This window comes from Streptomyces rhizoryzae, assembly GCF_023155275.1.
Lineage (GTDB): Bacteria > Actinomycetota > Actinomycetes > Streptomycetales > Streptomycetaceae > Streptomyces > Streptomyces rhizoryzae.
This window is the reverse complement of sequence record NZ_JALMUV010000015.1, coordinates 1-108361: the sequence shown is the minus strand read 5'-3', so window position 1 is coordinate 108361 and position 108361 is coordinate 1. Positions and strand designations below refer to the sequence as shown.

General features: G+C 74.7%; 111 protein-coding genes and 2 pseudogenes (1 of these 113 cut by a window edge). 52 read left to right on the top strand and 61 right to left on the bottom strand.

Annotation, left to right across the window (positions count from 1 at the left end):
• From MUU72_RS14900 to MUU72_RS14855, 10 genes are all read left to right on the top strand, one after another.
• Nucleotides 1–1279: the 3' portion of a carbamoyltransferase family protein gene (locus MUU72_RS14900; protein ID WP_248013714.1), read on the top strand. 383 nt of this gene lie to the left of the window's left edge; the window shows 1279 of its 1662 coding nt (coding positions 384–1662); its start codon lies off the left edge, out of view; it ends in the stop codon at nt 1277–1279.
• Nucleotides 1276–2352: a glycosyltransferase family 2 protein gene (locus MUU72_RS14895; protein WP_248013713.1), complete on the top strand. Its 1077-nt coding sequence runs from the start codon at nt 1276–1278 to the stop codon at nt 2350–2352. The genes MUU72_RS14900 and MUU72_RS14895 overlap by 4 nt, the downstream gene beginning before the upstream one ends.
• Entirely contained in the window at nt 2349–2978 is a 630-nt protein-coding gene (locus MUU72_RS14890; protein WP_248013712.1) for a D-glycero-alpha-D-manno-heptose-1,7-bisphosphate 7-phosphatase, read from the top strand. Before MUU72_RS14895 ends, MUU72_RS14890 begins: the two co-directional genes overlap by 4 nt.
• The gene (locus tag MUU72_RS14885; protein WP_248013711.1) at nt 2975–4090 is read left to right on the top strand and encodes a glycosyltransferase family 9 protein; all 1116 of its coding nucleotides are present in this window, start codon (nt 2975–2977) and stop codon (nt 4088–4090) included. The genes MUU72_RS14890 and MUU72_RS14885 overlap by 4 nt, the downstream gene beginning before the upstream one ends.
• Complete coding sequence (locus MUU72_RS14880) at nt 4087–5052, top strand: glycosyltransferase (protein WP_248013710.1); 966 nt, start codon at nt 4087–4089, stop codon at nt 5050–5052. Before MUU72_RS14885 ends, MUU72_RS14880 begins: the two co-directional genes overlap by 4 nt.
• Nucleotides 5049–6287, top strand: a complete 1239-nt coding sequence (locus MUU72_RS14875; RefSeq protein WP_248013709.1) for a glycosyltransferase — start codon at nt 5049–5051, stop codon at nt 6285–6287. The genes MUU72_RS14880 and MUU72_RS14875 overlap by 4 nt, the downstream gene beginning before the upstream one ends.
• An 83-nt stretch (nt 6288–6370) precedes the next feature.
• Entirely contained in the window at nt 6371–6997 is a 627-nt protein-coding gene (locus MUU72_RS14870) for a D-sedoheptulose-7-phosphate isomerase (protein WP_248013708.1), read from the top strand.
• A gap of 64 nt (nt 6998–7061) precedes the next feature.
• On the top strand, nt 7062–8474 hold the full coding sequence (locus MUU72_RS14865; RefSeq protein ID WP_248013707.1) for a PfkB family carbohydrate kinase: 1413 nt from the start codon (nt 7062–7064) through the stop codon (nt 8472–8474).
• Entirely contained in the window at nt 8471–9385 is a 915-nt protein-coding gene (locus tag MUU72_RS14860) for a glycosyltransferase family 2 protein (RefSeq protein ID WP_248013706.1), read from the top strand. Before MUU72_RS14865 ends, MUU72_RS14860 begins: the two co-directional genes overlap by 4 nt.
• 39 nt (nt 9386–9424) lie before the next feature.
• A complete protein-coding gene (locus MUU72_RS14855) occupies nt 9425–10351 on the top strand; it encodes a glycosyltransferase family 2 protein (protein WP_248013705.1) in 927 nt (308 codons plus the stop codon).
• A 62-nt stretch (nt 10352–10413) separates the two neighbouring features.
• On the opposite strand, the gene MUU72_RS14850 is transcribed toward MUU72_RS14855, so the two are convergent.
• Together MUU72_RS14850 and MUU72_RS14845 are read right to left on the bottom strand one after the other, a co-directional pair.
• On the bottom strand, nt 10414–11367 hold the full coding sequence (locus MUU72_RS14850; protein ID WP_248013704.1) for a polysaccharide pyruvyl transferase family protein: 954 nt from the start codon (nt 11365–11367) through the stop codon (nt 10414–10416).
• A complete protein-coding gene (locus MUU72_RS14845; protein ID WP_248013703.1) occupies nt 11364–12413 on the bottom strand; it encodes a glycosyltransferase family 9 protein in 1050 nt (349 codons plus the stop codon). Before MUU72_RS14845 ends, MUU72_RS14850 begins: the two co-directional genes overlap by 4 nt.
• A gap of 182 nt (nt 12414–12595) precedes the next feature.
• On the opposite strand from MUU72_RS14845, the gene MUU72_RS14840 reads away from it, so the two are divergent.
• The 3 genes from MUU72_RS14840 to MUU72_RS14830 all read left to right on the top strand — a co-directional run bounded on the left by MUU72_RS14840 (nt 12596) and on the right by MUU72_RS14830 (nt 16036).
• On the top strand, nt 12596–12943 hold the full coding sequence (locus MUU72_RS14840; protein WP_248013702.1) for a hypothetical protein: 348 nt from the start codon (nt 12596–12598) through the stop codon (nt 12941–12943).
• A gap of 544 nt (nt 12944–13487) precedes the next feature.
• A complete protein-coding gene (locus MUU72_RS14835) occupies nt 13488–14726 on the top strand; it encodes an MFS transporter (protein ID WP_248013752.1) in 1239 nt (412 codons plus the stop codon).
• 167 nt (nt 14727–14893) lie between these two features.
• On the top strand, nt 14894–16036 hold the full coding sequence (locus MUU72_RS14830) for a baeRF2 domain-containing protein (RefSeq protein ID WP_248013701.1): 1143 nt from the start codon (nt 14894–14896) through the stop codon (nt 16034–16036).
• A 107-nt stretch (nt 16037–16143) separates the two neighbouring features.
• On the opposite strand, the gene MUU72_RS14825 is transcribed toward MUU72_RS14830, so the two are convergent.
• From MUU72_RS14825 to MUU72_RS14775, 11 genes are all read right to left on the bottom strand, one after another.
• Nucleotides 16144–16332, bottom strand: coding sequence for a CsbD family protein (locus MUU72_RS14825; protein WP_248013700.1), 189 nt, complete (start codon nt 16330–16332; stop codon nt 16144–16146).
• A 163-nt stretch (nt 16333–16495) separates the two neighbouring features.
• Nucleotides 16496–16903, bottom strand: coding sequence for a gas vesicle protein K (locus tag MUU72_RS14820; RefSeq protein WP_248013699.1), 408 nt, complete (start codon nt 16901–16903; stop codon nt 16496–16498).
• Nucleotides 16893–17141, bottom strand: coding sequence for a gas vesicle protein (locus MUU72_RS14815; protein WP_248013698.1), 249 nt, complete (start codon nt 17139–17141; stop codon nt 16893–16895). The genes MUU72_RS14820 and MUU72_RS14815 overlap by 11 nt, the downstream gene beginning before the upstream one ends.
• Complete coding sequence (locus MUU72_RS14810; RefSeq protein ID WP_248013697.1) at nt 17138–17947, bottom strand: GvpL/GvpF family gas vesicle protein; 810 nt, start codon at nt 17945–17947, stop codon at nt 17138–17140. The genes MUU72_RS14815 and MUU72_RS14810 overlap by 4 nt, the downstream gene beginning before the upstream one ends.
• On the bottom strand, nt 17944–18411 hold the full coding sequence (gvpJ, locus tag MUU72_RS14805) for a gas vesicle protein GvpJ (protein ID WP_372503107.1): 468 nt from the start codon (nt 18409–18411) through the stop codon (nt 17944–17946). Before gvpJ (MUU72_RS14805) ends, MUU72_RS14810 begins: the two co-directional genes overlap by 4 nt.
• 15 nt (nt 18412–18426) lie before the next feature.
• Nucleotides 18427–18675, bottom strand: a complete 249-nt coding sequence (locus tag MUU72_RS14800; RefSeq protein ID WP_248013696.1) for a gas vesicle protein GvpG — start codon at nt 18673–18675, stop codon at nt 18427–18429.
• A 13-nt stretch (nt 18676–18688) separates the two neighbouring features.
• Nucleotides 18689–19402, bottom strand: a complete 714-nt coding sequence (locus MUU72_RS14795; RefSeq protein ID WP_248013695.1) for a GvpL/GvpF family gas vesicle protein — start codon at nt 19400–19402, stop codon at nt 18689–18691.
• A gap of 3 nt (nt 19403–19405) precedes the next feature.
• The gene (gene gvpJ / locus MUU72_RS14790; RefSeq protein ID WP_248013694.1) at nt 19406–19882 is read right to left on the bottom strand and encodes a gas vesicle protein GvpJ; all 477 of its coding nucleotides are present in this window, start codon (nt 19880–19882) and stop codon (nt 19406–19408) included.
• A 91-nt stretch (nt 19883–19973) separates the two neighbouring features.
• Nucleotides 19974–20363: a gas vesicle protein GvpO gene (locus MUU72_RS14785; RefSeq protein ID WP_248013693.1), complete on the bottom strand. Its 390-nt coding sequence runs from the start codon at nt 20361–20363 to the stop codon at nt 19974–19976.
• A gap of 116 nt (nt 20364–20479) precedes the next feature.
• Nucleotides 20480–21535: an SRPBCC family protein gene (locus MUU72_RS14780; RefSeq protein WP_248013692.1), complete on the bottom strand. Its 1056-nt coding sequence runs from the start codon at nt 21533–21535 to the stop codon at nt 20480–20482.
• 6 nt (nt 21536–21541) lie between these two features.
• Nucleotides 21542–22186, bottom strand: a complete 645-nt coding sequence (locus MUU72_RS14775) for a histone protein (RefSeq protein ID WP_248013691.1) — start codon at nt 22184–22186, stop codon at nt 21542–21544.
• A gap of 367 nt (nt 22187–22553) precedes the next feature.
• On the opposite strand from MUU72_RS14775, the gene MUU72_RS14770 reads away from it, so the two are divergent.
• Entirely contained in the window at nt 22554–23045 is a 492-nt protein-coding gene (locus MUU72_RS14770; RefSeq protein WP_248013690.1) for an HPP family protein, read from the top strand.
• 22 nt (nt 23046–23067) lie between these two features.
• Here MUU72_RS14770 and MUU72_RS14765 read toward each other — a convergent pair whose 3' ends face one another.
• Nucleotides 23068–24387, bottom strand: a complete 1320-nt coding sequence (locus MUU72_RS14765; protein ID WP_248013689.1) for a hypothetical protein — start codon at nt 24385–24387, stop codon at nt 23068–23070.
• Nucleotides 24384–25187, bottom strand: a complete 804-nt coding sequence (locus tag MUU72_RS14760) for an alpha/beta fold hydrolase (protein WP_248013688.1) — start codon at nt 25185–25187, stop codon at nt 24384–24386. The genes MUU72_RS14765 and MUU72_RS14760 overlap by 4 nt, the downstream gene beginning before the upstream one ends.
• Before the next feature lie 385 nt (nt 25188–25572).
• On the opposite strand from MUU72_RS14760, the gene MUU72_RS14755 reads away from it, so the two are divergent.
• Nucleotides 25573–25785: a hypothetical protein gene (locus tag MUU72_RS14755; protein WP_248013687.1), complete on the top strand. Its 213-nt coding sequence runs from the start codon at nt 25573–25575 to the stop codon at nt 25783–25785.
• A gap of 12 nt (nt 25786–25797) precedes the next feature.
• Here MUU72_RS14755 and MUU72_RS14750 read toward each other — a convergent pair whose 3' ends face one another.
• The 5 genes from MUU72_RS14750 to MUU72_RS14730 all read right to left on the bottom strand — a co-directional run bounded on the left by MUU72_RS14750 (nt 25798) and on the right by MUU72_RS14730 (nt 33484).
• A complete protein-coding gene (locus MUU72_RS14750; protein ID WP_248013686.1) occupies nt 25798–26436 on the bottom strand; it encodes an endonuclease in 639 nt (212 codons plus the stop codon).
• A gap of 55 nt (nt 26437–26491) precedes the next feature.
• A complete protein-coding gene (gene ligD, locus MUU72_RS14745) occupies nt 26492–27400 on the bottom strand; it encodes a non-homologous end-joining DNA ligase (RefSeq protein ID WP_248013685.1) in 909 nt (302 codons plus the stop codon).
• Nucleotides 27401–27461: 61 nt separating this feature from the next.
• Entirely contained in the window at nt 27462–32060 is a 4599-nt protein-coding gene (locus MUU72_RS14740; protein ID WP_248013684.1) for a cation-translocating P-type ATPase, read from the bottom strand.
• A 69-nt stretch (nt 32061–32129) separates the two neighbouring features.
• Nucleotides 32130–32612, bottom strand: a complete 483-nt coding sequence (locus MUU72_RS14735; protein WP_248013683.1) for a hypothetical protein — start codon at nt 32610–32612, stop codon at nt 32130–32132.
• A 305-nt stretch (nt 32613–32917) separates the two neighbouring features.
• Entirely contained in the window at nt 32918–33484 is a 567-nt protein-coding gene (locus MUU72_RS14730) for a ferritin-like domain-containing protein (protein ID WP_248013682.1), read from the bottom strand.
• Nucleotides 33485–33686: 202 nt separating this feature from the next.
• Between MUU72_RS14730 and MUU72_RS14725 the strand changes: the two genes are divergently transcribed.
• A complete protein-coding gene (locus MUU72_RS14725; protein WP_248013681.1) occupies nt 33687–34226 on the top strand; it encodes a DUF488 domain-containing protein in 540 nt (179 codons plus the stop codon).
• A 104-nt stretch (nt 34227–34330) separates the two neighbouring features.
• Here the strand turns inward: MUU72_RS14725 and MUU72_RS14720 are convergent, their stop codons facing one another.
• Nucleotides 34331–36010 carry an MFS transporter gene (locus tag MUU72_RS14720; RefSeq protein ID WP_372503106.1) on the bottom strand — a complete coding sequence of 560 codons (1680 nt, stop codon included), beginning with the start codon at nt 36008–36010 and terminating at the stop codon, nt 34331–34333.
• Between the two features lie 191 nt (nt 36011–36201).
• Here MUU72_RS14720 and MUU72_RS14715 point away from each other — a divergent pair, with 191 nt between their 5' ends.
• Nucleotides 36202–37251, top strand: a complete 1050-nt coding sequence (locus MUU72_RS14715) for a TetR/AcrR family transcriptional regulator (RefSeq protein WP_248013680.1) — start codon at nt 36202–36204, stop codon at nt 37249–37251.
• A 218-nt stretch (nt 37252–37469) separates the two neighbouring features.
• Here MUU72_RS14715 and MUU72_RS14710 read toward each other — a convergent pair whose 3' ends face one another.
• Complete coding sequence (locus MUU72_RS14710) at nt 37470–37919, bottom strand: cyclic nucleotide-binding domain-containing protein (protein ID WP_248013679.1); 450 nt, start codon at nt 37917–37919, stop codon at nt 37470–37472.
• A 206-nt stretch (nt 37920–38125) separates the two neighbouring features.
• Here MUU72_RS14710 and MUU72_RS14705 point away from each other — a divergent pair, with 206 nt between their 5' ends.
• The 3 genes from MUU72_RS14705 (at nt 38126) to MUU72_RS14695 (ending at nt 40381) form a co-directional block, all read left to right on the top strand.
• Nucleotides 38126–38377: a DUF1918 domain-containing protein gene (locus MUU72_RS14705; protein WP_308403818.1), complete on the top strand. Its 252-nt coding sequence runs from the start codon at nt 38126–38128 to the stop codon at nt 38375–38377.
• A gap of 8 nt (nt 38378–38385) precedes the next feature.
• Nucleotides 38386–39261: a universal stress protein gene (locus MUU72_RS14700; RefSeq protein WP_248013678.1), complete on the top strand. Its 876-nt coding sequence runs from the start codon at nt 38386–38388 to the stop codon at nt 39259–39261.
• Nucleotides 39262–39343: 82 nt separating this feature from the next.
• Nucleotides 39344–40381 carry a hypothetical protein gene (locus tag MUU72_RS14695; RefSeq protein WP_248013677.1) on the top strand — a complete coding sequence of 346 codons (1038 nt, stop codon included), beginning with the start codon at nt 39344–39346 and terminating at the stop codon, nt 40379–40381.
• A 9-nt stretch (nt 40382–40390) separates the two neighbouring features.
• Here MUU72_RS14695 and MUU72_RS14690 read toward each other — a convergent pair whose 3' ends face one another.
• The gene (locus MUU72_RS14690; protein WP_248013676.1) at nt 40391–41074 is read right to left on the bottom strand and encodes a response regulator; all 684 of its coding nucleotides are present in this window, start codon (nt 41072–41074) and stop codon (nt 40391–40393) included.
• Nucleotides 41075–41250: 176 nt separating this feature from the next.
• Between MUU72_RS14690 and MUU72_RS14685 the strand changes: the two genes are divergently transcribed.
• The gene (locus MUU72_RS14685; RefSeq protein ID WP_248013675.1) at nt 41251–41823 is read left to right on the top strand and encodes an Rv1733c family protein; all 573 of its coding nucleotides are present in this window, start codon (nt 41251–41253) and stop codon (nt 41821–41823) included.
• 63 nt (nt 41824–41886) lie between these two features.
• Here the strand turns inward: MUU72_RS14685 and MUU72_RS14680 are convergent, their stop codons facing one another.
• The 3 genes from MUU72_RS14680 to MUU72_RS14670 all read right to left on the bottom strand — a co-directional run bounded on the left by MUU72_RS14680 (nt 41887) and on the right by MUU72_RS14670 (nt 44041).
• Entirely contained in the window at nt 41887–42507 is a 621-nt protein-coding gene (locus tag MUU72_RS14680; RefSeq protein WP_248013674.1) for a CBS domain-containing protein, read from the bottom strand.
• A gap of 33 nt (nt 42508–42540) precedes the next feature.
• Nucleotides 42541–43236: a CBS domain-containing protein gene (locus MUU72_RS14675; RefSeq protein ID WP_248013673.1), complete on the bottom strand. Its 696-nt coding sequence runs from the start codon at nt 43234–43236 to the stop codon at nt 42541–42543.
• A 124-nt stretch (nt 43237–43360) separates the two neighbouring features.
• Nucleotides 43361–44041, bottom strand: a complete 681-nt coding sequence (locus MUU72_RS14670) for a CBS domain-containing protein (protein ID WP_248013672.1) — start codon at nt 44039–44041, stop codon at nt 43361–43363.
• 174 nt (nt 44042–44215) lie between these two features.
• On the opposite strand from MUU72_RS14670, the gene ppk2 reads away from it, so the two are divergent.
• Both ppk2 and MUU72_RS14660 read left to right on the top strand, forming a co-directional pair.
• Nucleotides 44216–45043 carry a polyphosphate kinase 2 gene (gene ppk2 / locus MUU72_RS14665; RefSeq protein WP_248013671.1) on the top strand — a complete coding sequence of 276 codons (828 nt, stop codon included), beginning with the start codon at nt 44216–44218 and terminating at the stop codon, nt 45041–45043.
• Between the two features lie 130 nt (nt 45044–45173).
• Nucleotides 45174–45695 (top strand): MarR family winged helix-turn-helix transcriptional regulator, encoded by a 522-nt coding sequence (locus MUU72_RS14660; RefSeq protein WP_248013670.1) that lies wholly within the window; start codon nt 45174–45176, stop codon nt 45693–45695.
• 13 nt (nt 45696–45708) lie between these two features.
• Here MUU72_RS14660 and MUU72_RS14655 read toward each other — a convergent pair whose 3' ends face one another.
• Nucleotides 45709–46344 (bottom strand): TetR/AcrR family transcriptional regulator, encoded by a 636-nt coding sequence (locus MUU72_RS14655; RefSeq protein ID WP_248013669.1) that lies wholly within the window; start codon nt 46342–46344, stop codon nt 45709–45711.
• A gap of 114 nt (nt 46345–46458) precedes the next feature.
• On the opposite strand from MUU72_RS14655, the gene MUU72_RS14650 reads away from it, so the two are divergent.
• Nucleotides 46459–47640: a Gfo/Idh/MocA family protein gene (locus MUU72_RS14650; protein ID WP_248013668.1), complete on the top strand. Its 1182-nt coding sequence runs from the start codon at nt 46459–46461 to the stop codon at nt 47638–47640.
• 97 nt (nt 47641–47737) lie between these two features.
• Here the strand turns inward: MUU72_RS14650 and MUU72_RS14645 are convergent, their stop codons facing one another.
• Nucleotides 47738–48667 carry a zinc-binding dehydrogenase gene (locus MUU72_RS14645; RefSeq protein ID WP_248013667.1) on the bottom strand — a complete coding sequence of 310 codons (930 nt, stop codon included), beginning with the start codon at nt 48665–48667 and terminating at the stop codon, nt 47738–47740.
• A gap of 121 nt (nt 48668–48788) precedes the next feature.
• Between MUU72_RS14645 and MUU72_RS14640 the strand changes: the two genes are divergently transcribed.
• The 3 genes and pseudogenes from MUU72_RS14640 to MUU72_RS14630 all read left to right on the top strand — a co-directional run bounded on the left by MUU72_RS14640 (nt 48789) and on the right by MUU72_RS14630 (nt 50443).
• Nucleotides 48789–49442: a TetR/AcrR family transcriptional regulator gene (locus MUU72_RS14640; protein ID WP_248013666.1), complete on the top strand. Its 654-nt coding sequence runs from the start codon at nt 48789–48791 to the stop codon at nt 49440–49442.
• Nucleotides 49443–49519: 77 nt separating this feature from the next.
• Nucleotides 49520–49891: pseudogene (locus tag MUU72_RS14635) on the top strand (cupin domain-containing protein); the annotation flags it as partial.
• A 72-nt stretch (nt 49892–49963) separates the two neighbouring features.
• Nucleotides 49964–50443, top strand: a complete 480-nt coding sequence (locus MUU72_RS14630) for a GNAT family N-acetyltransferase (RefSeq protein ID WP_248013749.1) — start codon at nt 49964–49966, stop codon at nt 50441–50443.
• 730 nt (nt 50444–51173) lie between these two features.
• On the opposite strand, the gene MUU72_RS14625 is transcribed toward MUU72_RS14630, so the two are convergent.
• The 3 genes from MUU72_RS14625 to MUU72_RS14615 form a co-directional block, all read right to left on the bottom strand.
• Nucleotides 51174–51746, bottom strand: a complete 573-nt coding sequence (locus tag MUU72_RS14625) for a TetR/AcrR family transcriptional regulator (protein WP_372503109.1) — start codon at nt 51744–51746, stop codon at nt 51174–51176.
• Between the two features lie 155 nt (nt 51747–51901).
• Nucleotides 51902–53314, bottom strand: coding sequence for an amidase (locus MUU72_RS14620; protein ID WP_248013664.1), 1413 nt, complete (start codon nt 53312–53314; stop codon nt 51902–51904).
• Nucleotides 53301–53552, bottom strand: a complete 252-nt coding sequence (locus MUU72_RS14615) for a hypothetical protein (RefSeq protein WP_282504098.1) — start codon at nt 53550–53552, stop codon at nt 53301–53303. The genes MUU72_RS14620 and MUU72_RS14615 overlap by 14 nt, the downstream gene beginning before the upstream one ends.
• 392 nt (nt 53553–53944) lie before the next feature.
• Between MUU72_RS14615 and MUU72_RS14610 the strand changes: the two genes are divergently transcribed.
• On the top strand, nt 53945–54865 hold the full coding sequence (locus MUU72_RS14610) for an MBL fold metallo-hydrolase (RefSeq protein WP_248013663.1): 921 nt from the start codon (nt 53945–53947) through the stop codon (nt 54863–54865).
• Nucleotides 54866–55038: 173 nt separating this feature from the next.
• Here the strand turns inward: MUU72_RS14610 and MUU72_RS14605 are convergent, their stop codons facing one another.
• The gene (locus MUU72_RS14605; RefSeq protein ID WP_248013662.1) at nt 55039–55527 is read right to left on the bottom strand and encodes a hypothetical protein; all 489 of its coding nucleotides are present in this window, start codon (nt 55525–55527) and stop codon (nt 55039–55041) included.
• A gap of 122 nt (nt 55528–55649) precedes the next feature.
• Nucleotides 55650–56360, bottom strand: a complete 711-nt coding sequence (locus MUU72_RS14600; protein ID WP_248013661.1) for a DUF4352 domain-containing protein — start codon at nt 56358–56360, stop codon at nt 55650–55652.
• A gap of 574 nt (nt 56361–56934) precedes the next feature.
• Between MUU72_RS14600 and qcrB the strand changes: the two genes are divergently transcribed.
• Nucleotides 56935–58590 (top strand): cytochrome bc1 complex cytochrome b subunit, encoded by a 1656-nt coding sequence (gene qcrB, locus MUU72_RS14595; protein WP_248013660.1) that lies wholly within the window; start codon nt 56935–56937, stop codon nt 58588–58590.
• Nucleotides 58591–58613: 23 nt separating this feature from the next.
• Here qcrB and MUU72_RS14590 read toward each other — a convergent pair whose 3' ends face one another.
• The 4 genes from MUU72_RS14590 to MUU72_RS14575 all read right to left on the bottom strand — a co-directional run bounded on the left by MUU72_RS14590 (nt 58614) and on the right by MUU72_RS14575 (nt 61691).
• Nucleotides 58614–58832, bottom strand: a complete 219-nt coding sequence (locus tag MUU72_RS14590; protein WP_248013659.1) for a hypothetical protein — start codon at nt 58830–58832, stop codon at nt 58614–58616.
• 40 nt (nt 58833–58872) lie between these two features.
• Nucleotides 58873–59262 (bottom strand): aa3-type cytochrome oxidase subunit IV, encoded by a 390-nt coding sequence (gene ctaF, locus MUU72_RS14585; RefSeq protein WP_248013658.1) that lies wholly within the window; start codon nt 59260–59262, stop codon nt 58873–58875.
• A complete protein-coding gene (gene ctaD / locus MUU72_RS14580) occupies nt 59259–60911 on the bottom strand; it encodes an aa3-type cytochrome oxidase subunit I (protein WP_282504105.1) in 1653 nt (550 codons plus the stop codon). The genes ctaF and ctaD overlap by 4 nt, the downstream gene beginning before the upstream one ends.
• Before the next feature lie 312 nt (nt 60912–61223).
• The gene (locus MUU72_RS14575) at nt 61224–61691 is read right to left on the bottom strand and encodes a GNAT family N-acetyltransferase (protein WP_248013656.1); all 468 of its coding nucleotides are present in this window, start codon (nt 61689–61691) and stop codon (nt 61224–61226) included.
• Nucleotides 61692–61849: 158 nt separating this feature from the next.
• On the opposite strand from MUU72_RS14575, the gene MUU72_RS14570 reads away from it, so the two are divergent.
• Together MUU72_RS14570 and MUU72_RS14565 are read left to right on the top strand one after the other, a co-directional pair.
• Nucleotides 61850–62317 carry a winged helix DNA-binding protein gene (locus tag MUU72_RS14570; RefSeq protein WP_248013655.1) on the top strand — a complete coding sequence of 156 codons (468 nt, stop codon included), beginning with the start codon at nt 61850–61852 and terminating at the stop codon, nt 62315–62317.
• A gap of 165 nt (nt 62318–62482) precedes the next feature.
• Nucleotides 62483–63388 carry an NADP-dependent oxidoreductase gene (locus MUU72_RS14565; RefSeq protein WP_248013654.1) on the top strand — a complete coding sequence of 302 codons (906 nt, stop codon included), beginning with the start codon at nt 62483–62485 and terminating at the stop codon, nt 63386–63388.
• A 31-nt stretch (nt 63389–63419) separates the two neighbouring features.
• On the opposite strand, the gene MUU72_RS14560 is transcribed toward MUU72_RS14565, so the two are convergent.
• On the bottom strand, nt 63420–63908 hold the full coding sequence (locus MUU72_RS14560; RefSeq protein WP_248013653.1) for a YybH family protein: 489 nt from the start codon (nt 63906–63908) through the stop codon (nt 63420–63422).
• Nucleotides 63909–64857: 949 nt separating this feature from the next.
• Here MUU72_RS14560 and MUU72_RS14555 point away from each other — a divergent pair.
• Together MUU72_RS14555 and MUU72_RS14550 are read left to right on the top strand one after the other, a co-directional pair.
• Nucleotides 64858–65124 carry a DUF6207 family protein gene (locus MUU72_RS14555; protein ID WP_248013652.1) on the top strand — a complete coding sequence of 89 codons (267 nt, stop codon included), beginning with the start codon at nt 64858–64860 and terminating at the stop codon, nt 65122–65124.
• Between the two features lie 31 nt (nt 65125–65155).
• Nucleotides 65156–66256 (top strand): M20 family metallopeptidase, encoded by a 1101-nt coding sequence (locus MUU72_RS14550; RefSeq protein WP_248013651.1) that lies wholly within the window; start codon nt 65156–65158, stop codon nt 66254–66256.
• A gap of 133 nt (nt 66257–66389) precedes the next feature.
• On the opposite strand, the gene MUU72_RS14545 is transcribed toward MUU72_RS14550, so the two are convergent.
• Both MUU72_RS14545 and MUU72_RS14540 read right to left on the bottom strand, forming a co-directional pair.
• Nucleotides 66390–67322, bottom strand: a complete 933-nt coding sequence (locus MUU72_RS14545; RefSeq protein WP_248013650.1) for an MBL fold metallo-hydrolase — start codon at nt 67320–67322, stop codon at nt 66390–66392.
• 130 nt (nt 67323–67452) lie between these two features.
• On the bottom strand, nt 67453–68376 hold the full coding sequence (locus MUU72_RS14540; protein WP_248013649.1) for a hypothetical protein: 924 nt from the start codon (nt 68374–68376) through the stop codon (nt 67453–67455).
• Nucleotides 68377–68522: 146 nt separating this feature from the next.
• Between MUU72_RS14540 and MUU72_RS14535 the strand changes: the two genes are divergently transcribed.
• Nucleotides 68523–69257 (top strand): hypothetical protein, encoded by a 735-nt coding sequence (locus MUU72_RS14535; protein ID WP_248013648.1) that lies wholly within the window; start codon nt 68523–68525, stop codon nt 69255–69257.
• A 64-nt stretch (nt 69258–69321) separates the two neighbouring features.
• On the opposite strand, the gene MUU72_RS14530 is transcribed toward MUU72_RS14535, so the two are convergent.
• Nucleotides 69322–70251 carry a dienelactone hydrolase family protein gene (locus tag MUU72_RS14530; protein ID WP_248013647.1) on the bottom strand — a complete coding sequence of 310 codons (930 nt, stop codon included), beginning with the start codon at nt 70249–70251 and terminating at the stop codon, nt 69322–69324.
• A gap of 227 nt (nt 70252–70478) precedes the next feature.
• Here MUU72_RS14530 and MUU72_RS14525 point away from each other — a divergent pair, with 227 nt between their 5' ends.
• On the top strand, nt 70479–72650 hold the full coding sequence (locus tag MUU72_RS14525) for a TerD family protein (protein ID WP_248013646.1): 2172 nt from the start codon (nt 70479–70481) through the stop codon (nt 72648–72650).
• Nucleotides 72651–72964: 314 nt separating this feature from the next.
• Here MUU72_RS14525 and MUU72_RS14520 read toward each other — a convergent pair whose 3' ends face one another.
• The 4 genes from MUU72_RS14520 to MUU72_RS14505 all read right to left on the bottom strand — a co-directional run bounded on the left by MUU72_RS14520 (nt 72965) and on the right by MUU72_RS14505 (nt 75042).
• Nucleotides 72965–73345, bottom strand: a complete 381-nt coding sequence (locus tag MUU72_RS14520; protein ID WP_248013645.1) for a peptidase inhibitor family I36 protein — start codon at nt 73343–73345, stop codon at nt 72965–72967.
• Nucleotides 73346–73614: 269 nt separating this feature from the next.
• The gene (locus tag MUU72_RS14515) at nt 73615–73947 is read right to left on the bottom strand and encodes a thioredoxin family protein (protein WP_282504097.1); all 333 of its coding nucleotides are present in this window, start codon (nt 73945–73947) and stop codon (nt 73615–73617) included.
• Nucleotides 73948–73949: 2 nt separating this feature from the next.
• Nucleotides 73950–74342, bottom strand: coding sequence for a MerR family transcriptional regulator (locus MUU72_RS14510; protein ID WP_248013644.1), 393 nt, complete (start codon nt 74340–74342; stop codon nt 73950–73952).
• A gap of 58 nt (nt 74343–74400) precedes the next feature.
• The gene (locus MUU72_RS14505; protein ID WP_248013643.1) at nt 74401–75042 is read right to left on the bottom strand and encodes a TetR/AcrR family transcriptional regulator; all 642 of its coding nucleotides are present in this window, start codon (nt 75040–75042) and stop codon (nt 74401–74403) included.
• Between the two features lie 248 nt (nt 75043–75290).
• Here MUU72_RS14505 and MUU72_RS14500 point away from each other — a divergent pair, with 248 nt between their 5' ends.
• Nucleotides 75291–75977 (top strand): class II aldolase/adducin family protein, encoded by a 687-nt coding sequence (locus MUU72_RS14500; protein ID WP_248013642.1) that lies wholly within the window; start codon nt 75291–75293, stop codon nt 75975–75977.
• 77 nt (nt 75978–76054) lie between these two features.
• On the opposite strand, the gene MUU72_RS14495 is transcribed toward MUU72_RS14500, so the two are convergent.
• Entirely contained in the window at nt 76055–78091 is a 2037-nt protein-coding gene (locus MUU72_RS14495) for a hypothetical protein (protein WP_248013755.1), read from the bottom strand.
• Between the two features lie 396 nt (nt 78092–78487).
• On the opposite strand from MUU72_RS14495, the gene MUU72_RS14490 reads away from it, so the two are divergent.
• Nucleotides 78488–79258: an alpha/beta fold hydrolase gene (locus MUU72_RS14490; protein WP_248013641.1), complete on the top strand. Its 771-nt coding sequence runs from the start codon at nt 78488–78490 to the stop codon at nt 79256–79258.
• A gap of 32 nt (nt 79259–79290) precedes the next feature.
• Nucleotides 79291–79674, top strand: coding sequence for a 5-carboxymethyl-2-hydroxymuconate Delta-isomerase (locus tag MUU72_RS14485; RefSeq protein WP_248013640.1), 384 nt, complete (start codon nt 79291–79293; stop codon nt 79672–79674).
• A 28-nt stretch (nt 79675–79702) separates the two neighbouring features.
• On the opposite strand, the gene MUU72_RS14480 is transcribed toward MUU72_RS14485, so the two are convergent.
• Entirely contained in the window at nt 79703–79906 is a 204-nt protein-coding gene (locus MUU72_RS14480) for a hypothetical protein (protein WP_248013639.1), read from the bottom strand.
• Nucleotides 79903–80709 (bottom strand): CTP synthase C-terminal region-related (seleno)protein, encoded by an 807-nt coding sequence (locus MUU72_RS14475; RefSeq protein ID WP_248013638.1) that lies wholly within the window; start codon nt 80707–80709, stop codon nt 79903–79905. Before MUU72_RS14475 ends, MUU72_RS14480 begins: the two co-directional genes overlap by 4 nt.
• Before the next feature lie 93 nt (nt 80710–80802).
• Here MUU72_RS14475 and MUU72_RS14470 point away from each other — a divergent pair, with 93 nt between their 5' ends.
• The 3 genes from MUU72_RS14470 to MUU72_RS14460 all read left to right on the top strand — a co-directional run bounded on the left by MUU72_RS14470 (nt 80803) and on the right by MUU72_RS14460 (nt 84065).
• Nucleotides 80803–81684: a LysR family transcriptional regulator gene (locus tag MUU72_RS14470; protein ID WP_248013637.1), complete on the top strand. Its 882-nt coding sequence runs from the start codon at nt 80803–80805 to the stop codon at nt 81682–81684.
• Nucleotides 81685–82251: 567 nt separating this feature from the next.
• Entirely contained in the window at nt 82252–83016 is a 765-nt protein-coding gene (locus tag MUU72_RS14465) for a Rok-like winged helix domain-containing protein (protein WP_248013636.1), read from the top strand.
• Between the two features lie 275 nt (nt 83017–83291).
• Nucleotides 83292–84065, top strand: a complete 774-nt coding sequence (locus MUU72_RS14460; RefSeq protein ID WP_248013635.1) for a dienelactone hydrolase family protein — start codon at nt 83292–83294, stop codon at nt 84063–84065.
• A gap of 115 nt (nt 84066–84180) precedes the next feature.
• Here the strand turns inward: MUU72_RS14460 and MUU72_RS14455 are convergent, their stop codons facing one another.
• The 4 genes from MUU72_RS14455 to MUU72_RS14440 form a co-directional block, all read right to left on the bottom strand.
• Nucleotides 84181–84708 carry a hypothetical protein gene (locus tag MUU72_RS14455; protein ID WP_248013634.1) on the bottom strand — a complete coding sequence of 176 codons (528 nt, stop codon included), beginning with the start codon at nt 84706–84708 and terminating at the stop codon, nt 84181–84183.
• Between the two features lie 469 nt (nt 84709–85177).
• On the bottom strand, nt 85178–85639 hold the full coding sequence (locus MUU72_RS14450) for a hypothetical protein (RefSeq protein WP_248013633.1): 462 nt from the start codon (nt 85637–85639) through the stop codon (nt 85178–85180).
• 277 nt (nt 85640–85916) lie between these two features.
• Entirely contained in the window at nt 85917–86477 is a 561-nt protein-coding gene (locus tag MUU72_RS14445; protein ID WP_248013632.1) for a GNAT family N-acetyltransferase, read from the bottom strand.
• A gap of 2 nt (nt 86478–86479) precedes the next feature.
• Nucleotides 86480–87868: an aspartate aminotransferase type Ic gene (locus MUU72_RS14440; protein WP_248013631.1), complete on the bottom strand. Its 1389-nt coding sequence runs from the start codon at nt 87866–87868 to the stop codon at nt 86480–86482.
• A gap of 329 nt (nt 87869–88197) precedes the next feature.
• Here MUU72_RS14440 and MUU72_RS14435 point away from each other — a divergent pair, with 329 nt between their 5' ends.
• Nucleotides 88198–89046, top strand: coding sequence for a DUF6424 family protein (locus MUU72_RS14435; protein WP_308403817.1), 849 nt, complete (start codon nt 88198–88200; stop codon nt 89044–89046).
• Between the two features lie 80 nt (nt 89047–89126).
• Here the strand turns inward: MUU72_RS14435 and MUU72_RS14430 are convergent, their stop codons facing one another.
• From MUU72_RS14430 to MUU72_RS14420, 3 genes are all read right to left on the bottom strand, one after another.
• The gene (locus tag MUU72_RS14430) at nt 89127–90230 is read right to left on the bottom strand and encodes a M14 family metallopeptidase (RefSeq protein ID WP_248013629.1); all 1104 of its coding nucleotides are present in this window, start codon (nt 90228–90230) and stop codon (nt 89127–89129) included.
• A 1-nt stretch (nt 90231) separates the two neighbouring features.
• Nucleotides 90232–90573 (bottom strand): hypothetical protein, encoded by a 342-nt coding sequence (locus MUU72_RS14425; protein WP_248013628.1) that lies wholly within the window; start codon nt 90571–90573, stop codon nt 90232–90234.
• Between the two features lie 253 nt (nt 90574–90826).
• Nucleotides 90827–91765, bottom strand: a complete 939-nt coding sequence (locus MUU72_RS14420) for an AfsR/SARP family transcriptional regulator (protein WP_248013627.1) — start codon at nt 91763–91765, stop codon at nt 90827–90829.
• A 459-nt stretch (nt 91766–92224) separates the two neighbouring features.
• On the opposite strand from MUU72_RS14420, the gene MUU72_RS14415 reads away from it, so the two are divergent.
• Nucleotides 92225–92788: a glycoside hydrolase family 25 protein gene (locus MUU72_RS14415; RefSeq protein ID WP_248013626.1), complete on the top strand. Its 564-nt coding sequence runs from the start codon at nt 92225–92227 to the stop codon at nt 92786–92788.
• Nucleotides 92789–93212: 424 nt separating this feature from the next.
• The gene (locus MUU72_RS14410; protein WP_248013625.1) at nt 93213–93671 is read left to right on the top strand and encodes a PPOX class F420-dependent oxidoreductase; all 459 of its coding nucleotides are present in this window, start codon (nt 93213–93215) and stop codon (nt 93669–93671) included.
• A 93-nt stretch (nt 93672–93764) separates the two neighbouring features.
• Here the strand turns inward: MUU72_RS14410 and MUU72_RS14405 are convergent, their stop codons facing one another.
• From MUU72_RS14405 to MUU72_RS14390, 4 genes are all read right to left on the bottom strand, one after another.
• Nucleotides 93765–94262 (bottom strand): GNAT family N-acetyltransferase, encoded by a 498-nt coding sequence (locus tag MUU72_RS14405; protein WP_248013624.1) that lies wholly within the window; start codon nt 94260–94262, stop codon nt 93765–93767.
• 416 nt (nt 94263–94678) lie between these two features.
• On the bottom strand, nt 94679–95026 hold the full coding sequence (locus MUU72_RS14400) for a hypothetical protein (RefSeq protein ID WP_248013623.1): 348 nt from the start codon (nt 95024–95026) through the stop codon (nt 94679–94681).
• An 85-nt stretch (nt 95027–95111) separates the two neighbouring features.
• Nucleotides 95112–95813: a VC0807 family protein gene (locus tag MUU72_RS14395; RefSeq protein ID WP_248013622.1), complete on the bottom strand. Its 702-nt coding sequence runs from the start codon at nt 95811–95813 to the stop codon at nt 95112–95114.
• Between the two features lie 180 nt (nt 95814–95993).
• Nucleotides 95994–96926 carry an NAD(P)-dependent oxidoreductase gene (locus MUU72_RS14390; protein WP_248013621.1) on the bottom strand — a complete coding sequence of 311 codons (933 nt, stop codon included), beginning with the start codon at nt 96924–96926 and terminating at the stop codon, nt 95994–95996.
• Nucleotides 96927–97080: 154 nt separating this feature from the next.
• Here MUU72_RS14390 and MUU72_RS14385 point away from each other — a divergent pair, with 154 nt between their 5' ends.
• The 6 genes from MUU72_RS14385 (at nt 97081) to MUU72_RS14360 (ending at nt 104543) form a co-directional block, all read left to right on the top strand.
• A complete protein-coding gene (locus MUU72_RS14385) occupies nt 97081–97662 on the top strand; it encodes a TetR/AcrR family transcriptional regulator (RefSeq protein ID WP_248013620.1) in 582 nt (193 codons plus the stop codon).
• 158 nt (nt 97663–97820) lie between these two features.
• Nucleotides 97821–98084 (top strand): GlsB/YeaQ/YmgE family stress response membrane protein, encoded by a 264-nt coding sequence (locus MUU72_RS14380; RefSeq protein WP_248013619.1) that lies wholly within the window; start codon nt 97821–97823, stop codon nt 98082–98084.
• Between the two features lie 176 nt (nt 98085–98260).
• Nucleotides 98261–100237, top strand: a complete 1977-nt coding sequence (locus MUU72_RS14375; RefSeq protein WP_248013618.1) for an elongation factor G — start codon at nt 98261–98263, stop codon at nt 100235–100237.
• Nucleotides 100238–100507: 270 nt separating this feature from the next.
• Nucleotides 100508–102757, top strand: coding sequence for a HelD family protein (locus MUU72_RS14370; RefSeq protein WP_248013746.1), 2250 nt, complete (start codon nt 100508–100510; stop codon nt 102755–102757).
• 274 nt (nt 102758–103031) lie between these two features.
• Nucleotides 103032–103439, top strand: a complete 408-nt coding sequence (locus MUU72_RS14365; RefSeq protein WP_248013617.1) for a hypothetical protein — start codon at nt 103032–103034, stop codon at nt 103437–103439.
• Nucleotides 103440–103685: 246 nt separating this feature from the next.
• Entirely contained in the window at nt 103686–104543 is an 858-nt protein-coding gene (locus tag MUU72_RS14360) for a DUF2127 domain-containing protein (RefSeq protein WP_248013616.1), read from the top strand.
• A 61-nt stretch (nt 104544–104604) separates the two neighbouring features.
• Here MUU72_RS14360 and MUU72_RS14355 read toward each other — a convergent pair whose 3' ends face one another.
• The gene (locus MUU72_RS14355; RefSeq protein ID WP_248013615.1) at nt 104605–105963 is read right to left on the bottom strand and encodes an alkaline phosphatase; all 1359 of its coding nucleotides are present in this window, start codon (nt 105961–105963) and stop codon (nt 104605–104607) included.
• 215 nt (nt 105964–106178) lie between these two features.
• Nucleotides 106179–106802, bottom strand: coding sequence for a TetR/AcrR family transcriptional regulator (locus MUU72_RS14350; RefSeq protein WP_248013614.1), 624 nt, complete (start codon nt 106800–106802; stop codon nt 106179–106181).
• Nucleotides 106803–106943: 141 nt separating this feature from the next.
• Between MUU72_RS14350 and MUU72_RS14345 the strand changes: the two genes are divergently transcribed.
• Both MUU72_RS14345 and MUU72_RS14340 read left to right on the top strand, forming a co-directional pair.
• On the top strand, nt 106944–107849 hold the full coding sequence (locus tag MUU72_RS14345; protein ID WP_248013613.1) for an alpha/beta fold hydrolase: 906 nt from the start codon (nt 106944–106946) through the stop codon (nt 107847–107849).
• Between the two features lie 127 nt (nt 107850–107976).
• Nucleotides 107977–108361, top strand: a pseudogene (locus tag MUU72_RS14340) (two-component sensor histidine kinase); the annotation flags it as partial.

The following is a 108361-nucleotide window of genomic DNA, read 5'->3' as shown; positions in this document are numbered from 1 at the left end:
CGCCGCCTCCGCCGCGTTCGCCGCACCGGCGGCCGACACCTCCTCGGTGCTGGTCCTCGACGGCCGCGGCGAGGCGACCTCGCACCTGGCCGCGCGGCGGGTGCAGGGCAAGCTGGAACCGCTGTGCGGCCAGGAACTGCCGCACTCGCTGGGCCTGGTGTACGAGGAGCTGACCGAGCACCTGGGCTTCCTGCGCTCCTCCGACGAGTTCAAGGTGATGGCGCTGGCCTCCTACGGGCGGCCGCGGATGCTGGCCGAGCTGCGCCGCCACGTCCACCCGACGACGGACGGCGGCTTCCACGCCACCGGCGTCCCCTGGCACGAGCTGTGCGCCCCGCGCCGGCCGGACGAGGAGTGGACGCAGGACCACGCGGACCTCGCGGCCAGCGCCCAGGCATGTCTGGAGGAGACGCTGCTGGAGCTGGTGCGCTGGCTGCACGGCCGCACGCACGACAGCACCCTGACCCTGGCCGGCGGGGTGGCCCTGAACTGCGTGGCCAACGCCCGGATCGCCCGCGAGGGGCCGTTCAGCCGGGTCTGGGTGCAGCCGGCCGCCGGGGACGCCGGTACCGCCCTGGGGTCCGCGCTGCTGCTCAGCGCCCACCAGGGCGACGAGCCGCTGCCGATGCCCGGCGCCGCCCTGGGCCGGGACTGGACGGACCGGGAGCTGGAGGACTGGCTGCGCACCGCGGCCGTGCCGTACGAGCGGCCCGATGACATCGCGGCGACCGTGGCCCGGGCGCTGGCGGACGACGCGATCGTGGCGTGGTTCCAGGGCCGCTCGGAGTACGGTCCGCGGGCGCTGGGACACCGCTCGCTGCTGGCGCACCCCGGGTACTCCCGGAACCTCGAACGGCTCAACGACGTCAAGGGCCGCGAGCAGTTCCGGCCGGTGGCCCCGATGGTGCTCGCGGACCGCGCCGGGCAGCTCTTCGACGGCCAACTCCCCAGCCCCTACATGCTGTTCGTGCACGAGGTGGCACCACAGTGGCGGGACCGCATCCCGGCCGTGGTGCACGTGGACGGCACCGCCCGCATCCAGACCGTCGATCCGGCGGACGAGCCGCTGGTGGCCCGGATGCTGGCCGAGTTCGAGCGGCTCACCGGTCTGCCGGTGGTGGTCAACACCAGTCTCAACACGGCGGGCCGGCCCATGGTGGACGATCCGCGGGACGCGCTGGAGTGCTTCGGTTCGACGCCGGTCGACCTGCTGGCCATCGGCCCGTTCGCGGTCCGCCGACCGCAAGCGTTCGGCGGCGGGCAGGAGGTGGCCCGATGACGAAGCGCCCGGCCGGCCGGGACCGCGTGCCGGCCCCCGCCTACGCCGTCGTCATCCCGACCCTGGGGCGGCCCAGTCTGGCCGCCTGCCTGGCGGCGCTCGCCGAGGCCCGCGGGCCGGCGCCGCGCCGGATCGTGCTGGTCGACGACCGGCCGCTGGACGACTGCGCGCCGCTGCCGGTCGACATCCCGGCGGCGCTGCGGGACCGCACCGAGACCGTGCCGGGCTACGGGGACGGCCCGGCGGCGGCGCGCAATGCCGGGTGGCGGGCGGTGGACGGCGTCCCGTGGGTGGTCTTCCTGGACGACGACGTGGTGCCCGGCCCCCGCTGGGCGGAGGATCTCGCCGACGACCTGCGGGCCGCGACCCCGCGGACCGCGGGCGTGGCCGCGCGGATCAGCGTGCCGCAGCCGTGGGGCCGGGAGCCCACCGACTGGGAGCGCAGCACCGCCGGCCTGGCCACCGCCAGGTGGATCACCGCGGACATGGCCTACCGGCGTGCGGCGCTGGCCGACGTGGGCGGTTTCGACGAGCGCTTCCGCCGGGCGTTCCGGGAGGACGCGGACCTCGCGCTGCGGCTGGAGGACGCCGGCTGGGAGCTGGCCCAGGGCCGCCGCCGGACCACCCATCCGGTGCGCCCCGCGGACCGCTGGGTCTCGGTGCGGCTCCAGGCCGGCAACGCCGACGACGTGCTGATGAACCGGCTGCACGGGCGCGGCTGGTGGCGGCGGGCCCAGGCACCCCGCGGCCGCCTGCCCGGGCACCTGGCGGTGACCGCGGCGGCCGGCGGCGCGCTGCTGTGCGCCGCGCTGGGCAGGCGCCGGGCCGCGCTGGTCCTGGCCGCCGGCTGGCTGGCCGGTACCGCGGAGTTCGCCTGGGCGCGGATCGCCCCCGGCCCGCGGACCCGGGACGAGGTGGCGACCATGGCGGTGACCAGCGGGCTGATCCCCCCGGTGGCGACCGCGCACTGGCTGCGCGGCCTGGTCCGGCACCGGGGCGTGGTGCCGGCCGCGGTGCCGGCGGGCCCGGTGCCGGTCGCCGCCGGTCCCCGGCCGGCCCGGGAGCGGATATGACCGTGCGCGCGGCGCGGCGGTCCGGCGCCCCGTGGCTGTACGGCCGCGGGCCGGCCGGGGCGGCGCCCGCTGCCGGGGACGGCGGCGGCCCGCTCGCGGCGGTGCTCTTCGACCGCGACGGGACGCTGGTGGCGGACGTGCCGTACAACGGCGACCCGGACCGGGTGGTGCCGATGCCCGGGGCGCGCGCCGCACTGGACGCGGTACGGGCCCGGGGCCTGGCGGTGGGGGTGGTGACCAACCAGTCCGGGGTGGCCCGCGGGCTGCTGACCCGCGCCCAGGTGGAGGCGGTGCACCGCCGGGTGGCGGCGCTGCTGGGGCCGTTCGACGTGTGGGCGGTGTGCCCGCACGGTCCGGCGGACGGCTGCGGGTGCCGCAAACCGGCGCCCGGTCTCGTCCTCGCCGCCTGCCACCGGCTGGGGGTCCCGCCCGGGCGGGCGGCGGTGGTCGGCGACATCGGCAGCGACCTGGCGGCGGCCCGGGCGGCCGGCGCGCGGGGGGTGCTCGTACCGACACCGGTGACCCGCGCCGCGGAGATCGCCGCCGCACCGCACCGGGCGGCCGATCTGCCGGAGGCGGTACGGCAGTTGCTGGGCCGCCGCCCGGCGGAGGGGGTCACCGGATGACCGCCCTGCCGCGCACTCTCGTGGTCCGCCTGGACAGCGCGGGCGACGTCCTGCTGGCCGGACCCGCGATCCGGGCGGTCGCGGCGGGCTCGTCGCACACCGCGCTGCTGTGCGGGCCGCTGGGCGAGGCCGCCGCGCACCTGCTGCCCGGGGTGGACGAGATCCTGGTGCACGACGCGCCGTGGGTCGGCCTGCGGCCCCCGCCGGTGGACCGGGACGTCACCGAGGCGCTGGTCGGGCGGCTGGCGGCGGGCCGGTTCGACCGGGCGCTGATCCTCACCTCCTTCCACCAGAGCCCGCTCCCGGCCGCGCTGCTGCTGAAGCTGGCCGGGGACGTCTGGACGGCGGCGGACTGCGTGGACTACCCGGGCGCCCTGCTGGACCTGCGGCACCGGCGCGCCCCGGACCGCCACGAGGCCGAGGCGGCCCTGGACCTGGTCCGGGCGGCGGGGTACGGCCTGCCGCCGGGGGACGACGGGCGGCTGCGGGTGCTGCCGCCGCCGGACACCTCCGGCCTGACCGGCAGCGGCCCGTACGTCGTGCTGCACCCGGGGGCGGCGGTGCCCGCCCGGGCGTGGAGCGCCCCGCGCGCCGCCCGGGCCGCGGCCGCGCTGGCGGCGGCCGGGCACCGGGTGGTGGTCACCGGCGGTCCGGACGAGCGGGAGCTGACCGCCGAGGTGGCCGGCGGCCACGGCCTGGACCTCGGCGGGCGGACCGATCTGCGCCGGCTCGCCGGGGTCCTGGCCGGGGCCCGGGCCGCGGTCGTCGGCAACACCGGCCCGGCGCACCTGGCCGCCGCGGTGGGCACCCCGGTCGCGTCGGTCTTCGCGCCGGTCGTGCCGGCCGGCCGCTGGGCCCCGTACGGCGTGCCGCACGTGGTGCTGGGCGACCAGCGGGCGCCGTGCGCGGACAGCCGCGCACGGCAGTGCCCGGTGCCCGGCCACCCCTGCCTCGACGGCATCCCGGACGCCGAACTCCTTGCTGCGGTAGCCGAATTGACGGGTCGTCGTCCGCATATCGACCGCGGTCCGGCGCGCGCCGGGGGGCACCGCCGGCCGCCCCCGGTCGGCGCCGCGGAACTGCCCACCGACGACAGAGGGGCGACGGTATGAACATCCTGCTGTGGCACGTACACGGCTCGTGGACGACGGCGTTCGTCCAGGGCCCGCACACCTACCTGGTGCCGGTCACCCCGGACCGGGGGCCGGACGGGCGCGGCCGGGCCCGGACGTTCCCCTGGCCGGACGCGGTGCACGAGCGGACCCCGGAGGAGTTGCGCCGGGCCGAGGTCGATCTGGTCGTCCTCCAGCGGCCGCACGAGGCGGAGCTGGCCGAGCGCTGGCTCGGCGGGCGCCGCCCGGGGCGGGACGTCCCGGCGGTGTACCTGGAGCACAACGCCCCGGACGGCGACGTCCCCGACACCCGCCACCCGTGCGCCGGCCGGCGGGACCTGGTGCTGGTGCACGTCACCCACTTCAACCGGCTGTTCTGGGACAGCGGCGGCACCCGCACCGAGGTGATCGAGCACGGCATCGTCGACCCCGGCCACCGCTACACCGGTCGGCTGGCGCGGGCCGCGGTGGTGGTCAACGAGCCGGTGCGGCGCGGGCGGACGGTCGGCACGGACCTGCTGCCGGCGCTGGCCGGTGCGGCGCCCCTGGACGTGTTCGGGATGCGGACCGAGGGGCTCGCCGACCGGCTGGGCCTGTCCGCCGAGGCGTGCCGGACCGCCGATCTGCCGCAGCGGGACCTGCACGAGGCGATGGCCCAGCGCCGGGTCTATCTGCACCCGGTGCGCTGGACGTCGCTGGGACTGTCGCTGCTGGAGGCCATGCACCTGGGCATGCCGGTGGTGGCGCTGGCCACCACGGAGGCCGTCGAGGCGGTGCCGCCGGGCTGCGGGGTGCTCTCCAACCGGCCCGAGGTGCTGGCCGGGGCCCTTCGCAGGTACCTCGCCGAGCCGGACGCGGCGGCCGAGGACGGGGCCCGGGCCCGCCAGGCGGCGCTCGGCCGGTACGGGCTCAAGCGCTTTCTCGCCGACTGGGAGTCCCTGATCACGGAGGTAGCCGCATGACCGCCCACCAGCCCGCCCCCCGGCTGTCCATCGCGCTCGTCTCGGAGCACGCGAGTCCGCTCGCGGTCCTGGGCGGGGTGGACGCCGGCGGCCAGAACGTCCATGTCGCCCGGCTCGCCGGCGCCCTGGCCGACCGCGGCCACCGGGTCGTGGTCTACACCCGGCGCGACGCGCCGGATCCGCCCGACGACGTACCGCTGCGCCGCGGGGTCACCGTGCGGCACGTCAGCGCGGGCCCGCCGCGCCACATCCCCAAGGACGAACTGCTGCCGCACATACCGGAGTTCGCCCGGGCACTGGCCGAGGACTGGCGGCGCCGCCCGCCGGACGTGGCGCATTCGCACTTCTGGATGTCGGGCCTGGCCACCCTGGGGGCGGCCCGGGAGCACGGGCTGCCGCTGGCGCACACCTACCACGCACTGGGCAGTGTCAAGCGCCGCCACCAGAAGGGCGACGACACCTCGCCGCCCAGCCGGATCGCGACCGAGGTCGACGTCGGCACCGGCTGCGGCCAGGTGATCGCCACCTGCCGGGACGAGGTCACCGAGCTGCGGCGGATGGGGATCCCGCCGCGCAAGGTCAGCGTCGTGCCCTGCGGTGTGGACCCGTCGGTCTTCACCCCGGACGGGCCGGTCGCACCGCGCGACGACGCCCACCCGATGCTGCTCCAGCTGGGGCGCCTGGTGCCGCGCAAGGGCGCGATGGTCTCGATCGCGGCGCTGGCCCGGCTGCCCGAGGCCCGGCTGGTGATCGCCGGCGGCCCGCCGCCGGCGCAGCTCGACGCCGATCCGGAGGTGCGGCGGCTGCGGGCGGTGGCCGACGGGGCGGGTGTCGCCGATCGGGTGCACTTCACCGGCGGGGTGCCCACCGGCGACGTACCGGCGCTGCTGCGCGCCGCGGACGTGGTGCTGTGCCCGGCGGACTACGAGCCGTTCGGCATCGTGCCGCTGGAGGCGATGGCCTGCGGCCGGCCGGTGGTGGCCACCGCGGTCGGCGGGCAGCTGGACACCGTCGTCGACACCGTGACCGGCCGGCTGGTGCCGCCCGGCGACCCGGCCGCGCTGGCCGACGCGGTGGCCGGGCTGCTGGCCGATCCGGCGCACCGGGCCGCCTGCGGGGCCGAGGGCCGCCGCCGGGTGCTGGCCCGCTACGGCTGGGACACCGTGGCGGAGGCCACCGAATCCGTCTACCGGGCACTGCTCGCCCCGCGGCCGACCGTTCCGGAGGCTGCCTGACGCACCGTCACCTACCGGGCCGCGCAGAAGAGTTGACCGGTCGCGCGGCCGGGCCCCGACCCCGCACGGAAGGGACGCGCCCCATGAGCCATCCCCTGGAAAGCGCACACCAGCACTGCCAGTCCCTGCACGAGGCCCTGCGCGAGCTGCGGCACAACGGCCTGCCCCAGCTGGCCCGCTGGGCATCCCGCCTGCACGAGGTGCTGCCCCTGGGGGGCCGCCTGCTGGCGGCGGGCAACGGAGGCAGTGCCGCACAGGCCCAGCACCTGACGTCCGAACTCGTCGGCCGCTACCGTCAGGACCGGCCGCCCTACTCCGCCGTCGCCCTGCACGCGGAGACCTCCGCGGTGACCGCGATCGGCAACGACTACGGCTTCGACCAGGTCTTCGCCCGCCAGGTGGCGGCCCACGGGCGGCCCGGCGACATCCTGGTGCTGCTGTCCACCTCGGGCCGCAGCGCCAACCTGCTGGCGGCCGCCGAGACCGCCGCGCGGGCCGGGCTGCGGGTGTGGGCGATGACCGGGCGCCGGCCCAACCCGCTGGCCGACGCCGCCGACGAGGCGCTGTGCATCGCCTCGGACAGCACCGCCACCGTGCAGGAGGCCCACCTGATCGCCCTGCACATCCTCTGCGAGAACTTCGACGCCGCCGGCCCGCACGGCCCGGTCGTCCCGGACCGCATCCCGGTCAACCTGGAGGACGCCACATGATCCGCGACCACCGCCCCGTTCCGGCCCGCCGCCCCGGGCCGCCGCACACCGGCGGGAACCGGTCGTGAGCGCCCGCAACCGGCCGCTGGTCGTCGTCGGCGACGTCCTCCTCGACCGGGACCTGGAGGGCGAGTCCACCCGCCTCGCACCGGACGCACCGGCACCGGTGGTCGATGTGACGCGGGACCACACGCGGCCCGGCGGCGCCGGCCTGGCCGCCGTGCTCGCGGCCCGCGGCGGCCGGGAGGTGACGCTGGTGGCCGCGCTCGGCGAGGACCGGGCGAGCCAGGAGGTGCGCCGGGCCCTCGCCGGGGTGGTGCACCTGGTGGATTTCCCGCTGGACGGGGCCCTGCCGGAGAAGACCCGCGTACTGGCCGGCGGCCGGGCGGTGGTGCGCTACGACCGCGGCGGCGGCCGGCCCGGGGAACCGGGCCCGGAGGTGCGCGCCGCGCTCGCCGGGGCCGGTGCGGTCCTGGTCGCCGACTACGGGCGCGGCGGCGCGGCCGCGGTGCGCCGCCACCTCGCGGAGGCCGCCCGCCGGGTACCGCTGGTCTGGGACCCCCACCCCAGGGGGGAACGCCCGGTCGCCGGCGCGCGGCTGGTGACGCCCAACGGGTCCGAGGCCCGCGCGCTCACCGCGCAGGACGGCCGGACGCTGCGCGCCGACGCCCTGCGTGCGATGCGGCTGGCCGCCCGCTGGCGCGCCGCCGCGGTCGCGGTGACGCTCGGGGCGCGCGGCGCGCTGCTGGCCCGGGCCGGCGGCGACTCGCCGATGATGGTGCCCGCGCCGTACCGCGCGGACGGCGATCCGTGCGGGGCCGGCGACTGCTTCGCGGCGACCGCGGCCGGGGCGCTGGCGGACGGTGCGCTGCCCGAGGAGGCCGTCCAGCTGGCGGTGGCCGAGGCGGCGGCGTTCGTCGCGGCCGGCGGTGCGGGCAGCCGGACGCTGTGGGACGGCGCGGAGCGGCCGCTGCCCGCCGGGCCGGCCGCGGTCCGGGACACCGACCCGTTCGCGCTGGCCCGGGCGGTGCGGGCCCGGGGCGGGGTGGTGGTCGCCGCGGGCGGCTGCTTCGACCTGCTGCACGCCGGCCATGTGGGGCTGCTGGAGAGCGCCCGGCGGATCGGCGACTGCCTCATCGTCTGCCTCAACTCCGACGCCTCGGTCGGCCGCCTCAAGGGGCCGGGGCGTCCGCTCACCCGCATCGAGGACCGGATCCGGGTCCTGGCGGGCCTGGGGTGCGTCGACGCGGTCGCGGTCTTCGAGGAGAACTCCCCGGTGCGGCTGCTGCGCCGGCTCCGGCCGGACATCTGGGTCAAGGGCGGCGACTACACCGTCGACACCCTGCCGGAGGCCACCGCGCTCCAGGAGTGGGGCGGCCAGGCCCTGGTGCTGCCGTACCTCGACGGCCGGTCGACGACGACGCTGGCCCGGCGCGCGGCCCGGACCGCCGCGGTCCGCCGGGAATCCGACCCGTGAGCGCGCGGCCGGCTCCCCGGGTGGGCGTCGTGGTGATCACCCGCAACCGCCGCCGGAGCCTGCTGCGCACCGTGGACGCGCTGGTGCGGCTCCCCGAGCGGCCGCCGGTGGTCGTGGTGGACAACGGGTCGTCGGACGGCACCGCCGCCGCGGTGCGCGAGCGCCACCCCCGGGTACGCGTCCTGGCCGCGGGCCGCAACATGGGGGCGGTGGGCCGCACCTACGGGGCGGCGGCGCTGGACACCCCCTACGTGGCCTTCAGCGATGACGACTCCTGGTGGGAGCCGGGGTCGCTGGCCCGCGCGGCGGACCTGTTCGACGCCCATCCGCGGCTTGGGCTGCTGGCGGCCCGTACGCTCGTCGGCCCGTCCGGTGCGCCGGACCCGCTCAACGCCGAGCTGGCCCGCTCCCCGCTGGGCCGCGACCCCGGCCTGCCCGGCCCGTCGGTGCTGGGTTTCCTGGCCTGTGCCGCGGTGCTGCGCCGCCGGGCGTACCTGGCGGTCGGCGGTTTCCACCCCGTCCTGCACTTCGGGGCGGAGGAGTCGCTGCTGGCCATGGACCTGGCGGCCGCCGGGTGGGCGGTGGTGCACTGCGCGGAGCTGGTCGCACGGCACGATCCGGACGGCGGGACGGACCGGCCGCGCCCCGGCCGGACGGTCCGCACCCGCCGCAACGCGCTGCTCACCGCGTGGCTGCGGCGGCCGGCCGGCGCCGCCCTGGCGCAGACCGCGCGGCTGGCGTACGACGGCCTCGGCGACCCCGCCTCCCGCCGCGCGCTGGCGGAGGCGGCCCGCCGGCTGCCGGCCGCGCTGGCGCGCCGCCACCGGCTCCCGGCCCACGTCGAACACCTGGTCCGCTCCCTGGAGGAGCCCTCAACTCGCCTGCCAGCGTGGCAAGTTGAGCCCGGGTGACCCTCTCACCACCTGCCGTCGGCGCTGAGGAGCCGTGCCGTGACCGATCCGCGGACCACCGTCATCGTCATCACCCGCAACCGCCGGGCCGATGTGCTGCACACCCTCGACCGGCTGGCCGAGCTGCCCGAGCGGCCCCCGGTCGTCGTGGTCGACAACGCCTCCGCCGACGGCACCGCCGCCGCGGTCCGGGCCCATCCGCTGCCCGTGCGGCTGCTCGCGCTCGGCCGCAACCTCGGCGCGGTGGGCCGCAACCTCGCCGCGCGCACCGCCACCACGCCGTACCTGGCGTTCTGCGACGACGACTCGTGGTGGCACCCCGGTACGCTGCGCCGCGCCGCCGATCTGCTGGACGCCCACGGCGGACTGGCCGCGGTGACCGCGCGGATCGTGGCGCATCCGCACCCGGACGGCCCGGAGCCGCCGGACCGCCCGCCCTACGAGGACCCGATCGTGCGGGAGCTGCGCAACTCGCCGATCCCCGGGCCGTCCTGGCTCCCGGGCCCGGCGCTGGGCTCCTTCCTCGCGGCGGCGACGGTCCTGCGCGCCGACGCCTTCCGCACCGCGGGCGGCTTCTCGCCCCGGCTGGTGCTCGGCGGCGAGGAGGAGCTGCTCGCCGCGGACCTGGCGGCGGACGGCTGGTGGCTCACCTACGCCGACGACCTGACCGTCCACCACCGGGCCTCCCCGCACCGGGACGCCACCGAGCGCCGCCGCCGCGGCATCCGCAACACCCTGTGGTTCACCTGGCTCCGCCGCCCGGTGCCGGTGGCCCTGCGCCGGACCCTCTGGCTGGCGACCCGGGTCCCCCGCGACACCGTCTCGGCCTCCGCCTTCACCGAGGCCGCCGCCGGGCTCCCCTGGCTGGTACGGGAGCGGCGCCCGCTGCCGGGTGCGGTGGAGGCCCGGCTGCGGCTGCTGGAGGCCCCCCAGCAGGCGTCCACGGCCCGGTCGTACCGCGACTGAAGGCACAAGGGCGGGCCCGGCCCGCATCCGCGGGAGGGCCCCGGCACGCGCCCCGCCCGGATCTACCGCGGCGCGTCCGCCCCGGCCGGGCCGCCCGTCCGGGCGCCTGCCGGGAGGTGCGCCAGGAGCCGCCAAAGGAGGGTGCCGTCCACCGGGCCCGCGGTGACGGCGCGGGCGCGGGCGCGGCCGGTGTCCGAGAGGCACCAGTCGAGCCAGTGGTGGAAGTCGGCCGGGCGCAGCTCCTCGCCGCGCAGCACGGCGGGCCAGCCCAGTGCGGCGGCCTGGGCGCTGACCTTGGCACCGCCCTCGACCGGGTCCACCGCGAGGGCGGGGGTGCCGGCCCGCAGGGCGAGGACGAGCCCGTGCAGCCGGGTGGTGACGACCGCGTCGAGGCGGGCGAGGACGGTGTGCAGTTCGTCCGGGGTGGCGGGCAGCCGCCAGTCCCGGCTGTCCAGCCGGGTGTCCAGGGGCAGTCGCGCCACCCCGGACCCGGCCAGCCAGGCCCCGAGCGTCCGGGACACCTCCGCGTGCCGCCGCCGCGCGCCGTACTCGTGCTGGCCGCCGGTGAGCACCACGCCCACCAGGGGCAGCGCGGGCGGCACCGGGGCGGGCAGGCTCAGGTCCGCCGCGGGCCGCCCGGTGCCGTCGCGCGGCAGCACCGTGTGGAAGCGGCGGACGGCGGGGTCGTCCGGGTCGGGAACGGAGACCCCCACCGCGATCCGGCGGGCCGCCGGGAAGCGGTCGTGCAGGGCGAGCAGCGGGCTGGGGCCGCCGTCCGGCGGTCTGCGGGAGTGCACCGGTCCGCAGGCGAACACCAGGTGGGTGTAGCGGGCGGGGTCGAGGGCGTCCAGGTGGAGCGCGTCGGGCCGGAAGGCCGGGGACCAGGCCGTGTCGCAGACCAGTCCGGCACGGCGCAGGGCGTGCCCGACGACGTCGGCGGCGAGCGCGTCCCCGGCGGTGACCTCGCCGCGGAGGAAGCTGAACCAGCCGGTGAGCAGCACCCGGGCGGGGGTCACCGGACCGGTTCCCGCCGTGCGGGCGGCCGGTCCGGTCCGGGCAGCGCGGCGAGCGCGGCCAGCACCTCGGCCACGGTGATCCGCAGCAGCCGGGCGTCCGGCCGGTCGCCGTGCGCGTCACCGGGCCGCGGGCGGTCGTCGCCGTCCGGATGCCACAGCACCCGGTGCCGCTCCGCGGCCGGCGGCCCCCAGAGCCGCGGCGCGACCGGCCCGAACAGCACCACCGACGGGGTGCCGAAGGCGGTGGCGAGGTGGGCGAGTCCGGTGTCCCCGACGAGCACCGCGCGGGCCTGCGCCACCAGCGCGGCGAGTTCCGCGAACGGGACGTCGGCGGCGCCGCCGAGGACCGCGGCCGGAGGCAGGTCCGCCCGCGCCGCGACCCACCGGGCGAGCGGCCCCTCCCCGGCCCCGGCGGTGACCACGACCCGGTGGCCGGCCCGGTGCAGCGCCCGGGCGACCGCCGCGAACCGCTCCGGCGGCCAGCACCGGGCCGGGGCGTCGGCGCCCGGGTGGACCACGAGCGCGCCGGGCGCCGGCGAGGGCCGGGCGGGGGGTGCCAGGCGCAGGTCGGCGGGGTCCGCGGCCAGGCCGTACCAGGTGAGCAGCCGGCACCAGCGGTCCCGTTCGTGCTCGTCGTCCCGCCAGACCGGTCCGCAGGGCGCGGGCGCGCCGGAGGTCGCGTAGGCCAGGAGCCGGGCCGGGCGGAGCCGCTGGAGCACGCCCCGGCTCTCCGGGCCGTTGCCGTGCAGGTCCACCGCGACGTCGGGCGGCGGGCCCGTCCAGTCCAGGCGCCGCGGGACCTCCCGGCCGGCGGCCCGGGTCGGCAGCAGCGCGTCCACGGCGCCGGTGGCCCGGGCGGCCTCGGCGAACCGGCCGGGCGCGGCGAGGACGAGGCGGTGCCCGGGGTGCCCGGCGCGCAGCGCCCGGAGCGCGGGGACGGCCGCCAGCAGGTCGCCCAGGCCGAGCGCCCGCAGGACGAGGAGCCGCGGCGCGCCCCCGCCGCCGCCACCGGCCGGGACGCGGAGCTGCGGGCGGTGCGGGGCCATACGGCTGCCTCCTGGGCGCGGGCGGGGACGGCACTGCGGGCCGCGGGGGCGCGGCTCTCCCACTGTGGGTGCGGCCCGGCCCGCCCGCGACTGCACTGGCCCAGCTGCCGGATCCATGGCATTCCTGGAGGGAGGCCGCAGGACGCGGCCTCAGGGCCGCCGCGCGACGAAGGGTGCACGAGATGTCCGATGACGCCATGGGCGACGAGGTCTACCAGCCGGACCAGCAGGACGCCGAGGACGCGGCCCGGGGACCGGACCCGGAGAACACCCTGGGCCAGGCCGACCCGGACGAGCTGCTGGACGCGGGCTACTCCCCCGCCGACGAGCCGTACGCGGCCGGTACCGGTGTCACGGCCCGGGAGCAGCGGCGCGGTGAGAGCCTCGACGAGCGGCTGGCCGAGGAGGAGCCCGACGTCGGTGCCGCGGGCACCGGCCCGAAGGGGGCGGGGCCCGACGACATCACCCCGGTGCCCGCCGAGGAGGACGCGGTGCGGGTGCGCGACGACGGGCGCGCGGACGGCGGCTGAGCGGCGCCGCCGCCGAGCGGCACCGGCACCGCACCGGGCGTGTGAGCAACCCCACGCGCCCGCCGGATGCCGTGCGCCGCAAGGGAGATGGCGGGGGCGGGCGGGCGGTGGGAGGCGGCGTGAGCCACCCCACGCCGCGTCCGCTTTTCTCCGTATGGGGCGTTCTGTGAGGATGGGACACCGCTGAGCCCGCGAGGCTTCGTGGCCAGTCGGCCCGGCCTGAGCCCAGCACCGCCGAGCCCCCGGCACGTCGCCGCGCACGCCGTCGTGCGCCGCGCGCCGGCCCCACCGCCCTGCGAGCCCGACGGGCTCCTCACAAGGTCTTGCCGCTGTGCCTTCTCCCGCCCCCGCCCCTGCCCGGGTCCCCGCGCAGGCGCCGTCGCCCGAGTCCGACCCCACTCCCCCCTCCGGACCACCCGCCGCCCGACCGGCGTCCCGCCGTGCCCCGGCCGCCGCCCGGCTGCCGGGCCTGCGGCTCCGGCGGGGCGCGCCCGGCGGCCGCGCCGAGGACCACGCCCCGTGGCGTTCCCTGCGCTACCGCAGCATGCGCTGGTGGTCGGTGGCCAACCTGCTGTCCAACGTCGGTACGTGGATGCAGCTCACCGTGCAGAACCTGCTCGTGCTGCAACTGACCCACTCCGCCGCGGCCACCGGTCTCTCGCTGGCCGTGCAGGCGGGGCCCGGGCTGCTGATGGGGCTGGTGGGCGGGGCCGCCGTCGACCGGTGGCCGCGGAAGCTCACCGCCGCGGTGAGCCAGGCGGTGCTCGGCCTGGTCGCCTTCACCACCGCCGTCCTGCTGGCCACCGGGCAGCTCAACTACGGCATCCTGCTCGCGCTGGCCGCCGTCACCGGCCTGATCGCCACCATCGACGGCCCGGCGTGCGCCCTGCTCGGCAACGACCTGGTGCCCACCGCCGACGTGCCGTCCGCGATCGCCGTCGGCTCCCTGGTGCACAGCGTCGGCCGGCTGGGCGGTACCGCGTTGGCCGGTGTGGCGGTGGGGACCCTCGGGACCGGAGCGGCCTACGCCGCCAACGGCCTGTCCTTCCTCTTCGTCACCGCGGTCATCCCCTTCCTCCGCCCGGCGCCCGCGGCCCTGCGCGCACCGTCCGGCGCACCGGAGCGGGCCGCACCGGCCGCCGCCGTCCAGGAGCCCGAGGCCGGCGGGAGCGCCCGGGAGGGGCTGGTGTTCTTCCTGCGGCGGCCGCGCCTGGTGGGCCTGGCGGTGATCACCGGTCTGAGCGCCGTCTTCGGCCGCAACTACACCCTGACCCTCGCCGTCCTCGTCACCGGCCCGCTCGGCGCGGGCGCGGGCGCCTTCGGCACCGTCTCCACCGTCCTGGCCGCCGGCGGCATCCTCGGCGCGGTGCTCGCGGCCCGGCTGCGCAACCCCTCGGTCACCCTGGTCGGCCTGCTGGCCGCGGCCGGCGCGCTGCTCCAGGTCGTCGCCGGGGTCTCCCCGTCGCTGCTGGTCCTGCTGGTGCTGGTCCTGCCGATGTCGGTGGTCGAGTCGGTGTCGGACACGGCCGGCACCACGGTGCTCCAGACCGACCCGCCGCCGCACATGCGCGGCCGGGTGCTGGGGGTCTGGCGCACCCTGAGCACCGCCTGGGGCCTGGTGGGCCCGCCGCTGCTGGGTCTGCTGATGCAGGTGGCCGGGGCGCGCGGCGCCCTGGTGGCGGGCGGCCTGATCATCGCGGGCGCGGTGCTGGCCGGGAAGCTCATCGGGCCGGGCCGGCGCGCGGCCCGTCCGGCGCCCGCGGTCGGTACCTGCCCGGCGTAGCCGCCGGGGCCGGGCTCCGAGGGGCCCCGGGCGGCCTCCTGCGACACCATGGGACGGAAGGCCACCGGCACGCCCGCCGGACCGGCCCCGCCGGCGCACCCTTACGCCTCCGTCAGCGGGGTACCCGAAGAACTCCATGGAAACCGGTGAATCCAAGGAGGCCAGCCATGCAACTCCCGCTCCTGCGTCCCGTGGTCGACCGGGCGGGCCCCTGGGCAACGGTCTACACCGAGATCCCGCACACCACCGAGGACGCGGCGAAGCAGCAGGAACTGATCGCGGAGGCCACCGGCGCCAAGCTGCTCGCGCTCGGCGCGGACGAGGCCACCTCCGGCGCCCTGCGGGACGCGCTCGCCGCACCGCAGCAGCGGGCCGGCGAGGCCCGGGGCAGCCATGCGCTGTTCGCCACCGAGGGCCGGGTGGTGCTCGACGTCCCGCTGCCGGGGCCGCCGCCCGCGCCCCTGGTCACCTGGGGCCCGGTCCCGCGCATCACCCCGCTGCTGGCCGCCCTGGGCCAGAGCCCGCTGTGCCTGGTGGTCCGCCTGGACCGGCACGGCGCCGACTTCTGCGTCACCGACGGCCGCACGGGCCACGAAGCCGGCCAGGTGGAGGGCGCCGACCGGCCCCTGCACCGCACCGCCTCGGCCGACTGGTCCGAGACCCACTTCCAGGCGAAGGTGGAGAACACCTGGGAACGCAACGCCCAGGACATCGCGGACGCGATCGCCGACGCCTACGAGAAGTGCGGCGCCGAAGCGGTGCTGCTCGTCGGCGACACCCGGGAGCGGCGCGCGGTGCACGACCGGCTGCCGGAACCGCTGCGTTCCGTCACGCACGAGAGCGAGCACGGCGGACGGGCCGACGGCGCGGACACCGACCTGGTCGAACGGGACGTCGCCCAGGTCTGCGCGGGCCACGAGCACGACCGCGTCACCGCGGCGACCGAACGGTTCCGCACCGGCGCCGACCCGGTGGGCAAGCCCGCCCCGGACACCGCGGCCGGCATCCCGGCGCTGGTGGAGGCCGCGCGCGAGCACCGGATCGGGACCCTGCTGGTCGATCCGCGCGGCGCGGACGCCGGGCGCGAGGTCTGGGTGGGCTCCCGGAGCGATCAACTGGGCGTGCGCGCCTCGGAGTTGACGTACCTGGGCGAACCGCATCCGGCCGCCGCGCGGGCCGACGACGCGCTGATCAGGTCGGCCGCGGCGACCGGCGCGGACATCGTGGTGGTCCCCGACCCGGAACAGGCGCCGGCCGGCGGCCTGGGCGCCATCCTCCGCTGGTCCGACGAGGCCCCGCCCCGGTCCTGACACCGCACGCCCGGCACCGCACGCCCGCGCCGCGGGGAAGGGCCCGGTCCCGGCACCGCACGGAGGTGCCCGGGCGGCGGTCCGCCCGGGCACCTCCTGCCGGCCGGTCAGGGCTTGAAGGGCTTGCCTTCGAGGGTGTCCTTCCCCCGCTCGGCCGCCTGGGCGGCCTTGCCCCTGATCTTCTCGGCCTTGCCCTTCATCTCCAGGCTCTTGTTGCCGGTGACCTTTCCAGTGGTTTCCTTGGTCTTCCCCGTGATCGTCTTGCCGACGTTCCGGGTCTTCTTGCCGATGCCCATGGCGCACTCCTTGCGGGCTCGGACGGGCCGGTACGGGTCCGGCCGGTCTCCCCCGCAGTCCGGCGGGAGAGGGTTTCCGGGTGAATTGTCTCACTTGTACGCTTCGGTGCCCACCGCGTGCGCCGAAGCACCCGCCGCGGACCGGGCGGAGGGCGCCCGGCGGTCATTCCGGCGGCGGCAGCAGGCTCCCCAGCGGGCCGAGGTCCAGGTTGAGGTCCGCCAGGGACAGGCCGTACTGGGCGCAGAGTTCGCCCATGCGGGAGTGGAGCAGCATCAGCGTGGTGCCCAGCCGCTCCTCCTGCTCCTCGGTGAGGTCCCCGGCCTCGACCCGCTGGAGCGCCTGGCGCTCCATGAGCTGCCGCAGCAGCTCGACGAGGGTCAGGACGAGCCGGATCAGGTCCCGTTCCACGGTCTCGGGCCCGGTGGTGATCCGGCGCGGCGCCCCCCGGGAGCCGGCGCCGCGGGCCTGCCGGAGCTCCTGCGGGGCGGCCGGCAGCAGCCGGAAGGCGCGGGCCGCGGCGTCGGCCACCTCGGCGAACCGGTCGCCGCCGGCGCCGTCCTCACCCGTCATGGTCCTGGTACGCGGACGCGGGCGGGGGCTGCCACGGGGAGGGGTTCCCGGCGCTGATGGAGACGATCAGCGCCCGGAGCGTGATCCGCACCAGGTCGACATCGGCGATCGACAGCACCAGATCGCCGTTGAGCACCACGCCGCCGCTGAGCAGGCGGTCCAGCAGGTCGATCAGGGCGACCTGCCGCTGGGCCAGGGGCCCCTGCGGTGCCGCCGCGGGCCCCTCGGGCGCCGTCACGGCCCGCTCCCCCGCGCGGCGGCCTCCGGCGCCGCCGTGAAGGAGTACGGCGCCCACGGGCCCGTCACCTCCACGCGGATGCCGGGCAGCCCGTCGGCGGCCCGCTCGACCTCGCTGCGGAACTGCTCCGCCCGCCGCACCGGCACCAGGTACGCGTCGTTGACCACGTTCTGGCCGGTGCCGCCGGCGAGCGCGCCTTCCTGGGGCCGGTGCTGGGCCCGTTCGACGGCCGAGCCGCGGGCCGCTGCCACGACCCGTTCCGCGGCCTCCTCGGCGCCGCGGAAGGCGTCGTCCCGGGCGTTGCGCACCGCCCGGCGGCGCCGGAGGTAGTCCCGTCCGGATCCGGCGAACGGCTCCGCCGGGCCGCCCCCGGGCTCCGCCTCCGCCGCCGCGGTGTCCACGTAGATCTTGACCCCCCACTCCAGCAGGCCGTCCAGTTCCGACAGGCGGCGGGCGAAGACCTCCAGCCGGGCGCCGAGCATGGCCCGCACCCGGTCGTCGTTGAGGTAGACGGTCGCCAGCCGGAGCGGCAGCACCGTGGTGCGGTCGGCGAGCCGCTCGATGACCCGGTGGTGGGCCCGGGCCACCGCCTCCAGCCAGTCCAGGTCCTCCAGGTGCCCGCGCAGCGCGTCCTCGTCGAAGTCCTCCGCCGGTACGGAACCGGCCGCGACCACCACGTCGCCGCGGCGCTCGGCGCGCACCAGGCGCACCGGCGCGCCCGCCACCCCCGCGACGCCGGCCAGCGCCTCGGACAGGGTCCCGTCGGCGTCCCGCGCCACACCGTAGGCGTAGGTCACCTCGGTCATGGCTCACGGTCCTCGCGGTGGCGCGGCCGGTCCTCGGCCGGCTCACGGCGGCGCGGGCGGTCCCGCTCCCGCGCGCGGTCCGCGGTGCGGCCGCGGCGTTCGGGGCGTTCGGCGGCCGGGAGTTCCGCGCCGCCGCGCAGCTCTTCGAGCTCGGCGCGCAGCCGCTTGTTCTCCTCGGTCAGCGACCGGTAGCCGTCCGTGGCGTGCGAGGAGAGCGACGGGTCGTGCTCCCACCAGTCGATGCCCATCTCCTTCGCCTTGTCCACGGACGCCACGATCAGCCGCAGCTTGATGGTGAGCAGTTCGATGTCGAGCAGGTTGATCCGGATGTCGCCGGCGATGATGATGCCCTTGTCCAGGACCCGTTCGAGGATGTCGGCGAGGTTGGTCGTCGATCCCCCCTGGCTGTAGGGGCTCGCCCGGGACGGCAGATCGCCCAGCCGCCTGGCTACCGGTTCGTTCACGGCGCTCCCTCCGCATCAGGCGAGCGTGGCACGGTGCGCCCTGATCTCTTCGAGGCGGTCGAGGAGTTCGTCCTCGCGCCGGTCGAAGGTCTCCTCGTCGATCTCACCGTCGAGCAGCGCCTGCTCCAGGTCGACCAGTGCGCGCTCGATCGGCCCCGGGTCGTAGTACTCGTCCTCCGCGGCCTGCACGAGACGCTCCATGACCCAGGCCACCCCGCGCACCGGCGCCAGCGGCAGCGTCGCGATCTGCGTCAGCAGCCCCATGTCCGCACCCTCCTCAGACGAAGCTGTAGCCGGGCAGCGGGCCGTGCAGCCGGACGTCGAAGCCCTCGCCCAACTCTTCCGCGAGTTGCTTCTGCGCGGCGAGGAATTGCTGCTCTTTCTCCCGCTCGACGAGGAACGACACGTTCAGGAAGTCGTCGCCCGTCGCCTGGGCCAGATTCTCCTGGCGGGCGAGGCCGCGGAGCGCGGCCACGATGTCCGCGGTCAGCTGGTCCTGGCGGGTCCGGACTTCCTTGACGACCAGTTCGCCGAGGGCGAGCGGCAATTCCGGGCTGCCCCGGCCGCTTCTGATCTCGTCGTTGAGCCTCCGGGCCTCGTCCGATTCGGTCAGGATCTGCCGCAGCAGGGTCTCCTCGGCCTGCCCCACCTTGAGGTTGTACTCAACGCAGTTCTCCAGCGTCGCCAATTGGGCGGTGAGCGCCTCCGCGCGTTCCTCCAGCACGGCCCGGACGGCGTCGTCATCGTCGGCGGTGAAGCCGAACCGCATCGGCAGGACGGTACCGTCGGCCATCAGCCGTTCCTGAACGGCCTGATGCGCGCCGAGATCCCGCCGCTTGGGCCGCAATTCCTCCGGGGAATCACTGACCACGGCGCTCAGTGAACCGCTGCCCACGACACGGAGTTCGGCGGGCGGGTCCCCCACCCCGTGCAGGCCGTTCAGGCGCTGCGGGTGGTCGGCCGAGACAATGGAATAGACGTACACCGTCATGGGTCATTCCTTCCGGTGGCGGACCGGTCGCCGCGCCGATCGCTCCCGTTTGCTCTCGACGGGCTCCATTTCGTCCTCGTCCGCTTCGTTCTCCTCATCGCCGCTCCGGCTCTCGCGTGCGCTCTTCAGGGCATCGGAGACCGCTTCCGCCGCCCCCGCCAAGGCGCCCTTGGTCTTGCCCTTCGAGCCGCCCTTGGTCACTTCGCCGACCACGTCCGTCAGTTGTGCGGGAGCCTTCCGGCCGGATTCGAGATCCAGTCGGTTGCACGCCTCCGCGAAACGCAGATACGTGTCGACGCTCGCGACGACGATCCGGGCATCCACCTTGAGGATTTCGATGCCCACCAGCGAGACCCGGGCGAACACGTCGATGACCAGGCCGCGGTCAAGGATCAGGTCGAGAACGTCGTAGAGATTCCCCGAGCCGCCTCCCCCGCCGGTTCTGGCCAGGGCTCCTTCACTCTGCGGCACCACAGTCATGGTGCCTCCTCTCACCGTCCGGCCCGGTGTGCCGGGCCGGCCTTCTCGTTACACACGTCCCGTGTGAACGGCACACCGGAAACGGAAATCGCTAAGCCCTCTTGTCGATCTGGCCGCGGGTGTACCGGCGAGTACGTTCATAGGACACGAGATCGCCTTCCTCGTCCAGCGTCACCCGATAGCTCGCCATCACGCTGGTCGTCGGGGGGATGCGCTCCATCTCCAGGACTTCCACGTCGGCCTGCCAGCCGTCCGTGGTCGGCGTCACCGCGGAAACGGATTCGGGAGCGCGTCCCAGCAGGTCCTGAAGTTGTTCAGCCGCATTCCGCATGGCCAGCCGCGCCGAAACGCGACGCCCCTCGCGTTGGTCACCGCTCTTGGCGGGGCGGCTGTCTTCCCGAGAGCTTCCGGCCTTCCGGGAGGGCTTTTCGGTCTCGGCACGCCGGGCGCGCCGGGGGTGGCCCTCTTCGCCTGCGCCCATATCTCTCTCCGCCATCGGAGACGTCCTCTTCGCTGCGCCACGTGCGGCGCCTCTCCATGGTATTGCACCGCGTCCCGACGCTCGCCCGGTACACGGCCGGGGAGCCGGCGCACCGCCTAGCGTGCCCCGACCTCCGCTGCCTCCCCCTCTTCCGCCTCGTCGTCCGCCGCCTCTCCCCTCTCCCCCTCGTCTTCGTCCGCTTCCTCTTCCTCTTCCTCCTCGTCCTCCTCGTCCTCGTATGCACCCTCCCCCTCGTCCGGCTCTTCCTCTTCCTCTTCCTCTTCTTCGCCCGCCCCCTCTGCTCCTTCCTCTTCCTCGCCTTCCTCGCCTTCCTCGCCCTCGCGTTCCCGCTCTTCCTCCTCAAGGGCCTCTTCGTGGCTGAGCACGACCTCGCCGTCGCGTATCTCGCCGCGCCAGCCCTCGGGCTCCTCGTCGGTCAGGCTCACGTAACGCTGGAAGTGCTTGAGGTCCAGGCGGAGCCGCCGGCCCTGCGCGCGCCAGATATTGCCGGTCTTCTCGAAAAGCCCCGAGGCGTAGTACTCGACGACCAGGACGATCCGGGTCAGGTCGGAGGTCACCTCGTGGAAGGTGACGATGCCCCGCGTCGTGCCCTTGGCGCCCTCGGAGGTCCACATGATGCGTTCATCGGGCACCTGTTCCTGCACGGTCGCGGTCCAGCCCCGTGTCGAAGGGCCGACCTTGACCTTCCAGTTGGTCTTCACCTCATCGCTGGCGGAGACGCTCCGGACACCCTTGGTGAAACTGCTGAATTTCTCCAGCTGCGTCCAGTGGTTGTAGACCGTCCGCACCGGCAGCCCGACGTCGATGACCTCGATGATGTTGGTGACCTTCCGGTCCCCCGACGACTTCTTCTTCCCGCCGCCGAAGCCTTCCTTGACCTTTTCCAGGACGTTTCCGCCGACGCCTTTCACCACCCCGCCCAGCGCCTTGGTCACGAGGGAGCCGCCGCCACCGCCGCCGAGAAGCGAGGCGCCCACTTGGGACAGCGCGCCACCGCCCTCCGTCACGTTGGAAAGCTGCCCGGTGACATCACTCAGCTTCTCCCCGGCCCGTCCGGCCAGATTGCCGGCCCACGCCGTCATGAAATCGCCGAATTCGTCCCGCAGCCGATCGAGTTCCGGTCCAAAGTCTTCCCCTGCGAGCTTGGCCATGATCGCCTACCTCCGACGTCCCTCACGCGACGATGCCCGCTCGGCGCTCTGCCGGGAGCCCGGCGCCGCCTTCTTCCGCGCGGTCTGCTTGGCCGGAGCGGTCTGCCCGGCCGTCTTCTTCCCGGCCGGCTTCCGCTCGCCGCTCGCCCGCTCGGCCGGTTTCCGCCCCTCCGGCTTCCGGGCCGCCGCCTTCTTCGCCGTCGCGCCCTTCCCGTCCGCCGACCGGTCGGCCCGCGCCCGGCCGGACTCGCCCTTCTCTCCTTCGCGTTCGCCCCGTCCGCCCCGCTGGTCGCCCTCGGACGGCTCCTCCTCGTCCGCGTCGCCCCCGGACGATCCGCCCTCGTTGAGCTGGAGCGTCCGGTCGTGGAGCGCATCGGCGAGCGACGCGATGCCGCGGTGGGCCGCGGCCGTGGCGGCCTGCCGCCCGGCGGCCATGACCTCGCCGCGCAGCTGCTGCCCCAGCTCCGCGACCTGCGGGATGTCACCCAGCTTGCGGGCCCCGTCCCGCACGAGGTGCCGGGGATCCAGCCCCAGCCGACGGCCTCCGAGGTAGGACGCCAGACTCAGCGCCAGGCGCGCCTTCTTCGTTCGGCCCAGCACATAACCACCGGCCAGAGCGGCGGCCAGGAGAGCCTTGCTCGCGTCTTCCATGGGTGTGTCACCTTCCCTGGACATGCCGCGCGGCCCGCACAGGAGGAATGTCGGCTGTCGGGTATTTCCGCGCCATATATCCAGCTTGGCCCTGGTGACCGGCTTCGCATCCCGGACCCCGGGCGCCGCGGACCGGGCCGGATTCTGTGCCAGGCGGACGCCTGCACAAAACGCCCGCGACCGCCCCGCGTTGGCCGCCGGCACCGCCTGCCGCACCACAGCGCGGCCGCCGGAAGTCCCCGGTGCACGGCGGGAGATGACGGCCCCGGGCCCGTCCACCGGGGCGCCGGGTATCCCACACAGTGAAACACTTCAAGCCTTAATCAACATTTTGTTTATGATCTGCGCGCCCTGCCCGGAGCCACCCATGTCCACGCCCCCGTCCGCCCCCGCCTCCAGACCGCACCCGCTGCACGTGCTGCGCGCCACCGCCTTCTCCATCGGCGCCCTGCTCCTGCTGGTCGGTATCGGAGTCCTGCTGCACCAGCCGCTGCTGATCCCGCCGCCGGCGGCCAGCGCGGCACTGGTGCACGGCGCGCCCGGGCTCGCCCTCTCCCAGCCCCGCAACCTGGTGGGCGGCCACCTGCTCTCCGCACTCATCGGCTTCGGCACCCTGGCGCTGACCGGGAGTACCGCCTGGGGCGCGGCGATCGCCGCCGGCGTCTCGATGGGCGCCATGATGCTCACCCACCTCTCGCACTCCCCGGCCGTGGCCACCGCGGTGATCGTGGTGCTCCAGGCCCCGCACGCAGGAACGTTTCTCCTGCTGCTGACGCTGGCCACCGTCCTGCTGGTGGCGATCGGTCTGCTGCCCGGCCGCATCGGCGGCCACCCGGTCCGCTACCCCGCCGCCTGGTAACGGGCCCCGGCGCCGCCGCCCCTCAGGTGGCCGGTCGCCAGACCACGTCCTGACGGGACGTGAGGACGTCCGGGACCCCTGCCACGTCGAGCGGCTGCGGCATCGGGCAGCGCGTCCGGACCTTCCGCAGCTCCCGGTGCGTGCGGACCAACCCGGCGAAGTCGCGGGGGTACGCGGCGGCGTCCACGCCGGTCAGCACGCCGAGCTTGCGGGCCCGGGCCGCCGTCCGCCGCCAGTCCTCCGCGCCGGCCAGCCCGATGGACTCGGTGCCGTGGTTGAACAGCAGCGCCCGGATCTCGTCGTACGGCGCGGTGGAGTCCAGGTACGCCGCGAGGCCGGCCCGGCAGGACTCGGTGCCGAAGACCGCCCAGTACGGCACCGAGCCGGTGCGCAGCGCCTGCCAGGGATCGAGCAGCAGGAACGACTCGACCAGCAGGCGGTCGGCCGGCAGCTGCCGCTCCTCGTACCAGGCGCGGTAGAGGTCGGCGACGGCGGGGCTGAGCGCCTGCGGCGTGGGGAAGCCCAGGACGTCCAGGCCCAGGCCGTGCCGCCCGGCGAAGGCGGTCAGGTCGTCGAGCAGCGCCGGTTGCAGACCCCATTCCGCCTCGGGGCTCTCGCCGTCGGGGGCCGGCGGGTCCCAGCGGCGGGCCGGTGAGCCGTAGCGGGAGAGCAGGTCGGCGACGCGGGGGCCGCCCCGGTGGTATTCCTCGGGGCTGGCGTCGCCGAGCGCGCCGAACTGGAAGAGGTACCGGTCGCCGACCGTGGTGGTGGGCCAGCGCAGCGCGCAGTCCACCGCGACCAGCCGGCCGCCCGGGGCGAGGTGGTCGCGGATGAACGCGCGGTACGCGGCCGGCAGCCGGGACCACTTGAGCCGGAAGTACGTCATCTCGGCGATCATCAGCCGGTCCTGGTTGGGGTCGTGCATGTGGTGCAGCACCAGGTCGGGGTTGGCGGCGAGCAGCTCGCGGCCCGCGGTGCGGACGGCGGCGAGGTCGCCGCGCGGGTCGTCCGGTGCGACGCCGTGGCGGCGGACCGGCACCAGGAGTGTCTGCGGGCGCCGCCGCGGGTAGTGGCCGGTGACCCAGGAGGCCAGCGCGTCGGCGCGCACCCGGCCGGCCTGGCGCGGCGGGATGGCGCTGGCCCAGCCGCTCAGGGCGTACGCCCGGTCGCGGACGGCGGGCGGCAGCCGGTTGGCGGCGCCGAGCAGGCCGGAGACGGGAGCGTCGAGGGCGGCGGGGGCGCGGCCGAGGGCGGGTACGTCCCGGCCGGAGAGGAAGCGGGCCAGCGCGCGGAGCATCCCGGTGGCCGAGTCGAAGGAGGCGACCGCCCTGGCCGCCTTCATCCCCGCCGCCCTTCGGGCCCGTGCGCGCGGTCCGCGGCGGGCGCGATCTCGCGGGCGAGGAACGCGGCGACGGTCTCGGCCAGTTCCCGGGGGCGCCGGTAGGGCACCATGTGGCCGGAGTCCGGGACGACGGCCAGCCGCCCCCGGGGCAGCAGCCGGGTCGCCTCCTCCGCCCACTCCTGGGGCACCATCCGGTCGCGGGCGCCGCGGACCACCAGGGCCGGCCGGTGGACGTGCGGGAGCTTGTCCTCGATGCGGTCGCGCAGGCTCTCGCGGAACGCGCCGATCACGCGACGGGTGCCGGCGTCGCGGTAGTCGGCGAGGTTGAGCGGGGCCATCGAGAGCCGTTCGTGCGGGGAGTTGCGGAGCCAGCGCAGCAGTTGCCGGCCGCAACCGCGGGCGGCCGGGTCGACGGTCGGGCCCACCAGCACCAGCCCGGCGATGCGGTCCGGGTGCCGGACGGCGGCGTCCACGGCCACCTGGCAGCCGAAGGAACCGCCGAGGAGCACCACCCGCTCCAGGGGTACGGCGGCCAGCCACTCGGCGACCGTGTCGGCCAGCGCCCGGAGGACCGGCGGCCCCGATGGGCGGCCGCTGGCGCCGAAGCCGGGGAGGTCCACGGCCCAGGCGTCGTGGCCGCACCGGCCCAGTGCGCCGAGGAACGGCCGGAACTCCCGGCTGGAGACCCCGGCGCCGTGGACGCACACCACCGGCGGTTCCCGGCCGGGGCTGCGCCAGGCGACCACCGGGCCGTCGCGCACCGGCACCGTGATCCGCTGCGTCACCGCGCTGTGCTGCATACGTCATCCCTACCCGGGTTCCCGCCCGGCGCTTGCCGGGCCCGCTGTCCCCCCGCGTTCCCGGCCCGGCGCCCGGGGATGCCACCGGGCCGCGGGCGCGGTGCACTGGGGTGCCGGGGCCGGGCTGCCGGCGCAGCTCGGCGCCGCGCGGCTTCCGCGCAGGTCACCGCGCCGGTGACCACCCGGGTGGCGGAGCGCCGATGGTCCGGTCGGGTGGGCCGGGATTCCATGGAAAGCAGGCGGAACCAGGCGAGCGTGCCGTCCTGGCCGCCCCGGCGGGACCGCACGACCGAGGTGTCACACGGCCGTGCGGCCCCGTCACCGCGGCCTTTGGCAACCACCCGCGGTGGACCGGACCGGCACGCGCGGTACGAGGGGTGAGCCGATGTACGAGATGCATCCGGGCCCGGCGACGACCGGCACCACCGGGCTGGTGTGGCACGTCATGGCGGACGTCCAGGCACGCCTCACGCTGTGCGGGCGGCGGCTGCCACCGGCCTCCGCCGACCGGTCGCCACTGGCGGAGTCCCCGACCGAGAGCCACTGCTCCCCGTGCATGACCGCGTTCCGCGACCTGGTGCAGACCGACCTGGGCTGAGGCCGGGACCTCCTAGGCGGCCTGGAGTTCCCGGACCGCGGCCTTCGACTGGCCCACCCGGAACAGGGCGGCGGCCAGGCGGGCGTGGTCCTTGGCCGGCACCAGTGCGCCGAGGCCCTCGGGGGTGTGCGGCAGTCCCAGTGCCCGGGCGGTCTCGCAGGTCCGCCGGTCGAAGAACGGGCCGAACTCCGGCCACACCGCCTGCACCTCGCGGCAGAAGATGTCCGCGCCGACCGGGCCGATCCTGGGGACCTCCCGCAGGAGCCCGGTCAGCCGGGCGCGGTCGCCCGCGGCCTCCTCGCGCATCCGCCGCAGATCGCCGTGCCAGCGCGCCCGCACCAGGTCGGCGCCCTTGCCCAGCGCGGTCGCGGTGCTCTCGTCGTAGCGGACGTAGTGGGCGCGGCCCAGGGCGTCCACGCGGTCCTGCCAGGCGGAGTCGGCCATGGCCTGCGGGGTGCGGAGACCGGCCGCGAAGAGTTCCCGCGCGGCGGCGGTGGCGAGGTCGGCCTTGATGCGGACCGAGCAGAGCACCGTGAGGACCAGGAGCTGGTACAGCGGTGCGGGTTTGTCGCGCAGGGTGATGCGGGCCTCCTCGGCGTAGGTCCGGCCGTGGGCGGAGAGCAGCTCGGAAACCTCTTTTCCGGCCGTCATGGCGCACCTCGCAATGCGTGGTCGGGGGTCCTCGGACGGGGTCGGGGGTGTCCGGTCACCGGTGCAGGGCGGCCAGGCGCCGGCGGGCGGGGCGGAGCGAGCGGCCGCGGGGGCGGCTGCCGCGCCAGGGGTCGTTCTTTCGGAGCTGCTCGGCGGTGGCCAGCGTCCAGCGCTGCGGGGTCAGCTCGGGATCGTCCACGTCGTCCCAGGTCAGCGGGGCGGCGAGGGGTGCGCCCGGCCGGGCGCGGACGGCGTAGGGGGCGACGGCGGTCTGGGCGTAGGCGTTGCGCTGGATGTCCAGGTAGAGCCGGCCGCGGCGGGCCTGTTTGCTCTGCTCGGTGGTGAGCCGGTCGGGGTGGCGGGCGGCGAGGGTCTCGGCGGCCTCGCGGGCGAAGGACCGGACGTCGTCGAAGCCGGCCCGGCGGTCCAGCGGCACCAGGACGTGCAGGCCGCGGGAGCCGGTGGTCATGACGGTGGACGGCAGGCCGAGGGTGTCGAGCAGGTCGTGCAGCCAGCGGGCGGCGTCGCGCACCGCGGTGAAGTCGGGGCCCGGCGGGTCGAGGTCGAAGACGAGCAGGTCGGGGTGGTGGGGCCGGTCGGCCCGGGAGAGGAAGCGGTGCGGGGTCAGGCACCCCTGGCCGGCGAGGTAGGTCAGCGTCGCGGTGTCGTCGCAGAGGGCGTAGGTGACGGTGCCGCCCTCCTTGGGGAGTTCGGCCCGGTGGATCCAGTCGGGGAAGTGGTCGGGGACGTCCTTCTGCATGAAGCCGGGGCCGTCGAGGCCGTCGGGGTGGCGTTCCAGCATCAGCGGACGGCCGCGCAGCCGGGGCAGCATGCGGCGGGCGACCGACCGGTAGTAGTCGGCCAGGTCGGCCTTGGTGATGCCGTCGTCGGGGAACAGCACCTTGTCGGGCCGGGTGAGTTCGACGGTGCGGCGGCCGGCGCGGATCTTCCGGCCGGCGGTCATCGGTTCCTCCCCGGGGTCCGGGCCGTCCGGGTGCGGCGGGGCGGGGTGGGCGGCGTGTGCGTCATGCTCCTCCCTCGGTTGTCGGGTCGGTGGCGAGTCCGGTCGCCGTGACGAGCGCCAGGACGCGGGTGACGGCGTGCGGGAAGCGGCGTTCGAGATGCGGGAGCAGGTGGGGGGCCGCGGCGGCGACGCCGATGGCGGTGGCGACCCCGGCCCAGGCGACCGGCCCCAGCGGCCGGCAGCCGAAGAGCCCGCTGACGCCGGGGGTCTCGATGAGGACGGCCAGGACGAGCGCCGACCCCAGGACGGTGCCCAGGACCAGCGGGCTGCGCCGCCGGCCGGTCAGGGTCTGGGTGAGCTGGGCGCCCACCACGCCGCACAGCGCCATGGTGCTGGTGCGCCGCGCGGTGCCGGGGGTGAGCGTGCCGATCAGCCAGGCGGTGGCGGCGCCGAGGGCGGTGACCAGGCCGCGGCGGCGGATCTGCGCGGCCAGCGGTTCGTCCAGTGCGGCCAGGCCGGCCCGCGGTGACGCGGTGTCGCCGCCGGGCTGTGCGTCGTCCCGCGGGGTGACCGCGACGGCCATCGCCGGGAACATGTCGGTGAGCAGGTTGACCAGCAGGATCTGCCGGGTGGACATCGGGGCGGCGCCGGAGAGCAGGGTGCCGAGGACGGAGAAGCCGATCTCCCCGGCGTTGCCGCCGATCAGGATGGAGATCGCGTCCGCGACGCTGCGCCACAGCGCGCGCCCCTCGGCGACGGCGTCGGTCAGCGCGGTCAGCCGGTCGCCGGTGAGGACCAGGTCGGCGGCGTTGCGGGCGGCCGCCGAGCCCCGGGCGGCGATGCCGACGCCGATGTCGGCGGCGCGGATGGCGGCGGCGTCGTTCGCGCCGTCCCCGACCATCGCCACGACCCGCCCGGCCTCCCGGAGGGCCTCGATGACCTGCACCTTCTGCTCGGGCGCGACCCGGGCGACGACCTCGCAGCCGCGCAGCCGGCGGGCCCGGCCCGCCTGGTCGAGGCCGGCGAGTTCATCGCCGGTGGCGATCTCGGCGTCCTCGGGCCAGCCCAGGCGCGCGGCCACCGCGCGGGCCGTCGCCGAGTGGTCGCCGGTGAGCATGACGGGCCGTACCCCGGCCCGCCGCAGGCCGGTCACCAGCTCGGCGGCGCCGGCCCGCGGGGAGTCGGCCAGCGCCACGAATCCGGCCAGTTCCAGCCGGTCCAGCGGCTGGTCGAGGGGGTCCTCGGCGGGCCCGGCGCCCTGGTCCGCGCGCCGGGTGGCGACGGCGAGGACGCGCAGTCCCTCGTCGGCGAGGGCGGTGGCGGCCGCGGCGGCCTCGTCCCCCGCGCCGGTGCAGGCGGGGAGGACGACCTCGGGCGCGCCCTTGACGACGAGGTGCCGCGGGCCGCCGTGCTCGGAGCCGGTGGCGGCCGCGTAGCCGCGGCTGGCCTCGAAGGGCAGGCTGGCGGCGTGTTCCCAGGCGGGGTCGTCGGGGGCGGCGGCGAGGACCGCCTCGTCGGTGGAGTGGGCGTGGGTCGCCGTGCCGGCGGCCGGCGGCGGGCAGGCGCGGGCGGCCAGCCGCAGCACGGGTTCGGCCCCGGGTGTGCCGGCGTCGTGCGGCCGGCCGTCCGGGGTGGCGGTCCGGGTCACCCGCAGCCGGTTCTCGGTCAGGGTGCCGGTCTTGTCGAAGCAGACGGTGTCCATCCGGCCCAGCGCCTCCAGGGTGCGCGGGGTGCGGACCAGGACGCCCTTGGCACTGAGGCGGCGGGCCGCCGCCATCTGGGCGACCGTGGCCACCAGCGGCAGTCCCTCGGGGACCGCGGCCACCGCGACGGCGAGTCCGCCGCGCACGGCCTGGCGCACCGGGCGGCCGCGGAGCAGCGCCAGGGCGGCGACGGCGGCGCCGCCGAGCAGGGTGAACGGCAGGCTGCGGTTGGTCAGTTCGCGCAGCCGGGCCTGGACGCCGGGCGCGGGCGGGGTGCGGGCGGCCAGGTGCGCGGCGCGTCCGGCCTCGGTGCCGTCGCCGGTGCCGACGACCGCGGCGCGGGCCTGTCCGGCGACGACGGTGGTGCCTTCGAAGAGCATGCACCGGCGGTCGGCGACGGGTGCCTCGGGGGTGGCAGCCAGCTGCTTCGCGGTGGGGAGGGATTCGCCGGTCAGCGCGGACTCGTCCACCTCCAGGTCGTCGAGGTCGAGCAGCCGGGCGTCGGCGGGCACCACCTCGCCGGTGCGCACCTCGATGACCTGGCCCGGCGACAGGTGGTCGGCGTCCACGGTGCGGGTCCGCTCGCCGTCGACGACCCGGGCCGTGCGGCGCTGCCGCTCCTCCAGGGCGGACAGGGCCCGTTCGGCGCGCAGCCGCTGGACGCCGCCGATCAGCGCGTTCATGCCCAGGGCGCCGGTGACGAGCACGGCGTCGACGACCGAGCCCAGCAGGGCGGACGCGAGGGCGCCGACCAGCAGGACGGGCGTCAGCGGGTCGTCCAGCTCCGAGCGGACGGCGCGGGCCAGCTGGAAGGCCGGGCGGACCGGCGCGAACAGCGGGAGCGCCGCGATCCGCCGGACCGCCGCCCCGGCCTCCTCCCGGCCGGGCAGCGCGCCCGGGGCCCGTGGGCGCGCGACCGCCCGGAGGCGCGCCAGGGCGTCCTGGGGCGCCAGGGCGTGCCACGGTATCCGGGGCGGGGGGTGCGGGGCGCTGCGGACGCTGACCCGCAGCGCGGCGCGCCAGCCGGAGACCAGGGACGCGCCGGCGGCGGCGTGGACGGGCGTCAGGCGCAGGCCGGCGGACAGGGTGCCCGCGGCCCGCCGGCCCCGGGTGAGGACCAGCAGGCCGGACAGCGCGGCGCCGGCCTCCGCGAAGGTCTTGGCGTGCCGGGCGACCATCCGCGCGGCCGGGATGGCGGCCAGCAGCCGCCAGGCGGGCTCCAGTCCGTGCGGGAGGAGGATGTCGGCGCCCCACACCACGGCGCTGTGCGCGTCGGTGACGGCGACGGCGAGGTCGCCGCGCAGCAGGCCGGCGAGCACCTCCCGGCCGGTCCCGGTCAGCTCGGTGCCGTGGACCGGGAGCCGGGCCAGGGTGAGGACCACCCGGCCCGCCTGCTGGAGTTCGCGGACCACGTCCGCCAACGGCCGCTCGGCGCCGACCCGTTGGTCGGCGAGCGCGCCGAAGTCGCCGAGGGTGCCGTCGTCGGCCACCACGACGTGGAGCCCGGCGCGGCGGGCCGCGTCGAGGGCGGACTCGGCGAGCGGGTCGATCTCCCGGCCGACCAGGACGGTGCCCACGTCCCGTCCGCCGGCGGACGCGACCATCAGTCCGGCCCCGGGGTCGTCCTGGCCGGGCGCCGGGCCCTCCTGGTCGGGGACCGGGCGCAGGGCCAGGCCGGGTTCGGCGCCGCCGGGGTCCAGGGCGGCGGCCGCCGCCTGCCACAGCCGGTCGTGGTCCCACCCGGGGGCGTTGGGGTGGACCTGGAGGACGGTGCGCGCCGTGCCGCGCAGCGCGTCGGGGTGCAGTACCACGGCGTCGACGAGTTCCAGCCGGCGCAGCCGCTCCAGGTTGCGGACCAGGACGCCCTCGCGGGCCAGTTCGGTGCCGAGCGCGGCGGTGAACGCGGCCGGCCCGTAGCGGGCGGCCTTGGGGTTGCCGGCGACGAGGGCCTCGGCCGCCTCGGCGAGGTTGCGGGCCAGCAGGGCGGCCGAGGCCGCGCCGAGCAGTCCGCCGGCCACCGCCTGCGCCGCGTACTGCTCGCTGGGCAGCGGGCGCAGGGCGGGCCGGGCGGTCCGTTCGGCCGCCAGGCTCAGGCGCCCGGGTCCGCAGACGCTGTCCTGCGCGGCGTCGAAGGCGGCCGCACCGGCGATGGCCTCCAGCAGCCGGCCGGTGCGCAGGACCGCGTCCAGGGCCAGCGCGCCGGGCGACCGGCCGATGCCGTACGCGGCGGCGCCGGCCGCGGCCAGCAGCAGGTCGCAGCCGGGGTCGCCGAACCGTTTGCGCAGCGCCGCGGCGATGCCGGGGTCCTCCCGGAGCAGTCCGGTGGCCGCGGTGAGCAGGCGGGGGGTGTGCTTCAGCCGGATGGCGCGGGCGCCCACCGCGGTGGCCAGGCCCACGGCGTCGCAGGCCAGGCCCAGTGCCTGCGCGCGGACGCCGCCGATGTGGTCGGGGTGCGCGGTCTCCAGGACGTCGTCGCCGGTGCGCTCCAGCCGGTGGGCGGTGGCCAGTTCGGCCGCCCGCTCGATGACGCGGTCGGTCACCGCGTCCTTGGTCATCTGCACGACGAGCCGGGCGAGTCCGCCGTCCCAGTACGCGGCGACCACCTCGGGCTGCTGGGCCAGGGCCGCCGCCACCTTCCCGGCCGCGGCCTCGACGCCGCGCGCCCGGCCGCCCGCATCGGCACGGGGCCGCAGCGGCAGCTGCAAGCGGGAGCCGGCCTGCCAGTAGCCCCGGCCCGTGTCCGCGGCGTTGCGGGAGACGCGGCCCACCCGCCGTGCCGTGTCGGCGGCGGCCGCCGCGCCGTGCACGGTGCCGCGGAAGCCGGCGCCGGCCGCGCCGACCGCGAGCCGGGTGACGGTGCGGGCCGTCGGCAGCGCCCGGCACACGGCGGCGGCCGGAGCGCCCAGGGCGAGGGCGAGCCCCGCGCCCGGTATGCGGATCAGTTGTCGCACCACCATGTCTCACCTCGCCGGTCGGCCGGGCTTCGGTGTTCAACCGGGCTGTCGGGGGCAGCCGGGGCGTCGCTGTCAGTCGGTCCGGCCCCCGCCGGAGGGGGCGGGCGGTGCGGTGCCGTCCTGGGGCGGGCGGTCCGCCGCTGCGGGGCCCGGTGCCTGGGCGCCCGGCGGCGTCTCCGGTGCCGGCCCGGTCCGCGCGGTGCGGTCGGGGCGCCGCTGGGTGAGCCAGACGGCGGCCGCGCCGGCCGCCGCGACCGGCCAGTCCACCGCGCCGAACGCGCCCAGCAGCCCGGCGCCCGTGTAGGCGGCGATCCGGCGCGCCCGGGGCGAGACCAGGCCGACGGTGTCCAGCACCTCGTCGAACGCCCCGCTGACCCGTCCGGCCCCCGGGATGCGGCGGACCGTGGTCGTCACCGCGCCGACCGGGTGGAGCAGCTTCGATGCCGCGGCCGGGGCCGCCGAGGGCGTCCGCGGGGCCGCCGCGGGTGCGGGGTTTCCGGGGGCGCGCCGGGCGCTCCCGGGTGTTCCGTGTCCGTTGCCTGCCTGCTCGTTCATGGTGGTATCCGATCGGCGCTGTCGCCAGGGGCGGCCGAGCCGCCAGGAGGTGCGGTCCGCCCCGTCCCTTCCGGGCCCTCGTTTCCGGGCCTGCCCTGCGGGTGCCCCGCCGGCGCCGGAACAACCGGACCGCACCGCACCTCCTGGCGGCTCGGCTGCCCGGCGCGTCATGGGGGCGTCTCCCCTGGGTCGCCCCACGGGTCGCTCCTTCCACCATAGAAGCGCGGTACGGCGCAGGCGGCGCGCGGGCCGGGAATTCCGCCCCGTACGGGCCCGCGCCGGCCGGGGCGCCCGCGCCGGCCCGGCTACCGCGCCAGCAGGTCCAGGAGGTCGTCGGCGTGCTCCTCTTCCTCCTCCAGGATCGACTCGATGAGCCGGCGCGTGGTGGGGTCGTGGTCGCCGAGCCAGCGGGCGATCTCCTGGTACGTCGAGATCACGATGCGTTCGGCGACGAGGTTGTGCTCCAGCATGGCCGTCAGGTCGTCGTCGGCGGGGGCGGTGTATTCGGTGTGGGCGCGGCGGGTCAGTCCGGCCGGGTCGAAGTCGGGCCGGCCGCCGAGCTGGGAGATCCGCTCGGCGGCGCGGCGGCCGTGGTCCAGCTCCTCGGCGGCGTGCTCGGTGAACTCCGCGGCGACCTGGGCGCGGTCGATGCCGGTGGCGGAGATGGCGTGCCGGGTGTAGCGCAGCCAGCACACCACCTCGGTGGCGACCACGTCGTTGAGGACGGAGATCACCTTCTCCCGGTCCAGGCCGTAGGTGCTGGTGACCGGCCCGGCCGCCATCTTCTGCCGGGCCTCGGCCCGGATCCTGCTCACGTCGAGGACGAAGTCGTCGGTCGCCGCGCCGTCGGTTGCCGCGTCGTCGGTTGCCATCTCTCTCCCACTGCCCGGGGTCCGTTGTCCGGGCAGATGTTCCACTCCGGGGTGCGTCCCACACGTCCCGCCCCCGTTGCCACCGATTCGCCGTACCGGGGCGCGGTGGGGCGGAACCGGCCCGGCACCCGGCCGTTGGGTATAGCCATCGGGTATAAAGGCCCCCCTCGCTCCCCCCTGCTGCCGGACGGTGGAGAGGACCATGCTGCTGACGTTCGGACACGGTACGGCGACCGCCGCGGAGATGGCGCGGCTGTTGCGGGGAGCGGAGGTGCGCCGCCTGGTCGATGTGCGGACGGCGCCCGGCAGCCGGCACAACCCCGACGCCGGACGCGACGCCATGGCGCGGTGGGTGCCGGAGGCGGGCCTCGCCTACCGCTGGGAGAAGCGGCTCGGCGGCTGGCGGAAGGCCGCTCCGGACACGCCGGACACGGCGCTGCGCAACCAGTCCTTCACCGGGTACGCCGGGCACATGCGCACCCCGGAGTTCGTCGCGGCGGTGGACGAGCTGCTCGTCGAGGCCGCCGCGGAGCGCACCGCGGTGATGTGCGCCGAGACGGTGTGGTGGCGCTGCCACCGCAGGATGATCGCCGACTTCGTGGTACTGGCCCGCGGCACCGAGGTCCGCCACCTCATGCACGACGGCCGGCTGCGTCCGCACCCGGTCAGCCCCGAGGCCCGGCTCCTGCCCGGGGAGCGGCTGCTGGTGTACGACGCGGGCCGGCCGCGGCTGGGCGACTGAGGGCCCGGCTCCGCCGCGGCGGAGCTGCTACGGGCGGGAGCCGTGGCGGGCCGGACGTGACGGGCGGGCCGTGACGGGCGGTGCCGTACCCGCCGCCCGCCGTCTCACGCCGGACGGCCGGTGCCCCCGTCCCCGTCCCCGGCCGCGTCCGGTGTCGTCCGTATGCCGCGCAGCAGCGGCACCGCCAGCACCGCCGCCGCGGCCAGCACGCCCGCGGCGCACAGCACGGCGGTGTGCAGACCGTGCGTGAAGGCGTCCCGGGCGGCGGTCGCCAGCGCCTGGCCGGCCCGGCCCGGGAGCCGGTCGGCGACCGCGAGGGCCCCGGCGAGGGTCTCCCGCGCCGTGTCGGCGGCCCGCGCCGGGAGGCCGGCGGGCACCGCGCCCCGCATGCCGTCGCGGTAGACCGCGCTCCCGATGGTGCCGAGGACCGCCATGCCCAGCGCACCGCCCAGTTCGGTGCCCGACTCCAGGACGGCCGAGGCGGCGCCCGCCCGTTCCGGTGGTGCGGCCCCCAGGGCGAGTTCGTTGCCGAGCGCCATCACGGCCATCAGGCCGCAGGCGTAGAGCGCGCAGCCGGCCAGCACGACCAGGAGCGGGGAGGACGCCTCCGCCCGGGAGAGCCAGACGAAGCCGCCGGCCGCGAGGGCGAAGCCGGCCGCGATGACGACGGACCGGTCCAGTCGGCGGGCGAGCACGGCGGACAGCGGCGCCACCCCGCCCACCAGCAGCGTCGGCGCCATGTTCCACAGCGCGGCGCGCATCGGGCTCATGCCCCGGACGGTCTGGAGGTACTGGGTGAAGAACACCGCGCAGCCGACGACCGCGAACATCGCCAGCAGGTTCATCAGCACCGACCCGCTGAACCCGCGCTGCCGGAACAGCTCCAGGTCGAGCATCGGGTACCGGGCCGTGCGCTGCCGGTGGACGAACGCGGCGGCCGCCAGCAGACCGGTGGCCAGGGCGGCGACCGGCACGGGGGCCAGACCGTCGCGGGCGATCTCCTTGATGCCGTAGACCGCGGACAGCATCGCCGCCAGGGACAGCGCGGACCCCAACAGGTCGAAGCGGCCGCCCGCGGGGTTGCGGAACTCCGGGAGCAGCAGCGGCCCGCACACCAGGAGCAGCACCATCGCCGGGGTGTTGACCAGGAAGACCGAACCCCACCAGAAGTGCTCCAGCAGCGCCCCGCTGAGCACCGGCCCGATGGCGATGCCGCCGGTCACCGCCGCGGACCAGGCGGCGATGGCCTTGCCGCGCTGCCGAGCGTCGGGGAAGAGGTTGCGGATCAGGGCGAGGGTGGACGGCATCAGGGTGGCGCCGCCGACCCCGAGCAGTGCCCGGGCCGCGATCAACAGGCCGGCGCTCTGCGCGTACGCCGCCAGGCAGGAGGCGAGGCCGAAGAGAGCGGCGCCGGCCAGCAGCAGCCGGCGGCGGCCGATGCGGTCGCCGAGCGCGCCCATGGTGATCAGCAGGCCGGCGAGGACGAAGCCGTAGACGTCGAGGATCCACAGCTGCTGGACGGCGCTGGGCTCCAGTTGGGCGGTGAGGAACGGTACGGCGAAGTAGAGCACCGAGACGTCCATCGAGACCAGCAGGCAGGGCAGCAGGAGGACGGCCAGGGCGGTCCACTCCCGGCGGCCCGCCCTCGGCGCCGGGCCGCCCGGCGGAGCGGGGGTATACGAGGTATACGTGCGTGCTTCCGCCGCGGCGGAAGCGTGCGCACCGGGGGCGCCGGAAGCGCCAGCGGCGGCCGACGCGGCGGGTGTTGGCGAGGTGGAGGACATGGCGGACAGCGTAAGCAGGCGCAGCTGGCACCACAAAGCCCTGGTGGCACACCGCTGTTAGGGGTTCGTCACACTAGTGCACCTCGGCGCCGGGCAATGCCGCGGAGAAGGCTCCACGGGAGCACTGTTACGCTCAACGGCCCACGGCCCGCCGGGGAATTCCCCTCGGCGCACTAGTACGGAGGTTGTCTGTGGACCGCTCCGCACCACCGCCCTACCGCCGGATAGCGGACGAGATCCGGGCCCGCATCACCGCGGGCGACCTGGCCCCGGGCGACCGGGTGCCGTCGACCCGGCGGATCACCAAGGAGTGGGGGGTGGCGATGGCGACCGCCACCAAGGCGCTCACCGCCCTGGGCCAGGAGGGCGTGGTCCAGGTGGTGCCGGGCGTCGGGACGGTCGTGGCGGAAACGTCAACGGCAGTGAGCAGCAAGCAACTTGACGAGGCATCAGCACAGGCGGGCACCGGCCCCCGCCGGGTGTCCGGTGGCGCCGGGGAGCGGAAGGAGCGGCGGGCGCGGGAGGCGGACGGGGGGCTGAGCCGTGCGCGGATCGTCCGGGCCGGGATCGGGATCGCCGACGCGGAGGGGCTGCGGGCGGTGTCGATGCGCCGGGTGGCGGCCGGGTTCGGGGTGTCCTCGATGGCGCTGTACCGGTACGTGGCGGGCAAGGACGAGCTGGTGCTGCTGATGGCAGACGCCGTGTTCGCCGAGGTGCGGGTGCCGGACCCGGCGCCGGAGGGCTGGCGGGAGCGGATGGAGGCGGGCGCGCGCCTCCAGTGGGCGCTCTACCGGCGGCATCCCTGGCTCGCCCAGTACCTGTCGGTCAGCCGCCCGCAGCCGATGCCGCGGGCGATGGCGCTCATCGAGTGGACCATGGCGCGGGTCGAGGGGATGGACCCGGTGACGCTGCTCCACCTGGCCCTCACCCTGGTCAACCACGTGCGCGGCACCGCGGCGAGCCTGGAGGACGACCTGGAGGCCGAGCAGCGCACGGGGCTGGACCGGCGGCAGTGGATGGCCGCGATGGGTCCGGCCTACGAGCGGATCATCCGCTCCGGCCGGTATCCGATGTACGCGGGGCTGGGCGGCAACGGCGAGGACGCGGTGACCCTGGACACGCTCTTCGAGTTCGGCCTGGCCCGGGTCCTGGACGGGGTGAGCGTGCTGGTGGAGGGCCGCACGGCACTGGTGGAGGGCCGCACCGCACCGGCGGTCCGGCCGCGGCCGGCGGCGGGGTAGCAAAAGCCGGGGCGGGCGGTCCGGGGCCGGCGGTGCGCCCGGTTCCGCGGGGCCGAACGGCCCTGTTCGGCGTGGCCCGTCCGGGCCTTGGCGCGGGCGGCCCGCCGCGCCGATCGTGGCATGTACGCGGAATGGTCCTCCGCTGCCGGGACGGGCGCCAGCAGGGCGTCCGTCCCGGTGTGCGGCGCCGGGGCGCGGGGCCCCGTTCACAGGGGCGGTCAGCTGACCCGGGCGCCCGCGCCGCTGAGGTCGATCAGCCGGTGGCGGGTGGCGAGCAGGCGGCGGGCGACCACGTCGAGGACCCGGCGGGTCACCGCCAGTCCGAGGACCGGGTCCGCCTCGCACAGCGCGCGCACCGAGGTCGCGTCGAACTCATGGGCCCGGACGAGGGTGAACGCCTCGGCGCCCATCCGCCAGCGGTACGGCGGTACCAGCCACGACCAGCCCACCAGGTCGCCCGGGCCGAGCAGATCGACCACGGCCGGCCGCCGGCCCGCCATCCGGATGTCGAGGTTCACCGAACCGGTGCGGATGATCCAGAACTGGTCGGCGGCGCCGCCCTCCTCGAAGAGGCGGCTGCCCTCCGGAAACGACACCTCGTGGGAGAAGGCGAGCAGGCGCTCCCGGCCGTTCGGCGGGAGGCGGTGCAGCAGGGGGGTGGTGGTCATGGCTGCCTCCTGGTCGCCGGCCGCCGTCCGGGATCCCGGACGCCTGGTCCCAGTGCAGTGCGGCCCGGCGGGCCCGGACGAGTCCCGGTCGGACCCCGCCCCCCTGGGCCGGACGGCCTTTTCTCCGGGCGATTCGCCCCATAACCGCTCCGCGGTGCCTGTGGCACATTCGCCTCAGGACACCGGTGCGCGAAGGGGTGACGGCAGTGAAGGCACACGTAGGCGATCAGCTGGTGGTCGAGTGCCCGGGCACCGGCGCCGTCCGGCTGGACGGGAAGGTCGTCGGCCTGCACCACGCGGACGGCACCCCGCCCTACGACGTCCGGTGGGCGGAGACCGATCAGGTCTGGGTCTTCTTCCCCGGCTCCGACACCCGGGTCCGGCACCTCGACTGCCCGGCCGGGCCCGTCCCGCCGTCCGCCGCGGCCGCACCGGACGCCGTGGGCCGCGGCGGGTGAGGTGCGGGATGGGCGGCACGGTCCTCGTGGGGCTGGACGGCACCGGGAACAGCGTGCCCGCGGTGCGCTGGGGCGCCGCCGAGGCCGCGGCCCGGCACCTGCGGCTGCACCTGCTGCACTCCTGGACCTCCCAGCCCGGCCCGGCCGCCCCCGGCCACGAGGACGGCGACCGACGCCGCTACGGCGCCACGGTGCTCGAACGGGCCGAGGCGATGGTCGGCGAGCTGCACCCGGGGCTGCCCGTGACGGCGGAACTGGCCGGGGAGGAGGCCGCGGACGCCCTGGCGGAGCGCAGTCCGGCGGCCGCGCTCCTGGTCCTCGGCTCCCGCGGGCACGACACCATCGCGGGTTTCCTGCTGGGCTCGGTGAGCCTGCGGGTGCTGGGGCGTGCGGAGTGCCCGGTGGTCACCGTCCGCGAGGAGGAGTGCGCCGCCGGCCCGGGGCCCGAAGTCGTGGCGGGCATACAGGAGGTGGGCTGCGAGGGGGACCCGGTGCTGGACTACGCGTTCACCACGGCCGCCGCCCATCGGGCCCGGCTGCGTGCCGTCCGCGCCTGGGTGCCGGCCACCGCCCCCGGCGCCCCGTACCGGGAACTGACCACCGCGGTGGACGAGGCCGAGCGCGCGGCGGTCGAGCGGGAAGGTCTCGCCGCGTGCCTCGCGCCGTGGCGGGAGAAGTTCCCCGAGGTCCCGGTGACCGAGCAGGTGGCGGGCGGCCGGACCGTGCCCGTCCTGCTGCGGGCCTGCACCGGTGCCGGGCTGCTGGTGATCGGCCGGCGCCCGCACCGCGCGCCGATGCCCCTGGGCCCGGCGGTCCTCGCCCTTCTGCACCACTCCCGCTGCCCGGTCGCGGTCGTCCCGCGGACCGCCGGGCCGCCGGCCTGACCGCGCGCCTCCCCCGCCGGGCGGAGGGAGATCGTCCGGCCGGTCGACGCCGTGCGGTGGCGGCCGGTGCGACGGTCGGGGCATGAGCGACGACGGACGGACGGTGCGGGGCGTGCGGGCCCCGGTGCGCGGGTGGTGGCAGGCGTGGCCGCGGTGGGTGGGCCCGGCGGCGGTGGTGTGGGCGGTGGGGTACGCCGCGTTGGGTCTGGGCTGTGCGCTGAGCGGGACGCCGCTGTTCCCCGGCGGCGGCGCCCGGGTGTCCGCCGCCCTGGACTGGGGTGTCGCGGCGGTGGGTGCGCTGGCGGCGGCGGTGGGTGCCGCGGTGCTGCGCCACGGGCCGCGGCCCTGGCTGCGGGTGCTGCTCCGCACCGTCTGCGGGCTGACGGCCCTCGCCGCGTTCAGTCTGCTGATGGATCTGATCACGCTCATGTTCGGCCAGGGCGTGGACAGTTGGCCGGCCGCCGCGCAGCGCGCACTGGCCGCCGCCGGTGCGGTGCTGCTCGCGGCGACCGACCGCGCCCGCCTCCGGACGCCCGCCGCGACCCGCGCCGCGGCGCCGACCCGTGCCACCGCGCGGATCCAGCTCGCCGCCGTCGCCGGGACCGCAGCCTTCCTGCCGTACTGCGCGATGAAGCTGTTCTGGACGCTCGGCGGGACGTTCGCCGGGACGGACCTCGCGCAGATCCTCGCGGTCTCCCGGCGCAACGGCGCCTCAAAGCTCTGGCTGGCCCTGGAGTCCTGGGGCCTGGACGCCACCGTGCTGCTGGCCGCGCTCGGCGTCTTCCTGCTGTGGGGCCTGGTCCGCCCGTGGGGCCAGGTCTTCCCCCGTTGGACGCCGCTGCTGCGCGGCCGGCGCGTACCGCGCTGGCTCCCGCTGACCCCGGCCCTGATCGGCGCCGCCTCGCTGGCCCCGTACGGGGTGCTCGGGATCGGGTACTGCGCGCTGGTGTCGGCCGGCGCGGTGCCGCTGCGCGCCGGTGACTTCCCGTCCCCGGCGGACGCCTTGACGGTCAGCTGGATCGGCATGACCGCGTTCGCCGGGTACGGGGGCGCGCTGGCCGCCGCCGCCCGTTCGTACTGGCTCCGGACCCGGCCGGCCGCCCGGCGGACGGGAGTGTGAGGCCAGGGCTCAGTGCTCGGGGCCTCCGCCCCGGGTGGCCAGCACGGCGGCCTGGATGCGCCGCTCGACGCCGAGTTTGGCGAGCATGCGGGAGATGTGGTTCTTGATGGTCTTCTCGGAGAGGTAGAGCCGGGCCCCGATCTGACGGTTCGTCAGTCCTTCGCCGATCAGCTCCAGGATCTCCCGTTCGCGCGGCGAGAGCCCGGCCAGCGCGTCCTCGGCCGGCTGGACCTCGTCCTCCTCGCCGCGCAGGCGGCGCATCAGCCGCGCGGTGGTCGCCGGGTCGAGCATCGAGCGCCCCGAGGCGACCGTGCGGACGGCGGCGACCAGGTCCGCGCCCTTGATCTCCTTCAGCACGTAGCCGGACGCCCCGGCCATGATCGCGTCGAGCAGGGCGTCATCGTCGTCGAACGAGGTGAGGATCAGGCAGGCCAGGCCCGGCATCCGGGAGCGCAGCTCCCGGCAGACCGCGACCCCGTCGCCGTCCGGCAGCCGCACGTCCAGCACCGCGACGTCCGGACGCAGCGCCGGGCCGCGGGCCAGGGCGTGGTCGGCGGTACCGGCGTCGCCCACCACCTCGATGTCGGGTTCGGCATCGAGCAGGTCCTGCACCCCGCGGCGGACGACCTCGTGGTCGTCGACGAGGAAGACCCGGATCGGCCGCTGCGGTGAGAAGGTAGCCGTTTCGCTCATGACGCCCTCCGGCGGGGGAACGAGCCCGCGATCCATCGTGCCGCCATCCGGCGCGGGCCGCCAGGGCCGAACGGTCCCGGCCCGGGTGCGCCGCGGGCCCCCGGCCGGGCCCTTCGGCCCTCTCCCCGGCCGACCGCCGGTGGGAGCCTCGGAACAGCAGGCGAAGGGGGTGCGTGATGGTCCCGTGGAAACCCCGGGCGGCCCCGCGGCGCGGCCTGCCGCGCCGCGGCACCGATGTGGCGCAGACCTGGATGGCGCTGGTCACGGGCGTCCTGATCGCGGTGGCGGCCCCGGCCACCGGGGCGGCCGTGGGCAGCGCCCTGGACACCGCGTCCCAGCAGCAGCGGGCCGACTGGCAGCAGGTCAGCGCCGTGGTGACGGCGCAGCCGTCCGTACCCGCCGCCGGTGCCGGGGACGGCACGGGCGGCCGGGTGCCCGCCACCGTGCGCTGGACGGCCCCGGACCGCACCGTGCGGACCGGGGAGACCGCCGTGGCCCCCGGCGTCCGCCCCGGGGACCGCACGGCGGTCTGGCTGGACCGGCACGGCGCGCTGGTGCGGGACCCGAGCACCGCCTCGGACGCCCTGGCCCAGGGCGTGGCGGCCGGCACCGTGGCCGCGGCCGGCACCGGCCTGCTGTTCTTCGGCGCCCACAAGGCCGGCGTCCGGCTGCTGGACCGCCGGCGCTACGCCCAGTGGGAGCGGGAGTGGGCGGAGTGGGACGCCCGTTCGCGGCGCCCCCAGAAGTGAGCCCGCCCGCGCCGGGGGCGCGCCCGCTCGGGCCCCGGCCCCTCAGGCTGGGCCCCCGGCCCCTCAGGCGTCCGGTGGCGGCCACGGCCCCTCGCGCCGGTGCCCGAGCCGGCTGATCACCGCGGTGACCCCGTCGAGCTGCCGCGCCATCCGCACCAGGGCGGCGACCTGGCCGCTGGTGTCCAGGCACCCGCCGAGCGTCACCACCCCGTCGCGGACCGAGACCTGCACGCTCCGCGGGCCGAGCCACATCGTCCGCACCAGGATGTCGTCGGTCAGCTCCTCGCGGATCTCCTCGTCGGAGCGGGCGAAGAGCCGCAGCACATCGCGCCGGGTCAGCATGCCCACCAGCCGGGCCTCCTCGTCCACCACGGGGAGCCGCCCGATGGCGTGCGCGGACATCAGGCGGGCGGCCCGCACCACCGAGTCGTCGGCGCGGACGGTACGGGCCGGGGCGGACATCAGCGCCGCGGCGGAGCGGTCCCGGCAGCCGTCGGCGGCCCGCCCGGCGCGTTCGAGGTCCGCTGCGCAGACCACCCCGAGCACCCGGTCGTCGGCGTCCACGACGGGCACCCCGCTGATCCCCCACTCGGCCATCCAGCGCGCCAGTTCACCGGCCGGGGTGTCGCCGTGCGCGCGGACCACGTCCTGGGTCATGACGCCCCCGACCCGTCGCCGCTTCATCTCGGGCCCCCTTCGTCCCGCTGCCGCGGTCCGTCACGGGGTGTCCGCGGTCCACCCGGTGGCGGTGTCCCCGGCGGCCGGCTCCCGGCCGATCCGCACATCGAACGCCACGTCCACCACGCCCTCGACCGCGCGCACCAGCCGGGCCAGGACGGGCAGCAGCGCCCGGTCGCGGATCCGGCCGCGCAGCGTCACCACCCCGTCCTCCGCGGAGACCGCCAGCTCCTCGCGGGCGCCTCCGAGCAGCCGGTCGACGATCTCGGTCCGCACCTCCGCCGCCAGGTCCTCGTCCGCGCGCAGGAACACCTTCAGCAGGTCGGCGCGGCTGACGATGCCCTGCAACAGGCCCTGGGCGTCCACCACCGGCAGGCGTTTGACGGACCTGCGCGCCATGGTGCGGGCCGCCTGGGCGAGGGTGTCGCCGGCGTGCACGGTCAGCGCGGGGGTGCTCATCAGCTCGCCGGCCGTCAGCGCCCCGGCCTTGCGCAGGTCGTCCAGGCGCCGCGCCTGCTCCTCCCGGTCCGGGTCGGCGTCCCGGAACTCCTCCTTGGGCAGCAGATCGGCCTCGGAGACCACCCCGATCACCCGCCCCTCCCCCGCCAGCACCGGCAGGGCGCTGACCTGCCACTGCTCCATCGTCTCGACGATCTCCTTGAAGCCGGCTCGCTCGCCGACGGCGACCACCGTCTGGGTCATCACATCGCTGACGGTGTGCGGGGTGTGCGCCATGACGCCTCCTCCTCCGGGCCCGCAGCGCCGCGGCGGCCGGGCCGCCGCGCCACTCCCAGCGTGCGGGCGGCCGTCCGCGGCCGGGCAGGGGCCGTCCGGCCCCACCTCCGGCCGGCCGGCTCGCTCAGCGCGCCGGGCCCGCCGCCGGCGGCACCGCCTGGAGGGGAGCGCAGACCACGTCGAACTCCACGTCCACGACGCCCTCGACACCGCGGACCAGGCGGGCCAGCACCGGGACGAGCGACCGGTCCCGGATGCGCCCGCCGAGCGTGACCACCCCGTCGGCGACCGTGATCCGCAGGTCCCGGGCGGGCGCGGCGAACAGCGTCCCGACGACCTCCCGCACCTCGCGGACCAGCTCCTCGTCGGACCGGAGGAACACCTTCAGCAGGTCGGCGCGGCTGACGATGCCGGCGAGCATCCCGTCGGCGGTGACCACCGGCAGCCGTTTGACGCCGGCGCGGGCCATCGTGCGGGCGGCCTGGGCCAGCGTGGCGTCGGCGCGGACCGTCACCGCGGGGCTGGTCATCAGCTCTCCCGCGGTCACCGCCTCCGCCCGGCGCACGTCGTCGGTCTGCCGCAGCCGGGCCAGCCGCTCCGGGTCCGCCTCCCGGAACCCTTCCTTGGGCAGCAGATCGGCCTCCGACACCACGCCGATCACCCGCCCGTCCCCGGCGAGTACCGGCAGCGCGCTGACCCGCCGGCGCCGCAGGGTCCCGACGATCTCCTTGAAGCGGGCCGCGTGGTCGACGGCGGCCACGGGCTGGGTCATGACCTCGCGGACGAGGTGCGGGGTGCCGGGCATACTGCCGCCTCCCTCCGGACGGTCCGGCCGGCGGCCGGCCGGGGCACGGGCGACCGCGCCACCTCCAGCGTGGCGCCGGTCCGGCCGCCCGGCCAGGGCCGTCCGGGCCCTTCGCGGGGGTCGTCGCGGAGGCCAGCGAGCGCGGCGCCGGCCGTTCGTCCGTACCGTCGGAATATGGCGGACACACCGGACGGCAGCGGCGGCCGGGCGCCCGGGAAGCTGTCGAAGAAGCGGTACCAGCGGGAGCTGCACCGGCTCCAGACGGAGCTGGTGAAGCTCCAGGAGTGGGTGCACTCCGAGGGCGCCCGGCTCGTGGTGGTCTTCGAGGGCCGGGACGCGGCCGGCAAGGGCAGCACCATCAAGCGCGTCACCGCCCACCTCAACCCCAGGGTGGCGCGCATCGTCGCCCTCCCCCGGCCCACCGAGCGGGAACGCACCCAGTGGTACTTCCAGCGGTACGCGGCGCAGCTGCCCTCGGCCGGCGAGATCGTGCTGTTCGACCGGAGCTGGTACAACCGGGCCGGGGTGGAGCGGGTCATGGGCTACTGCACCCCGGAGGAGTACCGGCTGTTCCTGCGCCAGTGCCCGGTGTTCGAGCGGATGCTGGTGGAGGACGGGATCCTGCTGCGGAAGTACTGGTTCTCGGTCAGCGACGAGGTGCAGGAGCAACGGCTCCGGCGCCGGCTGGCGGACCCGGTGCGGCGCTGGAAGATGTCCCGGATCGACCTGGAGTCGCTGACCCGCTGGGAGGACTACTCCCAGGCCAAGGACGAGATGTTCGCGCACACCGACATCCCCGAGGCGCCGTGGTACGTCGTCGAGAGCGACGACAAGCGCCGGGCGCGGGTGAACATGATCGCCCACCTGCTGTCGACGGTCCCCTACCGCGACATCCTGCCGCCCGGGCTCGACCTCCCGTCCCGCCCGCCGGCCACCTCCTACCAGCGCCCCCCGCGCACCCTCCAGACCTACGTCCCCGACCACGCCGCCGGCCTGGAGTGAGGACCGTTCCGTAGCACGTCCCAGGCACCCCGGCCAGGGGCCCAACAGCACGTATTTCACGCGTCGTCGGGGGTATGGACACCACTTCACCCTGCCCGGAGGCCGATCGGTGAAGCGATATAACAGCGGTATGGCGGGACAGACACAGGACGGGGGGCGGCCGGCTGCCCCGGAGCGGCCGGCGGATGCTCTGCACGAGACCGTGGAGGAGGTCACCGCCGCCGTGATGACGGCGTCCCGGCTGTTCGTCGCGCTCTCCGCCCGCGCCCTCGCCGAGACCGAACCGACCCTGACGCTGCCGCAGCTGCGCACGCTGGTGGTGCTGCACGGCGAGGGTCCGGTCAAGCTCGCCGCGCTGGCGGCCGCGCTGGACGTGAACCCGTCCACGGCGATGCGGATGGTCGACAAGCTGGCGGCCCGCGGCCTGGTCGACCGCCAGACCAATCCGGGCAACCGCCGCGAGGTCATCCTGCGCCTGCGGCCCGACGGCGGGCGCCTGGTCGAGGAGGTCCTGGCGCACCGGCACGACGAGATCCGGGCCGTCGTCGCGCGCGTCCCCGCGGACCGGCGCGCCGAGCTGGTGCGCGGACTGCGCGCCCTGACCGAGGCGGCCGGCGAACCGCCCGCCGATTCCCTGACCGGCGCCCCGTAGGGGGTGTCCGCCCTCAGGCCGGTGCCGCGCCGGGCAGCTGCCCGGACGGGGCGTGCCGCAGTCCGTCGAGGATGACGCGGAGGTTGCGCTCCCACTGCTGGTCGCCGGCGCGCAGCCCCACCGTACTGCCGCCGGTCGCGGCGGCGGCGAGCAGGAACGGCACGTCCTGCCAGGCGAGGTCGGTACGCATCGCGCCGGCCGCCTGGGCCCGCTCCACCAGGCACCGGAAGTGCTCGCGGAGCCGTTCCAGGCGCTCGGCGAGCCCGGTCGCACAGGCACCGCCGAGCGCCTCGCTGATCCCGCAGCTCTCCGCGCGGAGCCGGACGTAGGACGCGGCGAAGGCGCAGAACCCGTGCCAGGGATCCCGGTCCTGGGCCGCCCGGTCGGCCAACTCCCCGATCTCGTCGAGGATTTCGACGAGGACCAGCTCCAGGAGCGCGTCGAGGGACGGGATGCGGCGGTAGAACGTGCCGACCCCCACCCCCGCCCGGCGCGCGATCTCGTGCGCGGACACCCCCACCCCGACCTCGGCGACGGCGATCCGGGCGGCCTCCACCAGGCGCTCGACGTTGCGCCGCGCGTCGGCCCGCGGGCGGCGTCCGGACGCGTCGGCCATCAGGCGGTCCACGGTGCTGCGCGACTGGCTCATGCCTGGATCCTACCGCCGGCCACCGGATAAGTGGACCAACCTTGTCCGTTTGCCGTAGAGTCCCCGGCACCCACCAAGCGGACAACCCTTGTCCGTTTACCTTCGGGAGGCAGCATGACGGACCGGCACACCCCAGGCCCCACCACCGCGCCCGGGGCAGCGCGGCGCCCCCTCCGCGTCGGCGTCATCGGCGCGAACCCCGACCGCGGCTGGGCCGCCCGGGCCCACATACCCGCCCTGGCGGCACTGCCCGACTACGCGCTCACCGCCGTCGCCACCAGTCGCCCGGAGAGCGCCCGGGCCGCGGCCCGCGCCTTCGGGGCCGCGCACGCCTTCACCGACGCCGGCCGGCTCGCCGCACACCCCGAGGTGGACCTCGTGGTCGTCACCGTGAAGGTCCCGGCGCACGCCGAACTGGTCGGGGCGGCCCTGGCGGCCGGCAAGCACGTCTACTGCGAATGGCCGCTGGCCCGGACCACCGAGGAGGCCGCCACCCTCGCGGCGGCAGCCGAGCGCGCGGGCGTCCACCACGCGCTCGGACTCCAGGCACGCTACGCACCGGCCGTCTCCTACGCCCGCGAACTGGTCGCCGCCGGCCGCCTGGGGCGCATCACCTCGGCCACCGTCCACGCCGCACGCGGGAAGGGCGCCGGCCCCGCCCTTCCCGCCTGGGCGGCCTACACCCTCGACCGCGCCAGCGGCGCCGGAACGCTGGAGGTCGCGGGCGGGCACACCCTCGACACACTGGAGTACGTCCTGGGCGGGATCACCGACCTGTCGGCCGCCCTCTCCGTGCAGCGGCCCGCCTACACCGTCGCCGAGACCGGCGGCACGGTCCCGGTCACCAGCCCCGACCACCTGCTGCTCCACGCCACCCTCACCAGCGGCGCGGTCGTCTCGGCCCATATCCACGACGGCAAGGTCACCGGGGCGGGGACCCGGCTGGAGATCTCCGGGACGGAAGGCGACCTCGCCCTGGTCTCCCCCGCCGCGGGCGGCCCGGCGGGCATCCAGATCGACGGTCTGCGCCTGCTGGGCACCGACGCCCCGGGCGGGGCGTTCCGGGAGCTGACCGTCCCGCCCGGACACCGTTCCGCCACCGCCCTCCCGCCGGACGCGGAGGGCTTCAACGTGGCCCAGCTGTACGCCCGGCTGGCCCGCGACCTGCGAACCGGGACGCGCACCGTTCCGGACTTCACCACCGGGCTGCGGCTGCACCGCCTCCTCGACGCCATCCGGCGCTCCGCGGCGACCGGGACCCGGCAGACGGTGCGCGGTCCGGGCGCGCGGCACTGACCGCGGGAGCCCGCGACGGGTCCCGCCCCGGAACGCAGCGGCGGCCGGCCGCGGGCAGGAAGCCCCGGCCGCGCCGCCGCCCGGCCGTTCCGCCGCCTCAGTCGAGGTCCAGCACCGCCTTGCCGTGCAGCCGGCGGTCCAGGAGCAGGTCGACGGCTTCGGCCGCCTTCTTCCAGGACCCCCGCCAGGTGATCTGCGCGTCCAGTTCACCGGCCGCGACGAGGTCGGCCAGCAGCGTCAGATCCGCACCGACTCCGGTGCAGCGGAGCAGGAAGAAGCTGACGAGCGCCCGGTCGTGGCCGACCGGCGCGCCGGAGAAGGCGCCGGCCGGGAACGTGTCGGGCCCCTCGGTCGCCCGGCCGACCGAGACCAGCGTGCCGTGCTCCGCCAACCGCGCGTACCCCTCCACCAGTTGGCGCCCGCCGACCAAGTCGATGATGCCGTCCACCGGCGCGGAGAGCGCCTCGGGGCCGGACACCACCTCGTGCGCACCGAGCGCCCGCAGCCCGTCGCCGTGCGCGGCCGGGTCCCCGGTGCCGGCGATCACCCGCGCCCCGCCCCGGCGGGCGAGCTGCACCGCGTACCGTCCGACGCCGCCGGTGGCGCCGGTGACCAGGACGCGCTTGCCCAGGATCGGTCCGAGCCGGCGCAGGGCCCGCAGGGCGCTGGCGCCGGCGACCGGGAGGGTGCTGATGGCGCCGGGGTCGGCGCCGGCCGGAACGATTCCGAGCCAGTCCGTGTCGACCGCGCGGAGTTCGGCCCAGGCACCTTCGAAGGCGAGGGTCACCACCGGCGTGCCCACGGCCGGCCCGGAGCCGTCGGCCGCGGCCCGGACCACCGTGCCCGCGGCGTCCCAGCCGAGCACCGCCCCGGGGTCGGCGCCGTCCAGCCGGTGCCGGACCTCACCGTGGTTGAGCGAGGTCGCGGTGACGCGGACGAGCGCCTGGTTCGGGGCCGGTTCGGGGTCCGGGGCCTCGCCCAGGCGCAGGCGGCCGGGGGCGGTGGGGTCGACGAGGAGTGCACGCATAACGGGAAAGCCCTTCTCGGAATCAATAGTGCCACTCAAGTAATTACGCTACTCAATCACTTGTGTTACCGAGTGGCACAACCCTACAAGAGGCATAAGCTCCCGCGCTACACTGGCCGCGATGACCGCCACCGACGCCACCGCCGAACGCCTCCCGCTCCGCGAGCGCAAGAAGCTCCGCACCCGCCAGGCGCTGATCGATACCGCCCTGCGACTGTTCACCGAGCGGGGTTTCGACGGGACGACCCTGGACGAGCTGTGCGACGCGGTCGAGGTCTCCAAGCGCACCTTCTTCCGCACCTTCCCCAGCAAGGAAGACGTGGCGATGGCGCCCACCCAGGACCTCTGGGCGGCGTTCCTCGAAGAGCTGGAAGGCCGCGAACCCGCGGGCGGTACGGTCCTGGCGCTGCTACAGGCGTCGCTGTACGCCGCGCTCGACCGGATGACCGACGAGGGCTGGGCGGATCGCGTCCGCCTCAGCCTCCGCCTGACCGCCGCCACCCCGTCCATGGACGCCCGCGGCCGGCACTTCTGCGACCGCACGCTCCGCACCGCGGTCGCGCTCCTGCACCGCAAGCTCGACCTCCAGGACCCCCGCGACCTGCGTCCGCGGCTGGCCCTGGACCTCCTCCTCGCCGGCTTCCAGTGCGCCCTGGAGACGTGGGTGGCCCAGCCCGGCGACCCGGGGCGCGCCGCGCTCGTCGCCGAGGTCCGCACCGCCTTCGCCGCGATCCCCGACGCCCTCACCTTCGAAGCGACACCCCCTTCGGCGTAACTGCCCTGCCCGGTAGGGGCGTTGGCGCAGGAAGTATCCGGAGGGCAGCGGTCCGGCGCCGGTGCTACGTTCAGGCCATGAACGACAGCGTGTACGTGGGCAATGCGGGCAAGGACGCGGCACTGGACCGCGGCTGGCTGCTCGGGCACTTCAAGGAGGCCGGCGATCCCCGCCGGAGCGACGCCGTGGAGATCAAGTGGGGCGTCCACCCCGCGGGGGACACCCGCGCGCAGTGGGTGCACGGAGAGGAGCGCACCGCCCTCCAGGTGCTCGTCAGCGGCCGGTTCCGGCTCGAATTCCCCGGCCGCAGCGTGCTGTTGGAGCGCCAGGGGGACTACGTCGTCTGGGGCCGCGGCGTGGACCACTCCTGGGTCGCGGAGGAGGAGTCGGTCGTCGTGACCGTCCGGTGGCCCTCCATCCCCGGCTACGCGGTGCCGGCCGGGGACGACCCGCAGACATCCCCCGCCACAACCGCCCCGGCCGCGCCGACCGCACCGACCGCGCGGAAGCCGGCCGCCGCCGTGGAGATCACCGACGCGACCCCGCAGGACTGGCCGGGGATCTGGCCGTTCTGGCACGAGATCGTCGCGGCGGGCGAGACCTACGCCTGGGACCGGGACACCGACGAGCAGACCGCCCGCGCCCTGTGGATGGCACCCGGTTCCCGGGTCTTCGCCGTCCGGGAGAACGGCGTGCCCGTCGCCTCCGCCTACCTCCGCCCCAACTACGGCGGCGGCGCCGCCCGGGTCGCCAACGCCGGCTTCATGGTCGCGCCCGCCCACGCCGGCCGCGGGATCGGCCGGCGCCTGGCCGAACACGTGCTGGACCAGGCCCGCGACGCCGGCTACCGCGCCATGGTCTTCAACGCCGTGGTCGCCACCAACCCCGCCCTCGGCCTCTGGCTCTCCCTCGGCTTCACCCGCACCGGCACCCTCCCAGGCGCCTTCACCCACCCCCGCCTCGGCCCCGTAGACCTCCACATCCTCCACCGCACCTTGTGACACGGCCCGCGCATGGGGGTGGCCGGGGGACGGGCGGGGCGGCCGGGGCTCGGGGGCCGGATGCAGGGAGCGGGGCGTCCGGGGGGGCGGAACGCCGAGGTGGGAGCGCCGGGGCCAGGACACCGGGACGGCCCCGGCGTCGGGATGGGGGCGTCGGGATGGGGGCCTCGGGGTCGGTACATCGGGGCTCAGGGCGGCGAGGCCCGGCCCACGGGTGACGGGTGCCAGAACTCGTCCCCCGGACGCCGAACTTCGCAGGCCCGGAGCGCCGGGTTGAGACGTCGTCGGAACGCCAGGGCCAGGACGTCGAGCCCCAGACGCCCCGCTCCGGGCACCAGGCTCCGCACGTCCGAACGCCGGGGTCGGCACCTCGGGCCCGGGTCGTCACAGTTGGGGCCGCGGGAGCCGGGAACACCAGGCCCGGACGCCGAGTTCCGGGCAGCGGGCCCCGGACACCAGGCTCAGCAGGTCGGGCTCCACAAGCCCGGGCTTCGGTCGCCACGCGTCCACACGCTGGAGGCATCGCGGTGGGGACCGCCGGGCCGGGAGGAACAGGCCCGGACGCCGAGTTCCGGACGACGGGCCTCGGACAGAGCAACCCCGCCGCCGGCCTCCGCACACCCGGCCTTCGAACTCCACACGCCCGGACGCCGGCCTCTCGGGCGGCCCGGCACGCAGCCCCCGGCGACGCGCCCCGCGGCCGAGCGCGGGCACCCGCGGTCGGCCGCGGTCAGCCGCCGCCCGACGCCTCCTTGTCGAGCAGACCGGTCACCAACTGGCGCGCGTACTCCGCGTCGAGGGAGTCCGGCTCCGGGCCGGGCCGGAAGAGGATCCGGTACATCATGGGCGCCACGACATGGTCGATGACCGCTTCGACATCGGGCGCCCGCTCGCCCCGCTCCCCGGCGCGGCTGAGGATGACGTCGATCTGGTCGGACGCGTAGGCCGAGCAGCGGCCGGCGTTGCTGCCGTCCGGATCGCCGAGCAGCGCGTCCCGGATGTACGCGCGCCCGGGTGGCGACGCCATCTCGTCGAGGAACTGCTCGGCCCAGGTCATCAAGTCCGCGGCCAACTCACCCTGGTCGTCCGGCGGCGCCTCCGGGCGCAGCCGCTCGACGGCCACGTCCGAGAGCAGCTCCCGCAGATCGCCCCAGCGCCGGTAGATCGTCGACGGGGTGACTCCGGCCCGCGCGGCGACCAGCGGCACCGTCAAGGCGTCCCGGCCCAGCTCGGCCTCCAGTTCGCGTACGGCGGCATGGACCGCTTCCTGCACGCGGGCGCTGCGCCCACCGGGGCGCACCATCGGTCTCGGACTCATACCACCACCCTAAAGCCTTAACGCAACACTTCAGCTTCTAGGTCCTCCCCCTCACCTCCCCCAGCCCCGCCCCCTCTCCCCCCTCCTCCGGGCACCGGCCCTCCTCAGAGCACCGGCCCTCCTCAGAGCACCGGCCCTCCTCAGAGCACGGGCGCGAGCGCGCGGACCGGCACCGACCGCTCGTAGGCCAACCCCACCCGCAACAGCTCGGCCTCCGCCAGCGGCCGTCCGAGCAGTTGCATCCCGATCGGCAGCCCCGCCCGGTCGTGGCCCACCGGGACGGACAGCGAGGGCACGCCCGTGATGTTGGCGGGCGCGGACAGCCGGACGTAGGCATCGGAGACGCTTTCCACCGTGCCGTCGGGCCAGGCGAGCGTCTCCTGCCCGGCCGGCACCGCGACCGCGGGGACGGTCGGCGCCACGATCACGTCCACCTCGTCGAACAGGCGTATCCATGCCTGGCGCATCAGCGTCTGCGCCCGCTGTGCCCGCAAGTAGTCCCCGGCGGGCATGAGTTCACCGGCTTCGAGCAGGATCCGGACGTCATCGGCGTAGCGGTCGGGCACGGTGCGCAGGGTGCGTTCGTGGTACGCGGTGGCCTCGGGGACCATCAGGCCCCACTGGGTGGCCTGGACGTAGCGCGTCATGGGGATCTCGACCTCGACGGGGCGCGCGCCGAGGTCCGCCAGCCGCTCGACGGCCCGCCGGACGGCGTCCTCGACCTCCGCTTCGACACGGTCGAAGTAGTAGTTGAGGGGCACCCCGACCCGCAGCCCGGTGAGGTCGGTACCGCGCTCGTCCAGGTGGCCGCCGGCGCCCCCCGGGGCGAGGGAGGCGGGCTCGCCCGGGTCGTGGCCGGTCAGGGCCGGGAGGACCAGCGCCGCGTCCTCGACCGTACGGGTAAGAGGGCCGACGTGGTCCAGCGACCAGGACAGGGACGTGACCCCGTGGCGAGGGACGAGACCGTACGTCGGTTTCAGGCCGACGACGCCGTTCAGCGCGGCGGGGACCCGGATCGACCCTCCGGTGTCCGTTCCCAGCGCGAAGGGGGCGGCACCCGCGGCCACCGCGACGGCCGACCCGCCGCTGGAGCCGCCCGCGACCCGGCCCCCGTCCCAGGCATTGGCGGTCTGCGGGGTGGTCAGTCCGTAGGCGAACTCATGGGTGTGGGTCTTCCCGACCAGCACCGCACCGGCCGCCGCCAGGCGCGCGGCGACCGCGCTGTCGCTCTGCGCGCGGTGCCCGGCCCGCACCCGCGAACTCGCCGTGGTGGCCGTCCCCGCCACGTCGATCAGGTCCTTCAGCGCCACCGGTATGCCGTGCAGCGGCCCGCGGAAGCGCCCCTCCGCGGCTTCCCGCTCCGCCGTAAGGGCCGATCGGCGCGCCGGCTCGGCCATCACGGCCGTGTAGGCGCCGAGCCGCGGCTCGACCTCCTCGATCCGGCCGAGCACCGACTCCAGCAGCTCGACGGGCGACAGCTCCCGCGCCCGGATCGCCCGGGCCGCCGCGGCCACGGACAGCTCGTACGGCCGCGTCACCTCAGATCTGCGCATCGTGCTTCTCCTCCTCTGCCCGGTATGCGGGCGCGGGCGGGGTGTCGCCGAAGTCCAGCTCCCGCAGGACCGAGACGACGGAGTGGATGTGGTTGGCGGTGGCCGCCACGATGGCGTGCCGGTCCCCGGGCAGCGGGAGCCCGGCGCGCTGCGCCCAGCGGGCCGCCTCGACGGGCGCGAGGTCCGGCACCGGCACGGAGGCGACGCCCGGGGGCGAAGTGGGCGAGTACGTGGTCATGGGCAATGTCTCCTGATCGTGCGGGCGGCGACAGCGAGAGGCGGGGGCATCCGCGAACACTTAAACGCTAAGCGTTTGCGTTAACCGCACGATACGCCTACGATGCACTTAACGCAAACAGATTGCGTTAGCCGCTCGAAGCATCAAGATCGACTACGCACGAGAGCGCACACGAAGAGCGGAAACCCGCGAAGAGCGATCTCATCGAAAGCTGAAGACGCGCGACGAACGAAACCGCGCCGAGAGCTGAAGACGCGCGACGAACGAAACCGCGCCGAGAGCTGAAGACGCACGAAGAGCAAAACCCTCCGACCAGCGAAGCCACCCGACCGGCCCGGAAGCCCGCCCAGGGAAGCCACCCACCAGCCACGAGAAGAACGGGAAGGCCCTCCATGCACACGCCACCCCCCACCAACACCCCCGACCACTCGGCCCCCACCCCCACATGGACGGTCGGCGGCCTCACCCTCCACCGCATCGACGAGACCCCCCTGCCACCGGAAACCGGCCCCTGGCTCCTCCCCGACGCCACCCCCGACCTCGTCGCCCAACACGCCTGGCTGCGCCCGCACTTCGCCGACCCGGAAGGCAATCTCCGCCTCCACACCCACAGCTTCGCGGTCTCCCTCGACGGGCTGCGCGTGGTGATCGACACCGGCATCGGCAACGGCAAGACGCGGGCGAACCCCGCCTGGCACGACCTGCGCACCGACTACCTGTCCCGCCTCACCGCCGCCGGCTTCGCCCCCGAAGACGTCGACCTGGTGATCCTCACCCACCTCCACGCCGACCACGTCGGCTGGAACACGCGTGCCGAGCACGGGAGTTGGGTCCCCACGTTTCCCCACGCCCGGTACGTCGTCTCCCGCACCGAGCGGGAGTTCTGGGCCGGTTACGCCATGGACGAGCCCCGGCGGCAGATGTTCCGCGATTCGGTGCACCCGGTCGAGGAGGCCGGCCTGCTCGACCTCGTCGACGTCCCGCCCCAGGGCGCCGACATCGCTCCCGGCCTGCGCCTGATACCCACCCCCGGCCACACCCCGGGCCATGTCGCCGTCGAGCTCACCAGCCAGGGCGCCGGCGCACTCGTCACCGGTGACTGCCTCCACCACCCGGTGCAGTTCGCCCATCCCGCCATCGGGAGCTGCGTCGACATCGACCCCGTACAGGCCGAGGCCACCCGCCGCACGCTGCTCAGCACCCTGGCCGACAGCAAAACCCTCGTCCTGGGCAGCCATTTCGCCCCGCCGACCGCCGGCCGCCTCACCACCCACGGAGCCGCCTACCGACTCACCCCGCTGCCCCCCACCTGACACCGGCCCGGGCACCCCGCCCCGCCCCGACCGGGGCGCCAGGCCCCGCTCCGGCCCGGCCCCATGCCCTGCTCCGCACCACTCCGGCGGTTCTGCCCACTCGGAGCCGTTCCGCCCGCCCGACGCCGTCCTGGCCTCCCCGACCGCCCCGGTCCCGCCTCGTCCGGCAGGGGTCAGGCCCGGAAGGCGTCCGCCATGGCCTGGGCGAGGCGCTGGGTATCGCGCGCGGTGGACCCGGCCTTGGCCAGGGCGCCGATCCGCTGCGCCTGCTCAACGGTGGGCAGCCACCCCACCAGCAGGTAAGGCAGTATCAGGCGCCGCACCAGGACTTCCTGCGCGGACGTGACCGCCGGCCGGCGCACGACCGAGACATTGACCCGCACACCATGCTCATTGCCCGGCGGGACGCCCGGCCGGTCCGTCTCGATCGCGGCATAGCGGAAGCCGTGCGCCTGGTCGCAGGGGAAGCAGCCGACCGGGCCGCGGCTCAGCCGGTCGCCGCAGTCGGCACAGACCAGCCGGTCGAGCGCGGCGTCCACCACCCGCCAGTCATGCCGGTCCGGTTCGTCCGCCACCAGGGCGGCGAAGTCGGCCTCGTCCGCCCTGTCCACACCCCAGCCGCGCAGCGCGGACCGCCACTCCTCCGCCACGATGCCGTCCACCAGCTCACCGCAGGCAGCGCAGCCGGGCGCCCCGCTGTACGCAAGGCCGCCACACTCGGCGCACCGCCGCAGAGCGGCCCCCACCGCCGGCCTCATCATCCGCCCCCGCTCCACTCATGCCCTCAGCTGTTGGGACCGCTCCAGTATGCGTCCGGCCACTCCCCCACGTCCGGGGTGAATTCCACCTCGATCCGGTCGGCGGCGTCGGACGGCAGGGAGAAGGCGTACTTGCCGACGACCGTCTTGCCGGGGAGGACATAGCCCGTGATGACCTTCTGCCGTCCGCTGCCGTCGATCACCAGCTCCGCCGAGGCCCCGTCGGCGTCGTTGACGTTGGGCAGTCCGGTCTCCACGGGGACCCGGTCGGAACCGGTGTTGACCACGGTGACGGTGATCTGGACCGCCTTGTTCCCCTTGGCGTGGCCATGGGCGAACTCATCCGGGACGAACGGTTCCGGCTTGGCGACCGTGACCTTCAAGCCGTTGTCGAAGGTGTAGGGCTGCCCGAAGGCCAGGTGCCGGGCCTTCTCGGCGGCCGCGGCGGACTTCCGGTCCTTCTTCACCTTCTCGTTGAGCTCCTCCGCCTTGGCGTGCGCCGTGTCGGCGACCTTCTTGACCGCGACGACGGCGACCACCCCGGTGCCCATGGCGAGCAGCAGGCCGAGGACGCCCAGGACGAGGCCGCTGAGCGCCATCGCCTTGGTGCCCGCCAGCCCCTTCTTCGCCTGGCCGAGCCCGACGCCCCCGAAGATCACGGCCAGCAGCGCCGGCAGCCAGGCAACCCAGAACAGCACGAGGAACAGCCCGAGCACGATCCCGACCAGGCCGAGCACCAGGGCGGTGATCCCCGTCCCGTTGTTCGGCCGCGCGCCGGCGTAGTACGGGGGCGGAACCGGTGCTGTCCGGAGCGTCCCCTGCGCGGCGGCCGCGGGGCCGGTCGGCGGGGCCCAGGGGTCACGGTCCGGCGGCTGCGGAGACTGTGACGGCTGCGCAGGCTGTGACGACTGAGACGGCCGTGACGACTGCTGCGGGTCCGGTATCGGAGAGCCATCGGGAGGGACGGGCGTGGTCATGCGGTTTCCTTCAGGCTTCCTTCGGACAGGTCACTCAACTTCGGCCAACCTTACCAAAGAGCTTTACATTTCTATTACTTGGCGTTTCGGCTTTGCCGCTCGGTAATGCCGCCGGAAAGAGCCCGCCCGCGCTCCGGGCCCCGGCAAGCCCGCACCGTCCCCCGAGCGTCCCGGGACGACGACGGCCCCCTGCCGCAAGGGGCAGGGCACGGCACCGGCGGACGGCCGTGCCCCCGATCTGCGTAATGCGCGGCGTCCGGCGATCGGCCAGGCAGGGTGCGGGTGAGCGAGCGCCGCAAAGCGCCATGGACCGACGCGCCGAGGAGGGCCGGACATGCTGTTCCGGAAACCAGCGGAAAGGATGGAGAAGAAGGTCCGGGAGACCGCCTTTTCCGCCTATGTGGCAGTGGACGGCCGCGCTCCGGCCTCGGAAGCGGCGAAAGCGCTGCTCCGCAAGGCTTTCCCCGACCACTGGTCCTTCCTCCTGGGCGAAATCGCCCTCTACAGCCTCTTGGTCCTGCTCCTGACCGGCAGTTACCTGACGATGTATTTCGAACCGAGTATGTCGAAGAGGATTTACGACGGCGCCTACGGGCCGCTGCGGGGCCTCCTGGTGTCGGACGCCTACGCCTCGACCCTCCGCATCAGTTTCGAGGTGCGGGGCGGTCTGCTGATCCGCCAGATGCACCACTGGGCGGCGCTGGTCTTCATCTCCGCGCTGGGCGTACACATGCTGCGGATCTTCTTCACCGGAGCGTTCCGGCGGCCACGGGAACTCAACTGGGCGGTCGGGGTCACCCTCTTCATGCTCTCCCTGCTGGAGGGATTCGGCGGCTATTCCCTGCCGGACGACCTGCTGTCCGGCACCGGGCTCCGCACGGCGAACACCATCGTGCTGTCCCTCCCCCTCGTCGGCACCTACCTCAGCTATTTCCTCTGGGGCGGTTCCTATCCCGGCCATATCCTCGTCCCCCGCCTCTACACCCTCCACGTACTGTTCGTGCCGGGACTCATCCTCGCCCTGCTGGGCCTGCACCTGCTGCTGGTCGTCTACCTCAAGCACACGCACTGGCCGGCACCCGGACGGAGCAACCGCAATGCCGTGGGGCAGCCGATGTTCCCGCAGTTCACCGCGAAATCCACCGGCCTGTTCCTGATGGTCTTCTCGGTCATGGCCGTGCTCGGCGCGGTGGCCCAGATCAACCCGGTCTGGAGCTACGGACCGTACGTCCCGGACCAGTCCTCGACCGATGTCCAGCCGGACTGGTACGTGGGATTCCTGGAGGGCGCGCTCCGCCTCATGCCCCCGTGGGAGAGCAATGTGGCCGGCCACACCTTCATGTGGAACGTGCTGATTCCCGCCGTGATCCTGCCCGGCCTGCTCTTTTTGATCCTTTACGCCTACCCGGCCTTCGAACGATGGGTGACGGGCGACCCGATGGAACACCACGTCTGTGACCGCCCCCGCAATTTCCCCACCCGTACGGCGCTGGGAGTGGCCGCCATCGTGTTCTACGGGGTACTGCTCGCGGCCGGTGGAAATGACGTCATCGCCACGCTGTTCCGGGTATCCGTGGAGACGCTGACCTGGATTCTCCGGGTGCTGGTGGTCATCGGTCCGATCCTCGCCTTCCTCATCACCAAGCGCGCCTGTCTGGCACTCCAGGACCGCGACCGGGAATTGCTGGAGGAGGGCCAGGAGACCGGCGAGGTGGTGCAGAGCGTCTACGGCCACCTGACCGAGCGCAGCCGGCCGCTGGAGGCGGCGAAGCGCTACCGCGTGGTGGTCAGGGACCTCCCCAAGCCCCTGCCGGCCCCCGGCGGCCAGGCACCCGTACGGCACCGGGTGCGGGCCGCGCTGAGCGCCTGGTACTACCGGGACCGGGTCGACATGCCGGTCACGGTCGCGGAGCGGCTAGAGATCTCAGCGGCGACGAAGGGCCCGGTCATCCCGTCCGAGGAGGAGCGCCCCCACGCCAAGGAGACGTGAGCGGGAACGCCGAGGAGGCGTGATCAGCTCGAGTGGGCGTAGAAGGTGAACGTCATCGAACCGCTGCTGGTGTGCACCGGGGTGAGGTAACACGCCAACGGCGCGCGCAGCGCGGCAGCGTGTGCGGCGAAAGCGGACCTGCACCCTTCGCGTTCCGGCTGGTCGCCTTCGCGGCCGAGCAGCCGGACCTGGCGTCCGTCGTCCGGGTCGACAGGTTGAGACAGCTCCGCGGCGACGATCAAGAGCTCGACCAGGCCGGCTCAGGCCGAACGCCACCGGCCCTCAGACATCCCGGTCCACGTACTGGAAGACCATGCCGAAGACCGACAGGCCGGTGACCCCGATGCCGATGAGGAAGACCCACAGCCCGTAGACCAGGCCGAGGGCGAGGAGCGCCACACCGAGGCCCACCAGGACCGGGTAGCGGCTCTCCGGCGGGAAGAAGTCGACCGTTCCGGCGCGCTCGTGGATCTTCGAATCCCCGCGGTCCTCGGGCCGTTGGCCCTTGCGGCGGTAGTTCATGGCGCAGAAGAAGGAGATCACCGCGGCCATGGCGAAGGAAACGGCGAGGGCGGCGATGCCGGCCGGTTCCCGGGCCAGCCAGATGTAGAAGGCGTCGGTGATGAAGAAGAACGCGGCGACGCCCGCGAAGAGAAGTGCCTCCGCTTTCATGAGCTCTGTTCTCCGAGGGTGTCGGGGGTCGGTTCGGTGGCGCCGCGTTCCCCCGCCGGCAGTTCCAGGAACTGCGGGTGGTGCAGGTCGAAGGCCGGGGAGTCGGAACGGATGCGCGGCAGCGCCTCGAAGTTGTGCCGGGGCGGCGGGCAGGACGTGGCCCATTCCAGGGACCGGCCGAATCCCCACGGGTCGTCGACGTCCACCTTGGGCGCGTAGCGGGCGGTCTTCCAGACGTTGTAGAGGAACGCGAAGGTGGACAGCCCGAGGAGGAACGCACCGCCCGAGGAAATGCTGTTGAGGACGGTGAACCCGTCGGCTTCCAGATAGTCGGCGTAGCGCCGCGGCATACCGCTCTCCCCCAGCCAGTGCTGGACGAGGAAGGTGGTCTGGAAGCCGATGAACAGCGACCAGAAGTGGATCTTCCCCACCTTTTCGTCGAGCCGCCGCCCGGTCCATTTCGGCCACCAGAAGTAGAAGCCGCCGAAGGTCGCGAAGACGATGGTGCCGAACAGCACGTAGTGCAGATGGGCGACGATGAAGTAGCTGTCGGTGAAGTGGAAGTCCATCGGCGGCGACGCGATCAGCACTCCGCTGAGCCCGCCGAGGAGGAACGTCACCATGAACCCGATCGCCCAGAGCATCGGCGTTTCGAACGACAGGCTGCCCCGCCACATCGTCCCGATCCAGTTGAAGAACTTCACCCCGGTCGGTGCCGCGATGAGGAACGACATGAGGGAGAAGAACGGCAGCAGCACCCCGCCCGTGGCGAACATGTGGTGCGCCCAGACGGTGGCCGACAGCATGGTGATGGCGATCGTCGCACCGACCATTCCGACGTAACCGAAGGCCGGTTTGCGGCTGAATACCGGGACGATCTCGGTGACCACGCCGAAGAACGGCAGGGCGACGATATAGACCTCCGGGTGGCCGAAGAACCAGAACAGGTGCTGCCACAGCAGTGCGCCGCCGAAGGCCGGGTCGTAGACGTGCGCGCCGAAGCGGCGGTCCGCGAGCAGCGCGAGCAGGGCGGCGGTCAGCACGGGGAAGGCGAGCAGCGCCAGGATGGAGGTGAAGAGGATGTTCCAGGTGAAGATCGGCATCCGGAACATCGTCATGCCGGGCGCGCGCAGCGTGATGATGGTGGCGATGAAGTTCACCGAGCCCAGCGTGGTGCTCAGGCCGGCGACGACCAGCCCCGCAGCCCACAGGTCGCCGCCGGCGCCGGGCGTGTGGAGGGCGCTGTTCAGGGGCGCGTAGGCGAACCAGCCGAACGAGGCCGCGCCACCGGGGACGACGATCCCGGACACCACCATCAGGCCGCCGAAGAGGAACAGCCAGTAGGTGAGGGCGTTGAGCCGGGGGAACGCCACATCGGGCGCGCCGATCTGGAGGGGCATCACGGCGTTGGCGAAGCCGGCGAAGGTCGGGGTGGCGAAGAGCAGCATCATCACCGTGCCGTGGATGGTGAAGAGCTGGTTGTACTGCTCGTTGCTGAAGAACTGAAGGCCGGGCCGGGCCAGCTCGGCCCGCATCAGCATCGCCAGCACCCCGGCGAACAGGAAGAAGCAGAAGGAGGTGACCAGGTACATGTTCCCGATCACCTTGTGATCGGTGGTGGTCACATACTTTCTGATCTTGCGGCCCATGTGGACGCGCGGATTGCCGGAGGCGTCCAGCGGTTCGCGACGCCGGGTCTGGTCCAGTTGCGACACGTCCCCTCCGGAACACAGTGGCCGGCGATGCCTTCGGGCGCGTCGCCGCGATTCGTGTGTAGCCGGTCGCCGGTCACGGCAAACCTCACCAGACCTTACATAGCGGAGCACTCCGCCACATACGATCTATCGGACGTTTCGGGCATGCCCTGATCGCTCTCCCGGCTGCACGAGGCCGCGGGCAGGGACCGTTCAGGTGAACCGCCTGCCGCCCACCCCCTCCCCATGGACAGCTTCCGGACTACCTCACTCGGCCCGCCGCAGGACCTTCGTCATGAAGGTGCTGTGCGGATCGGGCCGGTAGTCCGCGAAGGGCTCGCAGCGCACGAACCCGAACTTCTCGTACAGCCGCCTGGCGGGCAGGAAGAAGTCCGCCGCGCCCGTCTCCAGGCTCAGCCGCGCGAACCCCCGGCGCGTCGCCTCGGCGATGAGGTGCTCCAGCAGCAGGGAGGCGATACCGCTGCGCGTGCGTGCGGGGGCGGTGCGCATCGACTTGAGTTCGGCATGGCCGGCGTCCAGTCGCTTGAGCGCACCACAGCCCACCAGGCGGTCGCCGTCCCGCACCGTCCAGAACGCGATCTCCGGCCGGCGGAGGGCGTCGAGATCGAGGGCATGCTTGCTCTCCGGCGGGGAGATGGCCCGCATCTGGTCCACGTGCTCCTGGAGGAACGCGGCGATCTCCGGTCCGGAAAGGTCGTCCAACTCGATCTTCACGGCGCTCGTCCGCCCTTCTGCTCCGCTCGGGCCTGCACTCGGGACGCGCCACGATCTTACGGGCGCGGGGGCAGCCCACCGCCCGGCCTTGACCTCAACCTCACTTCAGTTTCTAGCGTGGGCGCACCACTGATCATTCACAGGAGGCAGGCACCCCCATGACGACCCAGCACTTCTCCGACGCCGAGCTCGCCAGGCAGCCGGCCGCGTACTGGACCGGTGTGGCCTACGAGGCCCTCATCGCCTTCACCCGCGCCCAGCAGGCGGAACACGGCTTCACCCAGCCGCAGTTCTGGCTGCTCCGCAACCTCTCGAAGCACGACCTCTCGCCGGACGGGCACGGTATGACGATCCCGGAACTCCACGAAGCGATGCGCACCTACCTCCGCCCGGAGGACGATCTGCGGGCCGAGGCGGAGGTCCTGCTGAAGCGGGGTTGGCTGTCCCGCGACGGCGAGGGGCGGCTGTGGCTCACCGAGGAAGGGGAAGCCGCGCGGCTCCGGCTCAAGCAGCACGCCCCGGCGATCCGGGACCGCATCCACCGGGGCATCGACGACGCCGACTACGTCACGACCCTGAAGGTCCTCCAGCGGATGGTGCGGAACACCGGCGGCACCGCCCACTAGCCCACGGCTTTCCCGCTCGGTGTGGGGCGGCTGCCCGGCGTGCGGCGTTCTTGGTCGGCGGCGGGTGGCGGGGCCGGGTGATGCGCCTGGGGAGCGTGCGGGGAATGCCGTGTTTCCCGGGCAGGTTGGCGTATCCGTCAGCAGCAGTCGTGTGAAGGACTTTCCGTGCGCGCCATACAGATCGATCGCTTCGGCACACCCGATGTTCTCCGCCTCGTCGACGTCGGCCCGCCCGAGTCGGGGACGGGGGAGGTGGTGGTCCGGTCCGTTGCGACGAGCATCAATCCGGTGGACGACAAGACGCGGGAGGGGGCCATCGGTGAGGGCACGCCGCCGCTGCCGATGACGCTCGGCTGGGACCTGTCCGGGGTGGTGGTCGACGGGGGCGACAGCGGGCTGCGCGCGGGGGAGCGCGTCATCGCGATGTCCCACCAGCTCAGCTCGGGCCGCGGGACCTGGGCCGAACTGGTCGCGCTTCCGGCGCAGGCGGTGGCCGTCGCTCCGCAGTCGGTCGGCCCGGTGGAGGCGGCCACCTTGCCGCTGCCCGGGCTGACCGCCGTGCAGACCCTGGACTGGCTCGCGCTGTCCGCCGGGGAGCGGCTGCTCATCACCGGGGCCGCGGGCGCGGTCGGCGGCCTGGCGCTCCAGATAGCGCGTGCACACGGTGTCGAGGTCGATGCGCTGGTGTCCCGGGACGCCCAGACCGCCTTCGCCCGCGCGCACGGTGCCGACCGCGTCGTCACCGACCCTGCCGCGGTGCGGGAGCGCGGCTACGACGCGGTCTTCGACACCTACGGGGCGTTTCTGACCGAGGCGGTGGTGGACGGCGGCCGGTACGCGTCGATCGCCACCCAGGCCGGTCCGGTGCCCGACCTGTCCGCACGGGGTGTGCGGACCACCGTCCACCAAGTGCGGGAGGACGGCGCCGGGTTGGCCGAACTGGCCGGGCTCGTCGACCGTGGCGCCGTGCGGTTGCGGATGGAGTCCGCTTACGGCATCGGGGAGGCCCGCGCCGCCCATGAGCACTTCCGGCGGGGCGGCCTGACCGGGAAGATCGCCCTGACGTTCTGAGGCGCGTCCGCGGGCCGCGGGCCGTGCGGCGTCAGCCCCGCACGGCCCGTTGGTAGGCGCGCAGCGCGTCGGGGTCGTCGATGCTCCCGTGGTGGTGGTATTGGCTCCAGCGCCCGTCCTCGTAGCGGAAGTAGCGGCTGGTGCGGATCTCCAGGGGGACCCGGCCGCCGTCCGGAGCGACGTAGTGGCCCCGCTCCCGGCCCGCGAAGACGGCGTGCCGTTCGCCCACGTACGCGACGACGTCGCCGAAGGTGACGGTGACGTTCAGCGAGCCGGCGAAGATCTTTTCGTAGAGGTCGGCGATCAGGTCGCCGCCGCGCAGGATGCCGCCGACGGGATTGTTCAGCTGGGCCAGTGGGTCGGAGGTCCAATCGGCGCGCAGCGCTGTGATATCGCGGTGGTTCAGTGCGTAGTAGAACGACTCCAGCGCGGCCAGCGCGCCGTCGGCGGACGGGTCCCCGGTCTCGTCCAGGCGGTTGCGGGAGGCGGGGCCGTACGCGAGGTCGGTGTGCTCGATCATGGGGAAGCAACTCCCTTGGCTGAGTGGGCTGCTGGAGTTCAGCGGTTCCTCTGCGTCAACCACGGGTGCAGGAGATCCATTCCGGATGGGCGACCGGGCGGCCTGCCGGCCTGGCGCTTGCCGGCTCCCGCCGAGGACCGCACGGCCGGGCCGACGGGTCAGCGCTCGGCGGTCAGCGGTCAGCGCTCGGCGGTCAGCGGCCGAACATGCGGCGGCAGAGCGCCAGTAGGTCGCCCCGGACCTTTCCGGACGCCATCCGGCAGATGAGGCGCGGGTCCACGCTCGACGCGGGCCGGGGCAGGCCGGCGGTGGGACGCGGCTGCCGGACTCCTGCGGTACGGGGCGGCCGGGGAGCGGCCGCGCGGTGGGTCGGCCGGTCCGGACGCGGGTGCGGCGCGGGCCGGTGCGGTGCGGGCCGGTGCTGGGTGGGCGGGTGCACGGCAGTGCCGGGCCGGTGGGGGTGTGACGAGGTGGGCCCGGCGGGGGCGTGCCCGTGCGGGGCCGTCACCAGCTGCTGGTGCGGGGCCCGTTCGGGCTGGGCGCGGGTCCACGGCCTGCCGCCGGGCACGGAGGGGGAAGGGGACGGACCGCGGTCCGGGCCGGACGACGCGGGCCGGGCGGCCGTGACCGTCGTACAGGCGGTGAGCGACGACAGCAGCAGTAACGCCACAAGTGCCGGGGCAGGAAGGGGAAAGCGCATGCCCTCACGGTGGCGCGGCGGCATCAGTCATACAACCAACACGCCGTGCCGTCACGCACACGGGGGAAGTAAGGGTGCGCTGCGTGGCCAGTTGGTGAGAGCGGGGGCGGGCGGGGCGGTCACGGAGATACCGTGGACAAGCGGCGTCGCAGTCGCCCCACGGTCAACTCCGGACCCCGGATGCCCACCTTCGAATGAATCGAGCGGGCTTCTCCTTACAGCGCGGGGCGAAATGGGCCATACAGAACTGTGCATATCCACGAGGAACATGTCAGCGAGCCCGGCATGGTCGTCATCGACGTCACCGCCGCCGACGAAGCCACCGCTACCCGCGCCGCGGCCGAGCTGGGGCGCTTGTGGCGTTCCAGCGGCCCCTCGGCTCCCTGGTACACGCCGGGCCGGCCCGGCGTATCCGTCCGCGCCTACCTCGATCTGCGCCACCACCCGGTGATCGCGACCGAGGACGTCCAGCCGCTTCCCGCGCCGCGGCGGAGAGACCGTGCGCACGGCAAGTAGCTCGCACATGCGTGCCCGTTAACCTTGGGGCATGACGACGCACAGGACCGCCCCGGTGAGTGTTGACGCGATGCTGGAGGATCTCCAGGCGCTTGTCGAGGTCGAGTCACCCTCGCGCGATCTCGATGCCCTGACGGCTTCGGCGAAGGTCGTGGCGGCCGTGCTGGAGAAGCGTCTCGGCGGGCAGGCCGTCCTCGTGGAGAGCGCGGCCGGGCCGCATGTGCACTGGTCGGGCGGCGGCGATCCCCGGGTACTGATCCTCGGGCACCATGACACGGTCTTCCCGCTGGGCACCTTGGCGCGCCGCCCGTTCAGGGTCGAGGGCGGGCACGCGACCGGTCCCGGGGTCTTCGACATGCTGGGCGGTCTGGTCCAGGCCGTGCACGGGGTGGCGACGCTCGCCGACCGGTCCGGGGTGGAGATCCTGGTGACCGCGGACGAAGAGGTGGGGTCCCGTGCCTCCCGGGCGCTGCTGGAGGAACGGGCCCGGGCCTGCGGGGCGGTGCTCGTGGTCGAGGGTGCCGCCGACGGCGGCGGCCTGAAGACCGGACGCAAGGGCTGCGGCACGTTCCGCGTCTCGATCGCGGGCCGGGCCTCGCACGCCGGACTGGAGCCCGCGGCCGGGGTCAACGCCCTGGTCGAGGCGGCGCACCAGGTGGTGCACCTCGCGGCGCTCGGGCGTCCCGGGATCGGTACGACGGTGACGCCGACCGTGGCGCAGGCGGGGACGCTGGACAATGTCGTCCCCGCGGAGGCGACCGTCATCGTCGATGTCCGGGTCGAGTCGGCCGCTGAGAAGGACCGCGTCGAGGCCGCGTTCGCGGCGCTGACCCCGCATCTGGACGGGGCGTCGATCACCGTGGAGGGTGCTGTCGGGCGGCCGCCGATGCCGGAATCGGCGTCGACCGAGCTCTTCGCGCTGGCGCAGCGGCTGCTGCCGGGCATCGAGGGCGCGGCGGTCGGCGGGGGCAGTGACGGCAATTTCACGGCCGCGCTGGGGGTCCCCACCCTGGACGGCCTGGGGGCGGTCGGAGGCGGGGCCCACGCCGATCACGAGTTCCTGGTGATCGACGCCATGGCCGAGCGGGCCGGCCTGATCGCCGGGCTGGTGGAGGCGATCCGGGGCGCGTAGGCGGGACGGCGAGGCGGGACGGCGAGGCCCCGGGCCCGGCCCTGGTCCCGGAACGGGCCCGGGAGCGGGGCCGGGCCCGGGGCCGGTTGCCGGGCGGCAGGTGTCAGGGCGCCGGGTGTCAGGGCGCCGGGTGTCAGGGCGCCGGGTACGCCAAGTCGGCCATTCCCTTGACCAGTTCGAGGGTGGGGAGCGGCTCGGCGCGTCCGGCGTCGGCGTAGGCGCCCGCCGTGGCGGTGAAAAGACGCTCGGGATGGGCGCGGTTCCCGGAGAATTCCGCCTGGATCCGGGCCGCCGCGTCGGGCAGCGGAATTCCCTCCTTGGCGTAGGCCGTGGCCGTTGCCCCCACCTCGGTCAGATAGGACCGGAAAGCAACGACGTCCGCCCTTTCCATGAGCGCGCCGTGGCCGGGTACGAAGGTCTCGGCGCCGGTGGCGAGCAGGGTGTCGAGGGATTCCACGCAGGCGGTCAGCGAACCGGACCAGACAATCATGTGTCCGCCGTCGAAAAGCACGTCACCCGAGAAGACGATGCCGTCGTCCGGAATCCACAGCGCGACATCGCCGGCGCTGTGTCCGGGCCCCAGGTCGATGGCTTCGGCGGATACGCCGCCCACGGTCAGTTTCAGGCGCCCGGCGAACGTGCGGGTGGGTTGGGTGACGGTGATGCCGGAGAAATCGAACCTGCCGAAGTGTTCGGCGGCGTAGCGGCTGATGCTGTCCGTGCCGTGCGAGTGGGACAGCTGGGTGAGCTGCTCCGGGCTGATCTCGTGGCAGAGGTGTTCGGCGGAGGCCGCGGAGGTGATGATCTCGGCATCGGGCAGGAGCTGGTTACCCCAGGTGTGGTCGCCGTTCTGATGCGAGATGACCAGCGTCTCGATGACGGAATCGGGGGTGGCCGCGGCGATTTCCCGCAGCATGGTGCGCGTGGCGTCCAGCGTGAACTGGGTGTCGAAGAGCAGCGATACGCCGCGCGAGGACATCACGCCGGCATTGCTGAATCCCCAGTCCGTGGAGTCCTGGACCCATGCCCAGGTGGTGGCGGACAGCGGGCGGAGGACGGGGGCCATGTTCCGCGGCCTTTCGCTCGTGGTGGGTGGTGCGGTGCGGGTATTTCTGGGTTTGGAGGTGTTCCCGGGTATCCCGTGGAGTTTATGCGGTGTTCGGGGAAGTGGGGGGAGGGGGGGCGGGGCGCAGGGGTCAAGGGCGCATGGGCAAGGCGACGAGCGGGGTGAGTTCGGAATCCTTCGCGGGGCGGAGGGTCGCGAGGATGCGGCGGGCCGCGGGGAGGTCGCCGTGGTGGCCTTCGAGGGTCACGATGTGGACCAGACCGGCGCGGCGCAGGCGGAGTTCCTGGGTCGGGTACGCGCCCTCGTAGGTGATCAGTTGGCGGCCGTCGCCGTCGTCGGTGCAGGCGACGGGATCGCCGAACGGGACGGGGCAGCCGCGCGCGTCGGCACGGCGGGTGTCCTGACCGGGGTGCTGCACGACCAGGCGGAGATCGGGGGAACCGGGGTGTGTGTAGCGGGCGCCGAAGGTGTGCTCATCGGCGCCGCCGACGCGCAGGGTGTAGCCGGCCGGCGGTTCGCCGACGCGCAGCAGTGCGCGGTCCACGCTGTTCGCGGTGAGCCAGGCATCGAGGGTGGGGGGCTGGGCGGCGGCCCAGGTGCCGTAGCCGAGAGCGGCGGCGAGGGCGACGGCGGCACCGGTGGTGGCCAGGCGCGTACGGCGGTGGGGCAGGAAGAAGGCGGCGGCGAGGGCGTAGCACGCCCCTCCCCAAGGGGCCAGCAGCCAGCTGTGGCTGAGCCCTTCGGGGCCGGAGCCGAGGACGAGGGCCCCGACCGTGCCGGCCGTGCCGAAGGCGTAGACGCCCGCTGCCCAGTACCAGCGTCCGCGCGCCCGGCGGGTGAGCGGTACGAACGGCCTGGCCGGACCGGCGAACCCCGCGAGGAGGCTGATGGTGACGGCCACCGCGGCGGTGCAGACAGCGGCGATGACGGCCGATCGGCCGGTGAGCAGCGCGACCAGCACGGCCTCGAACTGAACGGAGGTGACGGCGCAGCCGATGATGCCCACGGCCGCGAGGTGGACGGCGGTGCGCCACGCTGCGGGTTTCTGGTCCATGCCTCATGATTACGCGGCGGGGGCGGACGCGGTTCCGTTCCGGTGAGCGCCAGGACGGGCCCGGGGGGCCGGGGGACGGCAGTTGCCTGGTCGTGCGTTTCCCGGAAGCCGACCGGAACGGACACCGGTGCGGGCACCATATGGCCATGACGACAGAAGAGTTCGACGCAGCGGGCCGTCCGGCGAACGAGGCCCCGGCCGCCGCCCACCACTCCCCCGACGGCCGCCCGGGCTCCGGCGCCCGCTCGGGCCTGCCGGCCGGTCGTTGGGCGATCGGCGTGGCCGGGCTGGCGGTCGGTGCGGGACTGGTGGGGGCCGCGTGGTGGGGCTTCTCGGGCGGCGGCAGCGAGTCGGGAGGCGCCGGGCTCGGCCGGTCGGCCGGCGACCTGTCGCTGCCTGCCTCCCTCGGCAAGTACGTGCCGTTCAAGGACGCGGCGCAACGCAACGGCGGCAACGCGAGCCAGGCGATACAGCGGACCACCAAGACCGAGGAGCAGACCACCAAGCTGCTGTCCACGGCATACGGTGGCGCCCCGGCCGCCGTGCGGACCCTCGCCGAGCCGGGGCTCGAAACCTTCTTCATGGTCAACGCTGTCCGCGCCCGGACACCGGAGCCGTTCACGCCCTACGAGGACGTGACGACGCTCGGCTTGGTCAGACCGATGCGCGAGGTCGTCCGGGTGGGCGGGGCGACCTGTCTGGTGGCCAACCAGCCCACGCCCACCGGGCAGCAGCCGCGTCCCGATGCGGTGTCCGTCGACTACTGCCAGCGGACCGCCGACGGCCTGACGGTGCAGATCCGGGGCATCAGCGGGGGCCTGCGCAACAGCCCCCAACAGGTCGCGGAACTCCTGGACGAAGCCTGGTCGGCGCTGTCCTGACGGGCCCGCCCGGGGTCGGCGGGGTCGGCGGGGCCGGCAGCGGACCGGCCCGGACGGGACCGGCTCAGGCGCCGGTGGTGGTGTCCTGCTCCTGCGCCTGGCCCTCGTCCCCGCTTTCGTCCCGTTCCTGATCGGTCTCCCGGTCCTGGCCGGGCTCCCGGTCCTGGTCCGGCCCCGGTGGGAGCAAGCGTGTGCGGAAGAGGTCGAGTACGCCGTCGAGGGCCGCGCGGGTCGGCTGGCCGGGCTCGTCGATGAGGTGCTCGGTCAGGACGGAGTGCGGGGGCGTCGCGGCGTCGGGGTTGGCGGCCGCATCGTCCAGTTCGACGGCGAGGAACGCGTCGCCCAACTCGCGCCGCAGGAAGTCGAACCGGGCTTCCGGCACCAGCTTGTCGCTGCGGAAGCGCAGGCCCATCACCTGAAGGCCCTCCCGCTGGCAACGGCCCCGGACGACGGCGAGTTCCTCGGGCGATATGTCGATCCGGGCGGCGCGGCTGCGGGTGAGCGGCAGGGGCAGGGAGGGCTGGGAGAGCACGGGGGCGAGCAGGCGGTCGTCGACGGCCATGGCCAGGGCGAAGCCGCCGGTCAGGCACATGCCGACGGCCCCCACACCGGGCCCGCCGCAGCGCTCGTGTTCGTGGGCGGCCAGGGCCCGCAGCCACGTCACCACCGGCGAGGACTTGCCGGTGGCCAGCACCGTGAACTCGCGGCTCACGCACACCTTCCGCATGGATGCGGCGACATAGCGCCCGGTGGCGAGCCGGCCGGCGGCCGCCGGGTCGATGTCGCGGCCCGGCGTACCGAAGAGCACCGGGAGGACGGCGGTGCAACCGATCGCGGCCACCCGCTCCGCGAACTCCAGCACTTTGGGGGTGATGCCCGGGATCTCCGCCAGCACGATCACCGCCGGGCCGGTGCCGCGGCGCAGGGTCCGGCGGGTGACGCCGGCGTGGGTGAAGGTGCCGCGCTCGAAACCGCTCAGGTCATGATCTGCCATGGATACCACCGTCTGGTCGTCTGCTGCGGGGCCGGCGGGCTGAGCGCCCCGACCAGACCCTACCCATCGGTAGCGCGATCGGCCACAACAGGTGGGCGGGGCAAGGGATTTCGGGCCCGGCAGACTGCGGGCGCGGGCCCCGCAGCCGTGCCGTTCCCCGTACCCGCGCGGAGCCGGTGAGCGAAACCCGCATGCGGCGCCGGACGGCGGAATGGGATCATGTGCGGATGGGACACCGTCTCCAGTCACTGGTCATCCGGCACACCCACCGCCTGCCGCGCCCCGCGGGGCCGGCGGGGGACGGCGCGGTCGCGGCGCGGCAGTTCGACGCCGCGCTGATGTCGGTGGGCTTCAAACTCTCCGGGGAACTGCTCACCCACCTGTCGGGGCTGTCCGAGGCCGCGGTGATCGGCGTCGCGGCGCGCACGCTGGACACCGTCCGGACGATGGTGGGCGACCACGTGCGGCACAACACCTACTTCATCGACTTTCCCGCCAACGTGCCGGAGACGCTCGACTTCTGGCGTGACTGCATCGCGGACGCGCTGGCGGACGACGCCACGCGCGCCGGTACGCTCGCCCAACTCGGCACCGGCGTCGTCGACTTGCTGGCCCTGCCGGCGTACGGCACCTACCGGCACAGTTACGCCGAGATGCTCGCCGCGCACGACGAGCTGATCGCGGCGGCCGGCGACCGGATCACGGTGCTGCACCTGGGCGGCGCGCCGGCCGACGAGGTCGCCGCCGGCTATCTGGCGCTGGCCGGGAGCAGTACGCCGCTGGGCGAGGACGACCTGGCGGATCTGCGGTTCCTCGCCGGGCACTGTGCGGCCGGCCCCCAACCCGCGGACATCCCCGTGCGGGAGAACCGCGCGGTGATCAACCAGGCCAGGCTGGCCGTGGGCGCCGAGCCGCTGTTGGACACCGTCACCGATGTGCTCCGCCTGGCCTGTGCGCTGTCGGACGGTGACGTGACGCTCCAGGCACCGACCCGCTTCACCGCGCTGTCCCGGCCGGTCCGCCGGGCCCTGCTCGCGGGGCTGGACGCGGTGGTCGCCGCGTCCCCGGTCAAGCTCGCCGACGTGTCCGCGTACCGCGAGCCGTGGAAGCGCCTGGGTGAGCGGCTGCACCCGCACGAGTACCCGCGCTGGCCGCACGCCGCCGAGGTGTTCGCCGTCGCCCGGGGCGAGCAGCGCGTCCGGTCCCTCGACGGCCGGGTCGAGTCGCTGCTGGCCAGGCACGACACGGCCGGTGCGGTGGAGCTGCTGGCGGCCGCGCCGGGCAAGCTGTTCCGGTCCGTGGACCGGCTGTTGCGGACGGCCCCCGGCCGGGACGAGCGGGACGCCGTCGTGGCGGCCGCCGAAGAGGCCGCGCCCCGGGTCTCCGGCCGGGTGCTGCTCTCCGTACGGGAGCACCTGGGCAACCGCACCGAGGAGGCCGGCGGGCGGCGGGTGTTCGTCAACCGCTGCGGGCGTGCCTGGACCGCCCCGGACACCCGCCCGCCGGTGTACGCGGCGGAGCGCGAGCGGCTGGCCGCGGCCGTGGACGCCGAGATACGTAACCGCCTGCCGGCCCCGGGCCGCCTGGTGATCGATCCGGACGTCCTCGATGTCGCGCTGCCCCTCAGCGGCAAGGCCACCACCTCCGGCCTGGGCGTCCTGCCCCGCGGCTCGGTCTCCCCCGTCGACGGCGCGCTGCTGCGGTTCTTCGTCTACTGGAAGGAGACCGGGCGCACCACGGACTACGACCTGTCCGCGCTGATGCTCAACGCCGACTACTCGACCCACTCCTGGCTTTCCTACACCGCCCTCACCGGCGTCGGCGGCGAGCACTCCGGCGACATCACCGAGGCCCCGGACGGCGCCTCGGAGTTCATCAACCTGCGCCTGGACGCGGTGCCGGGCACCTTCATCGTTCCGCAGGTCAACATCTTCTCGGGCGAGGGCTTCGAGGAGGTCGCGGAGTCGTTCTTCGGGTTCATGCTGCGCGACGCCGAACAGCGCGGGCGGCCCTTCGAACCGCGCACCGTGCGGATGAAGTCGGAGCTGCGCGGGCCCGGCCGGGTCGCGCTGCCGCTCGTCTTCCAGCGGGGTGCGGACGGCCGGTGGCGGGCGAAGTGGCTGCACCTGTATCTGAAAGGTGCGCCCACCTCCAACCAGGTGGAGGGGAACCGCATGTCGGTCGCCACGCTCCTGCGCGGGATCGTGCCCCGGGCGTACCTGACGGTCCGGTACGTGGCCGATCTGCTGGCCGACCGGGCGGAGTCCGTCACGCTGTGGGCGGGCGGGCCGCTTCCGGAGGGTCCGGTCACCTACCTCGGACTGGCCCGCCCGGACGGCCTGCACCCGGATTCCCGGGTCATCACGCCCCGAAATCTGCGCGACCTGATCCCTGCCTGACTGTTATGGTGGGCGACGGCGAGGCCATGGTGGGGCTTCCTTCTCCTTCACTTTTCTGAATTTAGTCCCTCCGCTTTCCTCGCCCTCGACTTCTCATGGCTGCGGTTCCCATGGCTGCGGCGGGCGCGCTGCCCGCGCCGGACCGTTCCGATCCGCCGCCGGGCCTGACCGGGCATCGGCCCCCGGTTCCCCTACCGAACGGTCCCGCCCGGTCGTTCGTGACCGGGCGGGACCGCCAGTCGCCGCTGCCGGGTGCCCACTCCGCACGGCGCGCCTCGCGGTCGGCCGCACCGCCCGGGGCGCCCCGGCGTCGCTCACTGCGGCCGGAAGGAGCGGATCTGGTAGTTGCCCTGGAGGTTGCCGCCCGCACCGGCGTGCGTGGACCCGACGCGGTTGTGGTAGTTGGTCTGGGTGTAGTACTGCACCCGGTGACCGGTGCCGTTCCACAGGGAGCGGACGTTGTGGCCGCGGCGGATGAAGGAACAGTCGTCGGCGGTGTTGGCCTTGCTGCGCTGCGCCCACTGGCAGCGTTCTCCGCCGCCGTTCCAGCCGCTGTAGATGCAGAAGTGTCCGGCGGCGCAGTTGTAGGCCGCCCGGTGGGCCGGCGCGGCGGGGGTGGCGGTCGCGGCGGGGGCGACGCCGCAGACGAGGGCCAAGGCGGCCGTGGCGACGGCGAACGAACGCATACGGGGCATGGCAGTGCTCCTTTGCCTGGTCTTTCCTGGGGTTTGCGGTCCTCCTGGTACGTGCCTGGTTCCGGACCGCCCGCGGTGACGCCGGTCGGCCGCTCCGCGGAACCGCCGTAAGTATCAGTCACCCGGGTCCGCCCGCTCAGGGATATTTCCGGACTTGCCGACGCCCGTGGAAGCACGGTGTGGCGCGGCGCGGGCGCGCTCCGGCGCCCGCGCCCGGCTGCACAACCGCACGCCGGGGCGCGCTCACGGCCCCGGCGTTCGCCCTGCGGCTACACCTCGGCGAGTTCCTGGAGCAGCCGCCGCTTGGACCGGGCGCCCACCATGGACCGCACCGGCTCCCCGTCGCGGAACACCATGAAGGTGGGCGCCGACCGCACGGCGTAGGCAAGCGTGGTCCGCGGACTGGTGTCCACATCGATCTGGACGACCTTGAGCCGGTCGCGCTCCTCTTCCGCGACGGATGCCAGCACCGGCGCCATCTGGCGGCAGGGCGGGCACCAGTCGGCGGTGAACTCCACCAGCACCGGCAGACCGGACCTGAGCACCTCCTCGTCGAAGGTGGCGTCCGTGATCTCCCGCAGCGCCGCTGTCCCGTTCTGCATGGTCATCCCCTCATCTCGCACCGCGGTGCCGGACCGCCGGGCAGTTCCGCCTCCGCCCGCACCAGCTCCGCGGTGACCTGGTCACGTACGGACTGCAACTGGCCTATCAGCGCGTCGAGTTCGGCGATCTTGCGGCGGTAGCCGTCGAGCGACGCCGGGCAGGAGTCGCCGTGCGGATGCCCCGCCCGCAGGCATTCCACGAACGGCCGGGTCTCGTCCAGGCCGAACCCGAAGTCCTGCAAGGTGCGGATCTGCGCGACCAGGCGCAGGTCCTCGTCGCCGTAGACGCGGTATCCGTTGACCGCCCGGCGGGCCGGCAGCAGCCCCCGGGACTCGTAGTACCGCAGGGTCCGGGTGCTGACCCCGGCCCGTTCCGCAAGCTCACCGATGCGCATACCGAGGACGCTAAACGTTGACGTCCGCGCGAAGGCAATGTGCCGGGCGGACCGGCGCTCACCGGGTGCCGGCGGTCACCCGGGCCGGAGCGAGGGACTGCGCGACCAGGACCGCGGCCATCTCCCGCGCCCGCTCCGCCGCGCGGGGGATCGCCTGGAGGGAGTGGGAGATACTGGCGCCCTCGTGCAGGATGAGCAGCTGACCGGCCAGTTGCTCGGGCTCGGCGGCCCCGGCTTCGGCCGCGAGGTCCCGCAAGTAGCCGAGCAGCCAGGTCTTCTGGTCGCGGGCGACGCGCTGGCCGGGGTGGTCGGCGGGCAGTTCGACGTGGGCGTTGACGAAGGCGCACCCCCGCGGGTTGCGCTCGCGCAGCCAGTCACGCAGGGCGTCGAACGTGGCGAGCAGCTTCTCCTGCGGGGTCCGGACCTGCTCCTCGACGTACCGGACGAGGGTGCCGCGCCAGAGGGCGTCCCGCGCCCGCAGGTAGGCCACGATCAGCTCGTCCTTGGAGCCGAACCGGTCGTAGAGCGTCTTCTTGGTGACCCCGGCCTCCTCGGCGATGGCCTCCACGCCGATCGCCCGAATTCCCCGTGCGTAGAAGAGTTCTGAGGCCGTTTCGAGGACTCTGACCGCCGCGGGGGTCAGGCGCTGCGCATCCCGTCGCTTCCCGCCCCGCCCCGCCGTCCCACCGTCGCCAGTCATGCGGTGACGGTACACCGGTCGGTAGGGTGACGTCAGTAGCTATACCGGTCAGTATACTCGCCTGCGAGGAGCGCCCGGGGAGGACGCGAGGAGCACATGACGAGCGCTTCGCGGGGAACGGGAGGTGGTGGGGAGCGGCGCGTCGTCGTGAGCGGGGTGCGGCACCCGAACCCCTTCCGCGCTTCCCGGCGCCCCTCAGCCCCGCTCCACCCCGCCCCCGCACCAGACACGTCCCGGAGGAACCACTCGTGAAGCCCATCATCATCGGTGAGGACGCCGAATTGCAGCGGGGGCGGCTCGCTGCGGCCGGTCGCGCCCTCCACCAGGGCGGCTGGCTGCCGGGTGGGGCGGGAAGCCTGTCGGTCCGGTGCGGCGACGCGGTCGCCATCACGGCCGGCGACCTGGACGGGGCGGCGCCGACCCGCCACGACACCGTGCTCATCGAGCCCGGCGAGGGCCTTCCCCTGCTCGGCGAGGTGGCCTGGCCGCCCGCCGAGACCGCCCTTCACCTGGTGCTCTACCGGCGGTTGCCGACATGCGGGGCGGTCATCCACACCCAGGCGCCCCCGGCGGCGGCACTGGCCGCCCTGGCCGGGAAGACGGGGGCCGCCGCGTCCGCCGGGAGCGCCGGCGCCCTGGCCGAGGTCTTCCTCGGCCAGGGGGACGCGCCCGAGAGCTCGTACCCCGCACCGGAAACCGGTCCGCGCACCGGCCCGGTCACGGTCCCCGTCTTCGCCAACTGGCCGGAGGCGCACCGGATCGCCGAGGACGTGGCGGCCTACTTCGACAAGCACGCCGGTACACCGGCCGAGGACACGCCACCGGCCCTCCTGATCGACGGGTACGGGGTGACCGCCTGGGGCCGCGACCTCGACGAGGCCCGCCGCAGGCTGGACCGCATCGAGGCGCTCGGCCGGGGCCGGGTCCTGGCCTGAGCCGGCCTGCGACGCCCTGCCCCGTCAGGTGGTGCGGCGGGCGCCTGACGGGCTCCGGGGCCCCGGCCGTCCGCCGCTCACCGGCCCCCGCCCCATGAGCGTTGGTGCAGATGCTGGAGGCGGGTCTGTGCCGTGTAGACGTGGCGCGGGTCGAGGGCGGGCAGCCGGCGCAGGAGGTTGATCAGCTCGGGGCCGTTCTCGATCGCCTGGTCGGTGTCGGTGATCTGGTTCCAGCAGTAGTGCGCTCCGCGGGCGGCGTTGAGGACTTCCGGGGCGTCGGGTGACTGGTGCGCCAGGCGCGTACGGGCGGCGGCCACCCACAGCTGCGTGGCGAGCGGCCAGCGACCGGCGATCCTCGCCAAGTCCGCCCGGATCTCGGCCCATTGGGTGGCTTGCGGGGAGTCGTACCCGTAGCGTTGCAGCGCCTGTTGTTCCCAGGCCGCCGCCATGTCCGCGGCCTGGTCGTGGCGGCCTGCCTGAGCGGCCTGCCAGATGAGCGGCCGGGGGTCCGGGTCGCTGGGCCCGGGCACGGCGGACTGCGGCGGCCCGGACTGCTGCGGGGGAACGGGAGCCGTGGCCGGGGCCTCCGGTGCCTGCCCCGGCGGCCCCGGAACGACGGGGGACGCGGTGCCGCCCGCGGCGGGGTCGGGAGCGGACGCGGGAGCAGAAGCGGGTGCGGGAGCCGGAGCGGGCGCGGAGGCGTCAACGGGCGGCTCGCTCGCCGCGGGCGGGAAGGCCGGCGGCAGGAAGGGAACGGCGGCGGGGGGCAGGGCCGCCGATGCCTGGGACGCCAAGTGGGGCCGGGACTGAGGCTCGGCCTGGGGCGGGAACGGGGACTGGGCCGGTAGCTGTGCCTGGGCCGGAGCCGGTAGGTGCGGCTGGGCCTGGGGCTGTGCCTGGGCCGGCAGTTGCGGCTGTTCCTCGGGTCGCGGCTGTGCTTCTGGTTGGGGCTGTGCCTCTGGCTGTGCCTGGGCGGGGAAGGGGCCCGGCGCGGGAGTCGGGGCCGGGGTCGGGTCGGCGGGACGGCCGTGGTCGGGGGCCGCGGCGGGCGGGCGGGGTTGCGACCACGGGGCCTGCTCGCCGACGAGCGGGTACGCGTCGTAGGCCGTAGCCGGCGGAAGGGCCGGGAACTCCCCGCCGCCCGGCACCGAGCCGAACTCGAACCCGGCCCCGGGACCCGTCCCCTGCCACGCCCCGGAACGGGTCCCGGCACCCGCGTCGGCAACTCCGGCGGCTCCCGCGGCGGCGTCTCGGCGCCGCCGTGCCGGAAGCAGCGGTCGATCGCCGGAGAGCAGCCGCTTGATCGGCGTCTTCGGCCGGCTCTCCCCCGCCGTCGCGTACGCGGGGGACCCCGGGTACCCGTGCCCCGCGTGCTCGGCGGGGTAGGAGGGGGCGGGGCCCGGCACGAAGGCCGCCTCGGCCGCGGGGCCCGGGTCGGCGTCGAACCGCGGGCCCGTTCCCCCGCCGGGTAGCACGAGCGTGCCGGGCGGCAGCGCGGCGGCGGCCACCGCAAGGCCGTGCAGCCGGTCGTTCGACGGGCGGTCCGGCCGGGTGCGCAGCACATCGACCAGGTGGTGGGTGTAGACGCTGATGCCGTCGGCGGTGGCGTGCGTTCCGGGTGGCGTGATGACGCCGTAGACCTCGGCGTTCACCTCCGGCAGGCCACCGGCCTCCTGGAGGACGGCCCAGGCGCCCTTGTCGGCGGCCATGTCGACCAGCACGGTCGTGGCCCCGCGCCGCCCGCGGAGCTCGTTGTACACCCATTCCCAGGGCAGCGCGGTGTAGCGCGCGGTGGCGGCGGTCGTGGCGGCGGAGGCCAGATGGAGCCGGTGATGCTTGCGGTCCACCGTCAGCTGGCCGGAGAGGTAGACCAGCAGCGGGCCGGACGCCGCGGCGGCCGTCCGGAGCCTGATGAGCAGGGTGTTCTGCTCGCGCGCCCCGTCGAGATGGACGAGGTCGGCCGGCAGCGTACTGCCGAGCAGCGCGGGCACGGGGACGGCGGTCAGCGCGGCCAGATTGGCGCTGGGTATCACCTGGACGGTACGCCGGCGCGTGGCCCTCGCCCCCGCGATCAGCAGCACATGGCCGCGCTGCTCCTCCCCACTGGTCTGCATAGCTGCACCCTACTCATGCGGCGCGCGCGGCGGCGGCTCGGCTGTCGCTTATTTGCCGGTCCGCGACCGTGCCCGGCTGCCGCCCGCGCGCCGCCCGCGGGCGAACGGCGGGCCCGGACCACCCCGATGCCGCAACCGGATGACCACTCACTCAACTCCCCCCTCCTCAACCCCTTTTACCCCTGTTGACCACCCTTGACCCCCTATTTCCACCTCTTCCCGGACCACCGGGGCGCCTCACCTCTCACAGCCGGCGCCCCGCACCTGACGGTCCTGGCACCGCCGCAGCGCTTCGGGGCGGACCGCGTCCCGTCGTCTCCGGCATCCCGGCGTCCGGCTTCCCGTGGTCAGCGGGATTCCGGCGCGATTGTCAGACCCCTCGGCTACGTTGACCGCATGACGGAATTCGTACTCGTGGCAGGCGCGTGGCTCGGAGCGTGGGCGTGGGAGGAGGTGGTGCCGCCGCTGCGTGCCGCGGGGCACGGCGTGCACCCGCTGACGCTGTCCGGCCTCGCCGAGAAGCGGGGAGTCCCGGCCGGGCAGCAGACCCACGTACAGGACATCGTGGACGAGGTCGCGCGCCTCGACCTGCGGGATGTCGCCCTCGTGGGGCACAGCTACTCCGGCATACCCGTCGGGCAGGCCGCCGAGCGGATCGGCGACCGGCTGGCCCGGGTGGTGTTCGTCGACGCCAACGTTCCGCACGACGGTGCGTCGTTCGTGTCCGCCTGGCCGGACGGCCGCGCCCTGGTGGAGGCGTCGATGGCGGCGCACGACGGCTGCTGGGCCCCGCTGGGCGCGGAGCTCTTCGCGGGGCACGGGCTGACCGACGCGCAGGTGGCGCGGATCGTGAGCGGTTCGACGCCGCACCCCGGTGCCTCGCTGATCGAGCCCGCCGTCCTGTCCCGTCCGCTCGGCGAGCTGCCGGCCACGTACGTCAAGTGCGTCCTCGACGGTGCGGAGCCCAACCCGGACGTGGCCGCCCTGCTGGCCGGCGAGCGCTGGCGGCTGGTCACGATGGACACCGGGCACTGGCCGATGTTCTCCCGGCCGCGCGAGCTCGCCCGCATCCTCCTGGAGGCGGCCGCGGAGTGGCCCGCCGGCGGACGGAGCGCGCACCGCACCCGGGGCCCGGTGCGGTGCGCGCGGACGCATGGACCAAGATAGGTGCATAACGCACACACACCCGAGAGGTCCCCATGCCGCATATCACCGTCGATTACTCCGCACAACTGTCCGGTGTCTTCGACCGGCAGGCGTTCGTGCGGGAGCTGCACCCGATGGTGCTGGAGGAGACCGGCTCGGCGGGCGTGTGCAAGACCTTCTTCCGGTCGGCCGCGGAGACGTACGTGGGCGACCGGGAAGCGGGGCAGGTGGCGTTCGTCCATGTCGACGTGGGGCTGCTGCCGGGGCGTCCGGACGCGCTCAAGGCACGGCTGTCCGAGGACGTCCTCACCCTGCTCGGCAAGCACCTGCCGAGCGGCGGCGGGGCCGAGGTGGTGACCTCGGTCGAGGTGCGCGACCTGCCCGGCTCCTACCGCTTGCACCACTCCCCGCGGTGGCGGGACGGAGCCCGGCGGTAGCGGGACGGAGCCCGGCGGCCGGGCTCCGTCACGGGGTGGACCGGGCCTCCCCCGCTCCCCCGTCCGCGAGTGCGAGGCGGGCGGCCGTCAGGGCGGTGTCCTGGGCGGGGGCCAGCGGGCTGCGGGCATGGGCGTCGGCGACGGTGCAGGCACGTATCCAGGCGTGGCAGGCCCGCCGCCAGGCACCGAGGAGGGCGGCGCCCGGCCCGCCCGGTCCGGTCGCGTGGGTCATCGGGTCCGGGCGTGGTCGACGGCGGCGGTGGCCAGGCCGGTGATGAAGGGGTGCGCGCGGGTGCCGTCGCCGTCCAGTTCCGGCTGGAAGAGGGTGGCCAGGAAGAAGGGGTGGCCGGGCAGCTCGGCGACCCGGACCTCGCCGGACTCGTCGGTGCCGGTGAAGGCCAGGCCGTGGTCGCGCAGGCGGTCGAGGTGGCGGGGGTTGGGCGCGTAGTTGCAGTGGTAGCGGGCCTGGGTGCGCTCCGTGCCGAGCAGTTGGGCGGCCCGGGAAGCGGGCGTGACGCGTACGGTCCCCTCGTGGCCGACCAGCGAGCAGGCCAGCGGGATGACCACGGCGTCCTCCTCGGGGAGGTCCGGGTCGTTCTCGGCGTGGCCGGCGCGCGGCAGACCGCAGACATTGCGGGCGAACTCCAGCAGGGCGTGCTGGAAGCCACCGCAGGTGCCCAGGAACGGGATGCCGCCCTCGCGGGCCGCCCGGATCGCCGCCAGGACACCGGACTCGCTTTCGTAGGGGCTGCCGGGGAGGACCCAGACGGCGTCGAAACCGGCCAGGTCCTGGTCGTCCGCCGCGTCCGCGGAGGCAATCCAGTAGGCGTCGAGGTCCAGGCCGTCGCGGATCCGCAGCGCTTCGAGGAGGCCGGGGATGCGGGTGTGCGAGCGGACCGCTTCCGACCGGTCGCCGATCAGGGCGATACGGGCGGTGGGCCTGCGCCGGGCGGGGCCCGTGGTGTGGTCCGCGTGGGGGTCGGCGGGGTGCGCCGCGGTGTGGGGGGCGCTGGTCTGGTGCGTGTGGGTGTTCATGGGGATCATCCTGAGCCGCGGACCAGGATCAGGTCCAACGATGATTACTGCATGGCGGATAAGAGACTCTGATGGAGGTGGGAGAGTGGGGCCATGGATCCGCATCTGCTGCGTACGTTCGTCGCGGTTCTCGACCACTGCTCCTTCTCCCGGGCCGCCGCGGCGCTCGGGTACACCCAGTCCGCGGTCTCCCAGCACATCGCCGCGCTCGAAGCGGATGTGGGCGCACGACTGGTCGAGCGCCGCCCGGTGGGGCCGACCCCGGCGGGCGCGCGGCTCATGGAGCACGCGCCCGCTCTGCTGCTGCGCCTGGACGCCGCGCGGGCGGACATCGCCCGGCTGAACGGGGCCCGGCCCACCCGGTTGACGCTCGCCTGTTCGCCCGCCGCCCTCGGCCCCACCGTGGCCCAGGCACTCGCCGACCTGCGGGCCTCGGCCCGTCTGCTGGACGTGGACGTGCGGACGCTGGGCCGGGCGGCGGTCCTCACGGAGGTGGTCGGCGGGCGGGCCGACCTCGGGTTCGTGGACGGCGTCGCCGCTCCCAGCGATCCGCTCCCGATACCCGACCTCGGCCCCACCGTGACCCTCGCGGCGGCCGAGGAGCCCTTGGCGGTGGTGTTCCCCGACGGCCATCCCCTGGCGCGACGGCGGTCGGTGCGGCTGACGGATCTGGCCCAGGCACAGTGGATCGACGCACCCGACACCGCGGTGCCGCTCGACCGGTTGCGCGCCGTCTGCCGCACCGACGGGTTCCCGCCCCGGCTCCGGCACCACGGCACCGATCTGCACGGGCTGGCCGCACTGGCCGCGGCCGGCCACGGCCTGGCCGCGCTGCCGCTGCCGCTGGCGTCCGCCCTGCCCGGCATCACCGCCGTACCGGTCGGCGAACCCCGCCTGGTCCACCGCACGGAACTGGTACACCCCGCCAACCCCACGGAACCGGCACGGGAGTTGGCTGCCTTGATCGGCCGCTGAGGCGACGGCGGCGGGTGGTTGGCGAGGGCGCGGCCGGCGGGTCGGCGCGGCCGGGAAGCGCTCCGCACCGGGCACCGGTGTTTGCCGGTGGGCGGCGATGGGCACGTACGCCGTGCGAACGCCCGTGCGCGGACGCGTGCTCACCCCGCGCGCGGCCTGGATGTCTGCGACCGCGGTGTGCCCAACGGCGCAGCGCGCGCACTGCCGTGCACAGGCAGCGTGCGTCCGTCCCAGGCAACCCCTGTGTACGGCCCGGCCAGGCGTCGCACAGCAGCCCGAGCGGTGCCTGCGGCCGCGCCCCGACGAGCGGTTCCGCGTTCCCTTCCGGGACTTCCCCAGGACGGGAGGCGGGCCCCGCAAGTCACCCGGTGACCCGCGTCCACCCCCTCCCACCAGCGGTTTTCGGTCCCCGTGGGACGCCGTGGGGTGGCGGGCGGAGGGCGGCCCGTGAGGTGCGGTGAGGGGTGGCGTTCAGATCATCGCGCCAAAGCCGTCCCCTCTCCCGCCCTTCGGTCGTTGGGCGTATGGTGACTGGAATCTCGCTTCCCCCGTGAGGTTAGGAAACACATGACTGACTCCGTTCTCCACCAGACGATCCAGAATCTCGAAGGCGTCCTGCCGGAGCTGGAAGAGCAGGAACGGCACCTGCGCGAGCAACTCGACGGTGTGGTGCGGCGGGTGACCGCGGCCCGTACCGCGCTGGAGCACCTGCGGGTGCTGACCGGCGCTCCCCTCACCGCCGGGCAGCCGGTCTCGGCGGCCGCACCCACCGCCGCGGCGCTCCGGTCAGCAGCTGACGCGGCATCGGACACGTCCCCGGCGGCGGTGAACGCCGACGCGTCGGACGGAGCGTCAAGTAAGGCTGGCGCAGCGGCGGTTGCGGGCGCATCGGCGCGGGAAGCGGCTGCGGGCGGCCAGGCCGCGGGTGGGTCCGGCGAGGCGGAGGAGGGCGCGGGCACCGTCGTTCCGCAGCCGCGGGCGGCGACCTCGCCGCGCACCAGGCGTCGCCCGGCCAAGAAGGCGGCCGCCCGGAAGCCCGCCGCGGCCGCGAAGCCGAAGGCGAAGAAGGCGGTGAAGGCGGTGAAGGCGGCACCGAAGCGCGCCGCGGCCGCCCGGCAGCCGGCCGAGAAGGACGCCGCCGGTCTGCTGGACGCCGCCCTGGACATCCTGAAGAGCTCCGGTGCCCCGATGCGTCCGCGGGACATCAACGCCGCACTGGGGCGGGAGGCCACGCCGGGGCAGATCGAGTCCGTGCGGAACACCCTCGACCGGGCCGTGAAGAAGACGGACTTGGTCACCCGGCCGGCGCGGGGCACGTACGCGGCTGTCTGATCCGCTCCCGCCCTGCACCGCACTGCCCCGTACCGCCCCGCACCCGCTCACGGTGCGGGGCGGTGGTGCGTCGCGCGGTGCGGGGCGGCGCGAGCAGCCCCTCCCCCACGCCCACGCCGTGCCTGGCCCGAGTGGCCGGCCGGTGTGTCCGGCCGCCGCACGGTACCGGCCTCAGCAGGGGTTACGGTGTGGTGATCCGCCGGTGGCAGCCACCGGCGAGGGTGGCTCGCCCGCTGCGGGACGCCCGGATGCCCTGCCTGATGAAAGGTGCGGAGATGACCAACGTGCATGGAACTTCGCTCGACCTCCCCACTCCTGACGGGACCGCCGACGCCTATCTCGCCCACCCCGACGACGGCGCACCGCACCCCGGGGTCCTCCTCTACATGGACGCCTTCGGGCTGCGCCCGGCGCTGGAGGAGATGGCCAGGCGACTGGCCGGCCACGGCTACACCGTGCTGGTGCCCAACGTCTTCCACCGGGCCGGGCGGGCCCCGGTGGTGGAGCTGCCCGAGCACATCAACCCCGCCGACCGGCCGGAGATCTTCGGCAAGCTCGCTCCGATCATGCAGGCCGTCACGCCCGAGTTGGCGATGCGCGACGCCGGTGCGTACCTCGACTGGCTGGCCGCGTCGCCGCTGGTCACCGACGGGCCGGTGGGGACCACCGGTTACTGCATGGGCGGTGTGCTGGCCGTCCGGACCGCGGCGGCCTACCCCGACCGGGTCGCGGCGGCCGCCTCGTTCCACGCGGGGCGACTGGTCACCGACGCCGAGGACAGCCCGCACCGGCTGCTCGACCGGGTCACGGCGGAGCTGTACTTCGGCCACGCCGATCAGGACCAGTCGATGACCGCCGAGCACATCGGGCTCCTGGAGCAGGCGCTGGACGCGGCGGGCGTGCGGTACCGCAGCGAACGGTACGAGGGTGCCCACCACGGCTACACGCAGGCCGACACCGCCATGTACCACGCCGAGGCCGACGCGCGGCACTGGCAGGCGCTGTTGGAGTTGCTGGGCCGGGCGCTTCCGGCCGGGCAGCAGAAGTAGCGGACGGCACACCGCGCGCGGGACGTTGTGAGCGGGAAGGGGGACGCGGCCCGCGGACGCCGCGTCCCCGTTCGCCGCGTTCCGGTCCGCGGGCCGTGGGGCGGTGAGGGGCCGGTCAGCAGCCCGTTCCGGTGGGGGTGAAGTGCAGGGGGGCGTGGTGGTCGGTGCCGAGTGCCTGGTTATAGGTCGGGTAGGTGACGCGGTACCAGACGTTGTCGCGCTGCTGGTTGCCGTTGACGTCGTCCAGCGCCACGCACCAGCGTTCCGGGCGGATCACCCGGCGGTACGTCTCGGTGCCCTGAGGCGTCCTGTGGCAGTCCTGGTAGTGCTCGGTGGTGTACCAGGTCTTCTTGGTGCGGCCGCTGCGCTTGGTGTGCTTGACCTGCCGGGTGGCCGGCGTGCAGGTGGTGACCAGGTGCGGGCGGGTGGCCCGGACGGTCCGCTTGGTGAGGTGGCGGACGCCGGCGCGCAGGCCGGACACCCGGGCCTGCTGGGGCGGGGCGTCCGAGCCGCTCCCGCCGGCACCGCCGCCGGTACCGGTCTGGTGTCCCGCGGCACCGTTCGTCCCGCCGCCGCAGGCACTCAGCCCGGCAATGAGCAGCGTGACAAGTCCCGCGTGTACCAGTCGGTGCCTCTTGTGCATGTCTCCCTCTGCGGATCGGGGTGTCCGGCGGGCGGTCGTAGCGGCCCGAACTCCGGTGCCCGGCAACGGAATCGGCCGCGCCGGCCGGTGCCGCGGCCACGGCGGCGCCAGGACGGCGGCGGCCGGGCCGGACGACGGCGGTCAGGCTATCCGATGCCGGACCGCGGCCCCGGGCCGGGTTCCGGCCGGTACCGGGCCCGGTCGGCGTACGCGTCGCTGCGCGTGGCTGGGTGTGCGCGGGCGGGCCTGGGCGGTGTCGGGGCCTGAGGGCGGTGCGGGACGGTGCGTTGCCCAGGAGTGGGGCGGCTTGGAGCCGGAACAGCTGTCCCGGCCAGGGGAGTTGCCGTTACGGCGAGCACCTGGGCGGGTACGGGGCGGGCGCAGCGCGGCGGCGGCTCGCCACCCGGGGAGGGCGGCGAGCCGCCGCGGTTGCGCAAGGGGGCCGAGCGGCGGGCCGCACCGCGTGGCGTCAGCGGCCGGCGGGTCCGGCCCAGAGCGGCAGGGTGACCACCCGCGGGGTGCCGGCCGGCCGGTTCGCCGGGTAGGTCAGGATGACCCGGGTGTAGCGCCACTGCCCGGTGTGGCCGGCGCGGCGCTGCGGGCTGTCGAAGCGGACGCGGACGGGATAGCCGTGGAAGCGCCCGGCGGCGCAGTACGGGCGGCAGTCGTTGACCAGGTCCGTGCCCCGGCCCAGCGCGGCCCCGGACCGCCACTGCGACCAGCGCAGGGACGTCAGGACGTTGTTGCCGTCCCCGCAGGCGAGAATGAAGTTGCCGGGTCTGACCCGGGCGATACCGGTGCAGTCGATGACCGCCGGCCGGTCGCGTCCGGACCGCGCCGGAGCGGCGGCCGCGGGCGCCGGCACGCTGACCGCCGCCAGTGCCGCCCCGGCACAGAGGGTGAATGCTGCCGCTGCCCTGTGAGATCCCATATCCGCTCCTCTGCCGCTTCGTGGGGTTTGGATACTTCGGACATCGGTGGCGACGCGGGGTACGGTCATCGTCACGGGCCGGACATCGCCCCGCGGGGGCGTCGCTGCCTCTCTGCGGAGCAGGCTACGACCGGGCCACCGCCGGCCGCCACCTGTGGGCACGGGAGCGGCGGTTATTCCGTAGCGTGCCTGGTCGGACACGGTGCGCGGTCCGGGCCGGGGGTTCGGGGCGGGCCGGGAGCGACGGGTCCCGCCCCCGGCCCTCTCGCCCCGGGGCTCAGCCGGGCTGCCTGTGGGCCTTCCACTCCGGTGCGAGCACCGACCAGATCTCCATGTCGTGTCGCTCGCCGCGGTACAGGTAGCTCTCGCGCAGTACGCCTTCCCTGGTCATGCCGAGCCGGCGGGCCACCGCGATGCTGGGTGCGTTCTCCGCCGAGACCCACCATTCGACGCGGTGGATGCCGCGCTCCCCGACGGCCCAGTCGAGGACCGCGCGTACGGCCCGGGTGACCAGGCCCCGGCCCGCGGCCGACGGCTCCAGCCAGCAGCCCGCCTCGGCGACGCCCTGTGCGACGTCCATGGTGCGCAGCAGGACCGCGCCGACCAGCACACCGTGCCTGCGGATCCCGAAGATCCGCCCGGTGTCGGTGGCCGCCTTGTCGGCGTACGACCGCAGGTAGGCGCGGCTGGATTCCAGGTCGGTGACGACGTCGGGCAGGCCGTTGTAGCGGCCGATGAACTCCCGGCCGCGGTCGATGTGGGCGAGGAACTCCTCGGCCTGCCAGGGTTCAAGCGGCCGCAGCTCCGCACCGTCGTCACCCAGGGGTATCGCGAACATGGTCACCTTCCCCGGCCGGAGCCGATGTCTTCCGCGCTGTCGTGTCCGTGCGTCATTCCGCGCTCCCGCGCGTGCCTGTTGCGGCCATCGCGTCCGGCGCCGGCCCGGCCGGTCGGTCGGTCCGCCAGGAGCCGTTCCACCGCGGCGAGCTCGATGCACAGCGCCAGGCCCGCCGCCGCCTCGTGGAGTTCGTCCGGCGTGGGGTAGCTGGGGGCCAGGCGGAGGGTGCGGTCCCGGGGGTCCTTGCCGTGGGGGAAGGGGGCGCCGGCGGGGGTCAGGGCGATGCCCGCGTCCGCGGCCAGGCGGACCACGCGGGTCGCGCAGCCGTCCGGGACGTCCAGGCTGACGAAGTAGCCGCCGCGCGGCCGGGTCCAGGAGGCGATGCCGGTGCCGCCGAGCCGCTGCTCCAGCACGGTGTGCAGCAGCGCGAACTTGGGGCGCAGCACCTCGGCGTGGCGCGCCATATGGGCCCGCACGGCCGCGGCGTCGGGCAGGAAGCGGGCGTGCCGCAGCTGGTTGAGCTTGTCCGGGCCGATCGTGCGCTTGGCGAGGTGGGCGAGGAGCCAGGCGACGTTGGCGGGCGAGGAGCCGAAGAACGCCACGCCGCTGCCGGCCGTGGTGATCTTCGAGGTCGATCCGAACACGAACGCCCGGTCGGGGTGGCCGTGCTCCGCGCACAGTCCCAGGACGTCGGCCAGCGCGTCGTCGGTCTCCGCCAGGCCGTGCACGGCGTAGGCGTTGTCCCAGAAGATCCGGAAGTCAGGGGCGGCGGTCTCCATGGCCGCCAGGCGGCGCACCGTCCCGTCGGAGAAGGTGACGCCGGTGGGGTTGCTGTACTTCGGTACGCACCAGATGCCCTTGACGCGTTCGTCGGCGACCAGGCGTTCCACCTGGTCCAGGTCCGGGCCGGTGCGGGTCATCGGTACGGGGATCATGTCGATGCCCAGTTCCTCGCAGAGCGCGAAGTGCCGGTCGTAGCCGGGCACCGGGCACAGCATCGCGGTACGGCCCGCGCGCGGCCAGGGGGCCGGGGAGCCGGGGACGCCGAACAGGACGGCGTCCACCACGCACTCGTACATCAGCTCAAGACTGGAGTTACCGAAGGCGACCAGGTGCTCCACGGGCACCTGGAGGAGTTCGGCGAACGCCGCGCGCAGTTCGGGCAGGCCGTGCAGACCGCCGTAGTTGCGGCAGTCGGTGCCGTCCCGGGCGGTGTGGTCGTCCGCTACCGGTAGATCCAACAGGGGCCGGGCAAGCTCCAGTTGGGCGGCGGACGGCTTGCCACGGGTCAGGTCCAGGCGCAGCCCGCGGGCCTTGAGGCGGTCGTGGGCATCGCGGAGCGCGGTGCGCCGGTCGGCGAGTTCGGCGGGGGACAGCGCCGCCAGTTCCATGCCTTCTCCTTCGTTCCTCGGGCGTCCGGTGCCCACGGCCAGGCACGGAGGCGGCACCCACGGTAGCCCGGTGCGGGCCGGGCGCTCACGCCGATTTCCGCGCCCCGCCCGGGAACGCGCGGCTACCTGCGGTGACCGTCCGGGCGCCGGCCGGAGGGGCGCGGGCGGCCGGGCCGGGCGCGGTGAACGGCGGTAGCATCGTGCTGGAGAGACTGGCTCAACCACGGCCGCAGACCCGGAGTTCGCATCCTCCGGTGGGTTTTGCGTGGGAGTCGCGGGCGGCGCCGGGCTGGGCCGGGCCGGGGCAATTCTCTTCCTCCGGACCGCAGATGGAGATCACCATGAATGCCGCGGCAGGAAATCAGCCCATGGGGGCCACCCACACCGAACACGAGAACCACCCGTGGACGATCGAGGTGGCGGACCACCCCCCGCGGGTCGACAGTCCGCTGTACACGCAGAGCCGGGCTCTGATGCAGAAGCTCGTGGACACCACCGATGACTGGACGTACGCCCCCGGGCCGTATCAGGACCACCACGGCGGCGGGTGGTGGCTCAAGGACAAGAACGGCTGGATGTGCGTGTTCAGCGGACTGGGCATCGAGTGGTCGGCGCAGTTCTGCGCGGATCCGGCGAAGGTGGACCGGATCAGGCAGTGCGCGGCCCGCATCATCGCGGCGTTCCCGGACACCCTGCCCGGCTACGCGGCGCTCGGCTACCCGCAGGGCGAGCAGATCCTGAACACCACGATAGAGACGGCGCAGCAGGTCGCCGACTGGACGGATTCCATCTTCAACGCCTCGGTGCCGCTGCCCGCCGGCACCCACTCCGGTGTGCTCCCCACCGCGGCCGGCTACCACCACTACCCCAAGCCGATCGTGGACATCGACCACTTCCGCGCGGACGACTTCCAGTTGTTCGTGACGGACGACCAGGGCCTGTCGGTCGCGGTCGTCCCGGTCGGCCCGCCCGGATCCGGTGACGGCCGGGTACGGGTGCTCGCCGCGCACCCCGACTCGCGGTACGCCAGGCACCTCACCACGCCGACCGGTGGCAAGGGCCCCGAGGCGGCGCCCGGCACCGAGGCGCCGGCCGCCGAGGCGGAGCCCGGGGTCCTGCCTGCCGAGGACCCGCTGGCCCAGCAGGCGTTCCGCCGCCAGCAGCCGCAACCCGCGTAGCGCCGTCGGCCCCGCAGCCCCGGCAGTCCGCGGCGCCGTGCCACCCGCACGGCGCCGCGTCCGGCTCCGGGCCGCCGGCGTCAGGCCGCGGTGGTCGCGGCGGTCCTGGTGCCCACCATGGAGCGGGCGCTCACACAGAACTGGAGCAGTCCCGCGCTGATGTCCTTGATGATGTTCTCCATCTCGTCCCACTGCGGCTGGAATTCCGTGCCCCACTCGATGGTGTAGGCCAGCACCTTTCCCCTGGCCGGATCGGTGAGGTGCCTGGCGAACGCGTAGTCGTCGCTGCTCCCGCAGGTCGGGTACAGGTCGAAGGCGGATTTGGCGGTGTAGTCCGTACCGCGCACGCCGTGCACCGCGGCCGCGAAGTCGCGGGCCAGACCGGTTGCCTGGGCGAGGTCGGACGCGGGGATGTACTCCCGGTACCGGGCGTCGCCGGCGTCGCCGCGCAGACCGTCGAAGGCGTGGTTGCCGAAGTTCATCGACGGGTCGGTGGACTGGTCCTCGTCGTCGCCCCAGACGTACAGCATGTCCTCGGAGTAGCTGTGCACGTCGACGAACCAGCGGGTCCGCGGGTACGCGTCGAGCAGCCACCGGACGTTGCGCGTCTCGGGCTCGGAGAACGGCTGCGGCCCCTGGTACAGCTGGGGGTCGCACGGGTCGGTCGAGACCCGTACGCCCGAGGTGGGCGAGAAGGCCGTCGCCGCGTCGAAGAGGAAGTCGTAGTTGCGGTTGAGATCGACGCCGACGCAGTCACCCTTGCCGTTGCCGTACGCGGGGTTGCGGTTCTTCCGCCACATCGCCTCGGTGTTCTGGCTGTAGCGCCGTCCGTCCGGGTTGACCAGCGGGAAGACGATGATCTCCAGGTTGTCCAGGAGGCCCCGCACCTGGTCCGCGGTGAACCGCCGGCCGCCGTAGGCGAGTCCGGAGCCCGTCCGGTACGCCAGGAGCAGATCGGCGGCGAAGCAGATCAGGATCTCGCAGCTTCCCCACTCGCGGGCGTGCACCCCGCCGATGAGCAGGACGCAGTCGCGGGTGCCGGTGGGCCGGCTGCCCAGGCGGAGTGCGTGGCAGGTGACGCCTTCGACCGACCGCTCGGGCAGCTCGATCAACTCGCAGTTCCGGTCGTTCCTGGAGAGGTTCACCAGCGCGGAGTCGACCTCGTCGGTGTTGAAGTACGTCATCTCAGCCTCCCGGCCCGTCATTCTTGATCAACTCGCCCATGCCGCGCGGCATGTGGCGTGGATCGGCGAAGCGGTTGCCGCGTCCGACCTCTGCCTGCCGCGCCTGGCCGGTGACGGTCGCGTCCCGCAGCACGTCCACGGAGACGCCGTCGCGGACCAGCCGCTCGGCCCGGCCGCGCGGTACGAACGCCTCGACGGTCATGGCGTTCCCGGGGCCCGGGGCCGGGCGGGGACGTCCGCCGACGTCCATCGGCTGTTCCCTCAGCAGGGTGCGCAGCGTCTCGGCGTCCTCGGCGGTCACCCGCACATGGAGGATGTTCTCGTGTTCGGACGTGTCCGCCATATCAGCCTCCTCACGGCGTTGACCAGCGCTTTCCTGGTCCTGTTGGGGTTTTCGCGGCCTCCGGCCCGGTCTGCTGCGCGCTGTGCGCTCCCGGGGTCGGTGCGCGTACGCGGGCGGCCGACAGCCGTACGCCGGCGACGCCCAGCCCTCGCCGGCGCTCCTTCCCGCCGCCGCTCCGGGGGACGGCCGCCGGTGTGCGGCCGGCTCGTGCCCAGCGTGGCCGGTCGGCCGTCACCAGGCCGTGACGGGTGCGTCATGGTCCCGGCAGCGGCTCGCGCCAGTCGGCGGGCCCGCCCGCGCACCGGTCGCCGGCCGCCCGCAGTCCGGCGACGAGCCCGCGCAACCGGGCCGTCGGGCGCAGGCCCAGTTCGGCCTGGAGCAGGGCCCGGTAGCGCTGGTACTCGCGGAGCGCCTCGGACTGGTTACCCTCGGCGAGATGGGCCCTGATCAGGGCCGCCCGGGCGGTCTCGCGCAGGGGTTCGGCGCGCACCGCGGCGCCCGCGGCCCACACGGCGTGGGCGAAGCGCCGGGCGCTGATGAACCGGGCCGCCAGCGCCTCCAGGGCGTGCATCCGCAACTGCCGCCACTCCTCGGCCTCCCGCAGCGCCCACTCGTCGCACCAGCCCGGCAGCAGATCCCGGGACAGGCCCTCGATCTCCCAGGCACCCGGACTCATGGCCGCGGCCGTACGGGGCGCCCGCACAGCCTCCACCAGCGCCTGTGCGACGGGCCGGAGTTCCTGGAAGTCGACGCCCACACCGGCGGCGAGCGCCAGTTCGGCCGGGCCGGTGTCGAGGACCCGGCAGCCCGCAGAGCGCAGGCGGTTCAGCGCCGAACGCAGCGATGCGTACGCCCGGCACTCGGCGGCGTCCGGCCAGAGGTTCTCCGCCACCACGCTGCGCGGCACCGCACCGGCGTGCAGTGCGACGAAGGCGAGCAGCCGCTCGGATCCGGCGGGGAGGCGGGCGGTGGCGCGGCCGTCGACCAGCCGGAAACCGCCCAGCACTTCGATCCGGGCGCGGCCGCCCGGCAGTCGGCGCGGGGCCGGCCGGCCGTCGGCAGGCACCGCGTACCGGGGTGGCGCGTACCAGGCCCCGTGCGGTGCGGGGTACAGCGTGTCCCCGGGCGCGGGTAGCGGCCCCGCACCGGTGCCGCCCACGGCACCGCGTTCCGTCCGGATACTGCGGCTCATCGCCTCCGCATCTCCTGATGGCCGGCCAGGCACGCGCGCCCGCCAGGCACATGCGCCGCCAGGCACGCGCGCCGACACGGACGCTCCGGCGCGGATCGTGCACCCGGGAGCGCGCCTCACCACGCCGTACCCGAGCGCATCGTCCGGTGCCGCCGCGTCCTTGCCACCATCGTGCGTCGCCCTTCCGCCCGCTGTCGAGTGGCAGCCCCCGGCGACCCGTCACAGCCGCGGAACGGCCCGGCCGCCCGGAAAATGAAGCGGCAACTGTTGTCGTTTCAAGGGAGATCGAGCGGCCGGGCCGGCCGACGACGGCGTACCGGATGCCCCGGCCACCGCACGGCGGGACACTGGTCCCAACCCCTGCATGCACCCCGCCACCGGAAGCGCCACCGAAAGCACTCCGCCCCTCGGAGGCGGGCCCGGTGAGTGCCCGGGGCGGTGATCGCCAAGGAACCGGCCATGCCCATCCTAGGAATCGACGTCTCGTCATCCCAGCCGGAGAAATTCCCCACCTCCGGCAGCGACTTCGCGTTCATCAAGGTCACCGAAGGCCACACGTACACGAATCCCAAATGGCGGGCCCAGCGCAGGACCGCGCAGAACGCCGGACTGGTCACCGGCTTCTACCATTTCGCGCGTCCGGGGCCCGTGAGCCGACAGGTCGACTTCTTCCTCTCGAAGATCGATCTGGCGGACGGGGACATCCTGATCCTCGACTGGGAGGACGCCCGGGTCTCCTGCGCCTGGAAGGACGCCTGGCTCAAGCAGGTCAAGCAGCGCCTGCCCGGGCACAAGGCGATCCTGTACTGCAACCGGGACTTCCGGCTGCACCGCGACACCAGCTCCTTCGCCGGCGACGGGCTGTGGATCGCCCAGTACAACGGCCGTCCCGGACATCCGGCCATCAAGGAGTCGTTCCTCTTCCACCAGTACACCGACAAGCCCATGGACACGAGCCTGGGCGCCTTCAAGGACCGCGCGGAGCTGCGCAAGTGGGCCACGACCCTGCCCGTCCCGGCGTAGACCGGCCCGCAGGCCGCACTCCCCCTCCCTCTCCCCGCATGACGTACGCCTCGATGACGTACCACTCGGCGAAGGCGTTCATCCAGTGAACGCACCTGTTCGTAACGAACACCTTCGCTACCGAGCTGCTCGGCGAGGTCGGGAGAACGCCCTGGCGGCCCTGCCGGCGCAGTCCGCCGCCCGCTGACCGCGGCAGCGGCGATGAACGGTCCCCGGCCGGAACGGGAGCAACCAGCCGGGGCCACGTACCGTCTGCCCACCCTCCGCGCGATCATGCCAGGCTCTTCGGCCCTGCCCTCCCCCTGCCCTGCCGCATCCACCGGCGGCGCACGGCCGGCGGGCCGCCCCCGCGCCGTGGCGAAGGTGAGCAGGGGGCATGCAGCATGCACGAAATGCTGGGGCGGCCAGGTGTGTTGATCACGTCATGACCCAAGGACCAGCACCTCGCCCACTGTCCGACGACGCCCTCTCCCACCTCCTCGGCACGCAGCAGTTCGGCACGCTCGCCACCGTCAAGCGCAGCGGCCACCCGCACCTGACCACCATGCTCTACAGCTGGGGCCCCGCATCCCGCACCGTGCGGTTCTCCACGACGGCCGACCGCGTCAAGGTCGGGCACCTGCGGCGCGATCCGCGCGCCTCACTGCATGTGCAGGGCGGCGACGTGTGGTCGTTCGCCGTCGCCGAGGGCGAGGCCGAAGTCTCCGAGCCCACGACGGTTCCCGGCGATGCGGTCGGCCGGGAACTGCTCGGAATGATCCCGCTGGCCGCGAAGCCGGACGACGAAGACGCCTTCCTGAAGCAGTCGGTCGCCGAACGCCGCGTGGTCATCCGGTTGAAGGTGGAACGCCTGTACGGAACAGCACTCGACATCAACGGCTGAATCAACGGCTGAGCCGAAGCGGGCGCGCGCCGCTCCCCGCACTCCGGCCACAGCTCGTATCGTCATGTCTGGCGGCCGGCTCCGGCCCGGCCGCTAGGACGGCCGGAGCTCGCGCTGGTACCAGGTGCCTGACGTGCCGCCCAGATCGGCCGGGGCGGCAGGGCCAACCGGGACGAACCCGGTCTTGGTCAAGACTTTCTGAGACGCGACGTTGTCGTGGGAGGTGGCCGCCCGCAGGGTGCGCAGGCCGTGCCGCCCAGGCGCGGTCCGGCACAACTCCCGGACGGCCGCGGTCGCCACGCCGCGGCCGGCGACCCGCTCCGCGACCCGGTAGCCGAGTCTGGCCGTGCCGTCCTCCAGGTCGTACAGGTTGAACCTGCCGAGTACCGAGCCGTCCCCGGCGACGAGCACATAGAAGGCGCAGATGTCCGCCTCCTGCTCGGCCAGCGCGGCGTTGTGCCGGTCAGTGAACCGGTCGAAGAAGTCGTCGCCGCGGTCGGGGATCGAGGCGGCGAAGTAGGTGCGGTTCGCCAGCTCGAAGGCCAGGACCGCCGGGGCGTGGTCGGCGCGCAGCCGCTTCAGCTCGGGCATCGCCCGACTCTAGCCGGATCGTGCGCCGAGGCCACCTGAGTTCCCTGGGCGGCAGACAGCCCCGGGACCGGGGCGCAGGGCGGTCTGCGGCTGGCGTACCGGGGGCTGCCGTGCCGCCGGTCGGCAGGTGCGAGCAGGGACAGGGGATGCTGTCCCTGCTCGACCGCCACGTAAGGGACCGGTGGTCGGCCCTGCCGCGGCGAGCAGCTGAGGCCGTGGCCGCCAGTCACCCATCGCTCGCCTTCTGCCGACGAGCCGTTGCCGACGCGTCCAGGTCCGCGGGCGCCCCGGCTTCCCACCCGCAGGCGGCAAGGGTGCCGAGCGGGTTCCACCGGTCGTGCGTCAACGCACCGCGCCCGGCAGCCACCGGTCGTCCACGGCCTTGAACGTGATGCGCGGCAGGTCCGGGCGGAGCGCTACTGGTCGGCGTCCAGGCGCAGGGACGCGAAGCGCAGGTCGCGCCGCTTGCCGGGGCCGAGGTCGGCGACCGGCGCGCCGGCGCAGTGCGGCTTGGCGTAGAAGTGCGCGGACTTGCCCACCAGGGAGAGGTTGGCGGTGCTGCCGGACCCGGCGAGGGTGTAGCAGTGGCCCGGCAGGGGTTGGCTCAGGGTGGCCTTCTTGCCCTGCGGGGTGGTGTAGAGGATCATGCCGAGGTCGGCGGCGCCGGCGGCCGCCGATGCCATCAGGACCGCGCCCATCGCCAGCGCCACGGCCGCCGCGGCCCGCCCGCGGCGCCGACCGCCCGTGCTCACAGGGGAGTTCATGCATCGCTCCTAGGGGAGGAAGAGGGTGTCGTCCGGTCCAACGACCCACCCGCCGCCCCGTGACGCCGCCGGCCCTGACGTGTCATCAGCTCCCGGCCGCGTCCGGTGCCGGGACGCCGAACAGCGGGACCCCGTACCGGGCCCGGAACGTCCGGCTGCGGCGCACCGTCAGCACCACCACCGCGCCGAGGACGGCCAGTGACTGGCACCGGCCGAGTACCGGCACCACGTCCACCGGCAGGGTCAGCGCCCACACCGCGCTCAGCGCCGCGTCGAGCAGCTGCGCACCGCCCCACAGCACGGTCATCCTCCGCAACGCGGCGCGGAATTGCGGGAGTTCGCGCCAGGCACGCTCGGCCGCCCGCGCGCCGTCCGGCCCGCGCAGCCGCCGCCCGAAGTGGAACGGGAACGGGCGGGCCGCGCAGAGCGTGCCCAGGATCCACAGGCCCAGGGCGGCGGGGATCCCGGCGTCCTTCAGCAGCAGCACCCGGGGGCTGCCGCTGAACGCCGACAGCCCCGCCGACACCGCCAGCAGCACGACCACGAGGAGGTCGAAGACCTCGACCCGCCGCCGCAGGACGGCGGCGCCCAGCGCGTGCGCCGCCGGTACCGCACCGCTCAGCAGCAGCGCCAGCCACGGGGCTGCGCCCTGCGCCCGCAGCAGGTAGTACAGGGCCAGCGGCAGCGCCACGTCGACGGCGAGCGGCAGGCCGAGCGCGTGCCACCGCCGCGCCCCGCGGGGCCGGTCGGCGGGTGTCCGGACGGGTGTGGTCTGCACGGTCTCCACGGCGGCCTCCAGATGTGCGGTACCGGGCGGTCCGGTACGACGACGACCTGGTACGACGCTAGGAGCCGGGCGGGTGGAGCGGCATCGGCCCCGGGACCGGAAACCCGCCCGCCGCGCTCCACCCCGCGCCTCCACCGCCGGGTGGAGGCGCGGGGCCGGAGCCCTCCCCCGGGAGGCCCGTCAGCCCTCGCCCTCAGGGGCCTTCAGCAGCTCGACCAGGGCCGAGAAGCTGTCCGCGCCGTGCCCGGCCCGCACACCGCGCCGGAAGAGGTCGACGACCGCGGCCGGCAGGGACGTGTCGACGCCCGCGTCGGCGTGGGTGTGCAGGACGTGTTCGACGCTCGCCAGTCCCATCGCCAGGCGGTCCACATCGCCCTGGTGCCGACCGGCGTCGAGGCGCTCGGCGTAGAAGGCGAAGAAGCCCGGCAGGGAGTTCGCGGTCTCGGTGGCGTGCGGCAGGATGTCGGCCGCCGTCAGCCCGTTGGCGTCGGCGAGGGCCACCGCCTGCCAGTAACCGAGCATCGAGGTCCAGAACATCACCATGCCCAACTGGTAGAAGAGGGCCGCCAGTCCCGGGTCCTCGCCGCGGTGGTCGGGGGCGCCGGTGATCACCTCCAGCACCGGCCGGCAGGCGTCGAACACCTCGCGCGGCCCGCTGTAGAACGTGACCGACTCGGGCCGGCCGATACCCGAGGGCGGGACGGTGACGCCGCCGGTGAGCTGGACCGCGCCGTGGCCGTCCGCCCAGCGCGCGGCGGCCCGCGCCTTCTCGGGGGTGTCCGAGGTGAGATTGACCAGCACCCGGCCGGCCAGCGCGGCGGCCGCCGGCTCCAGTACGGCGTACATCGCGTCGTAGTCGGTGAGACTGAGCACCACCAGTTCGCCGGCGGCCAGCGCCTCGGCGACGCCCGGCGCGCGGACGGCGCCGCGGGCCACCAGGGCGTCCGCCCGGGACGCCGTGCGGTTCCACAGGGTGACCTCGTACCCCTGGTCCAGGAACGCGCCGGCCATCGCCTGGCCCATCGGACCGAGCCCGATCACGGTGACCGACCGCCGCGCGGCCGCCTCCGCCACGCGCTCCACGGAAACGCCCTGACCTGCCTGCACACCCATTGCAACCCCTCCCGATCGACCGCACGGCGGCCCATGACGGGCACCGCGACGGCACTGGAAAATTAGCTAGAACGAACGCTCTATCCAGAGCGTGCGGAGAAGCTACCACATCGCTAGAACGAACGCTCTACTCAGCACTCGGTACCGTGTCCCCATGCAGACCAGCACCCGGGACCGGATCGTCGTCACCGCCGCGCGCCTCCTCCAGCGGCAGGGCTATGTCGGCACAGGCATCAAGCAGATCGCCCAGGAGGCGCAGGCCACCCTCGGCTCCGTCTACCACTTCTTCCCCGGCGGGAAGGAGGCCGTCGCGGTCGCCGCGATCGAGCACAGCAGCCAGGAGTTCGCCGCCCTCCTCCAGCAGGCGCTGGACAGCGACCCGGACCCGGCCGCGGCGGTGGACGCCTGCGCCGGTCAACTCGCCCGGGAACTGCGGGAGTCGGGCTGGACCGACGGCTGCCCGGTCACCGCGGCGGCGCTGGAGACGCTCGGCACCGACTCGCCGATCCAGCAGGCGTGCGCCGCCGCGCTGCGCGCCTGGGAACAGCAGGTCGCCGGCAAACTGCTGCGCTGCGGCTTCGCCGCCGGGGACGCCCGGGACCTGGCCGCCACCGTCCTCGCCGCCCTGGAAGGCGCCGAGGTCACCGCCCAGGTCACCCGCAGCGCCGAACCCCTGCGCACGGTGGGCCGTCAGCTGGCCCGTCTGATCCGCTCGTACCAGGCACCGGACGGCTGACCGGCCCAGGCATAAAGGCACCCGCCGGGGCCGGCGCCTGGGGCCGCGCCCGTCGGCGGCCGCGCGCCAGTCACGCATTTGCAGCAGACCGGCGTAAATGATCACATGGGGGGAACCAGTCCTTACGCAGAACAACAGGATTTCAGGAGGGTGCGGACATGGGAATCATCGCTTGGGCCGTGATCGGCCTCATCGCCGGCGCCATCGCGAAAGCCCTGATGCCGGGTAAGGACCCGGGTGGCTGCCTGGTCACCATGCTGATCGGCATCGGCGGCGGCCTGCTGGGCGGCTGGCTCGGCAAGGTGATCTTCGGAGTGCACTCGATCAACGGCTTCTTCCACCTGTCGACGTGGATCGCCGCCATCGTCGGCTCCGTCATCCTGCTGATCCTCTACCGCCTCACCCTGGGGCGGAACCGCTAGCGCGGACACCACCGCCCGGCGCGCGGGCGGAAAAACCAGTTGCACGGAAACGATCGCCGGCCGGATCATGGTCGGCGATCGTTGCCGATTTCAGAGCGGGAGCACGCCCATGCGCCGATTCCTCGGAACACCCCAGCACCCCTACCGGACGCTGACTTTCGAGGACTTCGGCACCCATGCAGCCCCAGCACACCCAGCAGCCCCCGCACACCCTGAACATCGGCATCCTCGCGCACGTCGACGCGGGTAAGACCAGCCTGACCGAGCGTCTGCTGTACGACACCGGCGCGATCGGCCGGCTCGGCAGCGTGGACGCGGGCGACACCCAGACGGACACCGGACTCATCGAGCGGCAGCGCGGTATCACCGTGCGCTCCGCGGTCGCCTCGTTCACCGCCGGCGCCACCCAGGTCAACCTCATCGACACCCCCGGGCACACCGACTTCGTCGCCGAGGTCGAGCGCGTCCTCGGTGTGCTGGACGGTGCCGTACTGGTGCTCTCCGCCGTCGAGGGCGTCCAGGCGCACACCCGCGTGCTGATGCGGACGCTGCGCGCGATGGGGCTGCCGGTGCTGCTCTTCGCCAACAAGATCGACCGGCCCGGTGCGCGGCGGGACGAGCTGCTCGCCGACATCCGGCGCAGACTGGCCCCACGCCTGGTCCCGATGACGGCCGTCCAGGCCCTCGGCGCCCCCTCGGCCCGCTCCGAAGGGGAATCGCTCGACGGGGACCCGGAGTTCCGGGCCCGCGTCGCCGAGACGCTCGCCGACAGCGACGACGCGCTGCTCGCACGGGTCGTCGACGGCCCCGCCCCGTCGGCCGGCGAGCTGCGCACCGCGCTCGCCGAGCAGACCCGCGCCGGCCTGGTGCACCCGGTGTACTTCGGTTCCGCCCGTACGGGTCAGGGCATCGCGCCCCTGGTCGAGGGGATCACGACACTGCTGCGGCCGGCGCCGGACGCCCGCACCGGGCCGGACCCGGCGGACCCGCGGGGCACCGTCTTCGCCGTCGAGCACACCCCGGCCGGGAAGCGGACCGCCCTGGTCCGGCTGTTCTCCGGCACGCTCACCCCGCGGCAGCGGGTGACCCTGCACCGCAACGGCCCGGACGGCGCGCCGCTCGCCCTGACCGGCCGGATCACCTCGCTCCAGGTCGTCGGACGGGCCGAGCAGGGCCCCGGCCGGCTGGCGGCGGGCGAGATCGGGCGGCTCGGCGGGCTGGCGGAGGTGCGGGTCGGGGACCGGCTGACCGGGCCCGGCGGCCGGGACGGCGGGCCGCGCGCCGCGCACTTCCCGCCCCCGGCGTTCCGGACGCTGGTCCGGCCCCGGGAGGCGGCCCCCGGCGCACCGGCGCGCCTGTACGCGGCGCTGCGGCGGCTGTCCGAGCAGGACCCGCTCCTGCACGCCGCCCCGGGACCGGACGGCGCCACCTCGGTGCTGCTCCACGGCGAGATCCAGAAGGAGATCATCGCGGCGACGCTGGCGCACGACTTCGGGATCGACGCGGTCTTCGAGCCCAGCAGCACGGTCTGCCTGGAACGGCCGGCCGGTGTCGGCGAGGCGTCCGAGGAGATCGGGCGGCAGGCGGTCGGGCCGGGCGGATTCTGGGCCACCGTCGGACTGCGGGTCGAGCCCGCGCCGCGGAATAGCGGCGTCCTCTTCCGGTACGAAACCGAACTGGGCGCGCTCCCCCGCGCTTTCCATGCCGCCATCGAGGAAACCGTGCACGCCGCGCTCCGCACCGGTCCGCACGGTTGGGCGGTCACCGACTGCGCGGTGACGCTGATCCGGTCGGGTTTTGCGAGCCCGGTCAGCACCGCCGGCGATTTCCGCGGGTTGACCCGCGCCGTCCTCGACCGCGCGCTGGCCCGCGCCGGCACCGAGGTCTACGAGCCGTGCCACGCCTTCGACGTGGAGATCCCCGCCGATGCCCTGCCGGCCGTCACCGCATGCCTGGCGGGGCTGGCCGCGGAGATCCGGGAAACCGCGGGCGGCTTGACATCGTGGCAGGTCAGGGGCGTGATTCCGGCGAGTCGGGTGCGGGCGGCGGAGCAGCGGCTGCCCGGGCTGACCCGCGGGGAGGCGCTGTGGTGGTCCCGTCCGGACGGCGACCGCCCGGTCAGCGGCGCGGCCGCGGCGGCCGGGCGGCGCTGAGGGCCGCCGGGTCTCCGGGCGCGGTGACTGCCACCGCGCCCGGACACCCGCGCCGTCCTGCCGGAGAATACGAAAAAACCCGCTCGCGTCGGGCGACCGGGGATTCGGAAGAGTGCGGCAGGAGATCGGCGGGATTGACAGCCGGGGTCTTTCTCCGCGTATATTGAGCGTTTGCGTGTCGCAACATTCGCCTGTCATGAAGAATGTCGGTCCACCAAAACCTTCCAGCACACAGGATATTCGAGCGGAGCTGAATTGTCAAACGAGGAATTGCGTAAGGAGCAGGAATTCACGGACCTGCTCCATGAGCGCCTCGATACCCTGCGGTCCGGGGCGCGGGCGGCCATGGAGCAGGCCCTCCCGCAGACCGCGGGCACCTTCCAGGCCCGGCTGGAGCGGGATGTACGGGTCGCCGAACAGGCCGAGCTGCTGGCCGGATTCGAGGCCGGGGAGCACGGTCTGTGCTTCGGCCGGCTGGCGTTCCGGGACGGCCGCGACCACCACATCGGCCGGATCGGCATCCGGCGGGACGACGCCGACCGCACTCCGCTGGTCATCGACTGGCGGGCGGACGTCGCCCGCCCCTTCTACCTGGCCACCGGGCACACCCCGATGGGCCTGCGCCGCCGGCGCCACCTGACGACCGAGGGCCGGCGGGTCACCGCCCTGCACGACGAGATCCTGGACCTGGCCGACCGCGAACGCACCGGCCACGAGGGCGCGGACGCCGATGCGATCCTGCTGGCGTCGCTGGACGCGGCCCGCACCGGCCGGATGCACGACATCGTGCAGACCATCCAGGCCGACCAGGACCGCATCATCCGCGCCCCGCACCACGGCGTCCTGGTGGTGGAGGGCGGCCCCGGCACCGGCAAGACCGTGGTGGCGCTGCACCGCGCCGCGTACCTGCTGTACGCGCACCGCGAGCAGCTCGCCCGCCGCGCGGTGCTGATCGTCGGCCCCAACCCGGCGTTCCTCGGCTACATCGGACAGGTGCTGCCCTCGCTCGGCGAGACCGGGGTGCTGCTGGCGACGCCGGGCGAGCTGTTCCCCGGGGTGACCGCGACGGGCACCGACACGCCGCGGGCCGCCGAGGTCAAGGGCGGCGCGGCGATGGCGGACGCCCTCGCGGCGTTCGTCGCCGACCAGCAGCGGCTCCCCGACCCGGTCCGCGTCATCGACCACGAGGATGGGGAGCTGCACCTCGACGTGGAGATCGCGGCCGAGGCCCGCCGGCGGGCCCGGGAGACCCGGTTGCCGCACAACCTCGCCCGCCCGCACTTCGCGTTCCACGTGACCGACGCGCTCACCGCGCAGCTCACCGAGCGGATCGGCGCCGACCCGTACGGCGGCCCCAACCTGCTCGGGCCGGACGACATCGCCCAGTTGGGCAAGGCCGTCGCCACCAGCCGCGCGGTGCACGCGGCCATCGAGGAGCTGTGGCCGGCCCGTACCCCGCAGCAGCTCGTCGCCGACTTCCTCGCCGACCCGGTGCACCTGCCGGAGGCCGACGCGGACACCATCCGCCGCACCGGCGGCCCGTGGACGCCGGCCGATGTCGCGCTGCTGGACGAGGCCGCCGAACTCCTCGGCGAGGACGACTCGGCCGCGCGGGCCGCCGCCGAGGCGGCCCGCCAGCAGCTCATCGACTACGCCCAGGGCGTGCTGGACCTGTCGTACGGCTCGCGCACCCAGGAGTTCGAGGACCGGGACGACGAGGAGTCGGAGGTGCTGGCCGCGCACGACCTGATCGACGCGGACCGGCTCGCCGAGCGGCAGGAGGAGGCCGACCACCGCAGCGCCGCCGAGCGCGCCGCGGCCGACCGCACCTGGGCCTTCGGCCACATCATCGTCGACGAGGCCCAGGAGCTCTCGCCGATGATGTGGCGGCTGCTGATGCGCCGCTGCCCGACCCGGTCGATGACCCTGGTCGGCGATCCGGCGCAGACCTCGGAGCCGGGCGGCTGCGGTGCCTGGGACGCCATCCTCGCACCGTACGTGGACGACCGCTGGGAGCACGTCCGGCTGGGCGTCAACTACCGCACGCCGACCGAGATCATGGAGCGCGCGGCACAGGTGCCGCGGGCCGCCGACCCGGCGTTCGTCCCGCCCCGTTCCATCCGGTCCACCGGGGTCCGCCCGTGGGCGCGGCGCACCGGCGACCTGGCGGGCGCGGTCGCCGAGGCGGTGGCCCGGGAGACCGGACGGGACGGGCAGGGCCGCCTGGCGGTCATCGCGCCGCGCGAGCGCTGCGCGGCCCTGGCCGCCGCGCTGCCGGGCGCGTCGGCCGGTCCCGCGCCGGACCTGACCAGTCCGGTGGTGCTCCTGGATCCGCGGCAGGCCAAGGGTCTGGAGTTCGACTCCGTCCTGGTGGCCGAGCCCGCGGAGTTCGGGACCAGCGACCTGTACGTGGCGCTGACCCGGGCCACCCAGCGGCTGGGCGTCCTCCACACGGGGCCGCTGCCGGCCGGGCTGGCGGACCTGGCGGCGCCGGACGAACCCGCCGCACCGGCGGGATGACCGGCCGGGCCGGGCCGTGCCGCGGGAGCTCGCCGTACGGGGTTGCGGCGGGCGCCGGGGGCGGGCGGCCCTCGCCCGGGGCCCCGGCGCGGTACGACGCGGTCGGGAGAGACGGGCACCATGAGCGTGTCGGGGGGAAGGAGCGTCAACGGGCAGGGGCGAAGGGGGAGCCCGGGGCGCACCCCGGCGTCCCGCGGCGGCCCGCCGTGAACCGCGCGGCCCGCCGTCCCGTCCCTGTCATGGGTACCGCCAGACACCTCACCGAGGAGGAAAGATGACCTGCCCTCAGCACCGCGCCCTGCGCGCCGCGCTCGTCGGCGCCATCGCCGCCGGTTCGCTCGCCCTGGCCGCGGCACCGGCGTCGGCCAAGTCCTCGCTCGCCTTCGCCGCCGGTCCGCACACGGTCCGCCCGGGCGGCGTCGTCCGCGCCACCGGCAAGGCCACGGACGACAACGCCTCGTTCAACAAGGTCTGCGTCCAGCAGCGCCGGGGAGCCACCTGGCACAACGTGGCGTGCTCCAAACCCGCGCGGCACACCGGCGGCACCGTCAACGCCGCCGTCCGCGCCAGGCAGCGCGGGGCTCTGCCGCTGCGCGCCGTGCTCTTCGAAGGCCGTTTCGCCAACGACGCGCACCCGCGGGTCCGTTCGGTCTCCCGGACCGTCACCGTCACGGTCCGCTGACCGGCCGCGGGCCCCTCCCCCGCGCCGCGCCCGTGACCGGCCCGTCCGGGGACGCGCCAAAGGCGCAGGGGGAGCCGCCCGGGCCGGCAGTGGTCTCGATGCCGTCCGGCCGGGAACGGTGTCCGCGCCGCGCCCGGGCGTCCGTTGCGCGGTTCACCGCACGCGGTGGCCCAGACTGGCACCGGACGCGGCGGACCCACCGCGGGACGGCGCGCGGCAGACCCTCGCTGGTGACGGGAGGAACGGATGGCGCAGGAGGACCGCGACCGGACGGCGCCGGTGCCCGGAACGGGCGGCGACCGGCGGCGGTTGCGCTACGAACTGCTCGGCTGCGCGCTGCACGGCCACCATCTGGAAGGCGTGACCGCCGAGCGGGTGCGGTCCGGCGACCGGCTGCTGGTCCGCGAGGATCCGGCGGGGCTGCGCTGGCACCGCTGCCTGCGGTGCGATGCCTGGCTCCCGGTGTCCCCGCCGCGGCAGCCGGACCGCCCGCATCCGCCCGGCCGCGCGGAGATCACCCTTCCGCTGCGCGGCAAGCCGCTGCGGGACCGCTACGTGCTGCGGCTGATCGCGCTGGACCGGCTGCTGCACTTCCTGGTGCTCGGCGCGCTGGCCGCCGGGATCCTGGTCTTCGCGGACAAGCGGGCCAGTCTCCAGGCACCGTTCTACCGCTTCCTGGACCTGCTCCAGAACGGCGTCGGCGGGACCGGCGGGGTGTCCGGGCGGGGCCTGCTGGGCGAGGTGGCCAAGGCGTTCGCGGTGCGCTCCTCGACGCTGTGGCTGGTCGGGCTGGTGATCGCCGCGTATGCGCTGCTGGAGGGCGTGGAGGCGGTGGGGCTGTGGTTCACCAAGCGGTGGGCGGAGTACCTCACCTTCGTCGCCACCACCGTGCTGCTGGTCCCGGAGGTCTACGAGCTGACCTCCCGGGTGACCGTCACCAAGGTGCTGACGCTGATCATCAACCTCGCGGTGGTGGTGTACCTGCTGGTCGCCAAGCGGCTGTTCGGGGTGCGCGGCGGCGGGCGCGCGGAGGCCGCGGCGCGGGAACGGGACCTGAGCTGGGACGCGCTGGAGCGGGTCCTGCCCGGGCCGGCCGAGCAGTAGCGGGCCGGGGCGGCCGGTCCCCCCGGCCCGGCCGCCCCGCCCGCCTACCGCCGCGCCGCCGTCACCGCAGGCCCAGCGCCTCGCGGAGGGTGGTGAACAGGTCGGTCTGGTTGGTGACGCCCAGCACGCGGTACGCCTGCGGTCCCTGGGCGGCGATCCGCACCTGGGTGCCGGTGTGCTCCTGCGACTGGCCCGGGGTGTTGGTGGAGTAGTTGACCTTCAGCTGCTGGCCCTCGTCGGTGACCAGGGTCGAGGTCAGTCCGGGCGGGGCGGCCTCCAGCGGCACGATCTGGCTGCTGTGGCCGTGGTCGGCGGTGGTGACGACCAGGGTGTCGGGGTGCTTGGCGGCGTAGTCGCGGGCCACCTTGACCGCGCGGTCGAACGCGGCGGTCTCGCCGATCTGGCCGCACGGGTCGGCCGCGTGGTCCTGCTTGTCGATCGAGGCGCCCTCGATCTGGAGGAAGAAGCCCTTGCCGGCGCGGTGCTGCTTGGCCTCCAGCAGTTCGATCGCCCTGGCCGCCGAGTCGGCCAGGCTCGGGGTGCCCGCGGGGCGCTTGGGGTTGCCGGTCACGCAGCGCTGCGGGGCGGTCCCGCCCACCGCGGCGGGCTTGCCGGTCCACTCGGTCGGTACGTTGCCCGGGGCGAAGAGCCCCAGCACCGGCTTGCCCGCCTTGACGGTCCGGAGTCCGGCGGCGTCGGTCACCACCTGGTACCCCAGCTTCCCGGCCTGCTCGGTGACCGTCAGGCCCTTGTAGCGGCCCTCGGTGACCTTCTGGTCGAAGCGCTGCTTGCCGCCGCCGAACAGCACGTCGACGCGGTGGTTGACGGACTGTTCGGCGATCGAGCCGGGGCCGCCGTTGGCGACGGTGTCGCCGGGGCACTTGGCCATGTCGCCGGGGCCCTGGCAGGAGCGGTCGGTGGCGTGCGCGGCGAGCACCGCCGGGGTGGCGTCGGTGAGTTCGGCGGTGGTGACGCTGCCGGTCGCGAAGCCGTTCTTCTGGGCCAGTTCCAGGATGGTGGGCACGGCCCGGTCGGTGTCCGGGGTCTTGGATATCCGGCCGTTGACGGTCTTGCGGCCGGTCGCCCAGCCGGAGCCGCTGGCCGCGGAGTCGGTGACGTAGTCCGGGGTGCCGTCGGCGTGCACGGCGTAGGTGGTGTAGGCGCCGGTGAGCGGGAAGCGGTCCATGTTCAGGCGGCCGTCGGCGCCGGCCACGTAGTCGCGGGCGAGGGTGATCTCGGAGTCCCCCATGCCGTCACCGATCAGCAGGATGACGTTCTTCGCCTTGCCGCCCTGGAGGGCGCGCTGGGCCTGCTGCCTGGTGTCGGAGGCGCCGGCCGCGGTGGTCACGGCGACGGCGGCCGCGGTGGCGGCGACCAGGGCGGTGGCGCCCACGAGGTGACGGCGAGCGGGTCTGTGCATGGAAGCGTCTCCTTGATGCATCCGGAAGGCACGGGCGCCCGGGTGGCTGCCCGGGCCGGTGTCTGAGCAGGTCGCCGGGACCGCCCGGCGGTCCCAACGGGGCCCAGCCCACCAGTCGTCGGTGAACCACCGGTGACGCCGCGGCGACCCCGCCGCCTCGGGGGCGTTACGACCTGATGCCTCGTCAGCCGGGGCCGGACGCCGGGGTGCGCCGGTCAGGCGGACGTGCCCGGCGCACCGGGCCGGAAGATGCGGTCCAGGCGGTAGCGGAGGACCTCGGCGGCCGCTTCCGCGGTGCGCTGGCCGACGAGGACGCTGGTACCGAGCCCCGCGGACATCGCCAGCAGCCCGACGGCCTCGCTCCGCGGGTCGGTGCCGGGCCGCAGCTGGTCCGCGTCCCGGGCCTGCCGGAGGAGGGCGCCGAGGGTGTCCTCCGCCGCGTCGGGGCTCTTGATGAACGGCTGCCGGGCGAGCTCCGGATCGGTCACCGCCAGCACCGCGTAGGAGGTGTAGAGGTGGTGGAAGGTGCGGCTGTCCTCGTCGGTCGGCAGGGCCGCCCGCAGCAGCGCCTCGATGACGGCGCGCGGTGCCCGGTCCTCCTCGGCGGCCGGGACGTGCGCGGAGAACCGCTCCCCGAACCGCTCGGCCAGCCGGTGCAGGCCGGCCAGCAGCAGCTTCTCCTTGGTCTCGAAGTAGTACTGCACGAGCCGCAGCGAGACGCCGGCTTCGGCGGCCACCTCGCGCATCCCCACGGCGTGCAGGCCGCGCCGGGCGGCGACCTTGATGAGCGCCTCGGCGATGGCGGCCCGCCGTTCGCCATGGTCCACGCGCTTGGGCATCGGCCCGGTCCTCCGCTTCTCGTCGGCACGTCCGGGGCGGCCGCCGGTGCCCGGCGCCGCCCCCCGTTGATGATACAGCTGTACCAACATCGTGGTACGGTCGTACCACAAAAACCAGACACCCCGGAGGTGGCCGTTCCCATGACCACTGCCCGCATCCCGGCCGACGTCGGCCGCTACGTGAGCGACGCCCGGCGCGACCGGTACTTCGCCGCCTGCGACGCGCTCTACGCACTGGGCGCGCCCGCCCTGGCGGAGGAGGACGTGGCGACGTCCTTCGGCACCACCCACGTCTACCGCTACGGCCCGGCGGACCCGGCCGCCCGCACCCGCACCCCCGTCGTCCTGGTGCACGGCGCGGGCTCCTGCTCCGCCATGTGGTACCCCAACACCGTTGCGCTGAGCGCGGACCGCCCGGTCTACGCGCTCGACACCCCGGGCGACCCCGGCCGCAGCGTGCAGCGCGAACCCATCCACCAGCCCGAACGCGCCGCGCAGTGGCTGGACGAGGCACTGGCCGGACTGGGCCTGGACCGGGTGCACCTCGTCGGGTCCTCGTACGGCGGCTGGCTGGCGCTGAACCAGGCACACCGCAGGCCCGGCCGGCTCGCCTCGGTGACCCTGCTCGATCCGGGCGGCCTGGAGAAGGTCGGCCTGCGCTTCTTCGCCTGGATCTTCGTCAGCCTGTTCGCGACCTTCGCACCCGAGGCGCTGCGGCCGCGCCTGGCCGCCTGGCTGGAGCAACCGGTCCTGGTCGTACCGGAACTGCGCACGATGATCCAGCGCGGCGTCCGCGCCTACCGCATCCGCCGCCCGGCCCCCCTGCCGCTCTCCGGCGACGACCTGGCCACCCTCCGCACCCCGCTCTACCTCGTCCTCGGCAGGCGGAGCCTGCTGCTGCACCCCAGGCGGCAGGTGGAACGGGTGCCCCGGCTGGTGCCCGGCGCCCGGGCCGAGATCATCGCCGCGACCGGCCACGGACCGCAGTTCGACCACGCGGACCTGATCAACCGTCGGATGCTGGAGTTCATGGCCGAGCACGACTGACGCGCACCTCGGGCGGCGGTCCGGCTCCTTACTTACTGCCGATTTACGGCTCCTTTGAGCACTATGGGCGCGACTTGCCAGCTTTCGTGCGCCTCAGGGCACCTGAGGGAGAATCAAAGGACCAGCAGTGCCCCTCAAGCCCCCACCCGCCCCCGAGGACGAGCCGCCGCACCACCCCGGCCCGCTGTGGCTGCGGCCGACCATCCGGATCCGGCTCACGCTGCTGTACGGCGGCATGTTCCTGATGGCGGGCGTCATCCTGCTGGTGATCCTCTACGTCCTGGCGGCGCACACCCTCAAGGAGGGCACTCCGGAGTTCCGGATCGTCGGCAGCAACGTGCGGGTGAGCAACGTCGACTGCCCCGCCCTGCCCACGTCCGGCACGGTCGGCGACCTCAACGCGGCGCTCACCGGCTGTGTGGAGAACCAGCGGGCGCTGGCGCTGAGCCAGTTCTTCAACCGTTCGCTGCTGGCGTTGCTGGGGCTGACGATCGTGGCGTTCGCGTTCGGGT

Excerpts from the sequence above, each read along its gene's own strand:
- MUU72_RS14345 (WP_248013613.1), top strand. The coding sequence starts at position 106,944 with ATGACCACTGCCCGCATCCCGGCCGACGTCGGCCGCTACGTGAGCGAC.
- MUU72_RS14530 (WP_248013647.1), bottom strand. The coding sequence starts at position 70,251 with ATGGCAGATCATGACCTGAGCGGTTTCGAGCGCGGCACCTTCACCCAC.
- MUU72_RS14885 (WP_248013711.1), top strand. The coding sequence starts at position 2,975 with ATGACCGCCCTGCCGCGCACTCTCGTGGTCCGCCTGGACAGCGCGGGC.
- MUU72_RS14410 (WP_248013625.1), top strand. The coding sequence starts at position 93,213 with ATGACCCAAGGACCAGCACCTCGCCCACTGTCCGACGACGCCCTCTCC.
- MUU72_RS14825 (WP_248013700.1), bottom strand. The coding sequence starts at position 16,332 with ATGGGCATCGGCAAGAAGACCCGGAACGTCGGCAAGACGATCACGGGG.
- qcrB (WP_248013660.1), top strand. The coding sequence starts at position 56,935 with ATGCTGTTCCGGAAACCAGCGGAAAGGATGGAGAAGAAGGTCCGGGAG.
- MUU72_RS14655 (WP_248013669.1), bottom strand. The coding sequence starts at position 46,344 with ATGAGCCAGTCGCGCAGCACCGTGGACCGCCTGATGGCCGACGCGTCC.
- MUU72_RS14445 (WP_248013632.1), bottom strand. The coding sequence starts at position 86,477 with ATGTTCGCGATACCCCTGGGTGACGACGGTGCGGAGCTGCGGCCGCTT.
- MUU72_RS14770 (WP_248013690.1), top strand. The coding sequence starts at position 22,554 with ATGTCCACGCCCCCGTCCGCCCCCGCCTCCAGACCGCACCCGCTGCAC.
- MUU72_RS14880 (WP_248013710.1), top strand. The coding sequence starts at position 4,087 with ATGAACATCCTGCTGTGGCACGTACACGGCTCGTGGACGACGGCGTTC.
- MUU72_RS14455 (WP_248013634.1), bottom strand. The coding sequence starts at position 84,708 with ATGCACAAGAGGCACCGACTGGTACACGCGGGACTTGTCACGCTGCTC.
- MUU72_RS14365 (WP_248013617.1), top strand. The coding sequence starts at position 103,032 with ATGACCTGCCCTCAGCACCGCGCCCTGCGCGCCGCGCTCGTCGGCGCC.
- MUU72_RS14785 (WP_248013693.1), bottom strand. The coding sequence starts at position 20,363 with ATGGGCGCAGGCGAAGAGGGCCACCCCCGGCGCGCCCGGCGTGCCGAG.
- MUU72_RS14750 (WP_248013686.1), bottom strand. The coding sequence starts at position 26,436 with ATGACGGCCGGAAAAGAGGTTTCCGAGCTGCTCTCCGCCCACGGCCGG.
- MUU72_RS14640 (WP_248013666.1), top strand. The coding sequence starts at position 48,789 with ATGACCGCCACCGACGCCACCGCCGAACGCCTCCCGCTCCGCGAGCGC.
- ppk2 (WP_248013671.1), top strand. The coding sequence starts at position 44,216 with ATGGCGGACACACCGGACGGCAGCGGCGGCCGGGCGCCCGGGAAGCTG.
- MUU72_RS14435 (WP_308403817.1), top strand. The coding sequence starts at position 88,198 with ATGGAGATCACCATGAATGCCGCGGCAGGAAATCAGCCCATGGGGGCC.
- MUU72_RS14725 (WP_248013681.1), top strand. The coding sequence starts at position 33,687 with ATGCTGCTGACGTTCGGACACGGTACGGCGACCGCCGCGGAGATGGCG.
- ctaF (WP_248013658.1), bottom strand. The coding sequence starts at position 59,262 with ATGAAAGCGGAGGCACTTCTCTTCGCGGGCGTCGCCGCGTTCTTCTTC.
- MUU72_RS14475 (WP_248013638.1), bottom strand. The coding sequence starts at position 80,709 with ATGAACACCCACACGCACCAGACCAGCGCCCCCCACACCGCGGCGCAC.
- MUU72_RS14375 (WP_248013618.1), top strand. The coding sequence starts at position 98,261 with ATGCAGCCCCAGCACACCCAGCAGCCCCCGCACACCCTGAACATCGGC.
- MUU72_RS14845 (WP_248013703.1), bottom strand. The coding sequence starts at position 12,413 with ATGGCCCCGCACCGCCCGCAGCTCCGCGTCCCGGCCGGTGGCGGCGGC.
- MUU72_RS14545 (WP_248013650.1), bottom strand. The coding sequence starts at position 67,322 with ATGGCCCCCGTCCTCCGCCCGCTGTCCGCCACCACCTGGGCATGGGTC.
- MUU72_RS14560 (WP_248013653.1), bottom strand. The coding sequence starts at position 63,908 with ATGATCGAGCACACCGACCTCGCGTACGGCCCCGCCTCCCGCAACCGC.
- MUU72_RS14415 (WP_248013626.1), top strand. The coding sequence starts at position 92,225 with ATGCCCATCCTAGGAATCGACGTCTCGTCATCCCAGCCGGAGAAATTC.
- MUU72_RS14835 (WP_248013752.1), top strand. The coding sequence starts at position 13,488 with ATGCGCTGGTGGTCGGTGGCCAACCTGCTGTCCAACGTCGGTACGTGG.
- MUU72_RS14645 (WP_248013667.1), bottom strand. The coding sequence starts at position 48,667 with ATGCGTGCACTCCTCGTCGACCCCACCGCCCCCGGCCGCCTGCGCCTG.
- MUU72_RS14780 (WP_248013692.1), bottom strand. The coding sequence starts at position 21,535 with ATGGCCAAGCTCGCAGGGGAAGACTTTGGACCGGAACTCGATCGGCTG.
- gvpJ (WP_248013694.1), bottom strand. The coding sequence starts at position 19,882 with ATGACTGTGGTGCCGCAGAGTGAAGGAGCCCTGGCCAGAACCGGCGGG.
- MUU72_RS14495 (WP_248013755.1), bottom strand. The coding sequence starts at position 78,091 with ATGCAGACCAGTGGGGAGGAGCAGCGCGGCCATGTGCTGCTGATCGCG.
- MUU72_RS14730 (WP_248013682.1), bottom strand. The coding sequence starts at position 33,484 with ATGGCAACCGACGACGCGGCAACCGACGGCGCGGCGACCGACGACTTC.
- MUU72_RS14610 (WP_248013663.1), top strand. The coding sequence starts at position 53,945 with ATGCACACGCCACCCCCCACCAACACCCCCGACCACTCGGCCCCCACC.
- MUU72_RS14625 (WP_372503109.1), bottom strand. The coding sequence starts at position 51,746 with ATGGTGCGCCCCGGTGGGCGCAGCGCCCGCGTGCAGGAAGCGGTCCAT.
- MUU72_RS14775 (WP_248013691.1), bottom strand. The coding sequence starts at position 22,186 with ATGGAAGACGCGAGCAAGGCTCTCCTGGCCGCCGCTCTGGCCGGTGGT.
- MUU72_RS14350 (WP_248013614.1), bottom strand. The coding sequence starts at position 106,802 with ATGCCCAAGCGCGTGGACCATGGCGAACGGCGGGCCGCCATCGCCGAG.
- MUU72_RS14390 (WP_248013621.1), bottom strand. The coding sequence starts at position 96,926 with ATGGGTGTGCAGGCAGGTCAGGGCGTTTCCGTGGAGCGCGTGGCGGAG.
- MUU72_RS14740 (WP_248013684.1), bottom strand. The coding sequence starts at position 32,060 with ATGGTGGTGCGACAACTGATCCGCATACCGGGCGCGGGGCTCGCCCTC.
- MUU72_RS14490 (WP_248013641.1), top strand. The coding sequence starts at position 78,488 with ATGACGGAATTCGTACTCGTGGCAGGCGCGTGGCTCGGAGCGTGGGCG.
- MUU72_RS14525 (WP_248013646.1), top strand. The coding sequence starts at position 70,479 with ATGGGACACCGTCTCCAGTCACTGGTCATCCGGCACACCCACCGCCTG.
- MUU72_RS14700 (WP_248013678.1), top strand. The coding sequence starts at position 38,386 with ATGGGCGGCACGGTCCTCGTGGGGCTGGACGGCACCGGGAACAGCGTG.
- MUU72_RS14875 (WP_248013709.1), top strand. The coding sequence starts at position 5,049 with ATGACCGCCCACCAGCCCGCCCCCCGGCTGTCCATCGCGCTCGTCTCG.
- MUU72_RS14430 (WP_248013629.1), bottom strand. The coding sequence starts at position 90,230 with ATGACGTACTTCAACACCGACGAGGTCGACTCCGCGCTGGTGAACCTC.
- MUU72_RS14460 (WP_248013635.1), top strand. The coding sequence starts at position 83,292 with ATGACCAACGTGCATGGAACTTCGCTCGACCTCCCCACTCCTGACGGG.
- MUU72_RS14405 (WP_248013624.1), bottom strand. The coding sequence starts at position 94,262 with ATGCCCGAGCTGAAGCGGCTGCGCGCCGACCACGCCCCGGCGGTCCTG.
- MUU72_RS14540 (WP_248013649.1), bottom strand. The coding sequence starts at position 68,376 with ATGGACCAGAAACCCGCAGCGTGGCGCACCGCCGTCCACCTCGCGGCC.
- MUU72_RS14385 (WP_248013620.1), top strand. The coding sequence starts at position 97,081 with ATGCAGACCAGCACCCGGGACCGGATCGTCGTCACCGCCGCGCGCCTC.
- MUU72_RS14810 (WP_248013697.1), bottom strand. The coding sequence starts at position 17,947 with ATGACCGAGGTGACCTACGCCTACGGTGTGGCGCGGGACGCCGACGGG.
- MUU72_RS14355 (WP_248013615.1), bottom strand. The coding sequence starts at position 105,963 with ATGCACAGACCCGCTCGCCGTCACCTCGTGGGCGCCACCGCCCTGGTC.
- MUU72_RS14760 (WP_248013688.1), bottom strand. The coding sequence starts at position 25,187 with ATGCAGCACAGCGCGGTGACGCAGCGGATCACGGTGCCGGTGCGCGAC.
- MUU72_RS14720 (WP_372503106.1), bottom strand. The coding sequence starts at position 36,010 with ATGTCCTCCACCTCGCCAACACCCGCCGCGTCGGCCGCCGCTGGCGCT.
- MUU72_RS14480 (WP_248013639.1), bottom strand. The coding sequence starts at position 79,906 with ATGACCCACGCGACCGGACCGGGCGGGCCGGGCGCCGCCCTCCTCGGT.
- MUU72_RS14510 (WP_248013644.1), bottom strand. The coding sequence starts at position 74,342 with ATGCGCATCGGTGAGCTTGCGGAACGGGCCGGGGTCAGCACCCGGACC.
- MUU72_RS14550 (WP_248013651.1), top strand. The coding sequence starts at position 65,156 with ATGACGACGCACAGGACCGCCCCGGTGAGTGTTGACGCGATGCTGGAG.
- MUU72_RS14470 (WP_248013637.1), top strand. The coding sequence starts at position 80,803 with ATGGATCCGCATCTGCTGCGTACGTTCGTCGCGGTTCTCGACCACTGC.
- MUU72_RS14535 (WP_248013648.1), top strand. The coding sequence starts at position 68,523 with ATGACGACAGAAGAGTTCGACGCAGCGGGCCGTCCGGCGAACGAGGCC.
- MUU72_RS14450 (WP_248013633.1), bottom strand. The coding sequence starts at position 85,639 with ATGGGATCTCACAGGGCAGCGGCAGCATTCACCCTCTGTGCCGGGGCG.
- MUU72_RS14820 (WP_248013699.1), bottom strand. The coding sequence starts at position 16,903 with ATGACGGGTGAGGACGGCGCCGGCGGCGACCGGTTCGCCGAGGTGGCC.
- MUU72_RS14425 (WP_248013628.1), bottom strand. The coding sequence starts at position 90,573 with ATGGCGGACACGTCCGAACACGAGAACATCCTCCATGTGCGGGTGACC.
- MUU72_RS14620 (WP_248013664.1), bottom strand. The coding sequence starts at position 53,314 with ATGCGCAGATCTGAGGTGACGCGGCCGTACGAGCTGTCCGTGGCCGCG.
- MUU72_RS14400 (WP_248013623.1), bottom strand. The coding sequence starts at position 95,026 with ATGAACTCCCCTGTGAGCACGGGCGGTCGGCGCCGCGGGCGGGCCGCG.
- MUU72_RS14440 (WP_248013631.1), bottom strand. The coding sequence starts at position 87,868 with ATGGAACTGGCGGCGCTGTCCCCCGCCGAACTCGCCGACCGGCGCACC.
- MUU72_RS14520 (WP_248013645.1), bottom strand. The coding sequence starts at position 73,345 with ATGCCCCGTATGCGTTCGTTCGCCGTCGCCACGGCCGCCTTGGCCCTC.
- MUU72_RS14515 (WP_282504097.1), bottom strand. The coding sequence starts at position 73,947 with ATGCAGAACGGGACAGCGGCGCTGCGGGAGATCACGGACGCCACCTTC.
- MUU72_RS14675 (WP_248013673.1), bottom strand. The coding sequence starts at position 43,236 with ATGGCGCACACCCCGCACACCGTCAGCGATGTGATGACCCAGACGGTG.
- MUU72_RS14465 (WP_248013636.1), top strand. The coding sequence starts at position 82,252 with ATGACTGACTCCGTTCTCCACCAGACGATCCAGAATCTCGAAGGCGTC.
- MUU72_RS14690 (WP_248013676.1), bottom strand. The coding sequence starts at position 41,074 with ATGAGCGAAACGGCTACCTTCTCACCGCAGCGGCCGATCCGGGTCTTC.
- MUU72_RS14615 (WP_282504098.1), bottom strand. The coding sequence starts at position 53,552 with ATGACCACGTACTCGCCCACTTCGCCCCCGGGCGTCGCCTCCGTGCCG.
- MUU72_RS14570 (WP_248013655.1), top strand. The coding sequence starts at position 61,850 with ATGACGACCCAGCACTTCTCCGACGCCGAGCTCGCCAGGCAGCCGGCC.
- MUU72_RS14670 (WP_248013672.1), bottom strand. The coding sequence starts at position 44,041 with ATGCCCGGCACCCCGCACCTCGTCCGCGAGGTCATGACCCAGCCCGTG.
- MUU72_RS14360 (WP_248013616.1), top strand. The coding sequence starts at position 103,686 with ATGGCGCAGGAGGACCGCGACCGGACGGCGCCGGTGCCCGGAACGGGC.
- MUU72_RS14890 (WP_248013712.1), top strand. The coding sequence starts at position 2,349 with ATGACCGTGCGCGCGGCGCGGCGGTCCGGCGCCCCGTGGCTGTACGGC.
- MUU72_RS14650 (WP_248013668.1), top strand. The coding sequence starts at position 46,459 with ATGACGGACCGGCACACCCCAGGCCCCACCACCGCGCCCGGGGCAGCG.
- MUU72_RS14485 (WP_248013640.1), top strand. The coding sequence starts at position 79,291 with ATGCCGCATATCACCGTCGATTACTCCGCACAACTGTCCGGTGTCTTC.
- MUU72_RS14800 (WP_248013696.1), bottom strand. The coding sequence starts at position 18,675 with ATGGGGCTGCTGACGCAGATCGCGACGCTGCCGCTGGCGCCGGTGCGC.
- MUU72_RS14735 (WP_248013683.1), bottom strand. The coding sequence starts at position 32,612 with ATGAACGAGCAGGCAGGCAACGGACACGGAACACCCGGGAGCGCCCGG.
- MUU72_RS14870 (WP_248013708.1), top strand. The coding sequence starts at position 6,371 with ATGAGCCATCCCCTGGAAAGCGCACACCAGCACTGCCAGTCCCTGCAC.
- MUU72_RS14380 (WP_248013619.1), top strand. The coding sequence starts at position 97,821 with ATGGGAATCATCGCTTGGGCCGTGATCGGCCTCATCGCCGGCGCCATC.
- MUU72_RS14420 (WP_248013627.1), bottom strand. The coding sequence starts at position 91,765 with ATGAGCCGCAGTATCCGGACGGAACGCGGTGCCGTGGGCGGCACCGGT.
- MUU72_RS14660 (WP_248013670.1), top strand. The coding sequence starts at position 45,174 with ATGGCGGGACAGACACAGGACGGGGGGCGGCCGGCTGCCCCGGAGCGG.
- MUU72_RS14680 (WP_248013674.1), bottom strand. The coding sequence starts at position 42,507 with ATGAAGCGGCGACGGGTCGGGGGCGTCATGACCCAGGACGTGGTCCGC.
- MUU72_RS14840 (WP_248013702.1), top strand. The coding sequence starts at position 12,596 with ATGTCCGATGACGCCATGGGCGACGAGGTCTACCAGCCGGACCAGCAG.
- MUU72_RS14695 (WP_248013677.1), top strand. The coding sequence starts at position 39,344 with ATGAGCGACGACGGACGGACGGTGCGGGGCGTGCGGGCCCCGGTGCGC.
- ctaD (WP_282504105.1), bottom strand. The coding sequence starts at position 60,911 with ATGGGCCGCAAGATCAGAAAGTATGTGACCACCACCGATCACAAGGTG.
- MUU72_RS14795 (WP_248013695.1), bottom strand. The coding sequence starts at position 19,402 with ATGACGGTGTACGTCTATTCCATTGTCTCGGCCGACCACCCGCAGCGC.
- MUU72_RS14685 (WP_248013675.1), top strand. The coding sequence starts at position 41,251 with ATGGTCCCGTGGAAACCCCGGGCGGCCCCGCGGCGCGGCCTGCCGCGC.
- MUU72_RS14830 (WP_248013701.1), top strand. The coding sequence starts at position 14,894 with ATGCAACTCCCGCTCCTGCGTCCCGTGGTCGACCGGGCGGGCCCCTGG.
- MUU72_RS14710 (WP_248013679.1), bottom strand. The coding sequence starts at position 37,919 with ATGACCACCACCCCCCTGCTGCACCGCCTCCCGCCGAACGGCCGGGAG.
- MUU72_RS14505 (WP_248013643.1), bottom strand. The coding sequence starts at position 75,042 with ATGACTGGCGACGGTGGGACGGCGGGGCGGGGCGGGAAGCGACGGGAT.
- MUU72_RS14895 (WP_248013713.1), top strand. The coding sequence starts at position 1,276 with ATGACGAAGCGCCCGGCCGGCCGGGACCGCGTGCCGGCCCCCGCCTAC.
- MUU72_RS14755 (WP_248013687.1), top strand. The coding sequence starts at position 25,573 with ATGTACGAGATGCATCCGGGCCCGGCGACGACCGGCACCACCGGGCTG.
- MUU72_RS14765 (WP_248013689.1), bottom strand. The coding sequence starts at position 24,387 with ATGAAGGCGGCCAGGGCGGTCGCCTCCTTCGACTCGGCCACCGGGATG.
- ligD (WP_248013685.1), bottom strand. The coding sequence starts at position 27,400 with ATGACCGCCGGCCGGAAGATCCGCGCCGGCCGCCGCACCGTCGAACTC.